General features: G+C 68.6%; 94 protein-coding genes and 1 tRNA gene (1 of these 95 cut by a window edge). 52 read left to right on the forward strand and 43 right to left on the reverse strand.

The features are described 5' to 3' along the window. The first annotated feature begins 79 nt into the window (after positions 1-79). Positions 80-1,132, forward strand: coding sequence for an alpha/beta fold hydrolase (locus ACFVJ5_RS15935; protein ID WP_379220772.1), 1,053 nt, complete (start codon positions 80-82; stop codon positions 1,130-1,132). 28 nt (positions 1,133-1,160) lie between these two features. After that, positions 1,161-1,850: a ferritin-like fold-containing protein gene (locus ACFVJ5_RS15940; protein ID WP_379220774.1), complete on the forward strand. Its 690-nt coding sequence runs from the start codon at positions 1,161-1,163 to the stop codon at positions 1,848-1,850. Between the two features lie 16 nt (positions 1,851-1,866). Here ACFVJ5_RS15940 and ACFVJ5_RS15945 read toward each other — a convergent pair whose 3' ends face one another. Beyond that, complete coding sequence (locus tag ACFVJ5_RS15945) at positions 1,867-2,739, reverse strand: helix-turn-helix transcriptional regulator (protein ID WP_379220776.1); 873 nt, start codon at positions 2,737-2,739, stop codon at positions 1,867-1,869. Between the two features lie 100 nt (positions 2,740-2,839). On the opposite strand from ACFVJ5_RS15945, the gene ACFVJ5_RS15950 reads away from it, so the two are divergent. Together ACFVJ5_RS15950 and ACFVJ5_RS15955 are read left to right on the forward strand one after the other, a co-directional pair. Next, complete coding sequence (locus tag ACFVJ5_RS15950) at positions 2,840-3,376, forward strand: YceI family protein (protein ID WP_379220777.1); 537 nt, start codon at positions 2,840-2,842, stop codon at positions 3,374-3,376. A gap of 100 nt (positions 3,377-3,476) precedes the next feature. Then, positions 3,477-3,704: a DUF3107 domain-containing protein gene (locus tag ACFVJ5_RS15955; protein ID WP_266292485.1), complete on the forward strand. Its 228-nt coding sequence runs from the start codon at positions 3,477-3,479 to the stop codon at positions 3,702-3,704. 58 nt (positions 3,705-3,762) lie between these two features. On the opposite strand, the gene ACFVJ5_RS15960 is transcribed toward ACFVJ5_RS15955, so the two are convergent. Then, positions 3,763-4,446, reverse strand: a complete 684-nt coding sequence (locus tag ACFVJ5_RS15960) for a TetR/AcrR family transcriptional regulator (protein WP_379220779.1) — start codon at positions 4,444-4,446, stop codon at positions 3,763-3,765. 199 nt (positions 4,447-4,645) lie between these two features. Here ACFVJ5_RS15960 and ACFVJ5_RS15965 point away from each other — a divergent pair, with 199 nt between their 5' ends. The 5 genes from ACFVJ5_RS15965 to ACFVJ5_RS15985 all read left to right on the forward strand — a co-directional run bounded on the left by ACFVJ5_RS15965 (position 4,646) and on the right by ACFVJ5_RS15985 (position 9,547). After that, complete coding sequence (locus ACFVJ5_RS15965; RefSeq protein ID WP_379220781.1) at positions 4,646-5,734, forward strand: DUF3152 domain-containing protein; 1,089 nt, start codon at positions 4,646-4,648, stop codon at positions 5,732-5,734. Between the two features lie 119 nt (positions 5,735-5,853). Continuing rightward, positions 5,854-7,035: an adenylyltransferase/sulfurtransferase MoeZ gene (moeZ, locus tag ACFVJ5_RS15970; protein WP_378632713.1), complete on the forward strand. Its 1,182-nt coding sequence runs from the start codon at positions 5,854-5,856 to the stop codon at positions 7,033-7,035. A 111-nt stretch (positions 7,036-7,146) separates the two neighbouring features. After that, positions 7,147-7,998 (forward strand): TIGR02569 family protein, encoded by an 852-nt coding sequence (locus ACFVJ5_RS15975; RefSeq protein ID WP_379220783.1) that lies wholly within the window; start codon positions 7,147-7,149, stop codon positions 7,996-7,998. A 154-nt stretch (positions 7,999-8,152) separates the two neighbouring features. Then, positions 8,153-8,686, forward strand: a complete 534-nt coding sequence (locus ACFVJ5_RS15980; protein ID WP_379220785.1) for a GNAT family N-acetyltransferase — start codon at positions 8,153-8,155, stop codon at positions 8,684-8,686. 30 nt (positions 8,687-8,716) lie between these two features. Further along, positions 8,717-9,547 (forward strand): hypothetical protein, encoded by an 831-nt coding sequence (locus ACFVJ5_RS15985; RefSeq protein WP_379220787.1) that lies wholly within the window; start codon positions 8,717-8,719, stop codon positions 9,545-9,547. Here the strand turns inward: ACFVJ5_RS15985 and ACFVJ5_RS15990 are convergent, their stop codons facing one another. The 6 genes from ACFVJ5_RS15990 to ACFVJ5_RS16015 form a co-directional block, all read right to left on the reverse strand. After that, positions 9,548-10,552 carry an SCO2521 family protein gene (locus ACFVJ5_RS15990; protein WP_379220789.1) on the reverse strand — a complete coding sequence of 335 codons (1,005 nt, stop codon included), beginning with the start codon at positions 10,550-10,552 and terminating at the stop codon, positions 9,548-9,550. Between the two features lie 2 nt (positions 10,553-10,554). Further along, a complete protein-coding gene (locus tag ACFVJ5_RS15995; protein WP_379220791.1) occupies positions 10,555-11,553 on the reverse strand; it encodes an SCO2522 family protein in 999 nt (332 codons plus the stop codon). After that, entirely contained in the window at positions 11,550-12,488 is a 939-nt protein-coding gene (locus ACFVJ5_RS16000; RefSeq protein ID WP_379220793.1) for an SCO2523 family variant P-loop protein, read from the reverse strand. The genes ACFVJ5_RS15995 and ACFVJ5_RS16000 overlap by 4 nt, the downstream gene beginning before the upstream one ends. Next, a complete protein-coding gene (locus ACFVJ5_RS16005) occupies positions 12,485-14,329 on the reverse strand; it encodes an SCO2524 family protein (protein WP_379220794.1) in 1,845 nt (614 codons plus the stop codon). Before ACFVJ5_RS16005 ends, ACFVJ5_RS16000 begins: the two co-directional genes overlap by 4 nt. A 219-nt stretch (positions 14,330-14,548) precedes the next feature. Then, on the reverse strand, positions 14,549-16,033 hold the full coding sequence (locus ACFVJ5_RS16010; RefSeq protein ID WP_379220796.1) for an MFS transporter: 1,485 nt from the start codon (positions 16,031-16,033) through the stop codon (positions 14,549-14,551). Between the two features lie 201 nt (positions 16,034-16,234). Further along, positions 16,235-16,906, reverse strand: coding sequence for a FadR/GntR family transcriptional regulator (locus ACFVJ5_RS16015; RefSeq protein WP_101466098.1), 672 nt, complete (start codon positions 16,904-16,906; stop codon positions 16,235-16,237). A gap of 341 nt (positions 16,907-17,247) precedes the next feature. Here ACFVJ5_RS16015 and ACFVJ5_RS16020 point away from each other — a divergent pair, with 341 nt between their 5' ends. The 7 genes from ACFVJ5_RS16020 (at position 17,248) to ACFVJ5_RS16050 (ending at position 25,937) form a co-directional block, all read left to right on the forward strand. Beyond that, the gene (locus tag ACFVJ5_RS16020) at positions 17,248-18,396 is read left to right on the forward strand and encodes an MFS transporter (RefSeq protein ID WP_379221867.1); all 1,149 of its coding nucleotides are present in this window, start codon (positions 17,248-17,250) and stop codon (positions 18,394-18,396) included. Positions 18,397-18,650: 254 nt separating this feature from the next. Continuing rightward, positions 18,651-20,105, forward strand: coding sequence for a nitrate/nitrite transporter (locus tag ACFVJ5_RS16025; RefSeq protein WP_379221869.1), 1,455 nt, complete (start codon positions 18,651-18,653; stop codon positions 20,103-20,105). 30 nt (positions 20,106-20,135) lie between these two features. After that, positions 20,136-22,685, forward strand: a complete 2,550-nt coding sequence (nirB, locus tag ACFVJ5_RS16030) for a nitrite reductase large subunit NirB (protein WP_379220798.1) — start codon at positions 20,136-20,138, stop codon at positions 22,683-22,685. 63 nt (positions 22,686-22,748) lie between these two features. Continuing rightward, complete coding sequence (nirD, locus tag ACFVJ5_RS16035) at positions 22,749-23,129, forward strand: nitrite reductase small subunit NirD (protein WP_379220800.1); 381 nt, start codon at positions 22,749-22,751, stop codon at positions 23,127-23,129. Then, complete coding sequence (locus tag ACFVJ5_RS16040; protein ID WP_379220802.1) at positions 23,126-24,367, forward strand: uroporphyrinogen-III synthase; 1,242 nt, start codon at positions 23,126-23,128, stop codon at positions 24,365-24,367. Before nirD ends, ACFVJ5_RS16040 begins: the two co-directional genes overlap by 4 nt. After that, positions 24,361-25,098 carry a sirohydrochlorin chelatase gene (locus ACFVJ5_RS16045; RefSeq protein WP_379220804.1) on the forward strand — a complete coding sequence of 246 codons (738 nt, stop codon included), beginning with the start codon at positions 24,361-24,363 and terminating at the stop codon, positions 25,096-25,098. The genes ACFVJ5_RS16040 and ACFVJ5_RS16045 overlap by 7 nt, the downstream gene beginning before the upstream one ends. Before the next feature lie 77 nt (positions 25,099-25,175). Continuing rightward, complete coding sequence (locus ACFVJ5_RS16050; protein WP_379220805.1) at positions 25,176-25,937, forward strand: hypothetical protein; 762 nt, start codon at positions 25,176-25,178, stop codon at positions 25,935-25,937. Here the strand turns inward: ACFVJ5_RS16050 and ACFVJ5_RS16055 are convergent. Next, the gene (locus tag ACFVJ5_RS16055; RefSeq protein WP_379220807.1) at positions 25,921-26,871 is read right to left on the reverse strand and encodes a GlxA family transcriptional regulator; all 951 of its coding nucleotides are present in this window, start codon (positions 26,869-26,871) and stop codon (positions 25,921-25,923) included. The two genes, ACFVJ5_RS16050 and ACFVJ5_RS16055, sit on opposite strands and share 17 nt — an antisense overlap. Before the next feature lie 126 nt (positions 26,872-26,997). Here ACFVJ5_RS16055 and ACFVJ5_RS16060 point away from each other — a divergent pair, with 126 nt between their 5' ends. The 6 genes from ACFVJ5_RS16060 (at position 26,998) to ACFVJ5_RS16085 (ending at position 34,864) form a co-directional block, all read left to right on the forward strand. Then, positions 26,998-27,942, forward strand: a complete 945-nt coding sequence (locus ACFVJ5_RS16060) for an NAD-dependent epimerase (protein WP_379220809.1) — start codon at positions 26,998-27,000, stop codon at positions 27,940-27,942. 114 nt (positions 27,943-28,056) lie between these two features. Continuing rightward, positions 28,057-32,268 carry an amino acid adenylation domain-containing protein gene (locus tag ACFVJ5_RS16065; RefSeq protein ID WP_379220810.1) on the forward strand — a complete coding sequence of 1,404 codons (4,212 nt, stop codon included), beginning with the start codon at positions 28,057-28,059 and terminating at the stop codon, positions 32,266-32,268. Continuing rightward, complete coding sequence (locus ACFVJ5_RS16070; protein ID WP_379220812.1) at positions 32,265-32,942, forward strand: DUF6875 domain-containing protein; 678 nt, start codon at positions 32,265-32,267, stop codon at positions 32,940-32,942. Before ACFVJ5_RS16065 ends, ACFVJ5_RS16070 begins: the two co-directional genes overlap by 4 nt. Before the next feature lie 56 nt (positions 32,943-32,998). Next, positions 32,999-33,964: an alpha/beta hydrolase gene (locus tag ACFVJ5_RS16075; protein ID WP_379220814.1), complete on the forward strand. Its 966-nt coding sequence runs from the start codon at positions 32,999-33,001 to the stop codon at positions 33,962-33,964. A 35-nt stretch (positions 33,965-33,999) separates the two neighbouring features. Then, positions 34,000-34,332 carry a TfoX/Sxy family protein gene (locus ACFVJ5_RS16080; RefSeq protein ID WP_379220816.1) on the forward strand — a complete coding sequence of 111 codons (333 nt, stop codon included), beginning with the start codon at positions 34,000-34,002 and terminating at the stop codon, positions 34,330-34,332. A 79-nt stretch (positions 34,333-34,411) separates the two neighbouring features. Further along, a complete protein-coding gene (locus ACFVJ5_RS16085; RefSeq protein WP_379220817.1) occupies positions 34,412-34,864 on the forward strand; it encodes a VOC family protein in 453 nt (150 codons plus the stop codon). A 55-nt stretch (positions 34,865-34,919) separates the two neighbouring features. Here ACFVJ5_RS16085 and ACFVJ5_RS16090 read toward each other — a convergent pair whose 3' ends face one another. Continuing rightward, positions 34,920-35,348, reverse strand: coding sequence for a hypothetical protein (locus tag ACFVJ5_RS16090; protein ID WP_379220819.1), 429 nt, complete (start codon positions 35,346-35,348; stop codon positions 34,920-34,922). Positions 35,349-35,525: 177 nt separating this feature from the next. On the opposite strand from ACFVJ5_RS16090, the gene ACFVJ5_RS16095 reads away from it, so the two are divergent. Together ACFVJ5_RS16095 and ACFVJ5_RS16100 are read left to right on the forward strand one after the other, a co-directional pair. Continuing rightward, positions 35,526-35,747 carry a hypothetical protein gene (locus ACFVJ5_RS16095; protein WP_378632772.1) on the forward strand — a complete coding sequence of 74 codons (222 nt, stop codon included), beginning with the start codon at positions 35,526-35,528 and terminating at the stop codon, positions 35,745-35,747. A gap of 145 nt (positions 35,748-35,892) precedes the next feature. Next, positions 35,893-38,490, forward strand: coding sequence for a LuxR C-terminal-related transcriptional regulator (locus ACFVJ5_RS16100; RefSeq protein WP_379220821.1), 2,598 nt, complete (start codon positions 35,893-35,895; stop codon positions 38,488-38,490). Between the two features lie 2 nt (positions 38,491-38,492). On the opposite strand, the gene ACFVJ5_RS16105 is transcribed toward ACFVJ5_RS16100, so the two are convergent. Continuing rightward, positions 38,493-39,110 carry a TetR/AcrR family transcriptional regulator gene (locus ACFVJ5_RS16105; RefSeq protein WP_378632776.1) on the reverse strand — a complete coding sequence of 206 codons (618 nt, stop codon included), beginning with the start codon at positions 39,108-39,110 and terminating at the stop codon, positions 38,493-38,495. Between the two features lie 116 nt (positions 39,111-39,226). Here ACFVJ5_RS16105 and ACFVJ5_RS16110 point away from each other — a divergent pair, with 116 nt between their 5' ends. From ACFVJ5_RS16110 to ACFVJ5_RS16135, 6 genes are all read left to right on the forward strand, one after another. Then, positions 39,227-40,600 (forward strand): flavin-containing monooxygenase, encoded by a 1,374-nt coding sequence (locus ACFVJ5_RS16110; protein ID WP_379220823.1) that lies wholly within the window; start codon positions 39,227-39,229, stop codon positions 40,598-40,600. Then, a complete protein-coding gene (locus tag ACFVJ5_RS16115; RefSeq protein ID WP_379220825.1) occupies positions 40,597-41,745 on the forward strand; it encodes a serine hydrolase domain-containing protein in 1,149 nt (382 codons plus the stop codon). The genes ACFVJ5_RS16110 and ACFVJ5_RS16115 overlap by 4 nt, the downstream gene beginning before the upstream one ends. 2 nt (positions 41,746-41,747) lie before the next feature. Continuing rightward, entirely contained in the window at positions 41,748-42,791 is a 1,044-nt protein-coding gene (locus ACFVJ5_RS16120) for an NAD(P)-dependent alcohol dehydrogenase (protein WP_379221871.1), read from the forward strand. An 11-nt stretch (positions 42,792-42,802) separates the two neighbouring features. Continuing rightward, positions 42,803-44,455 carry a class I adenylate-forming enzyme family protein gene (locus ACFVJ5_RS16125; protein ID WP_379220827.1) on the forward strand — a complete coding sequence of 551 codons (1,653 nt, stop codon included), beginning with the start codon at positions 42,803-42,805 and terminating at the stop codon, positions 44,453-44,455. A 13-nt stretch (positions 44,456-44,468) separates the two neighbouring features. Beyond that, a complete protein-coding gene (locus ACFVJ5_RS16130) occupies positions 44,469-46,208 on the forward strand; it encodes an amidohydrolase family protein (RefSeq protein ID WP_379220829.1) in 1,740 nt (579 codons plus the stop codon). Positions 46,209-46,485: 277 nt separating this feature from the next. Further along, a complete protein-coding gene (locus tag ACFVJ5_RS16135) occupies positions 46,486-46,833 on the forward strand; it encodes a hypothetical protein (RefSeq protein ID WP_379220831.1) in 348 nt (115 codons plus the stop codon). A gap of 32 nt (positions 46,834-46,865) precedes the next feature. Here ACFVJ5_RS16135 and ACFVJ5_RS16140 read toward each other — a convergent pair whose 3' ends face one another. The 5 genes from ACFVJ5_RS16140 to ACFVJ5_RS16160 all read right to left on the reverse strand — a co-directional run bounded on the left by ACFVJ5_RS16140 (position 46,866) and on the right by ACFVJ5_RS16160 (position 54,990). Beyond that, positions 46,866-48,026 carry an NADH:flavin oxidoreductase gene (locus tag ACFVJ5_RS16140; protein WP_379220833.1) on the reverse strand — a complete coding sequence of 387 codons (1,161 nt, stop codon included), beginning with the start codon at positions 48,024-48,026 and terminating at the stop codon, positions 46,866-46,868. 134 nt (positions 48,027-48,160) lie between these two features. Then, positions 48,161-48,916, reverse strand: coding sequence for a respiratory nitrate reductase subunit gamma (gene narI / locus ACFVJ5_RS16145; RefSeq protein ID WP_379220835.1), 756 nt, complete (start codon positions 48,914-48,916; stop codon positions 48,161-48,163). Beyond that, on the reverse strand, positions 48,913-49,593 hold the full coding sequence (gene narJ, locus ACFVJ5_RS16150) for a nitrate reductase molybdenum cofactor assembly chaperone (protein WP_379220836.1): 681 nt from the start codon (positions 49,591-49,593) through the stop codon (positions 48,913-48,915). Before narJ ends, narI begins: the two co-directional genes overlap by 4 nt. Further along, the gene (gene narH / locus ACFVJ5_RS16155; protein ID WP_378867715.1) at positions 49,590-51,269 is read right to left on the reverse strand and encodes a nitrate reductase subunit beta; all 1,680 of its coding nucleotides are present in this window, start codon (positions 51,267-51,269) and stop codon (positions 49,590-49,592) included. Before narH ends, narJ begins: the two co-directional genes overlap by 4 nt. A gap of 10 nt (positions 51,270-51,279) precedes the next feature. Beyond that, the gene (locus ACFVJ5_RS16160; protein ID WP_379220838.1) at positions 51,280-54,990 is read right to left on the reverse strand and encodes a nitrate reductase subunit alpha; all 3,711 of its coding nucleotides are present in this window, start codon (positions 54,988-54,990) and stop codon (positions 51,280-51,282) included. A 734-nt stretch (positions 54,991-55,724) separates the two neighbouring features. On the opposite strand from ACFVJ5_RS16160, the gene ACFVJ5_RS16165 reads away from it, so the two are divergent. Further along, on the forward strand, positions 55,725-56,516 hold the full coding sequence (locus tag ACFVJ5_RS16165; RefSeq protein ID WP_379220840.1) for a helix-turn-helix transcriptional regulator: 792 nt from the start codon (positions 55,725-55,727) through the stop codon (positions 56,514-56,516). On the opposite strand, the gene ACFVJ5_RS16170 is transcribed toward ACFVJ5_RS16165, so the two are convergent. Then, complete coding sequence (locus tag ACFVJ5_RS16170) at positions 56,513-57,322, reverse strand: alpha/beta fold hydrolase (protein ID WP_379220841.1); 810 nt, start codon at positions 57,320-57,322, stop codon at positions 56,513-56,515. The two genes, ACFVJ5_RS16165 and ACFVJ5_RS16170, sit on opposite strands and share 4 nt — an antisense overlap. Positions 57,323-57,562: 240 nt before the next feature. Here ACFVJ5_RS16170 and ACFVJ5_RS16175 point away from each other — a divergent pair, with 240 nt between their 5' ends. Then, positions 57,563-58,462, forward strand: coding sequence for a hypothetical protein (locus ACFVJ5_RS16175; RefSeq protein ID WP_379220843.1), 900 nt, complete (start codon positions 57,563-57,565; stop codon positions 58,460-58,462). Between the two features lie 13 nt (positions 58,463-58,475). On the opposite strand, the gene ACFVJ5_RS16180 is transcribed toward ACFVJ5_RS16175, so the two are convergent. The 5 genes from ACFVJ5_RS16180 to ACFVJ5_RS16200 all read right to left on the reverse strand — a co-directional run bounded on the left by ACFVJ5_RS16180 (position 58,476) and on the right by ACFVJ5_RS16200 (position 65,128). Then, positions 58,476-59,624, reverse strand: coding sequence for a hypothetical protein (locus tag ACFVJ5_RS16180; protein WP_379220845.1), 1,149 nt, complete (start codon positions 59,622-59,624; stop codon positions 58,476-58,478). 24 nt (positions 59,625-59,648) lie between these two features. Continuing rightward, positions 59,649-60,329: an acireductone synthase gene (mtnC, locus tag ACFVJ5_RS16185; RefSeq protein WP_379220846.1), complete on the reverse strand. Its 681-nt coding sequence runs from the start codon at positions 60,327-60,329 to the stop codon at positions 59,649-59,651. Next, the gene (locus ACFVJ5_RS16190; protein ID WP_379220848.1) at positions 60,326-60,895 is read right to left on the reverse strand and encodes an acireductone dioxygenase; all 570 of its coding nucleotides are present in this window, start codon (positions 60,893-60,895) and stop codon (positions 60,326-60,328) included. Before ACFVJ5_RS16190 ends, mtnC begins: the two co-directional genes overlap by 4 nt. Continuing rightward, a complete protein-coding gene (gene mtnA, locus ACFVJ5_RS16195; protein WP_379220850.1) occupies positions 60,892-62,679 on the reverse strand; it encodes an S-methyl-5-thioribose-1-phosphate isomerase in 1,788 nt (595 codons plus the stop codon). Before mtnA ends, ACFVJ5_RS16190 begins: the two co-directional genes overlap by 4 nt. Positions 62,680-62,794: 115 nt before the next feature. Then, positions 62,795-65,128, reverse strand: a complete 2,334-nt coding sequence (locus tag ACFVJ5_RS16200) for an arylsulfatase (protein ID WP_379220852.1) — start codon at positions 65,126-65,128, stop codon at positions 62,795-62,797. Between the two features lie 262 nt (positions 65,129-65,390). On the opposite strand from ACFVJ5_RS16200, the gene ACFVJ5_RS16205 reads away from it, so the two are divergent. The 4 genes from ACFVJ5_RS16205 to ACFVJ5_RS16220 are packed head-to-tail and all read left to right on the forward strand — an operon-like array spanning position 65,391 to position 70,706. After that, the gene (locus ACFVJ5_RS16205; RefSeq protein WP_379220853.1) at positions 65,391-66,968 is read left to right on the forward strand and encodes an ABC transporter substrate-binding protein; all 1,578 of its coding nucleotides are present in this window, start codon (positions 65,391-65,393) and stop codon (positions 66,966-66,968) included. Beyond that, positions 66,965-67,924, forward strand: a complete 960-nt coding sequence (locus ACFVJ5_RS16210; RefSeq protein WP_379220855.1) for an ABC transporter permease — start codon at positions 66,965-66,967, stop codon at positions 67,922-67,924. Before ACFVJ5_RS16205 ends, ACFVJ5_RS16210 begins: the two co-directional genes overlap by 4 nt. Continuing rightward, positions 67,921-68,781: an ABC transporter permease gene (locus ACFVJ5_RS16215; RefSeq protein ID WP_379220857.1), complete on the forward strand. Its 861-nt coding sequence runs from the start codon at positions 67,921-67,923 to the stop codon at positions 68,779-68,781. The genes ACFVJ5_RS16210 and ACFVJ5_RS16215 overlap by 4 nt, the downstream gene beginning before the upstream one ends. Next, positions 68,778-70,706 (forward strand): dipeptide ABC transporter ATP-binding protein, encoded by a 1,929-nt coding sequence (locus tag ACFVJ5_RS16220; protein WP_379220859.1) that lies wholly within the window; start codon positions 68,778-68,780, stop codon positions 70,704-70,706. Before ACFVJ5_RS16215 ends, ACFVJ5_RS16220 begins: the two co-directional genes overlap by 4 nt. 50 nt (positions 70,707-70,756) lie before the next feature. On the opposite strand, the gene ACFVJ5_RS16225 is transcribed toward ACFVJ5_RS16220, so the two are convergent. From ACFVJ5_RS16225 to ACFVJ5_RS16240, 4 genes are all read right to left on the reverse strand, one after another. Further along, entirely contained in the window at positions 70,757-70,912 is a 156-nt protein-coding gene (locus tag ACFVJ5_RS16225) for a hypothetical protein (protein ID WP_156677410.1), read from the reverse strand. Between the two features lie 289 nt (positions 70,913-71,201). Further along, positions 71,202-72,941 carry an NTP transferase domain-containing protein gene (locus tag ACFVJ5_RS16230; protein ID WP_379220861.1) on the reverse strand — a complete coding sequence of 580 codons (1,740 nt, stop codon included), beginning with the start codon at positions 72,939-72,941 and terminating at the stop codon, positions 71,202-71,204. 153 nt (positions 72,942-73,094) lie between these two features. Further along, positions 73,095-73,385, reverse strand: coding sequence for an MGMT family protein (locus ACFVJ5_RS16235; RefSeq protein ID WP_379220863.1), 291 nt, complete (start codon positions 73,383-73,385; stop codon positions 73,095-73,097). Between the two features lie 4 nt (positions 73,386-73,389). After that, positions 73,390-74,178 carry an alpha/beta fold hydrolase gene (locus ACFVJ5_RS16240; RefSeq protein ID WP_379220865.1) on the reverse strand — a complete coding sequence of 263 codons (789 nt, stop codon included), beginning with the start codon at positions 74,176-74,178 and terminating at the stop codon, positions 73,390-73,392. Positions 74,179-74,266: 88 nt separating this feature from the next. Here ACFVJ5_RS16240 and ACFVJ5_RS16245 point away from each other — a divergent pair, with 88 nt between their 5' ends. The 4 genes from ACFVJ5_RS16245 (at position 74,267) to nudC (ending at position 83,764) form a co-directional block, all read left to right on the forward strand. Next, entirely contained in the window at positions 74,267-78,052 is a 3,786-nt protein-coding gene (locus ACFVJ5_RS16245) for an ATP-dependent helicase (protein WP_379221873.1), read from the forward strand. After that, a complete protein-coding gene (locus tag ACFVJ5_RS16250) occupies positions 78,049-81,618 on the forward strand; it encodes an ATP-dependent helicase (RefSeq protein WP_379220867.1) in 3,570 nt (1,189 codons plus the stop codon). The genes ACFVJ5_RS16245 and ACFVJ5_RS16250 overlap by 4 nt, the downstream gene beginning before the upstream one ends. A 149-nt stretch (positions 81,619-81,767) precedes the next feature. After that, positions 81,768-82,823, forward strand: a complete 1,056-nt coding sequence (locus tag ACFVJ5_RS16255; protein ID WP_379220869.1) for a potassium channel family protein — start codon at positions 81,768-81,770, stop codon at positions 82,821-82,823. Between the two features lie 47 nt (positions 82,824-82,870). Further along, positions 82,871-83,764 carry an NAD(+) diphosphatase gene (gene nudC, locus ACFVJ5_RS16260; protein WP_379221875.1) on the forward strand — a complete coding sequence of 298 codons (894 nt, stop codon included), beginning with the start codon at positions 82,871-82,873 and terminating at the stop codon, positions 83,762-83,764. Between the two features lie 9 nt (positions 83,765-83,773). On the opposite strand, the gene ACFVJ5_RS16265 is transcribed toward nudC, so the two are convergent. Beyond that, positions 83,774-84,007 (reverse strand): mycoredoxin, encoded by a 234-nt coding sequence (locus ACFVJ5_RS16265; RefSeq protein WP_143876199.1) that lies wholly within the window; start codon positions 84,005-84,007, stop codon positions 83,774-83,776. A gap of 119 nt (positions 84,008-84,126) precedes the next feature. Between ACFVJ5_RS16265 and ACFVJ5_RS16270 the strand changes: the two genes are divergently transcribed. The 3 genes from ACFVJ5_RS16270 to ACFVJ5_RS16280 all read left to right on the forward strand — a co-directional run bounded on the left by ACFVJ5_RS16270 (position 84,127) and on the right by ACFVJ5_RS16280 (position 87,188). Then, positions 84,127-86,283: an ATP-dependent DNA helicase UvrD2 gene (locus tag ACFVJ5_RS16270; protein ID WP_379221877.1), complete on the forward strand. Its 2,157-nt coding sequence runs from the start codon at positions 84,127-84,129 to the stop codon at positions 86,281-86,283. A 110-nt stretch (positions 86,284-86,393) separates the two neighbouring features. Next, positions 86,394-86,726: a hypothetical protein gene (locus ACFVJ5_RS16275; RefSeq protein ID WP_379220871.1), complete on the forward strand. Its 333-nt coding sequence runs from the start codon at positions 86,394-86,396 to the stop codon at positions 86,724-86,726. Positions 86,727-86,864: 138 nt separating this feature from the next. Continuing rightward, positions 86,865-87,188, forward strand: a complete 324-nt coding sequence (locus ACFVJ5_RS16280) for a WhiB family transcriptional regulator (RefSeq protein WP_379220872.1) — start codon at positions 86,865-86,867, stop codon at positions 87,186-87,188. A gap of 34 nt (positions 87,189-87,222) precedes the next feature. Here the strand turns inward: ACFVJ5_RS16280 and ACFVJ5_RS16285 are convergent, their stop codons facing one another. After that, the gene (locus tag ACFVJ5_RS16285) at positions 87,223-87,837 is read right to left on the reverse strand and encodes a helix-turn-helix domain-containing protein (protein ID WP_378651889.1); all 615 of its coding nucleotides are present in this window, start codon (positions 87,835-87,837) and stop codon (positions 87,223-87,225) included. Between the two features lie 195 nt (positions 87,838-88,032). On the opposite strand from ACFVJ5_RS16285, the gene ACFVJ5_RS16290 reads away from it, so the two are divergent. Continuing rightward, the gene (locus ACFVJ5_RS16290; RefSeq protein WP_379220874.1) at positions 88,033-89,136 is read left to right on the forward strand and encodes an aryl-sulfate sulfotransferase; all 1,104 of its coding nucleotides are present in this window, start codon (positions 88,033-88,035) and stop codon (positions 89,134-89,136) included. Continuing rightward, positions 89,124-90,437, forward strand: coding sequence for a uracil-xanthine permease family protein (locus ACFVJ5_RS16295; protein WP_379220876.1), 1,314 nt, complete (start codon positions 89,124-89,126; stop codon positions 90,435-90,437). The genes ACFVJ5_RS16290 and ACFVJ5_RS16295 overlap by 13 nt, the downstream gene beginning before the upstream one ends. 22 nt (positions 90,438-90,459) lie before the next feature. On the opposite strand, the gene ACFVJ5_RS16300 is transcribed toward ACFVJ5_RS16295, so the two are convergent. From ACFVJ5_RS16300 to ACFVJ5_RS16310, 3 genes are all read right to left on the reverse strand, one after another. After that, the gene (locus ACFVJ5_RS16300) at positions 90,460-91,809 is read right to left on the reverse strand and encodes an ABC1 kinase family protein (protein ID WP_379221879.1); all 1,350 of its coding nucleotides are present in this window, start codon (positions 91,807-91,809) and stop codon (positions 90,460-90,462) included. A gap of 61 nt (positions 91,810-91,870) precedes the next feature. After that, positions 91,871-92,746 (reverse strand): TOMM precursor leader peptide-binding protein, encoded by an 876-nt coding sequence (locus ACFVJ5_RS16305; protein ID WP_379220878.1) that lies wholly within the window; start codon positions 92,744-92,746, stop codon positions 91,871-91,873. Positions 92,747-92,954: 208 nt separating this feature from the next. After that, positions 92,955-94,412 carry a zinc-dependent metalloprotease gene (locus ACFVJ5_RS16310; RefSeq protein ID WP_379220880.1) on the reverse strand — a complete coding sequence of 486 codons (1,458 nt, stop codon included), beginning with the start codon at positions 94,410-94,412 and terminating at the stop codon, positions 92,955-92,957. A gap of 127 nt (positions 94,413-94,539) precedes the next feature. Between ACFVJ5_RS16310 and ACFVJ5_RS16315 the strand changes: the two genes are divergently transcribed. Then, positions 94,540-95,565 carry a PDZ domain-containing protein gene (locus ACFVJ5_RS16315; RefSeq protein ID WP_379220882.1) on the forward strand — a complete coding sequence of 342 codons (1,026 nt, stop codon included), beginning with the start codon at positions 94,540-94,542 and terminating at the stop codon, positions 95,563-95,565. On the opposite strand, the gene ACFVJ5_RS16320 is transcribed toward ACFVJ5_RS16315, so the two are convergent. After that, on the reverse strand, positions 95,566-96,144 hold the full coding sequence (locus ACFVJ5_RS16320; protein ID WP_266292347.1) for a PPA1309 family protein: 579 nt from the start codon (positions 96,142-96,144) through the stop codon (positions 95,566-95,568). Positions 96,145-96,300: 156 nt separating this feature from the next. Here ACFVJ5_RS16320 and ACFVJ5_RS16325 point away from each other — a divergent pair, with 156 nt between their 5' ends. Further along, on the forward strand, positions 96,301-99,282 hold the full coding sequence (locus ACFVJ5_RS16325; RefSeq protein ID WP_379220884.1) for a UPF0182 family protein: 2,982 nt from the start codon (positions 96,301-96,303) through the stop codon (positions 99,280-99,282). A gap of 73 nt (positions 99,283-99,355) precedes the next feature. Here ACFVJ5_RS16325 and ACFVJ5_RS16330 read toward each other — a convergent pair whose 3' ends face one another. Beyond that, positions 99,356-99,898 (reverse strand): transglycosylase family protein, encoded by a 543-nt coding sequence (locus ACFVJ5_RS16330; protein WP_379220886.1) that lies wholly within the window; start codon positions 99,896-99,898, stop codon positions 99,356-99,358. 356 nt (positions 99,899-100,254) lie between these two features. Between ACFVJ5_RS16330 and ACFVJ5_RS16335 the strand changes: the two genes are divergently transcribed. Continuing rightward, a tRNA-Met gene (locus ACFVJ5_RS16335) sits at positions 100,255-100,328 on the forward strand. A gap of 72 nt (positions 100,329-100,400) precedes the next feature. Here the strand turns inward: ACFVJ5_RS16335 and ACFVJ5_RS16340 are convergent. The 4 genes from ACFVJ5_RS16340 to ACFVJ5_RS16355 all read right to left on the reverse strand — a co-directional run bounded on the left by ACFVJ5_RS16340 (position 100,401) and on the right by ACFVJ5_RS16355 (position 104,751). Further along, positions 100,401-100,658, reverse strand: a complete 258-nt coding sequence (locus ACFVJ5_RS16340; protein WP_101466146.1) for an HPr family phosphocarrier protein — start codon at positions 100,656-100,658, stop codon at positions 100,401-100,403. Positions 100,659-100,684: 26 nt separating this feature from the next. Next, positions 100,685-102,865 carry a fructose-specific PTS transporter subunit EIIC gene (locus ACFVJ5_RS16345; RefSeq protein ID WP_379220888.1) on the reverse strand — a complete coding sequence of 727 codons (2,181 nt, stop codon included), beginning with the start codon at positions 102,863-102,865 and terminating at the stop codon, positions 100,685-100,687. A gap of 132 nt (positions 102,866-102,997) precedes the next feature. Continuing rightward, entirely contained in the window at positions 102,998-103,987 is a 990-nt protein-coding gene (locus tag ACFVJ5_RS16350) for a 1-phosphofructokinase family hexose kinase (RefSeq protein WP_379220889.1), read from the reverse strand. After that, entirely contained in the window at positions 103,984-104,751 is a 768-nt protein-coding gene (locus tag ACFVJ5_RS16355; RefSeq protein ID WP_379220891.1) for a DeoR/GlpR family DNA-binding transcription regulator, read from the reverse strand. Before ACFVJ5_RS16355 ends, ACFVJ5_RS16350 begins: the two co-directional genes overlap by 4 nt. A gap of 262 nt (positions 104,752-105,013) precedes the next feature. On the opposite strand from ACFVJ5_RS16355, the gene ACFVJ5_RS16360 reads away from it, so the two are divergent. Then, positions 105,014-105,832 (forward strand): amino acid-binding protein, encoded by an 819-nt coding sequence (locus tag ACFVJ5_RS16360; RefSeq protein WP_379220893.1) that lies wholly within the window; start codon positions 105,014-105,016, stop codon positions 105,830-105,832. Between the two features lie 3 nt (positions 105,833-105,835). Here ACFVJ5_RS16360 and ACFVJ5_RS16365 read toward each other — a convergent pair whose 3' ends face one another. After that, a complete protein-coding gene (locus tag ACFVJ5_RS16365; protein ID WP_379220894.1) occupies positions 105,836-106,060 on the reverse strand; it encodes a hypothetical protein in 225 nt (74 codons plus the stop codon). An 80-nt stretch (positions 106,061-106,140) separates the two neighbouring features. Between ACFVJ5_RS16365 and ACFVJ5_RS16370 the strand changes: the two genes are divergently transcribed. Both ACFVJ5_RS16370 and ACFVJ5_RS16375 read left to right on the forward strand, forming a co-directional pair. Beyond that, entirely contained in the window at positions 106,141-107,316 is a 1,176-nt protein-coding gene (locus ACFVJ5_RS16370) for an alpha-hydroxy-acid oxidizing protein (RefSeq protein ID WP_379220896.1), read from the forward strand. A gap of 134 nt (positions 107,317-107,450) precedes the next feature. Further along, the gene (locus ACFVJ5_RS16375; protein ID WP_379220898.1) at positions 107,451-108,203 is read left to right on the forward strand and encodes a DUF6319 family protein; all 753 of its coding nucleotides are present in this window, start codon (positions 107,451-107,453) and stop codon (positions 108,201-108,203) included. Position 108,204: 1 nt separating this feature from the next. On the opposite strand, the gene ACFVJ5_RS16380 is transcribed toward ACFVJ5_RS16375, so the two are convergent. After that, entirely contained in the window at positions 108,205-109,710 is a 1,506-nt protein-coding gene (locus tag ACFVJ5_RS16380; RefSeq protein ID WP_379220900.1) for a diguanylate cyclase, read from the reverse strand. 291 nt (positions 109,711-110,001) lie between these two features. Here ACFVJ5_RS16380 and galK point away from each other — a divergent pair, with 291 nt between their 5' ends. Next, a complete protein-coding gene (galK, locus tag ACFVJ5_RS16385) occupies positions 110,002-111,108 on the forward strand; it encodes a galactokinase (RefSeq protein ID WP_379220902.1) in 1,107 nt (368 codons plus the stop codon). Here galK and ACFVJ5_RS16390 read toward each other — a convergent pair whose 3' ends face one another. The 4 genes from ACFVJ5_RS16390 to ACFVJ5_RS16405 form a co-directional block, all read right to left on the reverse strand. Continuing rightward, positions 111,109-112,689 carry an alkaline phosphatase D family protein gene (locus ACFVJ5_RS16390; protein WP_379220904.1) on the reverse strand — a complete coding sequence of 527 codons (1,581 nt, stop codon included), beginning with the start codon at positions 112,687-112,689 and terminating at the stop codon, positions 111,109-111,111. A gap of 70 nt (positions 112,690-112,759) precedes the next feature. Then, complete coding sequence (locus ACFVJ5_RS16395) at positions 112,760-113,092, reverse strand: hypothetical protein (protein ID WP_379220905.1); 333 nt, start codon at positions 113,090-113,092, stop codon at positions 112,760-112,762. 65 nt (positions 113,093-113,157) lie between these two features. After that, positions 113,158-114,618: a PepSY-associated TM helix domain-containing protein gene (locus ACFVJ5_RS16400; protein ID WP_379220907.1), complete on the reverse strand. Its 1,461-nt coding sequence runs from the start codon at positions 114,616-114,618 to the stop codon at positions 113,158-113,160. A 293-nt stretch (positions 114,619-114,911) separates the two neighbouring features. Further along, a protein-coding gene (locus tag ACFVJ5_RS16405) for a hypothetical protein (RefSeq protein ID WP_379220909.1) crosses the window boundary here: on the reverse strand, positions 114,912-114,990 show its 3' end. Its footprint extends 482 nt past the window's final position; only the last 79 of its 561 coding nucleotides appear in the window; its start codon lies off the right edge, out of view; its stop codon occupies positions 114,912-114,914.

The raw sequence follows: 114,990 nt of genomic DNA on the forward strand, positions 1-114,990 counted from the left end.
GCGCCGGATTTCGCGCGTGTCCGCAGGTGTAATCGAGCTCACTGGTACCGGCGGTACCGTGTGTGAGACATTTCTAGTCGTGAGTTTCACCGACACCGTCACCACTGCCGCGCGCAACGCGTGGGCGCTGAGCTTCGGCGCAGGCATCGAGCCCGTCGACCCGGTGCCCTCGACCGTGCTGTGGGACGAGCCGCACCGTCTGCTGCGTCGCTACGATACTGAATTCCATTCTGCCGCAAGCGATTCCGCGGTGCTGCTGGTGCCGCCACTGGCCGCGCCCGCCACCTGCTTCGACCTGCGCCGCGACCAGAGCCTGGCCCGGTACCTGGTGGAGACCGGCCGCGCGCCCTACCTGGTCGACTACGGCGACATCTCCTTCGCCGATCGCCGGATGGGCTTCGAGGACTGGGTCCTCGACATCCTGCCCGAGGCGATCCTGCGCGTGAGCGCCGATCGCGGCGGTGCCCCGGTCGATCTGATCGGCTGGTCCGTCGGGGGCATGTTCTCGCTGCTCACCGCGGCCGCGAACCCGGAATTGCCGATCCGCTCGGTCACCGGGGTCGGCCCGCCGCTCGACTACGACAAGATGCTCGGTATTCCGCAGCTGCGTGCCGTCGCCGGCCTCACCGGCGGCTGGGGCGCCACCACGGCGGTCCGGGCCGCGGGCGGCATTCCGGCACCGCTGACCAAACTGGCCTATCGGCTCGCCGCCTACGACCGTGAACTGGCGCGTCCGAGATTCATCGCGAGCAATATCGCGAACACCGGGACCTTGGCCAAGATGGAATCCATCGACCGTTTCCAGGCTGCCATGCCCGGCTACCCCGGCCGTTTCTACAACCAGTTGTGGGGCCGGATGATGCTGGCCAACGACATCGGCAACGGCAGGCTCGAACTGCGCGACCGGACCATCGAACTCGCCGACGTGCGCGTGCCCGTTCTGCTGATCGGCGGCAAGTCCGACGTGATCACCCCCCACGCCGCTGTCGAGGCCGGTTTGCGCACGCTGACGGGCTCGCCTTCGGTCACCTACGAGCTCGTTCCGGGCAGTCACCTCGGCATTCTCACCGGACCGGAGGCTCGCGAAACCACGTGGGCGCACCTGGACAAATTCCTGGCCGAACGCGACTGAGTACCGATCGGGACTATTGTTGACAGTCATGGGAGCCCAGACCTCTGCCGCGCCGGAATTCTTCTCGACCGAGCCGCTCGCCGCGGACCACGCGGGGGTGACGGAGCTGTTCGCGGTCCTCGCCTACGGCGAGCTGTCCGCGTTCTATCGGCTCGCCGAAGAGGCTAAGCAGGCGCCGTCGCTACGCGGCCGGATCGGCGTCGCCAAGATGGCCGCCGCCGAGCTCGCGCATTTCGAGACCCTGGAAGCGGCGCTCACCGAGCGCGGCGCCGACGCCGAAGCCGCGATGGCGCAGTACCAGGGCGCGCTGGACTCCTACCACGCCTCCACGGACCCGTCGACGTGGCTCGAGTCGATGGTGAAGTTCTACGTCGCCGACGGCCTGGCCGCCGACTTCTACACCGAGATCGCGGGCGCGCTGCCCGCCGAGGTCTCCGATGTGGTGCGCGATGTCCTCGCCGAGACCGGTCACTCGCAGTTCGTGGTCGACGAGGTCCGCGGCGCGGTGGCGGCCAGCCGCTCCGAGCGCGACCGCCTCACCCTGTGGGGGCGCAGGCTGCTCGGTGAGGCGATCACGCAGGCGCAGTTCGTGATGGCCCAGCGCGACGAGCTGGCCGAACTGGTCCTCGCCGCCACCGGCGATCTCAACGGCATCGCGACCCTGTTCGACCGCATGCAGCAGCGGCACGCGGCCCGCATGGCGGAACTGGGCCTGTAGCCGGGGCGATCGGTCGTCAGCCACCGATCGCGTGGTGTTGGACCAGGCGCAATTCCGGTGCGCGGGATACGGTTTCGCGTGGTAGCCAGATCACGACCTGTTGATCGTTGTCGGCGGCCAGCGTCTGCACCGTGTAGGTGATGGTGCCTCGGGTGGGGTGTTCGAAGCCGAGCAGGGTGGGCAGATCCTCCGCGAGACGGTGGGGTTGCCAGCGGCGGGCGAACTCGGGTTCCTCGCACAGGTCGGCGATGAGTTCGGCGACGCGTTCGTCATCGGGGCGACGCAGGCGCGTTCTGGCGAGCTGGTCGGCGAGTTGGTCGGCGAACTGGGCCCAGTCGGTGACCGTGGCGCGGGCGAGCGGATGGCGGAACGTCCACAGGGCCAGGTTGACCAGGTCGGGATTGTCGAGCAGGCCGAGCGGGGCGGCCAGTTCCGACCACGCGTTGTTCCAGGCGAGCACGGTGGCACGGGGTCCGAGAGCGAACGCCGGGGTGGGGTCGAGCGAGTCGAGCACGCCGCGCAGGGCCGCGGGCACCTGATCGAGGGCGGGATCGAAAGCGGTACTCGGGCACCGGGCGTCGCTGCTGGTGGTCAGGGCCAGCCAGGCGAAATGGCCCCGCTCGGTGTCGTTGAACCGCAGGGCGGTGGCGAGCGCGTCGACGACTGCCATCGACGGGTTGGTGTCGCGGCCCTGTTCGAGCCGGGCCAGATAGTCGGCGCTGACGCCGGCCAGCACCGCGACCTCTTCACGGCGGAGACCAGGGGTGCGACGCCTGCCGCCGCCGGGCAGGCCCACGTCGGCCGGATTCAGCTCGGCTCGACGGGCGACGAGAAGTTCCGCGAATGCCGAACGAGCGCCCGGATGATCTGCCATATCTGCGCCTACCATGTCTCGATGGTGCCCGGTCATGGCATTTTCAGCCACGCCCTGCCAGGACCAGGATAACCGCGGTCTGGTTAACGGACCGTAGTCCGGTCAGGGTGGGTACATGACTTCCTCGACACAGACCCAGCAGTTGAAGACCGGATCCTGGGCCCTCGACGCCGCCCACTCCTCGGTCGCGTTCACCATTCGCCACCTCGGGATCGCCAAGGTGCGCGGCGGCTTCACCCGCTTCCAGACCGAGTTCGTCGTCGACGAAACGGGCGCGGCCACTCTCGGCGCCACCATCGAACTCGATTCCTTCGACACCAGCAACGCCGACCGCGACGCCCACATCCGCCAGGCCGACTTCCTCGACGTCGCCAACCGCCCGACCCTGAGCTTCCGTTCCACCCAGCCGGTTCGGGTCGCCGAGACCTTCACCGTCACCGGCGAGGCCACCCTCGGCGCGATCACCCAGCCGCTGACCCTCGACGTCGAATGGGGCGGCGTCGCCGACTTCCCCGACGGCACCCGCCACGCCGGCTTCTCCGCCACCGGCGCCATCAAGCGCACCGACTTCGGGGTCGGCGTCGCCATGCCGGGCATGCTGTCGGACACCGTGAAGATCGAATTGGAGATCCAACTGATCGAGCCGGCCTGACCCCGTTCGCTGACAGCGCACCAGGTGTGGGAGCGGTGGTGTTCGGGCTGCACTAGCCTGGGACCTGACAACACAGGACTCTTACGTTCGGAGGTTGGCCGTGGAGGTCAAGATCGGTATTTCGGATAGCCCGCGAGAGCTCGTCATCAACAGTGCGCAGAGCCCTGACGAGATCGAGGCGCTGGTGTCCGATGCGCTGAGCGGCTCCGCCGGCGTCGTGTCGCTCACCGACGAGAAGGGCCGCAAGTTCCTGATCCAGGCCGCGAAGGTCGCCTACGTGGAAATCGGTTCCCCGGCCACCGGCCGCGTGGGGTTCGCCACCGTCTGAGCCGCGAACACGAAAATGCCCCGTCATCTTCGAAGATGACGGGGCATTTGTCGTTAGTTCAGAGTTCCTGCGAATACGCACGCTGGGCTGCGGTCAGTGGCACGTGCTTGAGGCCGCCCCACGCCAGCGAGACCGTGGTGTCGACCGCTTCGTCCTTGGGGACCGGGCGATCGGCTTCGAGCCAGTAGCGCGCCGAGAACTGGCTCGCGCCGACGAGGCCGACGGCGAGAATGCGGGCGCGGTAGGGATCGAGACCCGAGTCGTGGGCGACCAGATCGAACACCGCGTCGACACATGCCTCGGTGGCCTGCTCGACCCGGCGCTGCACCTGCGGTTCGCTGGTGAGGTCGGATTCGAAGACCAGGCGGAAGCCCTGCATCTCGTTGTCGACGAAATCGAAGTACGCGGCGACCGCGGCCCGCACGCGCTGCTTGTTGTCGGTGGTGGAGCGCAGCGCCTGACGCACGCTCGACACCAGAATGTCGACGTAGTTCTGCAGCACCGCCAGGTACAGCTCCAGCTTGCTGGCGAAGTGCTGATACAGCACCGGCTTGCTGACCCCGGCCACCTGGGAGATCTCGTCCATGCCCGCCGCGTGGTAGCCGCGCTGGACGAAGACCTCGCTGGCGGCGAGCAGCAACTGCTGACGGCGCTCGTCACGAGGCAGGCGGGTACCGCGCTTGGCCGGGACCGTCTCCGGCACCGATCGGCGCGAGGGCATGCGGTCCACGAGGTCAGTCATCTCGGCTCTCTATAGATAGTCGATTCCCCCGGCCGGAGGTGTGCGGTCCGGGTATCCCAAAGACGATACTCGCACGGTGTTCACCCTGCGTCTCGCCCTGGAAATGTAGTACCAGTCCGCGGAGTTCGCCGGGCCGTAACCGGGCGATCTCCTCCGGCCGCCCGCACGGCGGATTTGCCTACTGTGAGAATCTGATGGGGTGACCGACCGGACGGATGACCATGCCGACGGCGGGCGCGATATCGCTCGCTCCACGCACCCCTCCGAGTCCGGTGCTGTCACGTCGGCGTCGGAGGGGCGGGAACTGCAGGTCTATGACCCGCTCGGGCTCTATCAGCCCGCCGACCGATCCCGCCAGCCCCTACGTGCCCGCTGGGATCCCACCGACAACGACAACGGCCGCGCCCGCAGCCCACAGCGCGATGCGAAGAAGCAGAGCGCCCTCGGCCGATTCGTCTCCGCGTACGGCTGGCGGGCCTACGCGTTGCCGGTGCTGCTCGCCATCACCGTGCTGGTCGTCGTCGACGCGGTGCGCACCGGCCCGATACCGCTGCCCAGCGATCCCGGCTTCGGCGCGCTCAGCCCCAAGGTGGCGCAGTCCGGCATCATCGGCGCACCGCCCGGCGACGGAAAGTTCCCCGCCGATCTGCCCCTCGGCGCGCTGCCGGAGGGTGGCGAATACGTCGAACGCGCGGCAGGCACCTGGCACATCGTGCCGGGCACCAGCGCTCAGGTCGGGGCGGGCACCGAGCGCGTGTTCCGCTACACCGTCGAAGTCGAGGACGGCATCGACACGTCACCGTTCGGTGGCGACGGCGCCGTGGCGAAGATGGTGGAGACCACCCTGGCCAACCCCAAGAGTTGGACCAACGACCCCAAATTCGGCTTCCAGCGCATCGACGCGGGCCCGGCCGACTTCCGCCTCTCGCTCACCTCGCGCGAGAGCACCCGCGCCGCGTGCGGATTCGAGATCCCGATCGACTCGTCGTGTTACAACGCCGACCTCGACCGCGTCGTGCTCTCCGAGGTCCGCTGGGTGCGCGGCGCGCTGGCCTTCGACGGCGACATCGGCTCCTACCGCCAGTACCAGATCAACCACGAGGTCGGCCACGCCATCGGCTACCACGGCCATCAGCCGTGCGAGACCGACGGCGGACTCGCGCCGATCATGATGCAGCAGACATTCGGCACCAAGAACAACGACATCGCCCTACTCGACCCCCACGGCGTGGTTCCCGCCGACGGCAAGACCTGCCGCTTCAACCCCTGGCCGTACCCGCGCGGATAGTGGCCTCGCCCATGCGGGAACATGAACGGGGAAGAACAGCGCGGCAGGTCTTGTTGTAGTCAGCAGAGCGGCCACCGGTTCACGGCCGCGCCCGCCGCCATAGATACAGGAGTTCTCACGTGTCTCTTCATGGGACGTTGCCGCCGCTCGTCGAGCCGGCCGCGGAACTGACCAAAGACGAAATCGCTCGCTACAGCAGGCACCTGATCATTCCCGATCTCGGTGTCGACGGTCAGAAGCGGTTGAAGAACGCCAAGGTCCTCGTGATCGGCGCGGGCGGCCTCGGCTCGCCTGCCCTGCTCTATCTGGCCGCCGCCGGTGTCGGCACCCTCGGCATCGTCGAGTTCGACGAGGTCGACGCCTCCAACCTGCAGCGCCAGATCATCCACGGCGAATCCGATATCGGCCGTCCCAAGGCCGACAGCGCCCGCGATTCCATTCTGGAGATCAACTCCGGGATCGACGTGCGGCTGCACAAGATCCGGCTGGAACCGGAGAACGCGGTCGAGCTGTTCGCCGAGTACGACCTGATCGTCGACGGCACCGACAACTTCGCCACCCGCTACCTCGTCAACGACGCCGCCGTCCTCGCGGGCAAGCCCTACGTGTGGGGCTCGATCTACCGCTTCGAGGGCCAGGTCTCGGTGTTCTGGGAAGACGCCCCCGACGGTCGCGGCATCAACTACCGCGACCTGTACCCGGAGGCCCCGCCGCCGGGAATGGTCCCGTCCTGCGCCGAGGGTGGCGTGCTCGGCGTGCTGTGCGCGTCGATCGGATCGGTGATGGTGACCGAGGCGATCAAGCTGATCACCGGTATCGGCGAGACGCTGCTCGGCCGCCTGATGGTCTACGACGCATTGGACATGAACTACCGCACCATCAAGCTGCGCCGCGATCCGCAGCGTGAGCCGATCACCGAACTGATCGACTACGACGCGTTCTGCGGTGTGGTGTCGGAGGAAGGCACCGCCGCCGCGGCCGGGTCGACCATCACCGCCGCCGAGCTCAAGGATCTTCTCGACGCCGACAAGGTCGAGCTGATCGACGTGCGCGAGCCGGTGGAGTGGGACATCGTCCACATCGCGGGCGCGACCCTGATCCCCAAGGACCGCATCCTGTCCGGTGAGGCCCTGTCCGAACTGCCGCAGAACAAGCCGATCGTGCTGCACTGCAAGACCGGCATCCGTTCGGCCGAGGCGCTGGCCGCGTTGAAGCGCGCCGGTTTCGCCGACGCGACGCATCTGCAGGGCGGCGTGGTGGCCTGGGCCAAGCAGGTCGATCCGTCGCTTCCGGTCTACTGACCCGATAGCTGCCGGTTTGCGACCTCATCGCATATTGCGGTGAGGTCGCAAAGTGGACTATCACAGCGTGCCTTGGGTCGCCTGCGGTGATCGCGGGGTTACGGTACGGCCGTGACCTCAGTCGAACCTCCCGAGCATGTGCGAGCCACATTCGGGCTTCGCGAAGTGACGCCGGTTTCCCTCGGGGACTGGGACGGTGGCTGGCGCATGGGTGACGTGGTACTCAGCCCCGTCGCCGATCACGCGCGGGCCGCGTGGTCGGCGAAAGTACGCGAACACCTCGCGGTCGACGGACTGCGCGTCGCCCGCCCCGTCCGCGCCACCGACGGTCGCTATGTTGTCTCCGGGTGGCGCGCCGACACCTTCGTCGACGGAGCCCCCGAGCCCCGCCACGACGAGGTCGTCTCCGTCTCGCTGCGCCTGCACAAGGCGACAGCGGAACTGGAACGCCCCCGCTTCCTGGTCCAACCGCCCGTCGCGCCCTGGGTCGACGTGGACGTGTTCGTCGCCGCCGACCGCGCCGCCTGGGAATCGGTCCCGCTGCGCACCCTGCGCGCGGGCGGTGTCCCCGTCGCCGCCACCCCCGACGGCCAGCGCTCCCTCGAACTGATCGGCCAACTCTCCACCCTGCGCAAACCGGTCCGCGGCCCCGACCAACTAGTCCACGGCGACCTCTTCGGCACCGTCCTGTTCACCGGCGCCCACACCCCCGGCCTCACCGACATCACCCCCTACTGGCGCCCCGCCACCTGGGCCGCCGGGGTCGTCGTCGTCGACGCACTGGCCTGGGGCGGGGGCGACGACGGCTTACTCGACCGCTGGGCGACTCTGCCCGAATGGCCCCAAATGCTGTTACGCGCCTTGATGTTCCGGCTGGCGGTCCACGCCCTGCACCCCCGCTCCACGCCGGAGGCGTTTCCCGGGTTGGCCCGCACCGCCGATATGGTCCGCTTGGCGCTGTGAGGCGAATCGCGCCGCGATGGCGCACGCATCCCGCCGCTGCCGACAGACGACCGAGGCGCTGAGTACACTTCCCTCGGTTTCGATGTGAGAGAGCCGGTGCGGGCGTCTACGCTTGACCTCAGGGGTGTTCTTGTGCGCGAACGCAAGGGAGCAGATGACCACCATCGCGGAAACAACTGTGGAATATCGGGAGCCGACGCCGGGAGACCTGCCTGACATTCAGGTGATCGACGGAGCGGCCTTTCCGACCGGCCCGTACCCCTTCTTCGTTCTTCGTCAGTTGCTCCACGCGGACAGTTCCCGCAGTGTCGTCGCCGTGGAGCCCGGCGACGATGAGGACGAGGTGGTCGGGTACGCGCTGACGATCATGGGCGAAGGCTCGCGGGCGTGGTTGCTCAGCCTCGCGGTCTCGCCCGATCGGCGCGGTCACGGTTACGGGCGCGGGCTGCTGCAGCACAGTATCGAGGTGTGCCAGGACAAGGGGGACGCGGACGAGATCTGGTTGACCGTCGACCCGAAGAACGTCACCGCGTACACCCTGTTCAAGGACTTCGGCTTCGTCATGCGCGTGCACGACGAAGAATATTTCGGCGAAGGCCATCCACGCGACGTGCTGGTATACAAGCTGCGCAGATTGCCCGAGCTGCCGACGGTCGTTACTGACGAAAACGGTTACCCTGGAGCCTGATTCGACACTGGCACGGCGCAGGAGCACGACATGACGAGGGGTGGGGGGTCGTCATCGCAACACGATTCGGTCAGCGACGCGATCGAGGACCGCGCGGAGGACTACGCCAAGCGGCTGGATTCGTCCGACATCGCGGAGACCGACAGCCTGAACGATCTCGACATCGTCATCGAGGCCTTGCTCGATGACTCCGCGCTGCTGATCCGCGGGCGGTACAGCAACAAGCTGCGTTTCGGCTCTGTCTACGAGCAGGTGTCGAACGTCGGCCCGGACGACGAGCCGTGGTCGATGCGCAAGCCACTGATCGCCGGGCTGATCGCGGCCGAGGTCGAGTTCCGCGGGCCACTGCGGTTGAGCCCGACCCAGAACGCACTCCTCGCAAGTCAATTCGAGACATTGGGCGCCGCGCTCGCCCGTAGCGAGTTGCCTGCGCACGCGGTGCGTGCCTGGACCGGCGCGATGGAGCTGTACCGCCGTGCGCACGACTCCGCCGCCGAGGATCGGTGCGGGCTCGAGCTGGCGCGAGCCCGGCGCGCCACGATGGCGCCGGGATGGGAACGCGGCGTCAGTATGGCCGCCGACCTCCTGTGCGGCTATGGCTATCGGCCGTTTCGGCTGCTCGGCTGGGTTGTTGTGCAGATCGCGCTCTGTACCGGCATCGCCCTGCTGTCGGCGGGGACCAGGTCGTCGACCGACGTCGTCTACCTGGCGGTACTGACCTTTCTGAATCCGCTCGACCCGAACAATGTCACGGGGATGGAACCGCAGGCGAAAGTCCTGTTCGCGGTCGAGGCGTGCCTTGGCGCGGTCTCGATGTCGGTGTTCTTCGCGTTGCTGGTCCGTCGGTGGTTTCGGCTGTGATCAGCTGCGGCCGACCGAATTCGCGCCGCGTGCGGCGTAGTAGGTTGCCACCTCGATCCGGCGTTGAATCTGTTCGACGCGGGCGGTCCACTGTTTGGAAAGGCCGGCCGCGGTCTGCAAGTCCCGCCACGGCGCCCGCATCGAGGCGGCCACCTGCGCGCCCGGCATCCACAGGTGGGTCAGATGTTCGAGCACCGGCGCGAGGATGGCGACCTGCCGACCGTCGTCGAAGGCCTCGGCCGAGCGCACCCGCGCGTCGATCACCGTGAGCAGCCAGTCGTGGATCGCGACATCCTCGCAGAACCGCAGGGCATCGGGGAGATCCGCGGCCTCCTTGACCGTGACCCGCAATGTCCTCGACTCCCCGTCCTCGACGCGCATCGACACGGCGGGGCCGGTGCTGCCGCCGATGACGGCGCACCAGCGCAGTCGTGTCGTCGGCGCCCGCAGCGGTGGGCGCTGATCCAGCAGTGGCGAGGAACGCAGGTCTTCGAGATGCCCGGTACAGATCGAGCCGAGATCCAGGGTGGTGGCGCCCCGAGGGGCGTAGAAGCCTGCCGCCAGTTCTGTATCGGCGATCGAGTGGTCGGGGAGTTCGCCGATGATCTCGGTGACCCCGAGGCGACCGATGTAATGCGACCACGGCATGCGCTTTTTCTGCTGGGCCCGCACCACCGTGGTGTGCGAGGACAGCTGTGCGATCCGCCCGCCCACCAGGATCGCGGTCGACGCGACTGTTCCCACCACCCGGGCGGTCGCGCTCGCTGTCTCACCCCAGCCGAGATGACAGTCGATGCCGGTGGCGCGGCGAGGGGAAAAAGCCAGGGGACAAGGCCTTTCGCGCCGCACGACGGTCGTGCCCGCAACTGTCGCCAGCACCTCTTCGGTGGCCAGGCTGTCCAGGGTCAACGAATGCGGCAGCAGACGGGTGCGGATCTCGCCGAGCACCACGACCGGCGTGGAAGGTCGTGACGTGGTGCGGCGCGGTGGGGCGGACGCGGACAAGATCAGGTCCCATCCAGCAGCAGATGCCCTACGCGCTCAACGACTTTGGCCGGGATCGGCACCCGTTCGGCTCGTCCCTGGGCCGCCACCTGGGCGGCGACATCGTCATCGGGCGCGAGGTGATCGAGGATCACCCGCACGGCCGACTCGATCAGCAGATAGCGCTTGGGCAGCATCGACAGTGTCCGGTAGGCCGTGAACGGCGCCGCGTCCGCGGTGAGCTGCACCACCGGCGGCAGGTCCTGCCAGCGGTCGGGCCACTCTCGATCGGGGGACCACAACTGTGGCTCGACCACGGGCGCACCGTGATAGCGCAACATGCCCAGCCGCACGAGCTGCCACACAGCGGCCAGGAACGGGCACGACCATCGGCGCGCCGTCTCGTCCCGGTCGTGCCACAACTCCACGTCGAGGAAGATCGAATGCTCGCCGCGGCCGTACTCCTGCGGAGGTCGATACGGTTGGGGATGCATGGCCGCGCGGGAGGAGCCGTTCTGTTCTCGGCGGCCGTTGCACAGCCAGCCGAATTCGGTCGTCGGCGGTCTCCCTCCGGTGGCGGTCAACTCGTCCTCCGGCTGTGCGATGAGCCGCGCCGCGACCATCTCCGCGACCGGTACCGGTGTGCCGATGGCAACCCCCTCCGCGAACACCGGCGCCAGGTGGCAGGCCGACTCCCTGGCCAGATAGTCGATGGTCAGGCCGGCGTCGTCGGCGGCGCCGAGCAGCCGGTCGAGCACCTTCGCCGGTTCGAAGCGGGGCTGGAAGTAGTCGTCGGTGAGATAGCACGTACTCACTCGCGTGTTCGGTCCGAATTCGACCCGCGCCGACTCGATGAACGCGGCGACCAGCGGGACTGCGCGCCGGAATTGCGCTCGGACCATGTCGGTGTCGTCGATGATCTCCTCGTGCCGGAAGTGGCAGACCTCGATCGACAGGTGGGCCATGGGTAGCGGCGTGATATCGGCATCCTCGGAAGCTTCCCGATAGATCGGTGAACTCATCTGCTCGTATCCCAGGTCGCCGAATCGGTCAGCCGCCGAGCTAGATTCGTGTACGCATCGACAGTCGCCGGGTTGGCCAGCCGGGCGCCGACATCGGCATCGAGAATGAGCTGTTCACGCCATTGCAGCATGGGCTCGATCGGAGTCTGGCCGAGCACCATGGCCGCGCCGATGCCGTTGGTCGTTGCCAGTTCGCGCAGCGCGTTCGACTGTTCCTTCAGCCAGGTCGCCTGTGCCGGGTCCACCGAGCGGGTCGCGTCCGATTCGGCGACCGCCGTGCGCACGCAGCGCATCGAGGCCATCAGCTCGCTCTCCTTGTGACCCCATATGGTGGCGGTCTTGAGTAGCCCGTGCGGTCCGTGCACCAGACCGCCGGCGGCCAGCACGTGCTGGCGGGTCCACCGGTGGAAGACCAGCCAGCGATGGGTGTGGTTGCGCAGGACGGTCGACGCGGTGGCCCGCAACGCGATCTCCAGGGCGACCGAGCGTCCGGCGCTGAGATCGACTATCACCACGGCGAATTCGGTCAGCAGATTGGCCAGCAGCAGCGCGCCGAGTTCCACACTCGCGTCGTCACAACCGAATTCGCCGCCGCCCACGTCGCCGGGCAGCAGTGTCAGGCTGCCTGCCCGGGGCGGATTGCGGCGCAGCTGGGGGCGATCGGTCTCGCGCCCGACGTTGATTCGCGCAGGCTCGCGGGTGTGTCCGAGCAGATAGGAATGCAACCCGTGGCCCTCGGTGACTCCGCGTTCGGCGCTGCCGATTTCGAACAGGGCGCCCGCCGTCGGCGAGCCGAAGTCGAAGTCGACATAGGCCACGTCCAAGCCGCGCAGCCACAGTCGGTAGGCGATGTTGCAGCTGGTGACCGAGCGCCCCGTGCCACCCTTGTCCGAGGTCGCGAAGACCAGGATCGAGTCGGGATCGTTGACGCTCATCGGGTGGCGTCCTCCCGCGCGTAGGCGAGCGCGTCGAGTCGCAGCAGGGCGTCGGTGGCCAGCGCCTCGGCGGTGTGCGGACGTTTGGCCATGACCTCGCCGGCGCGGTCGAGCGACTGTTCGATCGCCTCCAATTCCTTGTATCGCGGCGAGTCGACGGAGTCGCTGACCTGGAGCGACTCCTGGATGAACAGGTGGTCTGCCTCACTGATCTTGCCCAGCGCCGTATTTCTCATGCTCTGCGAAGCCAGCGGGGGACCGGCATAGGTGTTGTGCGCGACGACCAGGCACTCCATCATGCGTTCGGTCAGGAACCACGACGGCGCGGCGTCGGCGGTATCGCCCTCGGGGCCGAGGTTGTCCCACAGTCCCGTCGAGCGACCACTCGTGATCGCTCTGGCCTCCATGTGTTCGAGTGCTGATCCGGCGAGTTGGAGCAGCTCCTCGCGGGTGGCCACATCGCGCGCCAGGCGGGCGGCCTGGAGGCTGCGCTTGAGCAGCAAGGTGGTGTAGTCGCTCACGTGATAACCGATCGCCGGACCGGCCTCGACCTCCTCGGATCCCTTGAGCGTCAACAGGAGTCCGGGATGGTGCAGCCGGTCTGCCGGGTCGTCGGGAACCGGACGACTGATGATCCGGCCGCGCTCGGCCAGCTGACGCAGTACCGCGACGGTGCGCTCCAGATCGGTGGTGGACTCCTTCTCCAGCAGATCCTGGATGAGGAACGCGGTGACGGCCAGGCTGTAGTAGTCCGACTGCTTTCCGTCGGACGTGCGCCACGGCAGGTCCTCGAGTGGCCAGCGTCCGCTGCCGAAGCGCGAGATCGTCGACCAGTACTTCTGCGCCAGTTCCGCGCGGCGCTTGAGCGACTCGACCAGCTCGACCTGATGCGGCTCGAACAGATCTGGCTCCGAAGTACGTTGGGAATAAAGATCTTTGATGCCGTCGAGTGCGACGAGGGTGAAGTAGAGATAGGGCTGGGTGATCGCATATCCGGGCTGGGTGGCGATCCTGGCCGTAATGTCGGCACGGGCGCCGACGTTCGCGCCGATGCTCCACGTCCAGCCGCATTCGAAGGCGCGATTGTCGTCGCGCAGGTCGATCCCTTCCGGGTGACCGGAGCGCACGTCGGTCTCTGCCTGCACGCGGATCGTGCCGAGCGCGGCGGAGAATTCGGCGATGATCTCTTTGGCCGGGGCGCCGGTCTGGTTGACCAGATCGAGGATCTCCTGCCCGGCCGGTGAGGAGAACGGCGGGGTGTCCATCACGAAACTGCGGATCAAGCCGACCATCGCGCAGGTCAGCCGGGTGCTCACCCGCGGGATCAATGCCTTGACGCGTTCGTTGAGCCGGCGAGCCTCACGTCGCACCTCGTGTTCGAGGTATCGCTCGATGCCACGCAGAAAGCGCAGCGAAGCGATACACAGGCTCAGCGACATCGAATACGAGTCGACGACCTCCAACTCACGCTGCGCCGCCGATGGTTCCCCGAAGCCCGCGTCGCGAAAGTAGCTGCCGCCGGCGAAAGTCGGTTCCCCGTCGGCGTCGGTGTAGGCGTCGAGGAACTCCTCGAGCTTTGTCACCAGCGTGCCGCCGACCCGGATGTCGTCGCCGAGAACGGCCATCACGGCGGCGACATCGTCGGCGGTCGCGATGCTGTCCGGGTCGAGGGCGAAATTCGCCAACTCGCTCGACGGATACAGCAGGCACATCAACTGTTCGGCGTCGCTGACCGAATTGCGGCCGTCTCGTCCGCCCCAGACCCACTTGTCATCGTGGAACGTGGTCCGCAGGTGCGCGCGCCAGAGGTCCAGAAGTTGTTGCCGCGGTCGTATTCTCATCGATGTCCCCTCGATACAGCCAAGCTCCGTCAGTATGCAGACTCGCTGACTGCGTTGTCATCGGTTGTGCCGTACTACGTTTCGATGTTCACCGGCTGTGCGGGGTGTGCATCGCGAACTGTTGCGTCGTCGTTCGATCCGGCTGGAATCCGACCCGTGACAGCCGAAAGCCACGTTCGGGAGGGGGACCGAACGTGGCTTTCGGGGTTGGGGGAGGGATCAGACGCTGGCGTAGGCCAGGGAGGGGGCCTTGTCGGTGGCGAAGGAGGTGCGCAGGTAGCACCACCAGGTGACGGCGGCCATGACGAGGAAGACGGCGGCGTAGGCCCAGAAGGCGGGGGCCATGGTCTTCAGGTGGACGTTGGACAGGCGAAGGGCCTGCTGGACGACGAAGCCGCCCGCGGCGCCGACCGCGCCGATGACGCCGATCGCGGCGCCGGCTTGACGCTTGGCGGAGGTGGCCGCCTCGGTCAGGTCCATGCCGTGCTCGGAGGCGTACTTCTTGGCAGTGGCGTTGAAGATCGACGGGATCATCCGGTAGGTGGAGCCGTTGCCGATACCGGCCAGGATGAACAGGGCCAGGAACGCGGTCAGGTAGAGCGGGAAGCTCTTCAGATCGACGGCGGCCACGATGCAGGCCACCGCGATCGACATCCCGCCGAAGACGAACACCGTGATCTTGGCGCCGCCGCCGATCTTGTCGGAGACCCAGCCACCGAACGGGCGGCTGAACGAACCGACCAGGGCGCCGAGGAAGGCCAGGTTGCCCAGGGTGGTGATCCAGCCGATCTTGGCGAGGTCGGGGAAGGTGGCCTTGATCAGCGTCGGGAAGGCGAACGAGAAGCCGATGAACGAGCCGAACGTGCCGATGTAGAGGAACGACATGATCCACGTGTGCCGGTTGGTCAGCGCCAGCTTGTAGGACTTGCCGTCGGATTTGGCCTCGGCCAGCGAGTCCATGAAGTACAGCGCGCCGACGGTCGCGACCGCGATGAACGGCAGCCAGAACAGCACGGCGAGGGTGATACCGAAGCGGTAGCCGCCCGCGTCCTTGGCCATGATGTGGGTGCCGAAGGTGATCAGCAGCGGCACGATCAGCTGGGTCTGCGCGACACCGAGGTTGCCGCCCGCGGCGTTGAGGCCGAGCGCGGCGCCCTTCTTGCCCTCCGGGAAGAAGAACGAGATGTTCGACATCGACGAGGAGAAGTTGCCGCCACCGACACCGGCGAGGGAGGCCAGCACCAGGAACACCCACATGGGCGTGCTCGGCTGGTTGACGAAGTACAGGATGCCGAGCGCGGGTAGGAACAGCATCGCGGCGCTGAACGCGGTGAACGCGCGCCCACCGAATCGCGGTACCGCGAAGGTGTACGGAATGCGCAGGGCCGCACCGACCAAGGTCGGGATCGAGGTGAGCAGCAGCGCGTTGCTCACGGCGACCGCGTTGCCCTTGCCCAGACCCTGCAGGAATTCGAAGCCGGCCGGGCCCATCGCGGTGACGATGGAGCCCCAGATGACCCACATGCTGAAGCCGAGATTTTCGGCGAATACGGAGAAGTACAGATTCTTCTTGGCAGTCTTCGCGCCGCCGGATTCCCAGAACCCCTTGTTGTCGGGGTCCCAATGGGAGATCCAGCGGCCCTTCTTCTGGTATTCGAAGGACGGGGCTTCCGTCTCATGGCCGGTGGCGGCTATCGCGGTCATCGGCTTCCTCTCGATCGGGCTCGATAGGAGCGGCTCGCCTGTGTTCGACGATGCTCCCTGCGGTGTCGAGATAAAGGTAGGAGCCGGTTGTTGCGTGACAATGGCCTCAGGTGACGTTCGAGGCAACTCGGGCTCACCGCGCGAATTCGCTGGTGGTGACAGCCCGGTTACCTGGATTTAGGAAGCGTCTCTCTTCGCTGCTCAGCGGTCCGGATATTCGGCGATGAGCGAGCCGAGGAAGCAGTTGGCCGCCTGCACGGCCCGCTCGGCGTCACCGTCGATGACGGCCTGGACCAGCTCGGCATGCTCGGTGTCGTACGCGTCGTCGGATTTCGCGGTCCGCGCGTGGATCACCTGCTCGATGATCGGCAGCAGCGAATCGTAGAACTCCAGATATACCGCGTTGTGGCTGGCGACGACGATCGCGCGGTGCAATTCGACGTCGGCGGCGATGGCCACCGGGTCGGCTTCGGCCCAATTCCGGTTGCTGCGTTCGGCGAGCAAGCGCTGGAGCGTGGCGATATCGGCGTCGTCGCGGCGGCGCGCGGCCAGGCCCGCCGCCGTGGTGTCGAGGGCTTGGCGCAGTTCGAGGATGTCGCGTTCGTGCGCGTCGGCGAAGTACTTGCCCAGGGTGCCGCCGACCTCGGAGGTGGCGATCACATAGGTGCCCGAGCCCTGACGGCGTTCGAGCATGCCCGCGTGCACGAGCGCCTGGACGGCTTCGCGCACGGTATTGCGGCCGGTCCCGGTGAGCTCGGTGAGCTCCGGTTCGGTGGGGATCCGCTGACCCACTGGCCAACGGCCGGAACGGATCTCGGCCCGAAGCTGCTCGGTGACCTGGGCGATGAGGCTGGTACGCCGGACGGGTTGCACGTCAGCAAGGGTACTGGGCTGTTCCGCCTCTCCGGGATTTCAGGCCGGACTTGTGCGCGGGGTCGACCAGGGCCGGCGGCCTGCGGGATGTCGGCTGTGCGTCAGCCCGTTCCCGGTGAGTTACCCATGTCCTCGCGTTCGGGGAGATTGCTCACAGCCTCTTGGCAGTAGTCATCGGGTCATCCTATGATTTTCAGGTGCCGCCGCTCCGTGATTTCCAGCCAGCTTCTGGTGCCGTGTCGACCCTCGAGGACGACCGGCGTGGTCGCGTCGACCCGTCGCCCGAGATCACCGAGCGGTCGCTGATCGAAGGCCGGCTGCTCGTTCTGGCGGCCATCGTCATGTCGGCACTGACCTTGCGCGCCGCCGTCACCGCGTTCAGTCCGCTGGCCGAGACGATCGGCGCCGAGGTCGGGTACGGGACGGGGATCGTCGGGGTGTTCGGCATGTTGCCGACCGCGATGTTCGGTCTCGCCGGGCTCATCGCGCCGCTGTTCGTGCGCCGGTTCGGGCTCGAGCGAACCGTGTTCGTGGCGATGCTGCTGGCCGGCGCCGGGTCGCTGGTGCGGGTGTTCTCCACCGGGACCGGTGCACTGCTGGCGTTTTCCGGGGTGGCGCTGCTCGGTATGGGTATCGGCAACGTGGTGATTCCGCCGCTGGTGAAGCGGTATTTCGGCGATCACCTGGCCGCTATCAGCTCCCTCTACATCGTGATGGTGCAGCTCAGTACGGTCATTCCGGCGTTCATCGCGGTGCCGGTGGCGCAGGCGCACGGCTGGCGGATCTCGATGGGGGTGTGGGCGCTGGTCGGTTTCGCCGCCGCGATCCCGTGGTTCGTCGTGCTGCGCGATCGGCGCGGTCGCGACACGGTCGACATCACCGCGCTGCCCGCCGAGGCACCCGAGACCGGCAAAGTCTGGCGTTCGCCGGTGGCGTGGGGAATGGCGGGCATGTTCGGCATGACCTCGCTGACCACCTACGCGATGTTCGCCTGGCTGCCCAAGATCCTGTCCGACGCGGGCGCGAGCGCCGGCTTCGGCGGCAGCATGGTCGGCTTGTTCGCGCTGATCGGGCTGATCCCGGCGCTGGGCGCGCCCACCGTGGTCTCACGGATGCGCAACCCGTTCCCCGTCGTGGTCGGCTGCATGGTGCTGTTCGCGACCGCTTTCATCGGCCTGCTGGTGGCGCCGATGCAGGCACCCCTGCTGTGGGTTGTGCTGCTGGGTCTGGGCCCGTCCACCTTCCCGATGGCGCTGACGCTGATCAACCTGCGCACCCGCACCCCCCAGGGCTCGGCGGCCCTGTCCGGTTTCACCCAGGGCGTCGGTTACGCGATCGCCTGCGTCGGCCCGCTGCTGTTCGGCATGCTGCATACCTGGACCGGCGGCTGGCTCGTCCCGTTCGCCATGCTGTTCGTCGCCCTCGGCGTGCTCCTCGCGGGAGCCTGGCAGGCCTGCAAACCGCGCATGCTCGAAGACAGCTGGAATTGATCTCACCGCTCGGGTTGCGAACCGGTGCGTTCGGAGTAATGCTGTGTAGGTCACACCCTCACGGGCGTTTCCGATGATTTCTTGCTGCTTCCTTACGCGCGGAAATCGTTGCGACACATGCCGGAAACAAAAGGGCTGATCTCACCTCCCTGATCGAGGGAAGGTGAGAAACCGTTGATTCAAGCGACATTTCCCGCAGCATTTCGGCAATACCCATTTCCTACCGTTGGGCCATCGCACTTTTGGGAGGCCCAATCTTGAGCACGCTGAAGCGGAACCACGACATCGACAACTGGGATGCCGAGGACGTCGCGGCCTGGGAAGCCGGTGGCAAGGACGTCGCCAAGCGCAATCTGATCTGGTCGGTGATCGCCGAGCACATCGGATTCTCGGTGTGGTCGATCTGGTCGGTGATGGTGCTGTTCATGCCCACCGACAAGTACGGCATCGACGCGGCGGGCAAGTTCTTCCTGGTCGCCATGCCCACCCTGGTCGGCGCGTTCCTTCGCATCCCCTACACCGTCGCCACCGCCCGCTTCGGCGGCCGCAACTGGACGATCTTCTCCGCGTTCCTGCTGCTCATCCCGCTGCTGCTGACGCTGTACTTCGTCAACCAGCCCGGCACTTCCTACACCACGTTCCTGGTCGTGGCCGCGTTCGCCGGCTTCGGTGGCGGCAACTTCGCGTCGTCGATGACCAACATCAACGCCTTCTACCCGCAGCGCCTCAAGGGCTGGGCGCTGGGCATGAACGCCGGCGGCGGCAACATCGGTGTCCCGGTGATCCAGCTGCTCGGTCTGCTGGTGCTGGTCACCCTCGGCGGCGACTACGCCTCGGTGATCTGCGCGGTCTACCTGGTCCTGGTCGGTATCACCGCCGTCGGCGCCGCCTTCTACATGGACAACCTGACCAACCAGAAGGCGGACCTGTCCTACATGGTCAAGGCCCTGCGGGTGCCGCAGTCCTGGGCGATCGCCTTCCTCTACATCGGCACCTTCGGTTCGTTCATCGGTTACAGCTTCGCCTTCGCCCAGATCCTGCAGATCAGCTTCAAGGCCGGTGGCGACACCGCCGCCCAGGCCGCCATCCACGCCGCCTCGATCGCCTTCATCGGCCCGCTGCTCGGTTCGCTGGCCCGCCCCTACGGCGGCAAGATGGCCGACCGGATCGGTGGCAGCAAGGTCACCATCGCCACCTTCGGCGCCATGATGCTCGCCGCGCTGCTCGTGGTCACCGCCTCGACGATGGCTGACGGCAACAAAGGCGTTGCCACCGGCGCCACGATGACCATGCTGGTCGCGGGCTTCATCGCCCTGTTCGTCCTGTCCGGTTTCGGCAACGGCGCCGTCACCAAGATCATCCCGTCGGTGTTCGAGGCCAAGTCCAAGAGCCTGCCGGTCTCGCGGGTCGAGCAGGCCGCCTGGTCGCAGAACACCTCCGGCGCCCTGATCGGCTTCGTCGGCGCCATCGGCGCCCTCGGCGGGGTCGGCATCAACATGGTGTTGCGCAGCTCCTACGCCAGCACCGCCTCGGCCACCACCGCGTTCTGGGTGTTCCTCGCCTTCTACGTGGTCTGCGCCGCCGTTACCTGGACAGTGTTCCTGCGCCGTCCGCGCCTTTCCTCCGACGCCGCTGTCGTGGTCGAGGCCGAGTCCCTGGTCCTCGAGGCCGAATCCAACGCTTCGTCGGCCAACTCGTCGGCTCGCTGACAACCGACCACTACCAAGGAGGTCACTCTCATGAACAGCACTCGTAAGACAGCGGTCGTGGTCGGCCACGGCATGGTCGGACACCGTTTCGTCGAAGCCCTTCGTTCGCGCGACGAGGCAGGCCAGTGGCAGGTCATCATCCTGTCGGAGGAGAAGCTGCCCGCGTACGACCGCGTCGGCCTGTCCTACTACGTCGGCAACTGGAACGCCGACGACCTGGCCCTGCCCGGCAACATGTACGACGGCGACGACCTGGTCGACCTGCGACTGGGCCAGCGCGGCGAGGCCATCGACCTCGAAGCCAAGACCGTCACCAGCACCAGCGGTGATGTCATCGCCTACGACGCGCTGGTCATGGCGACCGGTTCCTACCCGTTCGTGCCGCCGGTTCCCGGCCACGACCTGCCCGAGTGCTTCGTCTACCGCACCATCGACGATCTCGACGGCATCCGCGCCGCCGCCGAAGCGGCCGGTCCCGGCGCGCACGGTGTGGTCGTCGGCGGCGGTCTGCTCGGTCTGGAAGCGGCCAACGCGCTGCGCCTGCTCGGGATGACCCCGCACGTCATCGAGTACAACGGTCGTCTGATGCCCGCCCAGGTCGACGCCGGTGGCGGCGCGATCCTGGAGAAGCTCGTCACCGATATCGGCCTCAATGTGCACACCGGTGTGGGCACCGCCAAGATCGTCTCGATCGAGGAGGAAGGCGCCGACAACGTCACCGTGCACCTGTCCGACGAGGCCGAGATCAAGGCCTCGCTGGTGGTGTTCTCGGCCGGTGTCCGCCCGCAGGACGCGCTGGCCAAGGCCTCTGGCCTCGAGATCGGCGCCCGCGGCGGCATCCTCACCGACCTCACCCTGCAGACCTCCGACCCGAGCGTCTACGCGATCGGTGAGTGCGCCGCGATCGAGGGCGTCTGCTACGGCCTGGTCGCCCCCGGTTACACCACCGCCGAGATCGTCGCCGACCGCCTGCTGGGCGGGGCGGGCGAGTTCCCCGGCGCCGACATGTCCACCAAGCTGAAGCTGATGGGCGTCGACGTGGCGTCCTTCGGTGACGCGCACGGCACCACCGAGGGCGCCCTCGAGGTCGTGCTGCACGACGCGGCCAAGGGCACCTACGCCAAGCTGGTCGTCTCCGACGACGCCCAGACCCTGCTCGGCGGCATCCTGGTCGGCGACGCCAGCCAGTACGCGGCCCTTCGCCCGCTGGTCGGACGCCCGCTGCCCGCCGACGCCGCCGCGCTGATCTCCCCGGCCGGCGCCGAACTCGGTGCCGACGCGCTGCCCGACGACGCCCAGATCTGCTCGTGCAACAACGTCAGCAAGGGCGCCATCTGCGGCGCGATCGCCGAGGGCGCCTGCGACATCCCGGCCGTCAAGAGCTGCACCAACGCGGGCACCTCCTGCGGTGGCTGTGTGCCGATGATCAAGAAGCTGCTCGAGCAGTCCGGCGTCGCGCTGTCGAAGTCGCTGTGTGAGCACTTCACCCAGTCGCGTGCCGAGCTCTACGACGTGGTCGCCGTCACCGGCATCCGCACCTTCTCCGAACTGATCGCCAAGCACGGCAAGGGCTCGGGCTGCGACATCTGCAAGCCGACCGTGGCCTCGATCCTCGCGTCGACCTCGAGCGAGCACATCCTCGAGGGCGAGCAGGCCGCGCTGCAGGACACCAACGACCACTTCCTGGCCAACCTGCAGAAGAACGGCACCTACTCGGTCGTCCCGCGGATGCCCGGTGGTGAGGTCACCGCCGACCAGCTGATCGTGATCGGCGAGGTCGCCAAGGAGTTCGGCCTCTACGTCAAGGTCACCGGTGGTCAGCGCATCGACCTGTTCGGCGCCCGCGTGGAGCAGCTGCCGCTGATCTGGAAGCGCCTGGTCGACGTCGGCATGGAGTCCGGCCACGCCTACGGCAAGTCGCTGCGCACCGTGAAGAGCTGCGTCGGTTCCACCTGGTGCCGCTACGGCCAGCAGGACTCGGTCGGCATGGCCGTGCTGCTGGAGAAGCGCTACCGCGGCCTTCGCTCGCCGCACAAGATCAAGCTGGCCGTGTCGGGTTGCGCGCGTGAGTGCGCCGAGGCCCGTGGCAAGGACGTCGGCGTGATCGCCACCGAGCACGGCTGGAACCTCTACGTCGGCGGCAACGGCGGCCTGACCCCCAAGCACGCGGTGCTGCTGGCCGGTGACCTCGACGACGAGACGCTGATCAGCTACATCGACCGCTACCTGATGTTCTACATCCGCACCGCCGACCGGCTGCAGCGCACCGCGCCGTGGCAGGAGGCCCTCGAGGGTGGCTTCGACTACCTCAAGGCCGTCGTCTGTGACGACAGCCTCGGCATCGCCGGTGACCTCGAGGCCGCCATGGCCAAGCACGTCGAGGGCTACAAGGACGAGTGGGCGGCCGTGCTCGAGGACGAGAACAAGCTCTCGCGCTTCGTCTCCTTCGTCAATGCCCCTGACGAAGCCGACCCGACGATTTCGTTCGACGACAGCGGAGAACGCAAGGTACCAGTGCTCCTCGGTCTTCCCGGCATGCCCGTCGGTGTTGCTTCGGACACAGCACCGGCCGGGAAATAAGCCCTTAACGCTGCGGAAACAGGCCGCCTGTACCAATAGGTAAGGCGTTCGGAGGAGGAACCGATGACCGTTATCGACACACCCACCATCACCACTGAGACCGTGACCTGGACCCAGGCTTGCCGGCTCGATTTCCTGATCCCGGGGCGCGGCGTGGCTGTCCTGCTCGAGGGCGGCCGTCAGGCGGCTCTGTTCCTACTCACGGACGGCACGCTCGCCGCCGTCGGCAACATCGATCCGTTCGGCCGGGCCGCGGTGATGTCACGCGGCATCATCGGTGATCGCGGCGGTGTTCCCGTCGTCGCGTCGCCGCTGCTCAAGCAGGCCTTCTCGCTGATCGACGGCCGTTGTCTCGATGACGAGTCGCAGTCCCTGCCGGTGTACGCCGTCCAACTCGATGGCGGCATTGTCGCGGTCTCCAACGAGCCGGTGCAGACCCCATGACCCCTCCCACCGACAGTGGCCCTTGCCTTGCCGGCTTCACCATCGGCGTCACCGCGGCTCGCCGCGCCGAGGAATTCAGCACCCTGCTCACCCGCAAGGGCGCGACCGTCGTGTCCGCCCCCGCGATCCGCATCATCCCGCTGGCCGATGACACCGAGCTCGAACGGGTCACCGAACTGCTGATCGCCGATCCGCCGCAGATCACCGTCGCTACCACCGGCATCGGCTTCCGCGGCTGGATGGAAGCGGCGGAGGGCTGGGGCCTGGCCGAGGTCCTGCGCGACACCCTCGCCTCGACCCGGATGCTGGCCCGCGGACCCAAGGCCAAGGGCGCGATCCGCGCCGCCGAACTGCGTGAGGAATGGTCGCCTGCCTCGGAGTCCTCGGCCGAGGTGCTCGACCATCTGCTCGCCGAGGGCGTCGAAGGCGTCCGTATCGCGGTGCAGCTGCACGGCGCGACCACCGAGTGGGAGCCGGTTCCCGACTTCTGCGAGGTGCTGCGCTGCGCGGGCGCCGATGTGGTCCCGGTTCCGGTGTACCGCTGGGAGCCGCCGGCCGATCGTGGGCCGATGGACAACATGATCGAATCGATCATCTCCGGCAGCCTGGACTGCGTCACCTTCACCAGTGCGCCCGCCGTGGCGTCACTGTTGATGCGCGCCAAGGAAACCGGGCTCCTGGAGTCGGTGCTGCACGCGTTCCGGGGCCGGGTGCTCGCCGCCTGTGTCGGGCCGATCACCGCGGCCCCGCTGGAAGAACTCGGCGTGTCGACGACGATGCCGGGCCGTGCCCGGTTGGGTGCGCTGGCTCGCCATGTGGCAGAAGAACTTCCGCGTCGCGCCAGCCGCATCTACGCGGCCGGTCACCTGATCAGCGTGCGCGGTGGATGTGTTGTCGTCGACGGTGAGGTGCGTCAGCTGGCGCCCGCGCCGATGGCGTTGATGCGATCGCTGGCTCGTCAGCCCGGTCGGGTCGTCTCGCGGGAAGACCTGCTGGCCGCGTTGCCGGGTGGCGGTGACGACACCCATGCGGTGGAGACCGCGATCGCGCGACTGCGGGCCGGCCTCGGCACTCCCAAGGCGATTCAGACCGTGGTCAAGCGCGGGTACCGGCTGGCGCTGGACGCGGCCGACTGCTCCGATACGCCCGTGCGGGCGGCTGTTCAGGCGCCGCACGCCGCGGGAATCGGAACACCCGCCCGCTCGCCCCGGCCCGCCCAAGCGATCGGGGTGTGGTGAGCGCCGGACAGCCGGGTGATCCGGCTCTGGTGCTGGTCGCGCACGGGACTCGCAGTGCGCGCGGGGTGGAGATGATCGCCGCGCTGGCCGACGCGGTGGCCGCCGAACTCGGGGTAGCGGTGTCGTCGGCGCCGAATACCGCGCTGCGGACCGCTTTCGTCGACGTGCTCGGTCCTTCGCCGTCGGAGGTCCTGCGGGATCTCGATGGGCCCGCTGTCGTTGTTCCGGCGTTCCTCGCTTCCGGTTATCACGTGTACCAAGATGTTCCGCGTGAGGTCGCCGAGAGTGGGCATTGCGCGGTGGCTGTGACCGAGGCGATGGGACCGGATCCGGCATTGACCAGGATCATGGCGGTGCGGTTGCGGGCGGCCGGGTGGAAGCCCGGTGACGCGGTTGTCTTCGCGGCCGCGGGGTCTTCGGATTCGCGTGCGCGCCAGGATGTTCGGCGGGCCGCGGGGATGCTGGCCGAGCAGCTGGGCGCGCCGGTGAAGATCGCGTATGTGGCGACCGGGACGCCTCGCGTGCCCGAAGTCGTTGCCTCGCTGCGTGAGTCGGGTGCGGAACGGGTGTTCATCGCTTCGTACCTGCTGGCGCACGGGCTCTTTCATCAGCGGCTGCACGATGCCGGCGCCGATGGGGTGGCCGAGCCGATCGGTGTGCATCCGGGGGTTGTCCGGTTGATCGTCGATCGGTATCGGAGTGCGGCCCGGGAGCTGGTCGGCGTTCGCTGACGCCGATCGCACAGGCAGCCGGTGTGGGTGGCTGCGGCTAGAGTTGGGCCGACTTCACACCAAGGGGGCACCGCTCGATGTCAGATTCGTCCGCAGGTCAGGGCTATCCATCGCAGGATGACGGGCTGACGGCGTATCCGGACGAGTCGGCGGCGCGGGGGACCGCGAATCCACCGGTTCCCGGCGCCTATCCACAACCGCCGAGCCGGGCCGTCCCGCAACCGCCGTACGGACCGGTGCCGGGTGCGGTGGGATCGCCGCCGCCCTACGCGCCGCTGCCCTATGGGCCGGGCGCTCCGTATCCCGTGCCGGGGAGTGCGCCGGTCGACGCCGGGCCTCGAGGTGTTCCGCACAGTGTGCAGATCGCGTTCTACGTGATGCTGGCGGGCGCGGTGGTCACGCTGCTCGGCATGGCCTACTCGCTCACCATGCTCGACGAGACGCGCAGTGAGGCGCTCGATGCGTCGGGTGGGGTGTTGCGGGGGGACGACCTCGACCTGCTGGTGTACGCGAGCGTCGGCGGGGCCCTCCTGAGTTCGCTGGTGACGGTGGGGCTGTGGGTGTGGATGGCGTTCGTTTGCCGGGCGGGCAAGAACTGGGGCCGGATCACGGGGACGGTCTTCTTCGGGATCAACACGCTGTTCTACGTCGCCGGCACGGTGATGGCGTTCGTCACCTCGACGGCCGGGATCGCGCTGGTGTTCAGCACAGTCACCCTGGCCATCGGACTCGCCGCGGTGATCCTGCTGTGGAACCGGACGTCCGCGCCCTTCTTCGCGGCTCGGGCGCCGCAGGGATACCAGCCCTTCCCCGGCTATCCGCCTATCGCGCCGTACTGAAATTCGCGCGGTAGGTACTCGGGGAGACACCGAGCTGGCGAACCATGTGCTGGCGCAACGACTCCGCCGACCCGATGCCGCTGTGCCGCGCGACCTGCTCGATCGGCAAGGTAGTCGATTCCAGCAGTTCCCTGGCGCGGTGGATGCGCTGACTCAGCAACCATTTCTGCGGGCTGAGGCCGGTCTCCTCGTGGAATCGGCGGCTCAGGGTGCGCACGCTGGTTCGTGCGTGCTCGGCCAGTTCGCGCAGGGACAGGGGTGTGTCGAGGCGTTCCAGCGCCCAGGTTCGGGTGGCGGAGAGGGACAGGTCGTCGTCGGCGGGTAATGGCGTGTCGACGAACTGGGCCTGTCCGCCGGGCCGCACGGGCGTCACCACCGCGGCCCGCGCGGCGGCGTTCGCCACGGTGGCGCCGTAGTCGGCGCGAATCAGGTGCAGGCACAGGTCGATTCCGGCTGCCGCGCCTGCCGCGGTGGTCACCGGCCCGTCCTCGATGAACAGTGCGTCGCTGCGCACCTGGACGAGCGGATGGTCGCGGGCCAGCTCCTCGGCCAGTCCCCAGTGCGTGGTCGCGGTGCGCCCGTCGAGCAGTCCGGCCTGGGCGAGCACGAACGCGCCGCTACAGATCGAGGTGACCAGGATGCCGCGGTCGACGGCCGCGCGCAGCGCCTTCAGCGTCACCGGATCCGCGTCGGCGCGGCTGCCGGTGCTCGGCACGATCACCGCGTCGGCGGTGTCGAGTACCTCGAGCCCGTGCCGGATCACGACGTCGAACCCGCCGGGCGTCATCGAGGGCAGTGTCCCCGGCACGGCTGTGCAGACCACCACGCGATAGGCGGGCTCGCCGTCGACCGTGATCGAGCCCATCAGCGTTTCCGGCATCGACAGATCGAAAGACTTCACCGGTGGGACAGCAACCACGGCAATGGTCTTCATGGCCTGATCCTTGGGATAGCTGGCATTGCGGCCACTAGTTTAACCGTCTCGCGAACGGCATCGTGGAAGGTGCGGGCGAAACCCCGTCGCCCGCATCGAAAGATGTTGTTGTGAAAGGGAATTCATATGTCCACTCATGTTGTGATCGGCCGTGGCGGCACCGCTACCGCCACCGCGTTGTCGCTGGTCGAAGCCGGGGATCGCGTACGGATGGTGAGCCGGAGCGGGCTCGGCCCCACCCATCCCGGCGTGGAACTGATCGCGCTCGACGCGCTCGACACCGCCGCTCTGACCGAGATCGCGACCGGCGCGAGCACCGTCTTCAACCTGGCGATGCCCGCGTATCACACCTGGCCGGAAACGGTTCCGCCGCTGTTCGGCTCGATCCTGTCGGCGGCCGAAACCGCCGGCGCCGACCTGGTCATGCTGGGGAACCTGTACGGCTACGGCTCGGTCGACGGTGTCGTCTCCGAACGCACCCCGCTCGCCGCGACGGGCAGCAAGGGTGTGGTCAGGGCCAGGATGTGGGCCGACGCGCTCGCCGCGCACGAGGCAGGCCGGCTGCGCGTCGCCGAAGTGCGCGCGGGCCAATTCCTCGGCGCGGGCGCTGTCTCGGTCTTCAGCTTGTTCGTCCAGTCCGCGGTCCTGGCGAACACCCCGGTCAAGGTCCCGCAGGAACTCGACCTCACCCACTCCTACACCGCGATCGGTGATGCCGCGGCGGCGCTGGTGGCGGTCGCGCGCGACGACCGGTCGTGGGGGAGGGCCTGGCACGCCCCGGTGATCACCGCGACCGTGCGCGAGATCGCCAACCGGCTCGCGGAGCTGGCCGACGTCGCGATACCCGAACTCGCGGTGCTCACCGACGCGGAGATCACCGAATTCGCCCAGCAGGACCCGTTCTGGAACGAACTGTTCGAGACGAAACACATGTCCCATCGCGAGTTCGTCGTCGACGATTCGGCGATGCGTACCACCTTCGGTACCACCGCGTCGAAGCTGGACGAGGTGCTCGCCGAGGTGGTCGCCGCCGACGTGGCCGCGCGGCTATCCGTGCCCGACGCGGGGTAGATGCCGTAGGTTTGCCGGGGAACCAGTCAACGGTTGCTCCGAATCCCGGGAGGCCCGGTGCGGCAAGGCGAGGATGGTATCGGCGCGGTAGATGCCGTGATGGCGGCCGAGGCTGTGCCGATTCCTTTGTCTCCCGGTCAATTACGCTGGTGGGTAGCTCATCAGCTCGCACCCGGTGTGCCCGCCACGATCGCCCTGTATCTGGATCTGCGTGGGCCACTGGACATCGCGCGCCTGCGCACCGCGATCCGCTCGGCGGCAGTGCGTCTGCAGTCACCGCATGTGCGGGTACGGCTCGTCGATGGCACGCCCCACCAGTACCTCGACCCGGCAGTCTTCGGCGAACTCACCGAGGTCGATCTCACCGGTGTCGGCGAGGCGGCGCCGGGTGGCGGTGCGGATCATGGTGCGGCGGTGGCCGAAGCGCTGTCGCGGATGGAGGCGGATCGCCGGGCCCGGTGGGACCTGTGTGGGGACGCGATCACTGTCGCGACGTTGTACCGGGTGGGACCCGAGCGGTGCTTTCTCTACCTGCGCAGTCATCATCTGGTGCTCGACGGTGTCGGTGCGGCGGCGCTGCTGCGGCTGGCCGCCGAAAACTATTCGCGGGAAAGAGATCTCGACCAGGGTGCGGTGTTGTCGATCGAGGGCTTGGTCGACGCCGATCGGGTCTATCGTCATTCCGCTCGCGCGGTGGCGGATCGGGAGTTCTGGGCGAAAGAGACTGCGGGGCTGCCTGATCCGATCGGGATGGCCGGTATCGCCGCGCCCGCGTCGGCCTGTCCGCATCGGGTGTCGGCCTGCCTCGACGAGCGCAGCGCGACTCTGCTGGCCGCCGCGCGAGGGCGGTACGCGGCAAGCTTTCCGGAGCTGACCGCCGCTGCCTTCGCCGCGTTCCTCGCCAGAATGTCGGGCTCCGACCAGATCGTCCTCTCGCTGCCCGTGGCCGCTCGGCCCACCGCTGCCCTGCGACGCTCGGCCGGGTCGGTCTCCAATGTCGTGCCCCTGCGTCTGCGCCACCTCGGCACGGCGACAGTCGAAGAGCTGATCGATCAGGTGCGACTGCGGGTGATCGGCGCCCTGCGTCACCAGTGCTACCGCTACGAGGACATCCAATGCGACCGTGGCGAAACCCACTTGGCCCGAGGCGGATTCGGTCCGGTGATCAACCTCCTCGGCTTCACCGCTCCGCTGACCCTCGGTGCGGCTACCGGCCGGGCCCACCTGCTGAGCCTGGGCCCCGTCGAAGACCTCCTCGTCAACGGCTATCAACTCGGTCCCGACAACGCCAGCGCGACTATCGACTTCCAAGCCAACCCGGCCCGCTACGACGCCGCCACCCTGGCCTGGTACCACCGCCTGTTCCTCGACTGGTTCGCTACCTTCCTGGCCGCCGAACCAGCCAGGCCGATCCGTGACCTGAGTACCGAGTTCACCACCCCGCGCCCTTCGCGATCCCCCGCCGAGGAACCAGGTAACAGCAATGATGCGGGTGACGTCGCACGACGACCGCTGCTCCGGTCCGTCGCGGAATCGGTCCCGATCTTCTCGCGGGTAGCCGTCTGTGCGGCAACGACTTCGACGTTGCCCGAACTGTTCGGCCGATTCGACGAGGCAGCCGCCGTCGCGGTGGTGGACGGTGGCCGGTCGTTGACCTATCGGGAGCTCGGCGAGTCGGCGGCGCGGTGGGCCAGGGTGCTCATCGCGCACGGGGCGACGCCGGGAAGTCCGGTACTGACCGCGATTCCGAGGTCGCTCGAGTCGGTGCTAGCCGTGCGCGCCATCGCGGCGGCCGGTGCCTGCCTGACACCGATCGATGTGGGTGATCCGGGTGAGCGGATCGCCCGGATCATCGCCGGATCCGGTGCGGTGCTGGGGTTGACGACACGGGCTGCTCGCCCCGGGCGATCCGGCGATGCCGCCGGGGTCACCTGGCTGATGCTCGATGACGCGGAAACTCTGGCCCGCGTGGCCGATCAGCGATCGAACCCCGTCACCGACGCGGATCGTCGCGGTCGGCTGACCTCCGCGCACCCCGCCTACCTGATCCATACTTCGGGGACAACCGGGGCGCCCAAGGGCGTCGCGGTCACACATCGTGGCCTCGCTCCCTTGACCGGCCACCTGCTCGACCGCTACCGCACCACTCCGGATTCGGTAGTGCTGCACGCGCATTCGCCCGCGTTCGACGCACATCTCCTCGAACTCCTCGCCGCGTTCGCCGCGGGCGCACGTCTGGTGATCGAACCGCCCACGGTGGTCGCGGGCCCGGAGCTGACCGGGCTGATCACCGAGCATCGCGTCACGCATCTGCTCACCACGCCCGCCGTGCTGGCGACACTGCGCCCCGATGACGTACCGAGTCTGGCGGTGGTGGTCGTCGGCGGCGAGGCCTGCCCGCCGGAACTGGTCGCCACCTGGGCATCCCGAGTCCGCTTGCACAACGGCTACGGCCCGACCGAGGCCACGGTGATGGCAACGCAATCGGCGCCCCTGAGAGCGGGGGAGCCCGTGACTATCGGCACACCACTGCCGGCAGTGACGGCGCTGCTCCTTGATCCATATCTGCGAGCCGTTCCCGCCGGTGCGCGGGCCGAGCTGTACCTCGGTGGACCGTGCGTAGCGCAGGGCTATCTCGGCGATCCCGCGAGCACCGCGGCCCGTTTCGTGGCAGATCCCCGAGGTGGCGGCGAACGTGTCTACCGCACCGGCGATCTCGTCGGCCCGCGCGCCGACGGCGGCTACGAGTTCCTCGGCCGCATCGATTCCCAGCTGGCCGTCCGCGGCCGCCGCATCGAACCGGCCGAAGTCGAAACAGCCCTGCTCACCGACCCCACCATCGCCCACGCCGCAGTCGACATCGCCGACGCGGGCACCCCCGCCGCCCGTCTCATCGGCTACGTCGTCCCGAACCGGACCTCCGGCCACCCCGATCCGCGGCAATCCTGCGCGCCGAACACCACGTCCGACAGTGCCTCGCCCCTGCCCTGCGGCTCGGACGATCCCCCCGCATCGGACACCGCCTCGGCCCTGGCCCGCGGGTCGGAGCATCTGTTCGCCTCGGGCATCACATTCGATGCCGCCGCGGCCCTCGCCCGTCTACGCACTGTCCTACCCGCGGCTCTGGTCCCCGCCGCGTTGGTCACCCTCGACCGCCTCCCACTGACAGCCAACGGCAAACTCGACCGCGCGGCACTTCCCACGCAGCCGGCCACTCCTTACCGATCGCCACAAACCCCGCTCCAGCACCTGATCGCCACCACCTTCGCCACCGCCTGCGATCTCGACACGGTCGGCGCCGACGACGACTTCTTCGCGATCGGCGGCAATTCCCTTACCGGCGTGAGTGTTTCGGCGCAACTGGCCCAGTCGACGGACACCCCGATCACGGTCCGCTGGCTCTACACCGCACCGACGGTCGCCGCCCTCGCCCACCGCATCGAGACCTACCGCACCGACGCCGACCCGGGTGCCGACGCCCTCGCTACCGTGCTGCCCTTGCGCACCGGCGGCACCCACCCCCCTCTGTTCTGTGTCCACTCCGCCGTCCCGCTCGCCTGGTGCTACACCGGCCTGGCCCGCCACATCACGGACCGTCCTGTGTACGGATTGCAGGCACCGACCTTGTCGGTCGCAGGCCCGGGCCGGGCCGCATCAGGTGAGCACGTGACCGCGAAACCATCGCGACCGGACGCCCTGACCGTCGACTTCCTCGCGAGGACCTACGCCGCCGAGATCACCCGCCTGCAACCCGATGGCCCCCTCCACCTCCTCGGCTGGTCCCTCGGCGGCCAACTCGCCCACGCCACCGCCGTCCGGCTGCGCGCCGAAGGTCGCGACGTCGCCACCCTCGCCATGCTCGACAGTGTCGTCATCCCCGATCACGCCGACCCGCCTCCGCGCCCCCGCATGCGCGACCTGCTCACCCACCTGCTCGGTGACGAACCCGACGACGCCGACACCCTCCCCGACCTCTCGGCGGAGCAAGCCGCAGCCGAATTGGCCGGAGCCGGAGCAACTCTCGGGTCCGGACTCAGCGCGGGCCAACTGACCCGACTGCACGAGGCCTACGCCGACGGTGTCCGCCTCTCCCACGGTTTCCGCCCCGACCGCTTCGACGGCGACCTCCTCTACTTCTGTGCCACCCAGGGCATGACCGCCTTCCTCGACGCCCAGATCTGGCGTCCTTTCGTCACCGGCCGTCTCCTCGAACACCCCGTCGACACCACCCACGCCCAACTCACCAACGCCGACGTCGTCGCCCATATCGGCCCGATCCTCGACCGCCATCTGCGTGCGGTCGAAACCGTGACGGCCACACCGTGACCACCCTGCGCTCGACGACCGGCCGACGCACCGCCGCCACCTGGTGGTGCGTCTACGACGACCCCGTCCGCTGGTCCGCCGACCATCCTCGAACGGCGCCGTTGCTGGAGTGGTTCGCCGAGACTCTGATGCGACCGGACCCCGCCCAGGGACGGCCCGGCCCCGTCTGCCCGTTCGTCAAACCCGCTGCCGCACAACACACCCTGTGGATCGCCGAAACGGCTGACACCGGCTCGATCGCCGCGGCCATCGACGACGCCTTCGACCTCTACCGCACCCTCGACCACACCCCGGCCGTTCTCACCGTCTTCCCCGACCTCGACGACACCACCCGCATCGACGCCGCCCACGCGGCGCGAAAGAGCGACATCGTCCGGGCGGGCGCCATGCTGGGCCAGTTCTATCCCGGCTGCCCGGTCGCGGGCCTGTGGAATCGCGACTACCGCCCGCTGCACGCTCCACTGCCGATGCTGGTGATCCGCCCGATGATGAACACCGATTTCCCGTTCCTCGTCGGCAAACCGGAATGGCTCTCGGCCTACCTCGCCCGGCACGCGCCCGGACTCCCGCGCAAGCTCCGCGCCACGATTGCGGACCGGATGCACATCCCCGACGCGGGACCCGCCTCGGTCACCGAGCTACGCGCGCATTTTCCGGATGAACACGCACAATAGGGACACGAACCGGCCAATGCCGGACATTAGCGGGGTCATGCGGCACACTACGTCGCATGCGTCGGCTTGTGTGCTGTCTGCTCGTCCTGCTCGGCTGTGGAATCGTCGTCTCGCCCGCGGCGTCGGCGGAATCGGGGATCCTCGATGTCCGCCCGCTCGGCGGCCGGCAATTCGAGGTGGTCGTGTATTCCGCGGCGATGAACCGCCCGATCACCCTCTGGATGTCGCATCCCGGGTCCGGTGCGCCCGCGCTGTATCTGCTGAACGCGGTCGACGGCGGCGAGGGCGGCGGGCCGTGGATGCGGCGCACCGATGTGGTCGACTTCTTCGCCGACAAGCCGGTGAATGTGATCGTCCCGATCGGCGGCCGCGCCAGCATGTACACCGACTGGCAGCGCGACGACGGCGCGCTGGGCCGCAACAAGTGGTCCACCTTCCTGACGAACGAACTTCCCCCGCTGCTCAACGATCGCTTCGGTATGACCGGCGCCAACGGCGTCGCGGGCCTGTCGATGTCGGCCACGTCGGCCTTGAACCTGGCGATCGCGGCACCCGGCCTGTATCGCGCGGTCGGCGCCTTCAGCGGGTGCACGCAGACCAGTAATCCGCTCGCGGAGACGCTGGTCCGGTCCCAGCTGGCCACGTTCGGCGCCGACGCGACCAACATGTGGGGCGCCCCCGGTGACCCGGCGTGGGCGGCGAACGACCCGACCCTGCACGCCGACCGCCTGCGCGGCACCGCCATCTACCTGTCCTCGGGCAACGGCGCCCCCGGCCCGCACGAGGCCTTCAACGATCCGAGCATCGCGGGCAACGTCGGGGTCCTGCTCGACCGGCTGATGGTCGGCGGCACCATGGAAGCCGTGGTCGGCAGCTGCTCGAGCCCGCTCGCGGGACGTTTGGCCCAACTCGGCATCCCCGCGGACGTCCGCTTCCGCGCCGCGGGCACCCATGCCTGGCCGTACTGGCAGGACGACGTCCACGATTCCTGGCCGATGTTCGCCGCCGCCCTCGGCATCTGAGCCTTCCTGTCGGTGCCTCGGCGCACACTGAGTCGATGGCATACGACGAGGAACTCGCCGAGCGGATCCGGGAGATCGTCTACCCACGGCCCGACCTCGACGAGCGGAAGATGTTCGGCGGTCTCGCCTTCCTGATCGGCGGCAACATGGCCGTGGCCGCCAGCGGCAAGGGTGGGCTGCTGGTGCGGGTCGCCCCGGCCGAAGGCGACGCCCTGCTCGACGGCTCGACGATCACGCCGATGGTGATGGGCGGGCGTGAGCTACACGGCTGGCTGCGAGTGGCTCCCGAGACGGTCGACGACGACGCCGCACTGCGCGAATGGGTCCAGCGCGGGGTGGGGTTCGCGGAGACCTTGCCGCGGAAATAAAAGTTCGGCGGATGTGTCGAAGGGCGATGTTCGGCTCCGACCAGTGGGTGAAGCAAGCCACTCACCCAAGGAGCGCATCATGTCCGTCACCACTTTCCTCTGGTTCGACGCCGACGCCGAAGCGGCGGCCGAACTCTACGCGGCGACCGTCCCGAATTCGCGCGTCGTCGAGGTCACCCGCCAGGGCGACGGTTCGGCCTTCATCGTCACCCTCGACCTCGACGGCCAGGCCGTCACGCTGATGAACGGCGGGCCCGGCCACCCGCACAGCGATGCCGCCTCGCTGCAGGTGATCGTGGATACCCAGGACGAGATCGATCGGCTCTGGGAGGCGTTGACAAGTGGCGGCGGTGCGCCCGGCCCGTGCGGGTGGCTCACCGACCGCTTCGGGGTGTCCTGGCAGGTGGTCCCGGCGGTGCTGCCCAAGCTGATGGGTGGCGAGACCGATCGCGTCATCGCCGTCGGCACGGCGCTGCGTTCGATGTCCAAGCTCGACATCGCCGCCCTGCAACAGGCTTACGACCAAGCCTGAACGCGCGAACGGCCGCCGCGGGGAGAGGTTCGCGGCGGCCGTCGTGCGGGTGGGGCTAGCCGGCCGAGCCCGACAGCAGCCCACCCAGATCAGCGGAACCGGTACTCGTGCCACCGCCGGGGTTGGTCGGCTTCGGGGCGACGGTGATCGTGACGGTCTTCGAGCTGATGAGCTCCTGCACCGCCTTGATCTCGTGCGCGCCGGTGGTCTTCGGCGTCCAGCTGATGGTGGCCTTGCCGTCGGCCACCGAGACCGGCTCGCCGATCTGGGTGCCGTTGTCGGTGAAGGTCACCTTGAACAGGAACGAGGTGGCCGTGACATCGGCGGTCACGGTGTAGGTGGTATCCACGTAGTGCGTGCTGCCGCTCACCGCGATCCCCTGCACGAGCGCGGATGCCTGGGGTGCTGCCAGCACGGCGGCCGCGGCCACCGCGGTGAATGCCGTGAGTCCGAAACCGGCACGCCGCGCCTGGTAGATCTTCATGATGTTCTCCTGTTCGCGCTGATGATGAGCGCGACATTAGCCACCGGTTCGGCACCGCGTCCCGGAAACTGAAATAACGATGTTTAAAAATTCTACGGCCGGTGACGCCGCAGGTGGCGAGCGAATTCACCCGGAGCGGATGAGGCGCCCTCGGCGACCGGCCACGACACTCGAATCATGTCGACGTCCGGCCCGCTGCGCTATCAGTTCGTCATCGAGGGCGAGCTGTCCGAGCGTGTCCTCGCGGCCTTTCCCGAGCTGCGCCCCAGCTCGCATTCGCCCACCGGAACCACCACCCTGTTCGGTCTGGTCGCCGACAGCACGGCCATGCGCGGCGTGATGGCCCGCATCGACACCCTCGGCCTCACGTTGCTGAGTATGTCCCAGTTGCCCGACTGAGCATTCGCCGACGAGTCGACGTCGATCTGATAACGAGCGCCCTCACTTCTCCTCGCCAGCAACCGTACAGCCGCTGATTCGCCTACCGTCGATCTCGGCGGAGGTCGGCCGCCGCGCGGTGAACAGCGTGTTCAGGAGGGTGAAGATGGCTTCGTCGTCGGGTTCTCTGGACTTTCACGGTGGCGGCTCGGTGATAGCTGTGGCGGGGCGGTCCGCCGGTCTTCCCGAGCTGTCCTTCGCCCCGGTTCGGTGCAACGAGGCATTCGCCCGCCTGGATCGGGCGCAGGCCGCCACCGGGCAGACGGTGCTGCTGTGCGGGCCCGCGGGCAGCGGGAAGACCGTCGTGCTGGTCGACTGGGTGCGCCGCCGGTGCTCGGCGCGCGTCGCGTGGTCGACCGTCGCCGAACAGCGCGGATTCGATCTGCTCGCCGACATCGCCCGAACACTCGAACCGACCCCGGATTTCGTCCCGACCGGGATGCTGCACACACCGATGGACCGCGCCGTGGACCTCGTCGCCGCGCTGGCCGACGTCGAGCCGACCGTGCTGGTGATCGACAACGCCCACCTGCTCACCGACCCACTGCAACTCGCCGGCCTCGAATACCTGCTCACGCACCTGCCCGGCCAGGTCACCGCGGTGATCGCGAGCCGATTCGATCCGCCGCTGCGTTGGCACGCCCTCGATCTGGCGGGCAGGCTCACCCGGATCGGGGTGCCCGAACTCGCGTTGTCCCCGGATCGGGTCGCGCAACTGCTCGCCCAGCACGGGTGCCGGCTCGACGACGCCGAACTCGCCGTGGTCCAGAACCTGACCCGTGGCTGGGCCGCGCTGGTCCGCATCGCGGCGATCTGCCTGTCGGCCAACGGAACCGACCGCGGCACCGCCCTCGCCGCGCTGGCCCGCCCCTCGCACGCCGTCGCCGACTTCCTGGTCGCCGAACTGCTCGCCGCGCTGCCCGCGCCCACGCTCGAATTCCTGCTCGCCACAGCGGTTCCCGAGCAATTCTGCCTGCCCATGGCCGAGGATCTGGTCGGTGACGACGCCGCCCGCATCCTCGACGAACTGCTGCGCGCGAACTTCCCGCTGCACACCGTCGCCCACGCGGGCGAGCTCTGGCACACCTACCATCCGCTCCTGCGCGCCTACCTGCTCGCCGAGGCCGCGTACACCAGGCCGGAGCGCCTGCCCGACTGTCATCGCCGGGTGGCGGCGTGGTTCACCGCGGCCGCGATGCCGGGGCCCGCGCTCGGGCACGTCCTGGCCGAGCCCGGCGCCCCGGGGCTGGTGCCCTTCCTGCGCGACTGGGGGTTGCGCATGGTCCTGGACGGCACGGGCCACACCCTGCTCGCTGCCCTCGAAAACCTCTCCGAACACGACACTTTCGTTCGTCTGCTGCGCGCGGCCGTCGCGGTCGAGTCGGGCGATATCGCCGCCGCCGAGGTCTATCTCGAAGCCGCCCATGTGGGCCCCGAATCGGCCGCGCCGGTGGTGCCCCCCGAGTGGGTGGCCGCTCTCGACCGCGCCGTGAGCGCGGGAGTGGCTGTCCTGGTGGGTGATTCGTCCTCGATGAGCTGGCCACTGCCGCCGGTGACCGGCCAGGCCGACCTCGACTGCTATGCCGCGCTGCACTGCGGCATCGCCGAGATCTGCGGGGGCGAAATCGACAGTGGCGCGGCGTCTGTGCGTCACGCGATCGTGCACTCCGAGCAGGCCGGGCTGGGTCGCGTCGCGGTCCGTGCCAGAAGCGCGACGGCCGGGGCGGCCGGGATGGCGGGCCGGATCGGTGAGTTGCGCGCGCTGGCGGCCCAGGCGATCGACTGCGCCGAACGCTACGAACTGGCCGGCTCGGCCGATGCCGTGCCGGCCAGAGTGCTCGCGGCCTATGGCGCCTATCAGCAGGGCGTGGATTTCGAGCGGCCGTTGCCGGGCCTACCCTGGGTCGCGGCCGACGAGACCGTGGTGCCCGCGCCGGTGCGTCAGGTGGCGATCATGACCGGCGTGCTGATGTTCGCCGACGCCGCGGATCGGTCGGCCGCCGCGGTCGCACTCGCCAAGCAACTCCACCGCCTGCTCGACGAATCGCCGACGCTGCACGGCACCGGCGAACTGGTCACCGACGTGTTGTGGCTGCTGCTGCGCGTGCAGGCCAGGGCCGACGCGCAGCAGTTGATCGACCACGCCACGCGCGTGCTCGGCCGGACCCCCGAGATGGCTGTCGCCGAAGCGGGACTGGCGCTCTACGCCCATCGCCCCGCCGTCGTGCTGGCGGTGCTGGAACCGCTGCTCGCGACCCCGCGCTGTTCGTCGCGTTCGCTGGTCGCGGCATGGCTGCTGGTCGCGGTCGCCGCCGACCGCCTCGATCGTCCCCGCAAGGTCGACGACGCCTGCGAGCAGGCTCTCGCGCAGGCGGCGACCGAACAGCTGACGCGCCCGTTCCTCGACGTGCCGGAGGCGGCCGAACTGCTCGCCCGGATCGGCGCGCGCTTCGGTCAGTACGCGGCGCTCGTCGACCGTATCCGTGCCCACCGCGGCGCCACCGCGGGCGCACCGCAACTCACCGACACCGAACTGGTGGTGCTGCGCCAGCTTCCCTCGGGGATGACCGCGGGCAATATCGCCACCGACCTCGGCGTCTCGGTGAACACCGTCAAAACGCACCTGCGCGGCATCTACCAGAAGCTCGCCGTGAACGCGCGCGCCGAAGCGATCGCCCAGGCTCGCGTGCTCGGTCTGCTCTGATCTCAGTCCGGCGCCTGGAGGGCCGGAAACCAGACATCGGTGAGCACGGCCGCGGCCTGGGCGGCCGAGACGTCGATGGTGCCCTGCATCGCCCAGCGGGTGAAGAACCGCTCGAGTTGGGCGACGAGCAGTTCGATCCGCAGCCGGGCCTCGTCGCGGCGGTGCTCGGGCCAGCGGGCGAGATAGGCGGGCATGGTGTCGGCCAGGGTCATGATGCCCTCACGCGCCACCGCGCGGAATTCCGGTTCGAGCGCGGTGGCCTCGTCCCAGGCCGGGAGCATGTCCTTGTTCGTGAAGAACCAGTCGATCGCGCGAGTCATCCAGTCCGCGAACGACTCTCGGGAGCCGATGGTGAGTACCCGGTCCAGGTCGGCGTAGAAATCCCGGACGCTGGCGAGGGTGCCTTCCTGGGCGATGGCGCGCAGCACCTCGCCCTTGCTCGTGAAGTGCAGGTAGAAGGTCGCCCGGCTGCAGCCGACAGCGGCGGCGATGTCGTCGACGCGGACATCGGAGTAGCCCTGCGTCTCGAACAGGGTGCGGGCGGTCTCGACGATCCGGGCCTTGGTCAGGCGCTTCTGTTCCTCGCGTAGCGATCCACGGCGGGCGGGTTCGGTCGTCATGTGTTGATCCTAGACGATCAGCTCATTCACTGGACATGATGTCTAGCGAGACGCTATCCTGTGGTCCACGTCACCCGGCATGGTCATCGTGACCGAGGCCGCTGGAGGAGTTGTGCATGGATACACGCGAATTACCCAAGGTATGCGTCATCGGCGCCGGACCTTCGGGTATCACCGCCGCCAAGCGGCTTGCCGAGAGCGGAATTCCGTTCGACTGCTATGAGGCGTCCGACGAGGTCGGCGGCAACTGGTACTTCAAGAATCCCAACGGCATGTCGGCCTGCTATCAGAGCCTGCACATCGATACCTCGAAGTACCGCCTGCAGTTCGAGGACTTCCCGGCCCCGGCGGATTGGCCGCACTTCCCGCACCACTCGCAGCTGCTGCAGTACTTCAAGGACTACGTCGACCACTTCGGCCTGCGCGACAGTATTCGGTTCAACAGCCTGGTCACCTCGGCCGAGCGCGACGACGCGGGCCTGTGGCGGGTCACGACGGCGGCGGGCGACACCGAGGTCTACGACGCGCTGATCGTGTGCAACGGCCACCACTGGAATCCCCGATTCCCGGACTATCCCGGCGAATTCGACGGCGTGCTCATGCACAGCCACGCCTACAACGACCCGTTCGACCCGATCGACATGCGCGGCAAGCGGATCGTCGTGGTCGGCATGGGCAACTCCGGGCTCGATATCGCCTCGGAACTGTCCCAGCGGTTCATCGCCTCGAAGCTGTTCGTCTCCGCCCGTCGCGGCGTGTGGGTGCTGCCCAAGTACGTCAACGGGCAAGTGGGCGACCGTGCGTCGATGCCCGCGTGGATTCCCGACAAGATCGCACTCAAGCTCAAACAGCGCTTCGTGCGCAAGAACCGCGGCGAGATGTCGACCTACGGACTGCCGACGCCCGATCACGAGCCGTTCGAGGCGCATCCCTCGGCGAGTGAGGAATTCCTGCACCGGGCCGGCTGCGGTGACGTGGAGTGCAAGCCCGCGATCACCCGATTGGACGGCGACACCGTGCATTTCGCCGACGGCACCAGCGAGCAGGTCGATGTGATCGTGTGCGCCACCGGCTACCACATCAGTTTTCCGTTCTTCGCCGACGCCGAGTTGGTGCCCGACGCGGCCAATCGCTTCCCGCTGTTCCAGATGATGATGAAGCCCGGCGTGGACAACCTGTTCTATCTCGGCCTGGCCCAGCCGATGCCGACGCTGGTGAACTTCGCCGAGCAGCAGAGCAAGCTGGTGGCCGCCTACCTGACCGGTCGCTATCACCTGCCCCCGCGCGAGCGGATCGACGAGGTGCTCGGCGCGCAGGAGGCCAAACGCGCCGGACGCTATTACGATTCGCCCCGCCACACCATCCAGACCGAATTCGAGCCGTACGTGCGCTCGATGACCAAGGAGCTGGAGCGCGGCGCGAAACGTGCCGCCGCCGCTGGCAATACGTTGCCGGTGCCCGCTCGGGTGGCTGCCGAGGTGGCGCGATGAGCACTTCTTCGGGCTTCTGCCGTGACGAATTCGCCGGTGTGCGTGCGGCCTTCGACGAACACCTCGCCTCCGGCGCCGAACTGGGCGCCGCCCTGTGCGTCACCGTCGACGGTGACCCGGTACTCGACCTGTGGGGTGGTTACGCCGACCCGGAGCAGACCACCGCGTGGGCGGCCGACACCCTGGTGAACGTCTTCTCGGTCACCAAGACGATGACGGCGCTGTGTGCCCTGCTGCTGGTCGACCGTGGTGAACTCGACGTCGATCAGCGGGTTGCCCACTACTGGCCCGAATTCGCGGCGAACGGCAAGGCGGACATCGAAGTTCGGCACCTGCTCTCGCACACCTCGGGCGTCTCGGGCTGGGACAAGCCGATCGCGCTGTCCGACATCTACGACACCGATGCCGCCGCCGCCCGGCTGGCGACACAGGCGCCCTGGTGGGAGCCGGGGACCGCCTCGGGCTATCACGCCATCAACTACGGCCATCTCGTCGGTGAACTCGTGCGCCGCATCACCGGTCGTTCACTGGGCACGTTCTTCGCCGGCGAACTGGCCGGGCCCTTGGGTGCCGATTTCCACATCGGCACCGGTCCCGAGCACGCCGACCGGATCGCCACCCTGGTGCCGCCGGAGATGCCGGACTTCGACCTGTCGACCCTCGATCAGGACAGTGTGCTGATCAAGACGCTCACCAGTCCCTGGCTGGAGGTCTCCGAAACCGCGACGCCGGCGTGGCGAGAGGCCGAGATCGGCGGCACCAACGGGCACGGCAACGCGCGCTCGGTGGCCCGCATTCAGTCGCTGATCGCCAACGGCGGCGAGCTGAGCGGCAGGCAGTTCCTCTCGCCCGCGACGATCGAGCTGATCTTCCGCGAGCAGGCCGACGGCATCGACCTGGCGCTGCTGGCTCCGCTGCGTTTCGGCATCGGCTACGGGCTGCCACGACCGGAGACGTTCCCGCACATCCCCGACGGGCGGGTCTGCTGGTGGGCCGGTTACGGCGGCTCGATGGTCGTCAACGACCTGGATCGCCGAATCACCTTCGCCTACACCATGAATCGCATGGCGACCGGACTGATCGGCTCCGATCGGTGCGACAGCTATCTGAAGGCCACGTTCGACGCGGTAGGAGACGCCCGATGACCATGCGTGCGATGCAGTTGACGGCGCCGGGCACCCTCGAATTGCGTACGGTGCCCGTACCCGAGCTCGGCCCCGACGATCTGCTGCTGCGGGTCGGCGCGGCCGGGATCTGCCATTCGGATTCGTTCGTGCTGAGCCTGCCGTTCCCGATGAGCGAGAAGCCCTTGACGTTGGGTCACGAGATCGCGGGCACCATCGAGGCGGTCGGCTCGGCGGTGGAAGGTCGCCGCGTCGGCGAACGCGGGATCGTGTACCTGTGCTGGTCGTGCGGAGAGTGCCGGGAGTGCCTGCGCGGCAACGAGAATGTTTGCCTGGCCGCCGGTCGCACCGCGATGCCGCCGTGCCCCGGCCTCGGCCCCGACGGTGGTATGGCCGAGTACGTCCGCATCCCGGTGCGCTCGTTCGTACCGATCGCCGACGAACTCGACTTCGCCCACGCCGCGCCTCTCGCTGACGCGGCCCTGACGCCGATGCACGCCATTCGCGGCGCCATGGACCAGCTGTGGCCCGGCGCCACCGCGGTCGCCATCGGCATCGGCGGACTCGGCCACGTCGCGATCCAGCTGTTGAAGGCCCTCACCCAAACCACCGTGATCGCGGTCGACGTGGACGCCGACAAGCTCGCCCTGGCCACCGAATGCGGCGCCGACATCGTGCTCAAGGCCGACGAGAACACCGCGGCAACGATCTTGGAGCTCACCGGCGGACGCGGTGCGGAGGCGGTGTTCGACTTCGTCGGCGCCGACCCCACCGTCAAGGTCGCCGTCGAATCCGTCGCCCCCAACGGCGCTGTCCGGCTGGTCGGTCTCGGCGGCGGCGCCACCGGCATCGATTCCGGACCGGCCGGCGGACCCGGACTGCCATGGGGTGCCACGGTGCGAAAGTCCTACGGCGGCACCAGATCCGACCTCATCGATTCCGTGGCTCTGGCCGCCGCGGGCAAGCTCCGCGCCCAGGTCGAGCGGTTCGACCTGGCCGACGCCCGCACCGCCTTCGACCGACTCGACTCCGGCGCGATCCGCGGCCGTGCCGTCCTGATTCCTTGATGGAGAAGAACATGACCAACGCTGTAGACCCACAGGAATTCGTGGCCAAGGTGGCGGCGGGCCTGACCGCGCCGGGCGCGCCGTTCGAGATGGCCGTCGAACCCGTTCTCGGCGTGCCGATTCCGGTCTTCGCCCACCGCCGTGCCAACCTGCGCGAACTACTGGAGCACTCGCGCAAGTGGGGCGAGCGCGACTACCTCGTCACCGAGGACCGCCGGATCTCCTTCACCGAGCACGCCGCGGCCGCGGGTGCGCTGGCCACCGCGCTGGCCGCCAGGTACGGCGTCGGCAAGGGTGATCGCGTGGGCATCCTGGCCGCCAACGGCCCGGACTGGGTGATCGCGTTCTGGGCCGCGCAGTGCCTCGGCGCGATCCCGGTCGGCTACAACGCGTGGTGGGCGCCGCCGGAGATCGCCTACGGGCTCGGCCACACCACCCCGACCGTCGTCATCGCCGACGCGAAAAGGGCTGCGCTGCTCGCCGAAACGGGCACCGAACTGCCCGTCTTGACCATGGACGAGGATCTGCCCGCCCTGATCGCCGAGTTCGGCGGCGGGGAGATCCCCAGCACGCCGGTCGCCGAGGACGATCCGGCCGTGATCCTCTACACCAGCGGGACCAGCGGCAGGCCGAAGGGCGTTGTCCATTCGCAGCGAAACATGGTGGCGATCAGCGACTATCACCGTTTCACCGACGCCATGATGGCCGCGTTCATGGGGCAGGAGCCCGGCGACGCCCCCAGCGATCGCCGCTACCTGGTCACCGCGCCGCTGTTCCACATCGCCAGCCTGCACAACCTCGTCATCCCGCGCCTGCTGACGGGTGCGGCCGCGGTGTTCCCGCACGGCGCCTTCGAAGTCGGCCGGGTACTGAGCCTGGTCGAACGCGAGAAGGTCACCAACTGGGCGGCGGTGCCGACCATGGCGTCGCGACTGCTGGAACACGATGTGGCCCAGCACGATCTGTCGTCGCTGAGCGCGCTCTCGCTGAACTCCGCGCCGTCCTCGCCCGCGCTGCTCGCCAGCCTGCGCGAGAAGATCCCGGCCCTGCAGTTCTCGCTGACCACCAGCTACGGCCTCACCGAGAGCGGCACCGCGGCGACGGTCGCCACCCCGCTGGACCTGGCCGCGGACGACGCCTCGGTCGGCAGGCCGATCATCGGGGTGGCGGTGGAGATCCGCGACGCCGAGGGCAACGCGGTCGCCGAGGGTGAAGAGGGCGAGATCTGTATCCGCAGTCCCTACGTGATGCTCGGCTACTGGAACGACGACGCGGCCACCGCGGCCGCTGTCGACGACCAGCGCTGGTTGCGCTCCGGTGATTTCGGCACGATGGACAACGGCAGGCTCACCGTGTCGGGCAGGCGCACCGACCTGATCCTGCGCGGCGGCGAGAACGTGTACCCCACCGAGATCGAGAACGTGCTCGTCGAACATCCGGCCGTCAGCGACTGCGCGGTCTTCGGCGTCGCCCACCCCGATCTCGGCCAGGAAGTGGCGGCGATCGTCGTCGCCGAACCAGGGGCGGTGGACCCGGAGGAACTGCGCGCCTTCGTCGCCGATCGCCTCGCCTATTTCAAGGTGCCCGCCCGGTGGCGGATCACTTCGGACGTGCTGCCGCGCAACGCGACCGGTAAAGTCACCAGGCGCGAGCTCGCGATCTAAGAGGGGTCACACAATGTTCGACAGCATCATCAAGGGTGCCCGTTGGTTCGACGGCACCGGTGCCCCATCCGCGGTTCGTCACCTCGGCATCACCGACGGCAGGATCGCCGAGATCTCGGCGACCCCGCTCGACGAGACCGGCTGCTCCCGCGTCGTGGACGCGACCGGCAAATGGGTGATCCCCGGCATCATCGACATCCACACCCACTACGACGTCGAAGTCCTGCTCGACCCGTCGCTGTCGGAGTCGGTGCGTCACGGCGTCACCACCGTGCTGCTCGGTTCGTGTTCGCTCTCGACCGTGCACGTAGACGGCGAGACCGCGGGCGACCTGTTCGGCAGGGTCGAGGCCATCCCGCGTCAGTACGTGGTCGGCGCGATGAACGACGTCCAGACCTGGAGTACCGCAGGCGAATACGTTGACGCGCTCGAACAGTTGCCGCTCGGGCCCAACCTGGCCGGCTTCATCGGCCACTCCGATATCCGGGCCGCGGTGATGGGGCTGGACCGCTCCACCCGCAAGGACGTGAAACCGTCCGAGGAGGAGCTGGCCGAGATCGAGCGCATGCTCGCCGACGCGCTCGACGTCGGCTTCGTCGGAATGTCTTCGCAGCAGCTGCTTTTCGACAAGCTCGACGGCGAGACCTGCCGTTCGCGGACGCTGCCGTCCACCTACGCCAAGAGCAAGGAACGCCACCGGCTCAACACGATCCTGCGCAAGCGCGGTCGCGCGTTGCAGGGCGGACCCGACATCACCAACCCCAAGAGCCTGGTGTCGATGGCGGTGTCGAGCATCGGTCTGTGGCGTAACGCGCTCAAGGTGAGCCTGCTGTCGGCGGCCGATGTGAAGGCGGTGCCGGGCGCGTCCAAGATGTTCCCCGCCGTCGGCAAGATCATCAACGGGCTCGACGGCAACTTCCGCTGGCAGCATCTGCCGGTGCCGTTCGAGGTGTACTCCGACGGCATCTCGCTGCCGGTGTTCGAGGAGTTCGGCTCCGGCGCGGCGGCTTTGCACCTGTCCGACCACATCGACGAGCAGCGTCACCTCATGCAGGACGAGCAGTACCGCCGCACGTTCCGCAAGGACTACGACAACAAGTACGGTCCGCGCGCGTGGCACCGCGATTTCTTCGACGCCGACATCGTCGAATGCCCCGACGAGACCGTCATCGGCAAGACCTTCGGTGAAGTCGGTGTCGACCGTGGTGGTCTGCATCCGGTCGACGCGTTCCTCGACCTCGTCGTCGAACACGGCGACAAACTGCGCTGGCGCACCACCATCTCCAACCACCGACCCGAGGTGGCCGACGTCCTGGCCGCCGACCCGTCGGTCCAGCTCGGCTTCTCCGACGCGGGCGCGCACCTGCGCAATATGGCCTTCTACAACTTCGGTCTGCGCCTGCTTCGCCGCGTCAACGACGCCGCGACCAGCGACAAGCCGTTCATGACGGTCGAGCACGCGGTGCACCGCCTCACCGGCGAACTGGCCGACTGGTACGGCCTGGACACCGGCCACCTGCGCGTGGGTGATCGCGCCGACGCGGTCGTCATCGATCCCGCCCATCTCGACGAAACCCTGGACGCCTACGCGGAGAGCCCCCTCGCCATCTTCGGCAACCTCTCGCGCATGGTCAACCGCAACGACGACACGGTCACCGCGGTCTTCGTCAACGGCCGCTACGTCTTCGGCGAGGGCGAAGCGGATCCCGTGCTCGGCACCGAACGAGTGGGAGCCTTCCTGCGCGCCGAGTAGGTGAGCCCGGTGCGCACCGGCCCCGCACCGATCTGCCACCCTCAGCTGACGACCGGACGGGGGGGGGGCCGCCCCCGCGCGGGGCCGCGCCCCCCCCCCCCACACAAAAGGGCCGCCTGGAAGATGATGTGGGCGAACAGATGGACGAGGGGCTGCGGCCGGGGGCCCCCCCCCCCCCCCCCCCTCGCCCCCCCCCCCCCGCCCGCGCCGCGGGCCCCCCCCCCGGCGCCGCGGCCCCCCCCGCCCGAACACCAGGACATCAGCGAGAGGACTCGATATGTCGGACGCGAAACGGATCACCTGGGGTAAACCGCGTCATCCCACCGACGCCGACCGCGACGCCCTCCGCGAGGACCTGCTCGCCAAGGCGCGCGCCGTGCGCGGTGACGGCTGGGCCGGCCACCGCACCGAATGGCCCGCCGGTCAGGTGGCTGTCGTCGCCTATGTGCTGGGCGACGCCGAGGTCCTCGCCGAACTCGAGGAGAACGAGAGCACCGTCCTGAGCCGCTACGCCGCCGACCTGTTCGGCTTCGTCGGCGGCCGCAAGGACAATGAGAAGGGTCTCGTCGACACCCAGGCCTGGTTCGACGCGGTGCGCAAAGCCCTCGGTAAACCCGCGTCGTGATCACCTGGTCGGCGATCGACCGACCAGGTGGGCTAGGTGCGGAGCACGCATTCCGTGCGTGAGTAGATGGTCGGGACACATTCGTTGCAGTGCGTGCACAGGGAACGGGTCGTCGCGTCGGTGTGCCAGCGGCGGATCAGGTCCGGTTCACGCAGCAGGGCCCGGCCCATGGCGACGAAATCGAAGCCTTCGTCGATGGCCTGCTGTGCGGTCGGGCGGTCGGTGATGCCGCCGAGCAGGATGATCGGCAGCGTCAGCTCCTCGCGGAACCGGCGCGCCTTGTCGGCGAGATAGGCCGGGCGGTAAGGATATTCGCGCAGAAAGCCCTTGCCGACGAGCTGGAATCCCCACCGCGTCGGCACCGGCAGCGTCTTCGCGAAGTTCTTGCGCGGCGCGTCACCGCGGAAGATCGCCATCGGATTGAGCAGGGAGCTGCCCGCGGTGAGTTCGAGGGCGTCGATCGCGCCGTCGTCCTGCAACCAGGTCGCCACCTGCAGCGACTCCTCGATCGAGAACCCGCCTCGCACACCGTCTTCCATGGTGAGCTTGGCCGTCACGGCCATCGTGTCGCCGACGGCGTCACGCACGGCTTTCACCAGTTCCCTGGCCACGCGCGCCCGGTTGACCAGCGACCCGCCGTAATCGTCCTTGCGCCGATTGAGTATCGGACTCAGGAACGCGCTCGCCAGATAGTTGTGCCCGAGATGCACCTCGACGGCGTCGAACCCGGACTCGCGCGCGAATCGCGCCGCCCGCGCGTGCGCCGCGACGACCTCGGCGATCCCGAGCGCGTCCGGCACCTTGGTGAAGCGCATCCCGAGCGGATTGAACATCCGGCTCGGCGCCAGCGCGGGCGCCTGATTCGACTTGGCGTTCGCGACCGGTCCGGCGTGCCCCAGTTGTGCGCTCACCGCCGCGCCCTCGGCGTGCACCGCGTCGGTGAGCCCGCGCAGGCCGGGCACCGCCTCCTCGCGCATCCAGATCTGGTGCCGGTCGGTACGCCCACCCGGCGCGACCGCGCAGTAGGCGACCGTCGTCATCCCCACCCCGCCTTCGGCGACCTCCCGGTGGAACTCCACCAGGTCGTCGGTGACGAGTGCGTCCGGTGTCCGCCCCTCGAACGTGGCAGCCTTGATCACCCGGTTACGCAGGGTGAGCGGACCGAGAGTGGCGGGTGCGAGGACATCGCTCATGCGCAAAAGTGAAACACGTTACAGTCCTGCGGGCAATGGGGGATCTCCCGCTGAGTGGGCCGAAACGATGCCGGCCCGCCTGCGTGGAAAGCGGGCGGGCCGGCGAAACGGGCGATCGCGGCGCCCACCGCGAACTACCAGCGGTCGGGCGTGACCGGGGCGTCCCAGGCCTTCGCGAAGCGGGTCTTGTCCTTGGTGTCCACTTCCTTGCGGCGGTAGACGATATAGGGGCGGGTGAGGTAGCCGATGGGGGCGCTGAACATGTGGACCAGCCGGGTGTAGGGCCAGGCCGCGACCAGAACGAGAACGACGAGGCCGTGGAGCTGGAAGGTCCACGGAACGCCGACCATCAGGCCGGGTTCGGGGTTGATCGAGAACAGGCTGCGGAACCACGGCGACACCGTGGTGCGGTAGTTGTAGGTGCCCCACAGCAGGTTGGAACCCCAGGTGTTGAGCAGTCCGGTGACCAGGGCCAGGGTCAGCAGCGTGTACATCATGACGTCGTTGCGGCTGGTGTTCTTGCGCACGGCGGGAATCGCGATGCGGCGATAGCACAGGATGGCCACGCCGAGCACGACCATCAGGCCCGCGATCGACCCCGCGCCGACCGCGACGATGTGGTACGCGTGCTCGGAGATGCCGATCGCCGAGGTCCAGGACTCGGGAATCAGCAGACCCATCACATGTCCGCCGAACACCCCGAGCATGCCGAAGTGGAACAGCGGGCTGCCCAGTTGCAGCAGCTTGGACTCATAGATCTGCGAGGACCGGGTGGTCCAGCCGAACTGGTCGAAGCGGTAGCGCCAGACATGGCCCAGCACAAAGGACGTCGCCGCGATGTAGGGCAGGATCAGCCACAGGCCTTCGGGCAGGGGGATGGTTGCGTTCATCGGCGGCCTTCTGTTGCTTCGAAGAGGGCGGGGTCCATGGCGTACGGCTCGAGGCCGACCTCTTCCTCGGGCGGACCCTGGGCGGCGAGTTCGGCGATGCGCCTGCGGTCGGCGGTGGTCACCGGGGGCAAGGTGGTGAGGACCGCGCCGAGGACGCCGCTGTAGGGAGAGTTGTTGTCGCCCAGCGACAGTCGCAGCAACTCCATCACCGGCACGTGCTCGCCGAGCAGACGTTCGCCGCCGATCGGGTCGATGGTGGCGGCGAATTCCAGCAGCACCGGCAGGTGGTCGGGCAGTTCCTCGTCGCCCAGTTCCACTCCCGCCTGGCGATAGGCGTGCTTGAACCGCAGCAACGCCATGCCGCGTTTGCGGGTGTCGCCGAAGGCATAGAACGTCAAGTGCAGGCTGGCGCGGCGGCGCATGTCGAAGGTCTCGACATAGCTCTGTGCCACCTCGATCGCCGGGGTGTCGCGCAGGTAGGCGAAGATCTCGGCGAAGTGCGCCCGCACCTCCTCGGGCAATCGCGCCGCGGCTTCGGACAACTGGTCGAGCATGGCCAGTGTCTGCTCGCCGGGGTAGTCGAGCAGGAACGCGGCCAGCCGCCACACGACCAGGCGGTCGTGCTCGGCCATCTCGGTAACCGGTTGGGGCCGTTTGCGAATCGACAGCAGACTCATGGCGCGACACCGCTCACGGGGGAGTCGGCGACGGCAGCGCCATTGCTGCCGTTGCCGTTACCGGCGCCGTTGCCGGTCTTCTCGTTGCCGTTCGCGCTCGGCAGGAGTCCGCTGGTGCTGCGCCCGTCCCAGTTGAGCAGGTTGATCCGGCCCGACTTCTCTTCCGGCGCAGCCTGGTTGACGTCGGAGAGCGAGAACTTCTCGACGACCTGATCGAACGCGGTCATACCCGGTCCGCCGTCGGTATCGAGACTGCACCCGGTGGCCAGCGAATCCAGTTCGTGCGCCTTGGACGTCGCGCCCATCGGGATCACGTACCGGTGCTCGTACTTGGCGATGGCGAGCAGCCGGTACATGGCCTCGATCTCCTCGGGCTCCAGCCCGATCGACGGCGCGATGTGGGCCTCGGGCTCCTCGCCCAGGTTGACCGAACGCATGAACGCCCGCATCCCGGCCAGCCGCTGCAACGAGGACCGCACCGGCCCGATCTCCCCGGCGGTGAACAGCTCGGCGAGGTATTCGAGCGGGATGCGCAGTGCGTCGATGGCGCCGAACAGGTTGCGCACGTCCTCGCCGTCATGACCGGTCTCGGCGAGCACATCGACGACCGGCGACAGCGGCGGCACATACCAAACCATCGGCATGGTGCGGTATTCCGGGTGCAGCGGCAGCGCCAGCTGGTAGTCGACGATCAGCTTGTAGACCGGCGAATCCTGGGCGGCCTGAATCCATTCCGGCGAGATGCCCGCCTTCTCGGCCTCGGCGATCACGCGCTCGTCATGCGGGTTGAGGAACACGCCGAGCTGTGAGGTGTAGAGGTCCTGCGGATCGGTGACCTGGGCCGCTTCGAGCACCGCGTCGGCGTCGTAGAGCATCACGCCGATGTAGCGCAGCCGTCCGACACAGGTTTCCGAGCACACGGTCGGGATGCCTACCTCCACGCGCGGGTAGCAGAAGGTGCATTTCTCCGCCTTGCCCGTCTTGTGATTGAAGTAGATCTTCTTGTACGGGCAGCCGGTGATGCACTGGCGCCAACCACGGCACTTGTCCTGGTCGACGAGCACGATGCCGTCTTCCTCGCGCTTGTAGATCGCGCCGGAGGGGCACGACGCGGCGCACGAAGGGTTCAGGCAGTGCTCGCAGATGCGCGGCAGGTAGAACATGAAGGTCTCTTCGAACTCCAGTTTCACCTTGGTCTCGAGCTTGCCGAGGATAGGGTCCTTGCCGACCTGCTCGGGACCCGAACCCAGGTCGTCGTCCCAGTTCGCGCCCCAGGTGACCTTGGTGTCCTCCCCGGTGATCAGCGACTTGGGCCGCGCCACCGGGGTGGTGTCCATGGGCGGCGACGACAGCAGGTTGTCGTAGTCGTAGCTCCACGGCTCGTAGTAGTCGGCGACCGTGGGCAGATCCGGGTTGGCGAAGATGTTCATCAGGCGCTTGAACCGCGAGCCCGACTTCAGGGTCAGCTTGCCGCGCTTGTTGAGCGTCCAGCCACCCTTCCACTTCTCCTGGTCCTCGTACTGGCGCGGATACCCCTGCCCCGGCCGGGTTTCCACATTGTTGAACCAGACGTACTCGGTGCCGCCACGGTTGGTCCAGGCCTGCTTGCAGGTGACCGAGCAGGTGTGGCAGCCGATGCACTTGTCCAGGTTCATGACCATGGCGAGCTGTGCCATTACGCGCATGTCAGTACTCCACGTTCTGGTTGCGGCGGCGAATGGTGGTGACTTCGTCACGCTGGTTACCGGTCGGGCCGTGGTAGTTGAGGGCGAAGGACTGCTGGGCGTAGCCGCCGATCAGGTGCGAGGGCTTGATCAGCACCCGGGTGAGCGCGTTGTGGATACCGCCGCGCTTGCCCTTGGCTTCCTTGGTGGTGTCCTCGGCGCCTTCGATGCGCGGCACGTCGACCGCGCGGTCCTGGGCGTGGTACATGAAGACCGTGCCTTCGGGCATGCGGTGCGAGACGATCGCCCGGGCCACGACGACGCCGTTGCGGTTGATCGCCTCGATCCAGTCGTTGTCGGCCACCCCGATCTTCTTGGCGTCGACATCCGACATCCAGATCGTCTGACCGCCGCGCGAGAGCGTGAGCATGTGCAGGTTGTCCTGGTAGGCGGAGTGGATCGACCACTTGGAGTGCGGTGTCAGGTACCGCACCGTCAGGCCGTTGCCGCTCACATTGCCGATGCTCGGCTCCGCGAACAGCGCCGACATGTCGAGGGGTGGACGGAAGATCGGCAGTTGCTCGCCGAGTTCGATCATCCAGTCGTGGTCGAGGTAGAAGTGCTGGCGACCGGTGAGGGTGTGCCACGGCTTGAGCCGCTCGACATTGATGGTGAACGGCGAGTACCGGCGTCCACCGGATTCCGAGCCCGACCATTCCGCCGAGGTGATCACCGGGACCGGACGAGCCTGGGTGTCGGCGAAGGTGATCCGCTTGCCCTCGGCCTCTTTCGCCAGGTCGACCAGCTCGGTGCCGGTACGCCGCTCGAGCGCCTCGAACCCTTCGACCGCCAGGCGGCCGTTGGTGGTGCCCGACAGCGACAGGATGGCCTCGGCGGCGTGGGTGTCCTTGGCCAGCGAGGGCCTGCCCGCGGCGATGCCGGAGACGATGGTGCCGTTCTGCCCGGCCAGGTACGCCACTTCTTCCTCGGGGAAGGTGGTGACGCCCTTGGTCGTCAGACCCAGCTTCTCCACCAGCGGTCCGAGCGCGGCCAGCTTCTCCGCGATCTTGGTGTAGTCGCGTTCGATCTCCACGATCTTGGGCATGGTCTTGCCCGGAATCGGCTCGCACTCACCGGCTTTCCAGTCCAGCACCTTGCCGCCTGCCTGCGCCAGCGCATCGGGGGAGTCGTGCTGCAACGGCACGGCGACGATGTCCTTGCGGGTGCCCAGGTGCTTCTCGGCCAGCCAGGAGAAGCCGCGCGCGATCCGGTGGAACGCCTCGAAGTCGGTCTTGGCCTCCCACGGCGGGGAGATGGCGGGGGAGAACGCGTGCACGAACGGGTGCATGTCGGTCGACGACAGATCGTGCTTCTCGTACCAGGTGGCGGCGGGGAGCACGATGTCGGCGAACAGCGTGGTGCTGGTCATCCGGAAGTCCAGTGCGAGGAGCAGATCCAGTTTGCCCTCGGCGCCTTCCTCGCGCCATTCCAGTTCCTGTGGGCGTACTCCGGTCGCATCGGTGGTCTGCAGATTGGAGCCACAGCCGAGCAGATGCTTCTGGAAGTACTCGTTGCCCTTGCCCGAGGAGCCGAGCAGGTTCGCCCGCCACACGGTGAGCACACGCGGGAAGTTCTCGGGGGCGTCGGGGTCTTCGCAGGCGAAGCGCAGGTCGCCGGACTTCAACCCGTCGACGACGTGCTCGGCCGGGGTCTTGCCGGCTTCGGCGGCCTCGTCGGCCAGGTCCAGCGGGTTGCGGTTGAACGTCGGGTAGCTGGGCATCCAGCCGAGACGACTCGCCAGAGCGATGTTGTCGGCGGCGGTGCGACCGGCGAACTTGCCCTTGCCCAGCGGCGATGCGAACGAGTCCGAGGTGAACGGGTCGTAGCGCCACTGATCATTGGTGAGGTACCAGAACACGGTGCCCTGCATCTGACGCGGCGGGCGCTGCCAGTCACTCGCCGAAGCCAGAGTGGCCCAACCGGTGACGGGACGGCATTTCTCCTGGCCGACGTAGTGGGCCCAGCCACCACCGTTCTTGCCCTGACAGCCGGTGAGCAGCGTGAGGGTGAAGAAGGCGCGGTAGATCTGATCGGAGTGGAACCAGTGGTTGGTGCCCGCGCCCATCAGGATCATCGAGCGACCGCCGGAACGTTCCGCGTTGTCGGCGAATTCGCGTCCGATGCGGGCGGCCTGCACGGCGGGAACGCCGGTGATGGCCTCCTGCCAGGCCGGGGTGTAGGGCGACTCGGCGTCGTCATACCCCTTCGCCCACTCGCCCGGGAGACCGTCGCGGCCGACACCGTACTGGGCGAGCAACAGGTCGAAGACCGTGGTAACGCGCTTGCCCGCAACGATCTTCGTCGGAACACCACGGATGATCGACCCGGCGACGTCGGTGTCGAAACGCGGCAGCGCGATGGTGGCCGGCGCGTCGTCGGAGTGACCGAGCAGGGTGAGCAGCGGGTCGACACCCTCGAGGTCGAGGTTCCACTTGCCCGCGTCGCCCTCGCCGAAGCGGTGGCCCAGCGACCCGTTGGGCACCACCGGGTTGCCCGCCTGGTCGAGCAGGACCGGCTTGTGTTCGACGCCTTCGCCGGTGTGGCCGAGATCGGCCGCGGTGAGGAACTTGCCGGGAAGGGCGCCGCCCTGATCGGCCGCCTCGTCGAGGCAGATCAGGTACGGCAGATCGGTGAAGGACTTGATGTAGTCGGTGAACATCGGAGTCTGCTTCTCGATGAAGAACTCCTTGAGCACCACGTGGCCCATCGACATCGCCAGCGCGGCATCGGTACCGGGGCGCGCGGCCACCCATTCGTCGGCGAACTTGGTGTTGTCGGCGTAGTCGGGGGAGACCACCACGACCTTCTGGCCGCGGTAGCGCGCCTCGGTCATGTAGTGCGCGTCGGGGGTGCGGGTCACCGGGACGTTGGAGCCCCACATGATGAGGTAGCCCGCGTCGAACCAGTCGGCCGACTCCGGCACGTCGGTCTGGTCACCGAACACCTGCGGCGAGGCCACCGGCAGGTCGGCGTACCAGTCGTAGAACGACAGCATGTAGCCGCCGATCAGCGAGACGAAGCGGGCGCCGGTGGCGTGGCTGACCATCGACATCGCCGGGATCGGCGAGAAGCCGGCCACCCGGTCGGGGCCGTACTGCTTGATCGTGTAAACATGCGCGGCGGCGGCGATTTCGGCGGCTTCCCACCATTCGGCACGGACGAAACCGCCCTTACCGCGCGCGGTCTTGTAAGCCTTGGCCTTGGCCGGGTCCTCGACGATGGACTCCCACGCCAGCACCGGGTCCTTGAGCTCGGCCTTGGCCTTGCGGTACAGGTCGAGCAGCGTGCCGCGCACATATGGGTAGCGCACGCGGGCCGGGGAGTAGGTGTACCAGGAGAACGACGCACCGCGGGGGCAGCCGCGCGGCTCGTACTCGGGCTTGTCCGAACCCACCGACGGGTAGTCGGTCTGCTGGGACTCCCAGGTGATCACGCCGTCCTTGACGTAGATCTTCCAGGAGCACGAGCCGGTGCAGTTCACGCCGTGGGTGGAGCGCACCACCTTGTCGTGCGACCAGCGGTCGCGGTAGAACTCGTCGGCATCGCGGCCACCGACCTTGTAGACGGACCGGTTGTCGGGCGAGACCTCGCCCCGCTGGAAATACTTACCGAGGTTCAGCAATGTGTCGCCGAAATCGGCGGGCGACGGACCTTGCGTGCGCGAATTAACCACGACGCCCCCTTCGAGCTGTGAAATCGGGCTGTTGGGGGAAACTGTAAGGAGGCGGACTCCTTCGGCAAAACGAACTTTTCACATCCGGATTCGGGCCCCGGTGAGCTGTGAGGTCGGCGAAATGTCGTGGTCACGGGGGAGGTTCGCGACGACGCCCGCGATCGGGGGCTCACCAGGGTGAACGAGCCGCGAGCTGGCAGAACGCGGCGATCGGGGGGTCCGTCGCCGGGCCGGCGGTGATGCTTCGGAAACGACTGGTTCTCCCGCGGTTTACATTTGTTTACACACCCGGTGTGCCCGCTGAACAGCGCTGATGTGACGCCACACACAACTATGGTCGGGTCGAGTCCGAGTCGACGCGGCGCTCGAGTCGGTCGACGGTGGCGGCCGGGTCCACTGATTCCGGGCGAGCGCCGTGCTCCGCGGGAGGCGCTTGCGGGTCGATCCGCGGTGAACCGGGCCGATCGGTCGGCCCCGGGGTGTCCGCGGGGTGGGGATCGCGACGGTCGTGGTCGAGCGGTGCGGAATCTTATAGCACTGCTGAACGGAACGAATTGGAATCCTTTTAATTCGGTTCAGCACACCACATTTCGTGACCGCGCACACAGTTGCCCAGCGGTAACTACCCAAATGACGGGGCGCCAATATAAAGAAACGGCATCTTTTCCGGTCGGCGGTTGGCTCGAGGTTGAATAGTCATCCAGGATGAGCCCGTGCAGACAGGGAGGGTTGGGGTGATACCGAAGCCATCGTTCGACGGGCCTGACGGGCCGCCGAAACCGCCGACGCTCGGCGGGTTGCTGCGGCGACTTCGCGACGATCGGCGGATTTCGAGGGAAAAGCTCGCCTTCGCGGCGGGGGTCAGCTCCAGTTACATCACCCATTTGGAGAGTGGGGACCGGGACCGGCCCACGCACGCCGTGATCGAGGCGCTCGTGCGCTACCTCCACCGGATCGCGCCGGTGACCGATATCGAACGCAGACATCTTTTCGATCTTGCCGGGCTCGCCCCGGTCGACAACCCGACCGTCGAGGATCTGCGCGCCGAGATCAGCACCGAGATGCGCCGCACATTGGCGCTGCAGGAACCGGATCTGGCGGCTTACGTCGACACGCGCTGGAACGTACTGGCGGTCAACGAATCCTACGACCGCGCGTTTCCCGGGCTGGTCGAGGACGTCAATATTCTGCGCTGGTTCTTCGGTAACCCGTTGTCGCGCAAAGTAATGGTCGAATGGGAGACGGAGTCCACGCTCACCGTGCACTGGCTGCGCGGTCTGATCGGCCAGCAGGGCGGCGGTGACTGGGCCACCGAATTGCTCGACGAATTGGCGCAGTATCGCGACTTCCGCCGCATCTGGGACGACGGCGACACCGTCTACGGCCGCGAGCACACCGCGATGCGGCTGTGCGATCTGCACACCGGCGAGAACTACACCGTCGACGTCCAGCTGTTCCGGCTCGACTCCGTCGCCTACCCCGGCCGCATCCAGTACTACCTGGGCGTTCGCGGTCCCGACCGTTAGATCCCGGCGACCGCCACCGGCTCGACGGCGTACGGGGTGCAGGCCGTGACCAGTCCGGCCAGCGCCGCGGCGACCTGCTCGGGATGGGTCAGCGCGCAGCCGTGTCCCGCGCCGGCCACCGTGCGTACCTCGCTCGCTCCCGACAGCCCGTCGGCCAGCCGCGCGCACTTGTCCGCGGTGCTGCTGTCATCGTGTTCGCCGCGCAGCACGAGCGCGGGCACGGTGATCTCACCGAGCCGCCCATGCACCGAATCGCGGCCGATCAGGCAGTCGGCCGCCGGGCGAATGGCGCTGCGATCGCCGGCCAGCCAGCGGGTGATCCAGGTCTGCCAGATCTGCGCATCGGTGCCGCCGATCAATCGTGGCGCGAGGTCTTCGGCCAGCGGCCGCAATGCGCCCGTGCCGCACCATTCGTCGAAGAAGTTCTCGTAATAGGTTTCGTCGTCCCTGGTGCACGCGTCGGCCTCGGTATCGAGCAGTGCCAGTCCGGTGACGCGTTCGGGAGCGAGCAGTGCCATTCGCAATGCCGTGTAACCGCCCTGGCTCATGCCGCCGACAATCGCGTGCTCGATGCCGAGCGCGTCGAGTACCCGCAGGCCGTCGGTGGCCAGATCCCAGTAATCGAAGCGCGGGTTGTCGCCGTATCCGGTGCGGCCGTGACCCCGGGCGTCCCAGGCGACGACATTGATATCGGTGTGCGCCAAGACTTTCCGGATCGGGTCGAACATGGATTCGTCCATGAGGAATCCATGGGCCAGCAGCAGCGTCGGACCGTGGACGGCATCGGTGCGGAAATGGACGTTCACAGAATCGGAGTGTACGAAGGGCATTGTCGAAACATACAAGCCAACCGGTCGATTTCGCCCGGTTGCGGACTGAATGCGGTACTCCCGTCTGGGGTACTGCCGGTCCTGTGAATTCACTGGCGAGTGTATGTACCTCACCGGGGACAAATATTTGTGCGCGCCCTGTGGACATGTGTGTTCATGACCGATTGGATAGGGGGCGTACCGATATTCGGCTCGAATCGGAAAATGGGGATTTTGATGAGGGTGACGGAGCAGGGGCTGGACGCCCATATAAGTCTGGCCGCCGCGGGCGACAGTGTCTCGGCGACATTCGCGGTCTGCGACGCGGAGGGCAGGGCGATCTGGTACGGCCCGTTCATCGACGCCGACGCCGACCATCCGCGCGGTGACCAACTCACGGCCGCAATGGGGGCCGCGGGCCGCGCGATCTGGCTCGCGGGCCGAGCACGCGAGGACACCGGGGTGGAGAAGGTGACGTTGCACCTGGCGGTCAGCGAAGAGGGGCTCGACGCCATCACCCTGGCCTGCACCGCGTCGATGGCCGGGCTCGCACTGGATCTGGTTGTCACCGACGACAATCCGGCACTGGACTGGTGCCAGGCGTTCGGCAGGCTCGACTGGTCGTCGGGACCGTTGACGGGTCTGGTCGATCCGGAAATGCCACAGACTGTTCCGGCACTCCGGGCGATCACCGGCGGCCTCGACCAGCAGACCGAACCACAGGAAAGGCTCGTCATGCAGGAACTAGCACTCGATCCCTCGATGGAACTGCGCTCGGCACTGGAAAGTCTGCTGCTGCACGACGCTATCGGCATGGACGCCAAGATGCGCCACGCCATCGCCGCCGTCGTCCACCTCGCCGTCGACACCCCCCACGGCCCGCCCGAGGACGCGGAGGAATTCCTCGGCCGCCTCGACGCCTCCTGGCTGGTCGCGGCCTGGCTCGGCCACGACACCGAACTCTCCCTCATCGCCACCCTCGCCGCGGGCGAGATTCCCGCCCTGTCCTGGTGCGAACTGATGTTCACCACCACGCTGGCACCGTGGTCGACGAGCCCGGTCGCGGTCCACGCACGACGGGTGTTCGGGGCGGTGCAGCGGGGGACGTTAGGGGCAGTCCGGGCTCAGGTCGGCTGACAAGCGCTGGGAGTCAGCGTTCGACAACCGTGACGCCGAGCTCGCGCAGGCGGTGGCAGATTTCCGGCGGGAACAACGCTCTGGGATAGACCAGTGCGGTCTTGCCGTAGTTCAGGACCGCGCAGTCCGCGCGCACGACGACCTTGGTGACGATCGAATACGGCGCGCGCAGCAGGAACGTTGCCCCGCCCAGGACGGCTGCGTCGGTGCCGAACTGTGCCGCGAGGCCACTCGCGACGGGCAACAGTCCCTGATACTGGCGCAAGGCGTTCTCCGACGGTCGACGCATCCAGAACCGGACCGTCAGCCCGAAGAGCAACGCGATGACCAGTGCCGACAGCGCACCGGGGATGCCGAATTCCAGTGCGCCGAACGCACCGGCCTCGACCAGCAGCAGGACGGTGGCGAGCTGCCCCGAGGCCCGGCGCCACGGCTCGAGGCGTCGCGCGATGGTGAGACGGCGGGCGGTGTCGGCCGCGATCACCGTGTGCACCTGGGGTTGTGGGAGCCGAGGGAACGGCGGCAGCGCAGACGGGCGGGGCGAGGGCTCGGTGGCGATGAGCAGGCGCAACTGCGTGAGCGGAGCGTCAGGGAACAGCGGCCGAGGCAGTGCGAGATGCCGATTGTCGAAACTCAGGGTGACGACTCGGCGGGTGGCTCGGACGGTGCGAATGCGGTCGTACCCGATCCGGGTGCGCGAGGAGCCCTCGGCCAAGTCGAGCGCGTCGTCACCGAGCGCGATAGCGCAACTGCCGGTCGTGACATCGGACCGGGACAGGCTCCGGAACTGGCGACGGAGCGAGAAGTACATGACGACGAGCACGTACGCGACGACCACACTCTGGAGCACCAGGATCGATGCCAGGGGGAGGCCGATCCAGAGCAGCGCGATGGTGCTCGTCGGCACTGCGATCGCGAGGACGATCCCGATGTACCGTGGCGCCGCCCGCAGCGCGTTGTGCCGGGCCAGTTGTGCGGCTGTGCCGGGTGTCAGCGCGAAGATCGCGTCCGGGGCGTCCAGTCCCGGGATCTCAGGGGCGAGCTGGGTGAAGGGGTCGACGTCGGTCTGTGCGACGGTCGGCGGCATCGTCGGGACAAAGGCTGGTGCCGGCGGATCTGTCTGCTGCGGGGCGGGTTCGAGGCTTGGCCCCTGGTCGTTCATGGAAGCAGACTAGTGGGTCGGTAACTACGGATCTATGTCAGCGAAGGAACTCACCCAGCGGTGGGGCGGGCGTGGGGGGTTGGGTTCGTCGGGGCGGTGTACGCCGACGACTTGCCAGCCCGCGGTGACGGCGGCGTCGAGTTCGTCCGGGTGGTCGGAGAGGAACAGGATGTCCGATGGGGGGACGCCGATCCGGTCGGCGATGGATTCGTAGGAGGCGGGTTCGCGTTTGGGGCCCGCGGTCACCAGGTCGAAGTGGTCGGTGATGAGGTCGGACAGATCGCCGGCGTCGGCGAAGGTGAACCAATCGCGTTGGTTGCGTTCGGACCCCGAGGAGTACACGAAAAGCTGGAAGCCGTTGGCGTGCCAGGCTTTCAGGACAGGTGCCACGTCGTCGAAGAAGCGGCCGTGCAGGGCGCCCGCACGGAATCCCTGGGCGCAGATCGCGCCCTGTGCTGTCTTGAGCGGCTCGGCTTTGACGTCGGATTCCAGCCAGCCGCGCAGGATCTCGGCGACGCGGTCGGGGCCGGCAGCGGGCTCACCGGCGAGCTCGCGGGTCGCGGTGAGCACCGAATCCGCTGTGCCGTCGGTGTTCTCGGACAGCCAGGTGGTCAGGTGGGCGGAGGTGTAGCCGTAGAGGTCGGTGCGGACCGCGTCGGTGGGGCTGGTGGTGCCCTCGATGTCGAGGACGATCGCGCGGGTCACCCGAGCAGTTCGTCGAGCGTCGGGAAGCCCGCGCTGATCTTGTCGCCGGTGAAGTCGCCGACCCAGCCGTCGGCCTCCTCGAAGAAGCGGATGGCGATGAAGTCGGGGGTGGTGCCCATGTCGAACCAGTGCAGCGTGCCCGCGGGGACGGAGAGCAGGTCGCCCGCTTCGCAGACCGTCGCGAGCACCGCGTCACCCACGTGCAGGTAGAAGCAGCCGCGGCCCGCGGCGAAGAAGCGCACCTCGTCCTCGGCGTGGCGGTGCTCGTCGAGGAACTTCGCGCGCGCACCGGCGGCCGTGGCGGGCCACTCCGGGTTGTCGGCGTCCGGGTGGATGCGGGCGACGTCGATGTGCTGGTAACGGCCGGCGGCGTTGAGCTCGGCGATCTGCGGACCGTAGTGGGCGAGCAGGGTGTCGGAGTCCGTGGCGGCGGCGTCGGCGCGCACATCCCAGTGCGAGTACGCGATGCCGTGCTGGGCCAGCTCGGCGCCGATCTCGGTGGGGTCGGTGGTGCGCACCCGGACGTCGGCGGCGTTGTCGGCGGCCATCACTTGCAGCAGGGTCATGTCGGTCCGATCTCGAGGGGCGTGGCGTCGGTGCGTCCGGTGCGGGCGATCAACTCGCACAGGGCTTCCAGGCATTCGGCGCGATCGCGCGCCTGGGCAAGAGTGTCACCCCAGGTGGTGATCCCGTGCCCGGTGATGAACAGAATCGGTGGTGCGGCAGGGTTTTCGCGCAGGTAGGTGTCGATGTCGGCGCCGATCCGCGCCACATCCGGCCAGTTCGGGAACACTGGGATCACGACCGTCGATGGGTCTGCCAGCCCGAATCCTTTGAGCAGTTCGAAACCGCTGATCCGCACAGGGGTTACCGCGTCACCGGGGCGCGCGGCGGTGGTAGCCAGCGCGGTGGCGAACGGGGAGTGCACGTGCACGACCGCGCCGGCAGCGCGGGTGCGGTAGACGGCGGTGTGAATGCTGGTCTCCGCGGAGGGTTTCCGGCGCTGACCAGGGCGCGGGGTGGTATCGGCGATCGCGACGAGCACCGTGTCGTCCGCGCCCAGTTCACCTTTGGACAAACCGCTGGCGGTGATGAGCGCGTCCTCGCCCCCGCCCGGTTGGGCCGGGGCGATCCGCACCGAGATATTGCCCGCCGTGCCCGGCATCCACCCCCGCTGGTAGAGCTGGCGCGCGGTGGTGGCGATCGCCAGACCTTGTTCGGCGAAAGCCGGGTCCGCTGCCGGACCCGGCGCGCTGCCCGCGCCGGCGGGAATCGCCCGGCCCCGGTCATCGAACGAATCCGAATTGCGGTAGACGACACCGTGTTCGGTGACCACCGCGGTGACGAGGTCGGTGGGCGTCACGTCGAAAGCCGGATTGAACGCCGCGGTGTCGGCCGGCGCCGTCGCGACCCCACCGAACCCGGTCACCTCGGCGGCGGCCCGCTGTTCCACCACGATCTGCGCGCCGGTCGCCATCGCGGTATCGCGGGTGGACTCCGGCGCGACCACGATGAACGGGATGCCGTGGTGGCGGGCGGCCAGGGCCAGGGTGAAGGTGCCGATCTTGTTGGCGACGTCGCCGTTGGCGGTGATCCGGTCCGCGCCGACCAGCACGGCGTCGACCTGCCCGGTCGCCATCGCCCAGGCGGCGGCGGAGTCGATGGTCAGGCGATGCGGAATGCCCGCCTCGGCCAGTTCCCACGCGGTGAGGCGCGCGCCCTGCAGCAGCGGGCGGGTCTCGTCGACGATCACGTCCGCGACGGCGCCGCGCTCGTGCAGCACCCGCAACGCGCCGATCGCGGTCCCCACCGCGCTGGTGGCCAGGCGCCCGGTATTGCAGTGGGTGAGCAGGCGCAGGGGCCGCGCACCGCACAGGCGTTGCACCAGGTCGGCGGCGTGGGTGGCGGCGGCCAGGTTGACCCGTCCGTCCTCGGCGAGCATGTCGAGAGTCTCGGCCAGCACCGCGTCGGCGCCCTCGGCGATCCGGGCTCGCACCCGGTCGACCGCCCATGCCAGGTTGACAGCGGTCGGCCGGGCCGCGGCGATCCGGTCGGCCTCGGCCTGCACAGCGGCCACGTCGACCACGCCGCCGGCTCGACGACCCGCATCGCCGACCGGGTGACCCGGAGCGTCCACCGAGCCGCCGTGAGTGTGCGCCCTGGTGGCGATGACCACGCCGAACGCGCCCGCGATCCCGATCGCCGGAGCGCCGCGAATGGCGAGGGTGGTGATCGCCTCGATGATCTCGTCGACGGTGCGCAGGCGCAGTTCCCGCACCTCGTGCGGCAGTCCGCGCTGGTCGATGGTGACGAGCGCACCGTCGTCCCAGATCAGGGAACTGTCGTCCATCTCCTGCGTCCTGTCTGCGTGGCATTTTCCGGCTGGTAAACGGTATCCGACCTGGTCGCGACTCGATCCTCGGGGCCCCGCGCTGAGCGGCGCTCGTCGAATGAGTGGCGGTCCGTCATTCCGCGGCGTACTCGGCCTCGCGCTCCACCGCGTCGATCGTGCGCTGCGGGACCTGCACGGGGCCGGGCGTGTAGGTGATCGCACGCAGGCTCCCGGTATAGCGGAACGGTCCACGGCGTTCGCGTAGATCCCACGAGACCGGGCCGCGCGCGTCGACGCCGACGGAGATCCCGGTCCACGGCGCCATGCCCACCAGTTGCACCTGGTCGGTGAGCTCCGCGAGCGGCGTGCCGTCGACCTGGATGGTGAAGTCCCAGCGCAGACGCGGCTCGACGGTGGCTCGCACGGTGATCTCGCGCGTCCCGACGGGCAGCGGCACGCCCACCGACGTGTACCGCCCATAGCTGTTCACACCGAGCACTACTTCGCCGTCCTCGACGTAGAGCACGTACCCGCCGAGCGGGTCGCCGTGTGCGACGAGCACTCCCTCGTCGCCGGGCTGGAAGCCCTGCACGGGGCGCTGGTGAGTACCGGTCAGATCGGCGGTGATGGTGAAGTCGCGGTAGGCGATGAGGCGTTGGGAGCGGTAGCGCTCCAGGGTGGGGGTACCGGGCAGCAGCCGCACCGGAGCGGCGAAACGCGCTTCCTCCGGGCGACGGCGGAACAGGTCGGCGCGGGTCAGGAGCGGGAACACGGTGTTGGCCCACGCCGATTCGTCCCAGGCGGCGGCCAGTTCGGCGGCCTTGTCCGGGTACTGCGCCGAAAGATCGTGCAGCTCCGTGGGGTCGGCGCGCACGTCGAACAGCTGCCAGTTCGGGGCGTCGATGTCGGCGTCGGAGTCGTGCAGCGACAGCAGTTTCCAGCCGTCACGGTAGAAGCCGCGGTGACCGGTCATCTCCGAGTACTGCTCGGTGTGCCGCGTCGGGGCTGTCTGATCGCGCAACAGCTCGGCCGCGGAGATGCCGTCGAAGTCTTTGGCGGGCAGTCCGTTGCGGACAGAAGGACGGTCCAGGCCCGCCAACTCGAGCAGGGTCGGCGCGAGATCGGTGACGTAGGCGTATTCGTGGCGGATACCGGAGTCGGTGTCGGTGCGCGGCAACCCCTTCGGCCACGACACCACCAGCGGTACCCGCACCCCGCCCGCGAAGGTCTGGCCCTTGTAGAACCGGAACGGGGTGTTGGACGCCTGACCCCAGCCGCGCGGGTAGTGCACGCCCAGCTTCGCGGTGCCGATCAGGTCCTCGTCGTGCGGGACATCGCCCACCCAGTCGGGATCGTCGACATGGGCGAACTCGGCGAAATAGGAGCGCGTGCCCTCCGGTCCGCCCTCGGCGGTGCCGCCGTTGTCGGAGGTGAACACGATGATGGTGTTGTCGAGTTCGCCGAGGTCGTCGAGCAGGTCGACGATGCGACCCAGGCTCTGGTCGATGCTGTCGACCATGCCCGCGTACACCTCCATGTACTTGGCGTAGCGTCGCTGCTCGTCGGCCGAGAGCGAATCCCACTCCGCCGCTTCGTAACCCGGCTCGGTATTGCGCGGCTTCTGCTCGGTGCCCGGCGGGAACAAGCCCTGGGCCAGCTGTTCGGCGAAGCGTCGCCTGCGCAGTTCGTCCCAGCCCTGGTCGTAGCGACCCCGATACTTGGCCTGATCCTCGGCCTTGGCCTGCAGCGGCCCGTGCATCGCCACGTGCGCGAAGTACAGGAAGAACGGCTTCTCCGCGTCGTGCGCGCGCAGGTCCTTGATGTAGGACAGCGCCTTGTCGGTGAGATCGTCGGTGAGGTAGTAGCCCTGCGGGTACTCCTCCACATCGACCACCGAGCTGTCCGAGACCAGCTGGTTGGGATAGTAGAAGGAGTTCAGACCCTCCAAAGACCCGTAGTAGCGGTCGAATCCGCGCTGGGTCGGCCAGGAGTCCCGATGCGCCGACGGGTTCATCGTGGCGTCGCGCACCAGATGCCATTTACCCACCGCGTAGGTGGCGTATCCGTTGCCGCGCAGTATCTCCGGGAGCGTGAGCACATCGTCGGCCAGTTCCAGGCGCAGGCCGGGGTAGCCGGGGTCGGCGTTGGCGACGAAGCCGAATCCCGCACGGTGGGAATTGATGCCGGTCAGCAGCGCCGCGCGCGAGGGCGAGCACAGTGGCGTCGTGTGGTAGTTCGAGAGTCGAACACCGCGGGCCGCGAGACGGTCCAGGGTCGGCGTCTCGATCTCCGAACCGAACGGGCCGATATCGCTGTAACCCATGTCGTCCACGAGCACGACGACGATGTTCGGCGCACCGGCGGGCGCGGTGGGTGGATACGTCCAATCGGGGGTCGACTCCGCGGACGTGCGACCGGCCGAGCCGCCGAAGGACGCGTAACCGCGAGCATGGGGTGGAACAGGCATTCTGGCAGTAAAGGCGACGTATCCGCTGGTCACCAGGGTTATGTGCAGTGTGCGTGGAATCGGTGACCGGTCCGCCGCAACTTGTTAGCGTCACTGCCGTGCCCACGAATCAGCCACCCTGCTGCTGTTCGTGTCGCGTCCTGCGCGGCTGACGAACGCCCACGACGTTCGCGGCCGATCCGATGTGTTCCCTTTCCCGCGGTGCGCTGTGCACCCTCCTCGGCCCGCCACGCGGGTCGATGCGTCTTCGAGGATCTTCACGATGAGTTCAACGCCCAGTGGCTTCGGCCGCCGCAACTTCCTGCGCACCAGCGGCATCGCCGCCGCGGCCATCTTCGGCGGTGCCGCACTGGCGGCCTGCACCTCGGCGGTCTCGGAACAGAAGGCGGGCGGGGACGACGCGACACCGGTGCGCGGCGGCACCCTGAAGGTCGGCATCCGCGAGGACCTGGTGCCGGCGAACCTGCTCACCAACACCGCCGCGACCCCGGTCGTGATCGGCCTGGTCTACGAGTCGCTGATCCGCTACCCGAACGACAAGCTGGAACCGCAACCATTACTGGCCGAGTCGTGGCAGCTCGCCGCCGACGGCCGATCGCTGAGCCTGGACCTGCGCGACGACGTGAAGTTCCATTCCGGGCGTCCCTTCACCGCCAAGGACGTGGAGTTCTCGCTGCGCACCTACGCCGACGCCAAATGGTCGGCGCAGCTGCGTAGTTCGGCCGCTGCCGTCACCGGGTTCGACATCGTCTCGCCGACGCGGATCGTGTTGCAGCTCGCCCATCCGCTGAGCAATATCTACGACCTGCTCGACACCGTGCCGATCCTGGACAGTGAAACCGCGGACAAGCTCGGCACCGGCGACACCTACATCGGTACCGGCCCGTTCAAATATGTCGAGCGGGTGCCGAACTCGCAGTTGATCTTCGAGAAGAACCCGGACTACTGGATCCCCGAGCGTCCCTACCTCGACCGGGTCGAGGTGTCGATCATCCCCGACCCGAACGCACTGCTCAACGCGTTGAAGTCCGGTCAGATCGCCGCGGCGCGCGAGCTCGGTTACCGCGATGCCGAAAACCTCGGCAAGAGCGGCGGATACACGGTGCACGACCTCGAGGGCGCCGAGCTGCAAGCCTATGTCGGCGTCAATGTGACCGAACCCGCGCTGGCCGATATCCGGGTGCGCCAGGCCATCGCCTTCTCGCTCGACCGCGAACGCATCATCAACGAGGTGTTCCGCGGCGCGGGATATCCGCTGAACGTGCCGTGGCCCAAGAACTCGCCCGCCTTCGACGAATCCCGCAACACCAAGTACAACCGCGACGTCGGCAAGGCCAAGCAGCTCCTCGACCAGTCGGCCAGGCCGCCGAAGCTGCCGCTGACCTTCGCCCCCGGTTACGGCGAGGTCGCCCAGATCGTGCAGGCCAACCTCGCCGACGTGGGTATCGAGGTCGAACTCGACCCGGTCGACGCCGCCACCTTCGTCAAGCAGCTCACCGGCCAGCAGTTCCGTGGCCTGTGGGTCACCGACCATTCGTGGGCGCAGTTCGTCCCGTCGACTCTCACGGTGAGCGCCTACCCGTTCAACGCCCGCCGCAATGCCTCGCGCTACGAATCGCCCACCTACACCGCGGCCGCCGACACCGCATGGCAGCTGGCCCAGGGCACCGGGCCCGAAGCGGTGCGCGCGTACCAGGCCGTCACCGACCAGCTGCTCGAAGGACTGTTCCTGATCGAGATCGGCGTGCGTTTCCAGCAGTACTCCACCGTCAACAAGGTGCACGGTTTCGCCTGGACCAAGCGGCGTGAACCCGTCCTCACCGACACCTTCCTGTCATGACGCGCTACCTGCTGCACCGACTCCCCTCGGCGCTGCTGGTGCTGTTCGGCGCCTCGGTGCTGATCTTCCTGTTGCTGCGGCTGGTTCCGGGTGACCCCGCCACCATCCTGGCGGGCAACGACGCGACACCGCAGACCATCGCGGTGATCCGCCACCAGCTCGGCCTCGACCGATCGATCCCGGTGCAGTACCTGCAGTGGCTCGGCGACGTGTTCACCCTCGACCTCGGTCGCTCCTACATCATCGGCGGCGAGATCACCGACCTGGTCGGCCGCGGGCTCACCAACACGCTGGTGCTCACGGTGACCGCACTGCTGTTGGCCGTGCTGGTGAGTCTGGTCGTGTCGGTGGCGTCGGTGCTGTGGCCGAGCCGCTGGCTGAATACTGTGGTCGCCGCCGCTAATACGATCGCGGTCGCGCTGCCGACATTCGTGGTGGGACCCCTGCTGGTGCTGGTATTCGCCGTCGCGATTCCGGTGCTGCCCGCGGGCGGGGTGCCGCCGGACGGATTCATCGCGCGGCCCGATATCGCCGTGCAGTACCTGCTGCTGCCCGCGATCTGCCTCGCGTTGCCGGTGTCGGCGGCGCTCACCCGGTTCCTCACCGAAGCGCTGCGCACCGAACTCGCGAAACAGTATGTGCTGACCGCGCGTTCACTCGGCATCGGATATCGCGAGATCGTCACCCGTGGCGCACTGCGCAACGCGCTGCCGACCATGCTCACCGTGCTCGGCATCCAGACCGGGCAGTTGCTCGGCGGTGCGGTGCTCGTGGAGGCGGCGTTCGTGTGGCCGGGGATCGGCCAGCTCATCGAGCAGGGGATCAGTCGTCGCGACTATCCGCTCGTGCAGGTGCTGTTGCTGTTGTCGGTGGCGGTGTTCGTGGTGATCCAGCTGATCACCGATGTCGCGCACGCGTGGCTGGACCCGCGGATTCGCATCGGAGGACGCTCGTGACTGTCGCGAAAACCGCTGTCGCTGTGGGCGAATCACCACGGCACGAGGGTCCCTTGCGCGCCCTGCTTCGTGGGCAGGGACTGGCCGGGGTGCTGCTGGTCGCTGTCGTGGCACTGGCCGGGGTGTTCGCCGGGCTGCTCAGCTCCTACGATCCGCTCACCCAGATCCCCGGCGCCAACCTGCTCGGCCCCAGCGCGCAGCACTGGCTCGGCACCGACCACCTCAACCGTGACGTGGCCGCCAGGGTGCTGGCCGGTATCCGGATCGACCTGCTGATCGCGCTGCTCGCCGTGCCTGTCGGCGCCCTGATCGGTGCGCTGGTCGGGCTGGCCGCCACCGTCCACCCGATCGCGGACGTGACCGTCCAGCGGGTGTTCGATCTGATCCTGGCCTTCCCCACCCTGATCTTGGGGATCACGCTCGCCGCGATCACCGGCCCCGGCTGGCACGCGGTGGTCATCGTGATCATCGCCGCCGAGATCCCGATCTTCGGCAGGCAGATCCGCACGGCGGTGCTGGCCGTGCGCGAACAGCCGTTCGTGGAGGCCTCGGAGGTGATCGGTGCCGATACCTGGTGGACCTTGCGAAAGCATGTGCTGCCCAATGTGATCGAGCCGCTCGGCGTGCAGTTCGCGCTGTCGCTGTCGGTGGCGGTGTTCATCGAAGGCGCGATGAGTTTCATCGGGATCGGCGTGCTGCCGCCGCAGCCGTCGCTGGGTTCACTGATCGCCGGCTCGATCGCCAACCTCGACGCCAATCCGTGGATCGCGATCGGACCGCTGGTCGTGGTGGCCGCGTTGACCCTGGGATTCCTGTTGATCGCCCAAGCATTGGGCCGGGCAAGGAGATTGGCATGAGCACACTAACCGACCAGCTCGACCCCGTGCTCGACATCGACGAGTTGACGGTGAGTTTCGGCGACCGGACAGTCGTCGACCGGGTGAGCTTGCGGGTTCGCCGGGGTGAAGTCGTCGCCCTCGTCGGTGAGTCCGGCTCGGGCAAGTCGCTCACCGCGCGATCGGTGCTCGGGCTGCTGCCGGAGACCGCGCGGGCAGCCGGGTCGATCCGGATCGCGGGCACACAGGTCGTCGGCGCCGCCGAATCGGCGTTGCGGGACCTGCGTGGAACCAAGGCCGCCATGGTCTTTCAGGAACCGCAGACCGCGCTGAACCCGGTGCAGAAGATCGGCACCCAGATCGCGCAGGCGCTGCGTGCGCACGGCGTGACCGACAAAGCCGCCGCGCGCACCCGCGCGATCGAACTGCTGACGGCCGTGGAGATTCCGGAGCCGGACAAGCGCCTCGACTGGTACCCGCATCAGCTCTCCGGCGGGCAGAAACAGCGTGTGGTCATCGCACTCGCGCTGTCCGGCGAGCCCGCACTGCTCATCGCCGACGAACCGACCACCGCACTCGACGTCACCGTGCAGGCCGAGATCCTCGCACTGTTGCGCACCCTGCAACGTCAGCGCGGGACGGCGATCCTGTTCATCACCCACAACCTCGGGGTGGTCGCCGAGATCGCCGACCGGGTCGTGGTGATGCGCGAGGGGCGGGTGGTCGAGGAGCAGACGGTGTTCGGGTTGTTCGCCGAGCCGGGCGAGGACTACACCCGGACGTTGCTGGCGGCGGTGCCGCGGTTGCCCGCGGTGTCCTCGCGGGGTGCAGATCCAGAACCTGCCGCCGACACTGGGGCGAATAGCGTTGCCCCGGATGATGCCGAGGCCGCGGTTCTCGCCGGTGAGTCGGGTCGTGCCACGGTGCAGGACGACGACAGTGAAGCCGATGTGGTCGGCGCGTCCGATCACGAGGACGAGTCGGCGGCCTCGGTGGCCGATGTGCCGGCGGAACCGTCGGAAGGCGGTGTTCGAAGGATTCTGCGCCGGGTGGTCGTGCGTGGGCCCGCGGTTGTCGCCGAAAAAGGCGGCGGGCGAGGCGAATCCGAATACCGCGACGTGCTGCGGATCGACGACCTGTCGGTGGTGTATCCGGGACGCCACGGCGGCGCCTCTTTCCCGGCACTGCAGGACATTTCGCTCACCCTCGGTCCCCGGGAAGTGCTCGGGCTGGTCGGTGAATCCGGGTCGGGCAAGAGCACACTGGGGCGCACCGCGCTCGGACTCGTGCCCGCCACCACGGGACGCGTCGAGCTGCAAGGTGTTGCGCTGGCGGGATTGTCGCGACGCGAGCTGCGTGGACTGCGTAAGCATGTCGCGCTGGTGCATCAGGATGTGAGCGCCTCACTCGATCCGCGACGTACCGTCGCCGACTCGATCGGCGAACCGTTGCAGGTGCATCGGGCCGCGTCGGGCACGCTGTTGCAGGCCAAGATCGAGAACCTGCTCGAATCGGTGCGACTGCCAAGGGATTACGCGCACCGCAGGCCGGGGGAGTTGTCCGGCGGGCAGCGTCAGCGGGTGGCGCTGGCTCGCGCGCTGGCCTTGGCGCCGCGCCTGCTGGTGGCCGATGAGCCGACCAGTGCGCTCGATGTGTCGGTGCAGGCGCAGGTGCTCGACCTCTTCGCCGACCTGCGGGCCGAGTACGGCTTCGCCAGCTTGTTCATCAGTCACGATCTGGCCGTGGTGCACCAGGTCGCCGACCGGGTTGTGGTGCTGCGGCAGGGCCGGATCGTCGAAACCGGCGAGGCGCGCGCGGTATTCGCCGCACCGGCTCAGGAGTACACCCGCCGCCTGGTCGATGCGGTGCCCGTTCCCGATCCGTCGACGGCTCGGCGTGGGCGGGACGGATCCGGGGCAGGCGCGCTTGTGAGCATCGGGGCATGACGTGGACGAGCCGCCGATAGCGATACCGGCGGCTCGTCGACACACGTATTTCAGTGATGGCCGGGGCGGCGCTGTTCACGCCGATCGTCCTGGCCTGCTCGCGTCATCCCTTGCGAGTCCTGCCCCTGCTCCTGCCGCTGCTCCTGCTGCTGGCGCGGCATCTGCTTGGGCATTTTCTTCGGTGCTTTTTTAGACTTGTCAGCCATCTCCACACGGTCCTTTCCGAGGGATAAGTGATTAAGCCTTCAACGCACTGTCCGACGCAATCCACCTCGCGTGCGGGGCGTCCCACGCCTGACCCGTCCAACAATAAGCACCATTACGGCACGAGGATAGACCTGCGGCAAAAATAGGTTTCTGACCTGTGCGAATGCGGCGTGTCAAGCACGCTCCGGCGTGCTCCGGCCAATTAATCCGGACTTCGCCGTTCTGTGACAATGCGAGAATTGCGGCGAGTGCGCGAGATTCGATCTCGACCATTGTCCGGAGTCCCGGTCAGGAGGGGAGGGGGATGAATTCGACGGTTGAACCGTCGGTGGCATTCGGGGGGACGATGACCAGGCCGTCGCGGTCGATCAGGCCGGCGAGGTGGGCGGTGCGGACGGTGGGGTCGCCGAGCCAGCCGCCGTCGGGGGCGTAGCGGGCGGGGGTGATGCGTTGGACCGGGGCGGTGATGTCGGCGGCGTTGTGGAGTGGGCCGAGGATTCTTCGGGGGAGGGGGGAGCCGATGCGGGCGGCGACGATCGCGGGAGTGAGGGCGAGGAGGACGGCGATGGCGGCGAAGGGGTTGCCGGGCAGGCCCAGGACGGTCGGGCCCGTGCGGAGTTCGGCGACGACGGTGGAACCGCCTGGGCGCAGGGACAATCGAGGAACCAGGACGCGGGCCTCGGCTCGGGCGATGGCGGTACGGAGTTGATCGGCCGCGCCGCCGCCGGTGGCGCCGACCACGACCAGCAGGTCGAAATCAGAGGTGCCGCTGAGCATGTCGTCGAAGCCATGGGCGGTGTCGCGCAGATGCACTCGGTCGGTGACGCGAACGCCGCAGCCCGCGAGCAGATCTGGCAGCACGGGCCCGATCGAGTCGCGGGTCTGGCCGGTCTGGAGCGGGCCGGTGCTGCGAATTTCGTCGCCGGTCATGACAATTCGCGCACGCACCGGTCCGCGAACCGTGCCGGTGGTGACCTCCACCGAGGCCGCTGCCGAGCGCAAGGCGGCGGTGACCCGAGTGCCCGCCGGTGCGACGAGATCGCCGATCTTCCTGTCCTCACCGCTCTTTCGGACATCGCCGCGGAGCGGGCTGTCGGGGAGGCGAGCCAGCTCGTCGCCGGTGACGGCGGCGAATTCGTCGCGCACCACCGACGTGGTGCCGTCCGGAACGTGGGCGCCGGTGGCGATGCGCACCGCCTCACCGGGGAGCAGGCCGGCCGGCCGCGCACCACCCGCGAATCCGACGTCGCGGCGCAACTGCCACGGGCCGTCGCCGCACACGGCATAACCGTCCATGGCCGAGACATCGAACCGGGGGAGTGGGCCCGCGGCGGTGATCGCCGTAGCCAGCGCGGCACCGGAGACTTCACCCAAGGCGGCCTCATAGGCGACCAGGGGCGTCAGGCCGGAACCGATGCGCTCGCGCGCTTCGGTGAGATCGAGGCGGGCCGACGCGCGGTCGGCGGCCAAGGATTCACGGGCCCGGCGGACCTCTTCCTCGGTATCGCAGTCGGCGATGTCCGCCAGCTCGACCAGGACGGTCTCGGCGGGCACGATGGCCTTCATCGGCTGGTTCACCAGCGAATCCAGTCCGGCCAGCGCCGCCACCAGCGCACTGCGCCGCCAGACACCGACGAGGTACTGCGGGCGACCGGAAGCGTCGATCGCGAAAACGGCATCAGCGGTGGACTCGGTTGCGCTGCGTAGTAATGCGTGGACGGTCACGTCGGTCAGAAAGGGCATGTCGGCCGCGAGCACGACGACCAAGGGCGCGGTGGTGCCGAGTGCGGTGAGACCGGTACCGATCGCCGCCACCGGGCCGGAACCCGGTGGTACCTCACGAACCTGACCGACTCGGGCATCGAGTTCGGGACGATGCGGACCGACCACGACGACCTCGGCGCAGTCGCGCACCGCAGCCAGCGCGGCGTCGAGCATCGACCGCCCGCCGATCATGATCGCCGGTTTGTCGACACCGCCCATCCGACTGGCTCGCCCACCGGCGAGCACGATCGCATCGGCGGTCATCGACTGACTCGGAATCGGGTGATCGGCACAAAAGTCATGCTAGTAGGCAGTCCTGCACAGCAGGCGCGACCCCGATGCTCGAGCCCCCGCAGCCGAGCGTGCCGCTCCTGTCCGCCGGGAAGTCCGCGGGCGAATGCGGAGAAGCGATCGGGCTCAGAGTCGCGCCGTCCGTAGAACGACCCGGCCGTCGACGATCGGGACGCCCTCCTCACCGAGGAGCCGGAGCTGACGAGCGGCCAGGTGGGCGGCGGGACGACCGGACGCCCCGATGACACGGTGCCAGGGGAGGTCGGCTGAATCGGTGCGCATGATCCAGCCGACCGTGCGGGCCGAGGAGAGCCCGGCCGCGTCGGCGATATCGCCGTAGGTGCAGACGCGGCCGGGCGGAATCGCGGCGACGAGTTCGCGGACCTTCTCCACCTGTTCCTCCGTCGTGACGGCCATCGGCCTACAGCACCGCGGCGATCAGCGCGGCCGTGTCGGCGGGGCGGGCCTGGGCGACCATGTGGTCGCAGTCCCAGACCTCGGCGGTGAACGTGTCGAGGTGGGCGGTGAGGGCCTCGAGGAACTCCGCGGTGACATACGGCGGCTGCACCTTGGCGGCGCGGACCAGCACCGTCGGCAGGTCGGCGGGCGGCAGCACGAACGGTCGCGCCAGCTGACCCCAGTACGAGGTGATCGCCGGCTGGAAGATGCGCCAGCCGACCCGACCGCCCTCGGTCGGCACGAGATGCTCGGCCAACTCCCGTTCCAGTACCTCGGGATCGACCTCGTCGGGGCCCCACGCACTGACCTGCTTGTCGGAGCGGGCTTCGGCGAGATCGGTGTAATCGGGGGAAGCCAGATTGGCGAGGGCGACCTGCTCGATCAGCTTCGCGTCGATGCCGATGGCGGGATCGAGCAGGACGAGCGCACGCACGAGGTCGGGGTGCTGCCGGGCCAGATGGATGCCCGTGGCGCCGCCGAAGGAGTGGCCGACCACGACGACCGGGCCGTCGGTCTCGGCGCGCAGCAGCTGCGCGAGATCGGCGACGATCGTTTCGAGATCCCAGGGCGGCAGCGAGGTGGAACGGCCGTGTCCGCGCAGGTCGGGGGCGATGATCCTGGCCTGGGGCAGATGCTCGGTGGCGAGGGTTTCCCACCGGTTGCCATGGCCGGTGAGACCGTGCAGGGCGAGGACGACGGGACCGTCGGCGGGGCCGAATCGGTGCACATGAAGCGACGACACGACTGCCATTCTGGCCGGTCGCGCACGCTCTCGCAGCGTGTCCCCCCGGTAGGGGTGCGCCGGTGTGTCGGACTGGTCTGTTGCAATAGCCGATGTGGTGCGATCGGATAGCTCGGTGCGACTCGTGCGCCGGACAACGCGGGCACCCCGGCCGCGGGCCTGGGGTGCGTCCGTTCGCGCGCTGTTCGCCGAGCAGGCCCAGCCCGCGCCACCGCGTCCGGGGTGGCGACCGTGGCAGGTGATGGGCGGGCCGGGGACGGGCAAGACCGCCCTGCTGGTGGACCTGGTGACCGCGCGGATCGTCGACGGCGCCGACCCGGCGTCGGTGCTGGTCCTCACGCACACCAAGCACGCGGCCGCGGCGCTGCGGGATGCGATCACCCACCAGCTGGGGCCTGCCGCGGGTGGCATTCCGGGCGCGAGCCGGGAACCGATGGTGCGCACGCTGCACTCTTACGCGTTCTCGGTGCTGCGTCGGCACGCGGACCTGCACGGCAATCCGCCACCGCGGCTGCTCACCGGCGCCGAACAGGACGCGGTGCTGCGGGAGATGCTGCGCGGAGATCTCGCCGACATCGAAGCCGGGGCGGGTGGCTTGTGGCCACCGCGATTACAGCCGGCACTGGCGCTGGGCGGGTTCGCCGAGCAACTGCGTGACCTGATGCTGCGCGCGACCGAGCGGGGGCTCGGCCCGGAAGACCTGATGGCACTCGGTCGCGAGCACGACAACGACGCGTGGGTGGCGGCCGGGCGCTTCTTCCAGCGCTATGAGCAGGCGTCGATGCTGCGCTGGTCGGTCGGCGTCGCCGCGCCGGAGGCCACCGCGCCCGCTCTCGATGCCGCGGAACTGGTCGGCGCGGCGCTGGATGCGCTCGCCGGAGACCGGAATCTGCTTGCCGCCGAACGGGATCGGATCCGCTACCTACTCGTCGACGACGCACAGCACCTCGACCCGCAGGCCGCGACGCTCGTGCGCGCCATCGGCAGCGGCAGCGCGAGCACCGTCGTCACCGGCGACCCGGACCAGGCGGTCTTCACCTTCCGCGGTGCGGATTCGCACTTCCTCACCGACATCGACACCGTCGCGCAGCGGCGAATCATCCTGCGTCACAACCATCGCAGTGGAGCGCCGATTCGCCTGGCGAATGCCCGCATCGCGGCGCGGTTGCCGGGGAGTGCGCGGCACCGGGTACTCCCGGGACAGGAGAACGAACCACCCGAGCCCATGGCCCAGCCCGTCGTCGGCCAGGATCCGGGACTCGAAGGTGCTGGTGATCTGTTCGCGCACGCCGGCCCGAGCGCGGAACCAGATCTTCGGCCGGTGCCGCAAGACCTGCCGCCCGATGACGAACCGCCGCCCGATGACGAGTGGACGCCCCCGGCGGATCTGCCTCCCGCCGACGAGTCGAGTGTGCGAGTGCGGGTGTTGTCGACTCCGGCCAAGGAGGCGGCGCTGATCGCCGACCATCTGCGCCGCGCGCACCTCACCGACGGCGTGCCGTGGTCGGCGATGGCGGTGATCGTGCGGTCGGTGCCGTTGTCGCTGGCGCCGTTGCGACGGGCCTTGCTGGCGGCCGGGGTGCCGGTGCGCAGGCCCGCGGTCGCCGAGCCGTTGGCCCGGCGGCGCGGGGCGGCATGGATGGTGCTGGCGCTGCGGGTGCTGCTGGCGGGGGATTCGTCGCGGCCGGGTTCGCGCCGGGCGATCGATGCGATGTTCTCCTCGGACGACGCGATGGAGCTGCTGTCCGGGCCGCTCGGCGGGGCCGACCAGATCGCGCTGCGCCGGTTGCGTCGCGGTGTGCGGCGCAGCGTGCTCGACCTGGAACGCACGGGTGCGCTCGCCGAACCCTTCGACGATGGCGCCGACCAGTTCCTGCTCTGGGACGAAGCCGCACCCGCGCCGGAAATCGTTGAACCCGAACCGGATCCGGTCGACGACGACTGGTTGCCGCCCCCGGAACCGGACGATCCGCTGCGCCCGGAACCCGAACCGGACTGGGATATCGCCGAACGGCTGCCCGACGATATCGACCTCCTCGATGCCGAAAACCCGCCTGCCGCGCACACTGTCGTGGAAATCGTGCGCCCGGAGCCGCCCGCGGTGCCGTTGATCGATCAGTCCTCGGCCGAGGTGTTGCGCGACCTGATCGTCGGTGTCGGCGAGCAACGTCTGCTCGACGGGCTCACCGAGGTCGAGGCGGCGCCGCTGCGTCGCGTGTTGCGCGCGGTGGCGAAGGCGAAGGAGACCCAGGCCAGGGGGCAGGGGCTCGAAGACGTGCTGTGGACGTTGTGGACGAATTCGCGGCTGGAGCGTCGCTGGTTCCGGCAGTCGCGACGCGGCGGGGCGTCGGGCATGCAGGCCGATCGCGACCTCGACGCGGCCGTCGAATTGTTCGATGCCGCAGCCGCTTACGTCGACCGGTTGCCCAAGGCGAGCATCGACGGTTTCGTCGAATACCTGCTGCACCAGCAACTCGCGCAACAGGGCAGGCCGCTGACCGCCGAGGGCGAGGCGGTGACGCTGCTCAGCGCGCACGCCGCGGCGGGCCGGGAATGGGACGTGGTGGCGGTCGCGGCCGTGCAGGAGGGCATCTGGCCCAACCCGCGCTCGCGGGGCACGCTGCTGCACACCGAGGATCTCGTCGACCTGGTCGGCGGGGTCGATCCGGGCGCGACCGTGAGCCGCGCCGCGCCGATCCTGGCCGAGGAACGCAGGCTGCTGCTCGTGGCGTGCAGCCGCGCGCGGCGATCGTTGCTGGTGACCGCCGTCGAATCCGCTGCGGGAGATCAGGATCTGGTGCCCTCGCGGTTTCTCACCGAACTCGTCGGCGACGACGACAGCGGCGAACCCGGCGCGCTGCCGGTCGCCGACCCCGGGCGGGCGCTGGTGATGCACGCGCTGGTCGCCGAACTGCGCGGGGTGGTGTGTGATCCCGGGGCCGACCCCGAACGTCGTGACCGGGCCGCACGGCAGCTGGCGCGCCTGGCCGACGCGGGCGTGCCCGGTACCGACCCCGGTGACTGGTACGGCACCGCCGAACTCAGCTCGCAGCGCGAACTCTGGGACGACGACGATTCCCCGATCGGGTTGTCGCCGTCGACGGTCGAACTGCTGCGCACCTGTCCGCTGCGGTGGGCCCTGGAACGGCACGGCGGCACCGACGGTGACAACCCGCACGCCGTGAAGGGCAACCTCGTGCACACGCTCGTGCAGGCGCTGGCGGGCGATGTCCCCGAGGCACAGGTACGAGCGGCGCTGGATCAGGCGTGGAAAACGGTCGACCCGGCCGACGGCTGGCATTCGCGCCAGGAACTGCGCCGCACCGAGACGATGCTGGAGACCTTCCTCGCCTGGGTGCGCACCACGCGCGGCGAACTCACCCAGGCCGGGGTGGAGGTGCCGGTGGACTGTGTGCTGCCCGCGCGCACGGAAGGCGCACGGGCCGTGCGCATTCGGGGGCGAATCGATCGGCTCGAACGAGATGCGCAGGGGCGCTTCGTCATCGTCGATGTGAAGACGGGCAAGACGCCGGTCAGCGAGAAGGCGGTGGCCGATCACGCGCAGCTGGCGACCTACCAGGTGGCAGCCGCGCACGGGGCGCTGGACGAGGACGAGTCCGGCGAACCCGCCCCCGTGGTCGACCCCGGCGGCGCGCGGTTGGTCTATGTCGCCAAGCCGAACCGCAAGACCGGCGCGGCCGAACGGACACAGAGCGCGCTCGACGGCGACGGTCTCGATCAGTGGCGCACCACCATTCACGACGCGGCCGACGCGACGCGCGGGCCCGGCTATCTGGCGGTGCGCAACGACGGGTGCCGGCACTGCCCGGTCGCGGGCAGTTGCCCGGTGCAGGACACCGGACGGCAGGTGACCGACGAGTGAGCGGCGTGCGCGTCACCCCGCAGCGGTTGGCCGACGCGCTCGGCCTGCCGCCCCCGACCGATGAGCAGTCGGCGGTCATCGCCGCGCCACCGGAGCCGACACTGGTCGTCGCGGGCGCGGGCGCGGGCAAGACCGAGACGATGGCCGCGCGCGTGGTGTGGATGGTGGCCAACCAGCTGGTCGCCCCGGACGAAGTACTCGGGCTGACCTTCACCCGAAAAGCCGCCCAGCAGTTGACCTCCCGGATCCGGACCCGGCTCGCCCGGTTGGCGGGTGCGCCGCTGCTGCGCGAGATCGATCCCAGCGGCGCGTTACGCACGATCGTCGCCGGTGCCGAACCCGAGATCAGCACCTACCACTCGTACGCGGGCAGGCTGCTCACCGCGCACGGACTGTTGTTGCCGGTGGAACCCTCGGCGGCGCTGCTCACCCAGACCCAGCTGTGGCAGCTCGCGCACGAGGTGGTGCGGTCCTGGGACGGCGATCTCGACACCGATCGCACGCCGGTCTCGGTGACCGAGGCGGTGCTCGCCCTGTCCGGGCAGCTCGCCGAACACCTGGTGGAACCTGAGCAATTGGCCGAGGCGCACGCGGAGCTGGAGAAACTCGTCTACACGCTGCCCGCGGGCCCCCGGCAACGCGGCGGACCGAGCCAGGCGCTGGTCGGCGTGGTAACCGCGCAACGTGAGCGCGTCGCGCTGCTCCCGCTGGTTCGCCAGCTCGCCGAAGCCCTGAACCGCCGTGGCGCACTGGATTTCGGCTCCCAGATGTCGCTGGCCGCGCAATTGGCCGTCGACCATCCCGAAGTCGCCGCCGCCGAACGCGCGCGGTTCAAACTGGTCCTGCTCGACGAATACCAGGACACCGGGCACGCGCAGCGAGTGCTGTTGTCGGCGCTGTTCGGCAATGCCGAAGCGGTACAACGGGATCGGCAGCGACAGCCGGTGCGGATCCGGGGTGAGGCATCCCCGGTTCGAACGCGCGAAGCCGACACGCTGTTCGGTATGGATGAGCAGGAAGATGCCCTCGCGGGCATCCGGTCGCCGGCCGCGGCGTCGGGGGTATCCGCTCCGCCGTCGCGAGCGCTCGCGGTGACGGCGGTGGGTGATCCCATGCAATCCATCTACGGGTGGCGGGGCGCGTCGGCGGCCAACCTGCCGAGGTTCGCCACCGATTTCCCCGCTGCGCCAGGGGTTCCCGCGCCGGTGCTGCCGCTGCTGACCAGTTGGCGGAACCCGCCCGAAGCGCTGGCGCTGGCGAACCTGGTGGCGGATCCGCTGCGGGCGGTGGCGCGGGCAGCCGGTGGGGCGACCGTGGACGCGTTGCGGGCCAAGCCGCAATCGCATGCGGGGGTCGTCGAGTTCGCGCTGACCGAAACCATCGCGCAGGAACGGGACTGGATCGCCGAGCGGATCGCGCGCGAGTGGGCGACGGCGCGGGAGAACGAGGGTCCGCCGCCTACCTCGGCGGTGCTCATCCGGCGCAACGCCGATGCGGCGCCGCTGGCAGAGGCACTGCGCGAGCAGGGGTTGCCGGTGGAGATCGTCGGGCTCGGTGGGTTGCTGGCGACGCCGGAGGTCGCCGATATCGTCGCCACCCTGCGGTTGATCGCCGAGCCGGGGACCGGGAGCGCGGCGGTGCGGATTCTCACCGGGGCCCGGTGGCGGATCGGGGTGGCGGATCTGGCCGCACTGGCGCGGCGGGCGCAGATGCTGTCCATCAGCAGCGGGTCGGGTGCCACCGACGCCATCACCGATGCGACCGGACTCGCGACGGCGTTGCGCGAGGTCGCACCCGAGCCGACCGAGAAGGCCGGTCTCGCCGACGCGATCGCCGATCCCGGTGCGGCGGATCAGTATTCGGAGGCCGGGTTCGCGCGGATCGCGGCCCTGAGCGAGGAGCTGGCCGCCCTGCGGGAACGCAGTGGGCAGCCGCTGGTGGAACTCGTCGCCGATGTCGAACGCACCATCGGCGTCGGGGTCGAGACCCAGGCCAGGCGGGCGATCGCCGGTGGCGGCGCCGGACGCGAGCACCTCGACGCCTTCGCCGAGGTGGTCGCCGGGTACGCGGCTGATTCCCGGGCATCGCTGAGCGGCCTGCTCGCCTTCTTCACCGCGGCGGAATCGGTCGAAAACGGTTTGGAGCCGGGCGAAGTCGAGGTCGCGCGCGACCGGGTCCAGGTGCTCACCGTGCACGCCGCCAAGGGCCTGGAATGGGAAGTCGTCGCGGTGCCGCACGTGAGCGCCACGGTGTTCCCGTCGACCACCGCGCTGAGCACCTGGCTCGGCGCACTCACCGAACTTCCCACCACGCTGCGCGGTGATCGTGCCCAGCCGGACGCGTCCGAAGGCGTGCCCGTCCTCGACCTGAGCGCCGTGGGCGACCGCTCCGAACTCGAACACGCGATCGCCGATCACAAGGACGCGCTCAAGAGCCGCCGACTCGACGAGGAACGGCGCCTGTTCTACGTAGCGCTCACCAGAACCGAACGGGTGCTGCTGGTTTCGGCCTACTACTGGCCCGAGACGGGGACCTCGCAGAAGGGCCCGTCGGACTTCCTGCTCGAGCTCAAGGAGGCGAACGAGAACCTGGACAGCGAGGCCTACGACGTCGCCACCATCGCCCGCTGGGACGACAAGCCACCGCCGGACGCGGTGAACCCCTTCGCCGACAACCCGCCGACCGCCCCATGGCCACGCGACCCACTGGGCAACCGTCGCGATCCCATCGAACAGGGCGCCGCGCTCGTCCGCGACGCGCTCGACGAATTGCGCAGCGGCACAGCGGTTGCCGACAGCACCGTCGATGATCAGGCCGAGAGCGACGACCCCGAGGGCTGGGTCAACGATGTCGACGCGCTCCTCGCCGAATTCACCACCGCCGAACTCGCCGAACAACAGGTGGAACTCCCGGGCCAGCTCCCCGCCACCGCCCTCGTCGAACTCCGCGCCGACCCGACCCGCCTGGCCGCCCGCCTGCGCCGCCCGCTCCCGTACCCCCCGAACCCGATGGCTCGGCGCGGCACCGCTTTTCACGCCTGGGTGCAATCCTGGTTCGGCACCGAACAGCTGCTCGGCCTCGACGAACTGCCCGGCGCCGCCGACAGCACCACCGAAATGGGACGTGCCGACCAGGAACTCGCCGCCATGCAGTCCGCCTTCCGCCGCTCACCGTGGGCGCACCGCAACCCGGTCGACGTGGAAGTGCCCTTCGAAACCAGCATCGCGGGCACGGTGATTCGCGGCCGCATGGACGCCGTCTTCGCCGAACCAGGTGGCCGCTGGATCGTGGTCGACTGGAAGACCGGCGCCGAACCCGGCCCCGCCGACGAGCCCGCCGTCGCCATGCAGCTGGCCGTCTACCGCCTCGCCTGGGCCCGCCTGATGGCCGCCCGCAGCGGCGAGACCGAGGACCGGATGCTCGAACGTGTCGGTGCCGCATTCCATTACATCCGCTCCGGCCGCACCATCGCCCCCGCGCAACTGGCCGGGCCCGCTGAACTGGAGCGCCTCATCCGCGACGCGGCACCGGAAAACGCCGACACCGATCCACACGAGACCCACTGAGCCGATAGTGTTGCGGTCGCCGCCGGGTTTTGGGCCGCCTTGATCTGGCTGACCAGAGGGTGCGACGAAGGAGTACCCGGCGGGAGGGAAGATCAAGGTTCCCAGGCCGAAGACCAGCGGCGCCAGCCGCCAGAATTACAGGAGCAGGAATGTTCGGTGACACGCGCAACCCGGTCGGGTTGAGCAGCAGTCCCGACTACGCCCTGGTCGGTCTGCTGCGGATCCCGGCGGCGCAGTCCAGCCCGTGGGTTTCGCTCACCCGTCGCGTGTTGTTCGCGATCGCACTGCTGTTCACCGCCGCGACAGTGGTCTACGTCGGCCGTCACGGCTACCGCGACAACACCGGCGACGAGCTGTCGTTCCTGGACGCGATGTACTACGCCACGGTGTCGCTGTCGACCACCGGCTACGGCGATATCGCCCCGGTGACCCCGTCGGCGCGGTTGGTGAACATCATCGTCATCACCCCACTGCGCGTCCTGTTCCTCATCGTGTTGGTCGGTACCACTCTCGGCGTGCTGACCGAACGGTCGCGGCAGGCATTCAAGATTCAGCGATGGAGGCACACCGTGCGTAATCACACCGTCGTCGTCGGCTACGGCACCAAGGGCCGGACCGCGATCGATGCGATGGTCGGTGACGGGATCCAGGTGTCCGACATCGTGGTGGTCGACACCGATCCCGTCGCGCTCGAGGCCGCTGCCGCCGCGGGTCTGGTGACCGTGCACGGTTCGGCGACCAAGTCCGATGTGCTGCGACTGACCGGCGTGCAGCGTGCCGCCGCGGTCGTCGTCGCCACCAATCGCGACGACACCGCCGTGCTGGTGACGCTCACCGCCCGCGAACTGAACAAGACGGCCAAGATCTCGGTGGCCATCCGCGAAGCGGAGAACACCCACCTGGTCCGCCAGTCCGGCGCCGACTCGGTGGTGGTGTCCTCGGAGACCGCGGGCCGGCTGCTCGGTATCGCCACCACCACGCCGACGGTCGTGGAGATGATGGAGGACCTGCTCACGCCCGAGCAGGGCTTCGCCGTCGCCGAACGCGAGGTGGAGGCGAGCGAAGTGGGCGGATCGCCGCGCCATCTCAGCGACATCGTGCTGGGTGTGGTGCGCAACGGCGCGCTGATCCGGGTCGGCGAACCCGAGGTCGACGCCCTCGACACCGGCGACAAACTGCTCTACATCCGCCGCGCCGGAAAGTAGACGGCCGCCCGGGCGCAGCCGCACCTGGGCCTTCGCTCTATGCTCGGATCGTGTCGTTCCGGCTGAAAAACGTTCCGCTGCTGTCACGTTCCACCATCGACCGGGCCGAGCACGCCCGGCTCGATCCCGGTGCCCTGCGCGAAGGGTGGGGGAAAGCGAAGATTCTGCGTATCGATGCGCGGGGGAAAGTGCGGGTGGAGGACGGCAAGATCGTCCTCGACGCGGCCGTCTCGGTGGCCGACGAGCCCGGTGAGGGCGCGGTGTTCCTCGGTGCCGTCGACGGCAGCCACCTGTGGGCGGTGCGAGCGAACGATCTGGACGGCACCCTGAAGGATTTGCGGACCCTCGGCGCTGTCGACGACTTCACCGCGGAGCTGCTGTCCACCGCGTACGCGTTGCTCAACTGGCACGATCGGGCCGGGTATCACGGCGGTGACGGCACGGCGACCACATCGGCGCGCGGCGGGTGGTCGCGACTGACCGCGGCGGGTGAGGAAGAGTTCCCACGGATCGACCCCGCGGTGATCTGCCTGGTCCACGACGGTGCCGACCGGGTGCTGCTCGCCCGTCAGCAGAGCTGGCCGGAGACGATGTTCTCGCTGCTGGCCGGCTTCGTCGAAGCCGGCGAATCGCTGGAGCACTGCGTGGAACGCGAGATCCGCGAGGAGGTCGGTGTCGACCTGCGCGATATCCACTACCTCGGCAGCCAGCCGTGGCCGTTCCCGCGCTCGCTGATGGTCGGCTTCGCCGCGGTCGGCGACCCCGCCCAGGAACTGGTGTTCTCCGATGGCGAGATCGCCGAGGCGCATTGGTTCACCCGCGACGAGGTCCGCGCGGCACTGCGGGTCGGCGACTGGTCGGCGCGCGAACCCGGCGCCCGGCTGCTCGTCCCCGGATCCATCTCGATCGCGCGCTCGATCATCGAGTCCTGGGCGGACTGACGCGGCGAATCAGGCCTGCTGGGCGGCCAGTGCCTGCTTGACCGCGGCCAACGACGGGTTGGTCGCGGTGGAGCCGTCGCGGTACTTGATCGTCGGCACGACGTGGTTGCCGTTGTTGACGCTGCCGACGAACTCGGCCGAAGCGGGATCGTCCTCGATATCGATCACCGAGTAGGTGATGCCCGCCTCGTCGAGCTGGGTCCGCAGGCGCCGGCAGTAGCCGCACCACGTGGTCGAGTACATCGTCAGGTCTGGGGTTGCTTCAGTCACGCGATGTGCAACGTCGCGAGGTGGCGCTGTGTTCCTTGCCCCGCGTCCACGGGATCGGCGGGCGTCGCGGCACGATGTCGGTGGGCGCTGTCATGATGGTGCGCGTGCCAGCACTCGATCTCACCGCCCTCGACCCGGAACAGGCCGCCGCGGTGCGGGCACCGAGGGGGCCGGTCTGTGTTCTCGCCGGTGCGGGGACCGGTAAGACCAGGACGATCACGCATCGGATCGCGCACCTGATCGCGGGCGGGCATGTGAAGGCCGACCAGGTGCTGGCGGTGACCTTCACGGCACGCGCGGCGGGGGAGATGCGCAATCGGCTGCGCACGATGGGACTCGGTGGCGACGCCGGGCAGGTGCAGGCGCGCACCTTCCATGCCGCGGCGCTGCGGCAGTTGCGGTATTTCTGGCCGCAGGTGGTGGGGGATGTGCCGTGGCGGTTGATCGACAGCAAGTTCCCCATCGTCTCGCAGGCCGCGCAGCGGGCGGGACTGCGCGCCTCCACCGAAATGGTGCGCGACCTGCTCAGCGAGATCGAATGGGCGAAGGCCTCGCTGATCGCCCCGGAGGACTATCCGGCCGCTGCTGCCAGACATCATCGTGACGCGCCGGTCGACGTGGCCAAGGTCGCCGAGGTGTACCAGGGCTACGAATCCGCGAAAGCCTCCGCCGACGGCCTGCTGCTCGACTTCGACGACCTGCTCCTGCACACCGCGGCCGCACTCGAGGACTACCCGGCCGTCGCCGACGAGTTCCGCGGTCGCTACCGCAGTTTCGTCGTCGACGAATACCAGGACGTGACGCCGCTACAGCAGCGCGTGCTCGACGCGTGGCTGGGCGAGCGCGACGACCTCACCGTGGTCGGCGACGCGAACCAGACCATCTACTCGTTCACCGGGGCCACCCCGTCCTACCTGCTCGACTTCTCCCGGCGCTTCCCCGACGCCACCGTGGTGCGGCTCGAACGTGACTACCGGTCGACACCCCAGGTGGTGTCGCTGGCCAACCAGGTCATCGGTGCCGCGCGCGGACGTATCGCCGGTACCCGCCTGGCCCTGATCGGTCAGCGGCCCGACGGCCCCGAACCGGAATTCGCCGAGTACGCCGACGCGCAGGCCGAGGCGGTCGCCGTCGCCGGGCGGATCGAGAAGCTGATCGCCGCCGGAACGCCCGCGTCCGAGATCGCGGTGCTCTACCGGACCAACGCACTGTCGGAACCGTTCGAACAGGTGCTCGGCGCGCGGGAGATTCCGTTCCAGGTGCGCGGTGGCGAGGGATTCTTCCAGCGTCAGGAAGTGCGGCAGGCGGTGTCGGCGCTGCGTCAGGTCGACGCGCGCGACGACCTGCCCGACGAGGCGCGCAGCGGGGCGTCGCTGATCACGCTGGTGCGGGCCGCGCTGGCGCCGGTCGGGCTCACCGCGGAGGAACCGGCCGGTGCGCAGGCGAAGGAGCGCTGGTCCGCGCTGCTGGCGCTGGTGCAGCTCACCGAGGAACTGGTCAGCCACGACGACGACATGGATCTCACAGCGCTGCTGCGCGAGCTCGCGACCCGCGCCGAGGCCAAGCATCCACCGATCGTCGACGGTGTCACCCTGGCCTCGCTGCACGCGGCGAAGGGCCTGGAATGGGACGCGGTGTTCCTGGCCGGGCTCACCGACGGCACGCTGCCGATCTTCCATGTGCTCGGTCGCAAGAACGCGCCCGTCGACGAAGCCGGGCTGGAGGAGGAGCGCCGGCTGCTCTACGTCGGCGTCACGCGGGCGCGCGAACATCTGAGCCTTTCGTGGACCCAGCGGCGGCTGCAAGCGGGCGGTGACTATCGGCCGGTGACCCGGTCGCGGTTCCTCAACGGGTTGATTCCGGACAGTTCGGCGGCCTCGCGGATCGCCGTGGAAGTCCCGGTCAAGGCCGACACCCCACGTCCGCTGTGCCGGGTGTGCCTCAAGCCGTTGATCGGCACCTATGCCACCATGCTCGGCCGCTGCAGGCGCTGCCCGGGCGAGGTCGACCCCCAGCTGCTCGAGGCGCTGAAGGAATGGCGAGCCGAGAAGGCCGAAGCGCTGCAGCGGCGCGACTTCGTGGTGTTCACCGACACCACCCTCACCGCGATCGCCGAACAGCTGCCCGCCGACGACGCCGCGCTGGCGGCCATCGCGGGTATCGGCGCGAAGAAGATCGAACAGTACGGTGCCGACGTGCTCGCCATCGTTGCGTCACGTTTGCGGGCAACGGCACAAAACCCCAGGTAGAAAATAAGTTGTTCGGTTCTCGATCATTGCCTATGGTGGAGAACACGCACCGAGAGTGATCCCGGTGCGCGGTAATTGTTCACACACGAGTTCAGGAGGGAGGCAGACACATGAACACGAACACGAACACCACGTTCGATGCGATGAGTAATCGCGTCCTGGTGAACGGATTTGTCATGTCCGCCTCCCGGGGGGTCCTCGCTCTGCAGGGGACCGGCCTGTCCGGCGTCGATGCCAAAGCTGTGCCGATGACTGTCGTCCATCAGCACACTCCGATTCGTCTCCAGGACAAGCCCAACGTGGGTTGGCAGCCGACCGCCGTTGCGGCACCGGCAGCAATCGCCGATGAAGCCGGTTACGCACCGGAGTTCATCGGCGCAATCCGCCTCCGCGTCCACCCAGCGACCGTGATCAGGTCTCGACAGAGATGTCGAACTAGGTAGGGAACACCTCCCAGACCTCCTGGCCACGGATCGCGAGAAGCGAAATCCGTGGCCATCTTTCTTTCGGCTCCTCAGCCGTTGGCACCGGGTTCGCACACCGAACATTCGACCGCTGCAAACGAGCTGAAGGAGAACGACGTGTTCACCGCCCAGGACTGGCCGACGGCCACTGCTGACGTGACATGCCGAACCGTGGCGCAGACCCCTCGCGTCCGTGAGGTCACCAGGACTCTGCCCTGTAGGGGCGGAAACCCCGATCTGTGGTTCGCCGAGAGCCCCACCGATCTCGAGCAGGCCAAGGAACTGTGCGCGGCCTGCCCGATCCGCAAGGGCTGCCTGACCGCGGCCATCGATCGTGCCGAGCCGTGGGGCGTGTGGGGCGGTGAGATCTTCGACCAGGGTGTCGTGATCGCCCGTAAGCGCCCCCGCGGTCGCCCGCGCAAGGTCGCGATCGTGGCATGAACCCGGGAAAAGGGTTGTACCGCAAGCGAACCGCTCACCTCGTCATGGTGAGCGGTTCGTTTTGCTCTGTGCGGGATGCGCGTTTGACGGTGCGACCGTCGGCGACGGCGAGGACCAACGTGGTGGTGTCCGGGGAGTGCGCCCACCACCGGTGCTTCTCACCCGCGCGGCAGTAATAGGTGTCACCGGTGCCGAGATCGTGTTCGGTGCCGTCGGCGACCAGTGTGATCCGGCCGCGGATCACGTGGATGATCTCGTCGGATCGGTGGACGAAATCGCGGTCACCGCGATCGGTACCGCCGGTGAATTCCAGGGCGCGCAGGTCGCGGTCACCGTGGACGAGGGACCGGACAGTGCCCGCGCCGGGCTCGGTTTGGGGCAGGGCGGTGTCGTCGGCGGCGCGGACCACGGCCGCGGGCGCGGTGTCGTCGGCCGCGGCCAGCAGAGCTGTCGCGGTGGTCGAGAGCGCGTCGGCGATCAGCTGTAGCGAGCGCAGGCTGGTGTTGGTCCGGCCGTTCTCGAGTTGGCTCAGAAATGACTGGGACAGGCCGGTTTCGCCGGCAAGGCGGGCCAGTGTGTATTCGGCGGCGAGTCGCCGATCGCGGATCACGGTGCCGAGCTGCCGATTCCGGATGTGCTCACTGGCCACTGATCGCCTCCGTGTCCTCGGTCCTGGCTGTGTCTGTGACTGTAGTGAATCTTCAGTGCCCGCGACCGGTGCTGGTCCGCTGTTTCGGCGGCCGACCAGGGGGTGAGCGGGTTTCGCGCACCGTGATCGGAACGGTTCCTGTTCCCGTGATTCTACTGAATATTCAGTGGCATCGAATATTCAGGAAGAGGCGGCATGGAACAGAACACCCTCAAGCGCCGGGGCATCGGGCTGATCGGCAGCAATGCCGAGCTGGCTTCGCCCGGCTTCACGCTCTACGCGCCGCTGGCGGGCAACGGTCGAGTCGACCTGGTCGACCTCGACGGCGAGATCGTCCACCAATGGCACCTGCCCTACCGCCCGGGCAGGCACGCCCGCATCCTCGCCGACGGCACGCTCGCCTACAACGGTGCGACCTTGGCCCGCGCGTCGCTGTTCGCCATGTGGCGCAAGTACTCCGGCGGTTCGATGGCCCGCTACGACCACACCGGTACTCAGCTGTCCGAGTTCCGCGACGATCTGGCCCACCACGACGCCCACCACTACGACGACGGGCGCGTGCTCTACGCCGCCGTGCAGCCGCTCACCGGCGCCGACGCGGCACGGATCCAGGGCGGCGTGCCCGGCACCGAAGCCGACGGGATCGTCTGGTCCGATGTGATCCGCGAGGTCGGCCCGGACGGCGCGCCGATCTGGGAGTGGCGTGCGGTCGAGCATCTCGATCCCGCGGAATTCGCGTTGCAGCCGCACTATTGGCGTGAGCACTGGCCGCTGATCAACAGCGTGCACCCGCTCGACGAGCACACGGTGGTGGCCAGTCTGCGCAGCGTCTCCGCGGTGATCCTGATCGATCGGCGCACCGGCGTGGTCACCGAGCTCGCCGACCGCGACACCGTCGCTCAACAGCATCACGCCACCCCGCTCGGCGACGGCAAGATCCTGGTGTTCGACAACGGTACCTTCCGCACCGGAGAGTCGGTCACCTACAGCCGCGTCGTCGAAATAGACGCTGCCACCGGCGAAGTCGGGTGGACCTATCAGGACTCCCCGCGTGAGGCGTTCTTCACTCCCTTCATGGGTGGTGCGCAGCGGCTGCCCAACGGCAACACGCTGATCACCGAGGCCGCGTTCGGACGGATCTTCGAGGTGACCCCGCAACGCCAGATCTGCTGGGAGTACGTGGTGCCCTCGTTCACCGAATACCCCGATCCCGATACCGCCCAGGTGTTTCCGGGTATCTCCAACGCGATCTTCCGTGCCTACCGATACCGCGCCGAGGAACTCCCATGGCTGCGGTGACCGAACCGGTGGTGGCGCCGGTCGACGAGATTCCGCCCGCGGGCCGGGCTTTCGCCGGTGCGCTACAGCACCTGGTGGTGATGATCGCGATGCCGCTCACCTCGGTGCTGCTGATCAGCCGCAGCCTGCACCTGGACGACGCGGCGGCCCGCGCCCTGCTCTGTGGCGCCCTGCTTTTCAGCGGTATCGGCACCATCCTGCAGTCCGGCGGCCGGTACGGCCTCGGGGCCGGACTGCCGTTCGTCATGTTGCCCGGTGGCGCGGCGGTGGTGCTGTTCATCCAGACCGCGCAGACCTACGACCCCGCCACCGCCACCGGCGCGGTACTGATCACCGCGGTCGCCGGCATCGCGCTGGTACCGATCGCGCGCAAGCTGGTGCGCTTCCTGCCGATGGTCGTGATCGCCGCCATGATCCTGGTGATCGGGGTGAACCTGGTGAAGGTCGGCGCGAATCTGATCACCTCCGCCGACGACCCGACACCGGTCAGGTCGGTGATCATCGCCGGGGTGACCATCGCGGCGACAGTGCTGGCACATCGCTTCCTGCCTTCCGGTTGGCGACGCGTGTCGGTGCTGATCGGAATGGGGGTCGGGACCGCGGTGGCGGCCGCGCTCGGCCGGTTCACGCTCGCCCCGGGTGACGCGCTGGTGCAACTGCCGGAGCCGTTCCTGTTCGGCGCACCGCATTTCGACCTGCTGGCGGCCGTGCCGCTGCTGGTGTTCAGCATCGGCTCGATGGCCGAGGCCACCGGACAGACGGTGCTCAACGCGCAGGTGGTCGGCAAGCAGATCGATACGGCGCCCACGGTCGGGCGCACGATCCGCGGTGACGCTGTCACCTCCCTGTTCTCCGGGCTGTTCGGTGGACCGACCATGGTGACCAGTGGTGAGAACATCGGGCTGATCCGGCTCACCGGTGTTCGCAGTCGTTACGTCACGGCGTTGACCGGCCTGATGTTGATCCTGGCCGCGTTCGTGGCCCCGGTCGGCCGGATCGTGAATTCCCTGCCCGGCCCCGTCGTCGGCGCGACGGCGGCCATCGTGTTCGCCACGATCATCGCGTCCGCGATCGGCCTGTTCCGCGAAGTCGACCTGAACGACGACGCGGCCCTGCTCACCACCACCGCGGCCCTCACCGCGGGCCTGCTGCCGATCCTGGTTCCCGCCCTCTACCGCGGCTTCCCCGCCGATCTGAAGCTGCTGCTCGGCAGCGGCGTCACCATGGCCGCCGTGGTCGGCATCGTGGTGCACCTGCTGTGCACGGTGGGCCGACGCTCGTCCGGGGCATCCGCCGACTGAGACGCCCCGGGCGAGGGGTGCCCTACGAAGCCTGTTCGGCGCGGAAGCCCGGCACCCAGGTGCGGACCAGGTTCATGAAGCCGAGTTCCGCGTCGAGCTGGGCCAGGATGCCGACCGAGCCACCGAGCACCCGGAAGACGGTGAGGTACTCGGCCGGAAGTTGCAGGGCACGAGCGGTTTTCATCTCCGGGCTGGAGAACTCGGAGGCCTTGCCCGCCACCCGCTGCATCCACGAGCGGGTGAAGTGGAAGGTGTCGGTGCGAATCGGGTCGCTGAACGGGCGCAGGTACGCCTCGATCTCCTCGTGGGTCACCACCCGGCCCGGAATGACCCAGCCGTGCTCGTAGAGCAATTCGGTGAGGGCCGCGTGCTCGTCGGCGACAGCGAGGGCCAGCATGCGGCCCAGGACCTCCGGGAAGCCGTCCGGCATCGGCGCACAGGCGCCGAAATCGAGCACGGCCAGGGTGCCATCGGCCCGCACCAGGAAATTGCCGGGGTGCGGGTCGCCGTGCAGCAGGCCGACCAGTTCGGGCGAGCTGAAGTGGAAGGTCCCCATCAGCTCGGCGATCCGGTTGCGCTGCGCCAAGGTGCCCTCGGGGTCCTCCGCGCCCGCCTTGATCAGCGCCGACACCGGGGTGCCGTCGAGCCACTCGGTGACGATCACCTTCGGGGCGCCCGCCACCACCTTCGGGATCGCGATGGTGGGGTGTCCCTCGAACGCGGCGGCGAAGCGGCGCTGGTTGGCGGCCTCGATGCGGTAGTCGAGTTCTTCCTCGGTGCGTTCGGTGATCTCGGCGAGCAGCGGCTTCACATCGGCGCCGGGGATCACCGACGAGAGCAGTCCGGTCATCCGGGACAGCGTCTTCAGGTCGGCGCGCAGCGCGTCATCGGCGCCGGGATACTGCACCTTCACCGCCACCGCGCGACCGTCGGACCAGACCGCGCGATGCACCTGGCCGATGCTGGCCGAGGCGGCCGGGGTGTCGTCGAAGGACGTGAAGCGTTCCCGCCACTTGGTGCCCAGCTGCTGGTCGAGCACGCGGTGCACCGTCTCGGCGGGCATCGGCGGTGCGGCGGCCTGGAGCTTGGTCAGCGCCTCGCGATAGTGCTCGCCGAATTCCTCCGGGACCGCGGCCTCCATCACGCTCAGCGCCTGCCCGAACTTCATCGCGCCGCCCTTGAGCTCGCCGAGCACGGTGAACAGCTGCTCGGCTGCTTTCTGGTTCAGGTTCGCGTTGATCTGCTTCTTGTCACCGCCGACGAGCTTCTTGCCGAACCCGACAGCGGCTCGTCCGGCGATGCCGAGCGGAATCTTGGCCAACTTGGCATTGCGGCTGGAACTGCGGCGCACGATCTCGGACACGGTACCCATCATGGCCGAACTCGCGGGGTGTGTGCCATAAGAATGCTCACACCGGCCGATGCGACGCCCGTCACCGGGCGGTTTCCGGCGCGCGTGCGGTCATGTTCCGGCATCCGCAATCCTGATGCGGCAGCCACGGCCGGCGCTGGATCTCGTGGGTGTCGAGGTTCAGTTCCACGGTGGCGTCGAGAGTGCGCGGTGGACGCCGCGGTGAGCAGGCGACGATCGCCTCCAGCTCGCCGAGCGCCAGCGCGGTCGTCGCCGCGATGCCCGCCGGGGACGCGTGCCCGGTGCGGCCGAGTAGCTGGGCGGCCAGATGCGGCCAGTCGTTGTCGAATCCGGCCCGGGTGAGGTCGGCACAGCGCAGGCAGCTGGTCTCGCCGGGCAGCACGAGCGGGCCGACCACACCGACCCCGTCGCGGACTCGGACCTGCAGGTGCGGCACCCGGCGCAACACCAGATCCACCGACAGACCGGGGTCGATCATCAACGCGTCGGTGAGCACCACCAGATCGCCCGCGGTGGTACCGAGCGGACTGTCGGGCCGGTACGCACGCGAGCGGGTGGGACGAAAACCCATGCGCCGCAATCCGATCGCCACGGCATCCGAGAGCGGACCGAGGCCGTGCACGGTGATGCCGCGGATCTTGCCCAGTGTGGGTTCGGGCTCGAGCAGCAGGCCCGCACGCTCGATCGCGGTGAGCATGCCCATGGTGCGATCGGGGCTGATGCCGAATTCGCCCGCCCGCCAAATGATCTGGGGCCGCGATTGCAAGCCGTCGAGCAGGCGAAGGAAGGCGAGCACGGTACCGGTGTCGTGCTCGGTGGTCTCCAGGAGCAGCGCGCGTTCGGGGTCCCAGCCGAGCTGGACCGTGCCGGACGGGCGAACCAGGGTGGTCACTCGCGGGTTGAGCATCGGCCCGCGCAGTGGGGAGGTGGTCGTCATGCCAGAAGTATCGGCACCCGACAGCGGCGCCAGGTGCGCCGAAAGTGCAGTTATCCACAGGCTTTCGGCGTGTCGGCCGGCGGATTCCGAAGTGTGAACAACCGCTGTACCGCGGGTCGTCGCCGCGTTTCGCGACGAACGTTAGCCTCGGAACCGTGTTGCGCCACCGAGATCGGAAGTTTCTCACCGACCTCGGCGGCGACGTGGATCAGGCCTTGCCGGAACCCGAGTCGGAATCACCCTCGTCGCGCGGGGTTTCGTCGGAATCGGACTCCTCGACCTCGGCTTTCCCGAGACCGGCCGCGTCGCGTTCGCGCGCCTCGGTCGCGGCCAGCTGGGCCAGCGGGTCGTCGAAAGCGCCGGTGCCGCCACCGATGATGGAGTCGATGAACCCGGCAGGCGAGTCGAGATCGGTGGAATCGGGCAGCAGATCGGGGTGCTCCCACACCTTGTCGCGCCGCTCCATCCCCGCGTCGGTGGTGAGCCGCCGCCACAGCGCCGAGGCCTCACGCACCTTGCGCGGCCGCAACTCCAGTCCGACGAGCGTGGCGAACGTCTGCTCGGCGGGTCCGCCCGTGGCCCGGCGGCGACGCAGCGTCTCCGACAGCGCGTTCGCGCCCGGCAGGCGCTCACCCACCGCATCGCTGACCACGACGTCGACCCAGCCCTCGATCAGCGCCAGTAGGGTCTCCAGACGCTCGAGCGCCTGCTTCTGCTCGGGCGTGGTCTGCGGTTCGAACGTGCCCTGGGAGAGCAGTTCCTCCAGCTTGGCGGGGTCGCTCAGCGACATCGGGTCGATGCCCTGCGCGGCTTCCTCGATCGCGGAGAAGTCCATCTTGATGCCGCGCGCGTAGTCCTCCACGGCGCCGAGTACCTGCTGACGCAGCCACGGCACATGCGCGAAGAGCCGCTGGTGGGCGGCCTCGCGGGCGGCCAGGAAGACCATGATCTCGCTCTCGGGCTGCTCTAGCCCCTCGCTGAACGCCGAGATCGCGGTCGGCAGCAGCGCGGCGGTACCGGCCGGGCCCAGCGGCAGACCGATATCGGTGGAGGTCAGCACCTCCTTGGCCAGCTGGCCGAGCGCCTGACCGAGCTGGGAGCCGAACGCCAGCCCGCCCATCTGGCCGAGCATGCCGACCATGGGCCCGGCGAACTGCTTGGCCTCCTCGGGCAGCTGCGCCGTCCACATGCCCGAGATCTGCTCGGCCACCGGATCGCACAGGCGCTTCCAGGTGGGCACCGTCTCTTCGATCCAGTCGTTCGGGGTCCACGCGACCGTCTTGGTGGCGCCGGCGGGCAGCACCGTGGCGCCGTCGAGCCACAGTTCGGCCAGGTGCGCCGCGTCGGTCACCGCGGTGGTGGTTCCCGCGGCGATCGGGGCGATGCTGGAGCCGAGCTGCTGGCGGGCCAGTCGCTTGGCGACGTCGTAGTTGACCGGGCCGGACTGTGAACCGCCGGGAGCCATGCCCTGGCCCATGCCGCTGATCATCTGCCCGAGCTGGCTCAGCATCTGGCCCAGCTGCGACGGATCGAAGCCGCCCGCACCACCGACGCCGCCCGCTCCGAACCCGAACGGATCGTTTCCGCCGGGTCCGTTGCCCTCGTCGCGACGCTTGCCGGAATCGTCGTCGTCGCCGGTCGAGAAGCCGAAGGGGAGATCGCTCATACCTCTTACGTTACGCGGGACCCCCCGGCCCACGGTGTTCGCGCATCGCGAAATCGCGCGACGACGCCCACGCCGTAAAGCGTGCCACTGCCGTCGGTCACGGCCGTTGATCACTACTGTGGTCCGAGTGAATCGTCGGATCCTCACCCTGATCGTCGCCCTCGTCCCTGTCCTCGTGCTCGGTGTGGCAGGCAGCGTGGTCACCGTGCCGTTCGTCGCGCTGGGCCCCGGCCCGACCTTCGACACCCTCGGCCAGGTCGAGGGCAAGCAGGTGGTCGATGTCACCGGCGCGCCACTGGATCCCACGAGCGGGCATCTGAACATGACGACCGTGTCGGTGCGCGACGGGCTGAACCTGTTCGAGGCGTTCGGGTTCTGGGTCAGCGGTGAGCACGGCCTGGTGCCGCGCGCCGAGGTGTACCCGCCCGGCGTGTCACGCGAAGAGGTCGACAAGTCCAATCAGCAGGACTTCAAGGATTCCGAGAGCGATGCCGAGGTCGCCGCGCTGCACTACCTGAAGATGCCGACGGTCGTGTTGGTCCGCGGACTCGGCGAGGACGGACCGGCCAACGGCGTGCTCGAGGTCGGTGACGAGCTGATCAGCATCGACGGCGCCCCGATCACCACGCCCAAGGACGTGATCGACATCGTCGGCACCAAGGCGCCCGGCGCCACCATCACCGTTGTCCACCGTCGCGGCGACCTCGAGCTGACCAGTCCGATCACCCTGGCGCCTCGTCCCGGCGACGAGGCGAAGGGCTACCTCGGCATCACCCCGGGCGAAGGCGGACGTCCGCCGTTGCAGGTCGAGTTCAACCTCGCCGACATCGGCGGACCGTCGGCCGGGCTGATGTTCAGCCTCTCGCTGATCGACAAGCTCTCCCCGGGCGAACTCAACGGCGGCAAGTTCGTCGCGGGCACCGGCACCATCGACCAGGACGGCAAGGTCGGCCCGATCGGTGGCATCCAGTACAAGATGATCGCGGCGCGCGAGGCAGGCGCGGAAACCTTCCTCGTCCCCGCCGACAACTGCAACGAGGCCGGTCAGCGTGCTCCGGAGGGCCTGCGCTTGGTGAAGGTCGACACCCTCGACAGCGCGATCGCCGGACTGGCCGAGATCAACGCCGGTCGCGAGGCGATCAGCTGCGGGTAGTCACTCCAGCGTGTGGTGCAGGGCCTCGACCAGGCCCGGTGCCAGGTTGGGGTAGGTGCGCAGGTCGAGGTCGCCGAAGCCGTCGTCGTCCTCGGGACGGATCTGCAGCAGGCACAGTGTGGCGCCCTGGCGCAGCACACCCGCGATGAGCCGGGCGTCGCGGCGACCCGGATGCGCGTGCGCGGCGGCGCGCCCGGCCGCGTCGGCGGCCTCGTCATCGGCCAGTAGCGGAACCAGGGCCTCGTCGAGATCGCTCTCGGCGTCGGGCGGCAGCACCACGATCTCCTGCACCAGCACGCAGCCTTCGACCGCGGGCGGCCAGGTGGTGGTGGCCAGGAACTCGTCCAATGCCATCGACCCGCCGGTGATGTCGTCGGGGAAGGCTTCCTGGGCGACGGGGGTCAGCTCGCTGCCGTCGTCGAGCTGGTCTTGCAGGTCCGGTTCGGCCGCGGCCAGGTCGGCGGTCGGCACCAACGCGAACATCTGCGGCGGGTTTCCCCAGCCCTCGGCGTCGGCGAACTCGACGACCTCGCGCACACAGCGGGCGAGGAGAACTTCGGCGTGCTCGTCTTCGGTCACCCGCACATCCAATCATTTTCGGCCCAGACGCTTGCACGGTGTCCGATTTCCGTAGAGTGGGCGCCAACGGTCCGGTAACGGATCACCCGCAACATTCGGACTGCGGTGACTGCGCCGATCACGGTGTGGAACCGCCGGAGCATGGAGAGTGGCACCGTGGGCATGCGGCCCCCCACCGGCTTACCTTCGTTGTCCCGACGCAGCCGTGTGCTGCTGGTGACGGCAGTCGTCCTCGCGGCGCTGTTGCTGCTCGGGCCCCGCTTCACCGATGCCTATACCAATTGGTTGTGGTTCGGTGAGGTCGGTTATCGCAGTGTGTATCTCGGCGTGTTGCGCACGCGGTTGATCCTGTTCGTGGTCGTCGCGTTGCTCGTCGGCGTCGTGGTCTGGGCGGCGCTGCTGCTGGCCTATCGGTCGCGTCCGGTCTTCGTACCGGTCGCCGGGCCCAACGATCCGATCGCGCGCTACCGCACGACCGTGATGAGCAAGCTGCGGCTGTTCGGCGTCGGTATCCCGGTGCTGCTCGGCGTGCTGTCGGGGCTGGTCGCGCAGTCGAACTGGGCGACGGTGCAGCTGTTCCTGCACGGTGGCGAGTTCGGTCAGCAGGACCCGCAGTTCCACCTCGACATCGGTTTCTACACCTTCGATCTGCCGTTCTACCGGATGGTGCTGAACTGGCTGTTCGTCGCCGTGGTGATCGCGTTCTTCGCGAACCTGGTGACCCATTACGTGTTCGGCGGCCTGCGGCTGGCCGGGCGTGAAGGCACCCTCACCAGGGCCGCGCGCGTGCAGCTCGCGGTGATCGCGGGAATCTTCGTGCTGCTCAAGGCGGTGGCGTACTGGTTCGACCGGTACGACCTGTTGTCGAGTACGCGCAAGGAGCCGACGTTCGGCGGTCCGTCGTTCACCGATATCAACGCGGTGCTGCCCGCCAAGCTGATCCTGCTGTCGATCGCGGTGATCTGCGCGATGGCGTTCTTCGCCGGGATCGTGCTGCGCGATCTGCGGGTTCCCGCGATGGCGGCCGCGCTGCTGGTGTTGTCGTCGATCCTGGTCGGTGCGGTGTGGCCGATGGTGGTCGAGCAGTTCTCGGTGCGCCCCAACGCCGCGGAGAAGGAAAGTCCGTATATCGAGCGCAATATCCAAGCGACTCGCGAGGCGTACGGAATCACCGACGACAAGGTCGAGTACCAGAACTACCAGGGTGAGAGCAAGAAGAGCCCGCTCGAGGTGCCCGCCGACGCGGTCACCATCGGCAACGCCCGCCTGCTCGACCCGAACATCCTCTCGCCCACCTTCACCCAGCTCCAGCAGCGCAAGAACTTCTACGGCTTCCCCGAGTCGCTCGACATCGACCGCTACAGCCTCAACGGCGATGTCCAGGACTACATCGTGGCCGCGCGCGAGCTGCATCCGGCCGCGCTGTCGGGCAACCAGAAGGACTGGATCAACCAGCACACCGTCTATACCCACGGCAACGGCTTCGTCGCCGCGCCGGCCAACCGGGTCAACAAGCCACAGTCCGAGGCCCAGAGCGTTACCGGCGGCAGTGATTCGGGCTATCCGCTGTTCATGGTGAGTGACCTGTTCACCAAGGTCGAGGATCAGCAGATCAAGGTCGACCAGCCGCGGATCTACTACGGCGAGTTGATCGCCCAGACCGATCCCGACTACGCCATCGTCGGCACCGCGGAGGGCCAGGCGCCGCGTGAGTACGACTCCGATCAGGCGCAGTTCACCTATGACGGCAGCGGTGGCGTGCCGATCGGGAACTGGTTCAACCGGCTGGCCTTCGCGGCCAAGTACGCCGAGCGCAACATCCTGTTCTCCTCGGCGATCAGCGAGGACTCCAAGATCCTGTTCAACCGTGGTCCGCGCGACCGGGTGCAGAAGGTGGCGCCGTGGTTGACCACCGACGGCAACGCCTACCCGGCGGTCGTCGGCGAGCGCGTGGTCTGGATCGTCGACGCCTACACCACGCTGGACAAGTACCCCTACGCCCAGCCGACGTCGCTCGACGGGGCGGTCGAGGACAGCATCGACAAGAAGACCGGGCGGGTGATCCCCCGCAAGGAGGTCAGCTACATCCGCAACTCGGTGAAGGCCACCGTCGACGCGTACGACGGCACCGTCACCCTGTACGAGACCGACACCACCGACCCGGTGCTCAAGGCCTGGCGCGGCGTGTTCCCCGACGCGGTGAAGCCGCAGAGCGAGATCTCGCCCGAGCTGCGCGCGCACTTCCGCTACCCGGAGGACCTGTTCAAGGTCCAGCGCGACATGCTCACGAAGTACCACGTGGACAACCCGCGTGAGTTCTTCACCAACAACGCGTTCTGGTCGGTGCCCAGTGATCCGACCATCGAGGGCGGCACGTTCAACCAGCCCCCGTATTACGTGTTGCTGGGTGACCCGAAGACCAACAAGCCGGTGTTCAACCTGACCTCGGCGATGGTCGGCTACAACCGGCAGTTCCTCTCGGCCTACATCTCGGTGCGGTCGGACCCCGACGGGTACGGCAAGTTCACCGTGTTGCAGCTGCCGGTGGAAACGCAGACGCAGGGTCCGCAGCAGACACAGAACTCGATGACCACCGCCGACGCGGTCTCCCGAGAGAAAACCCTGCTGTCGAACTCGAACAAGATCCGCTACGGCAACCTGCTCACGCTGCCGGTGGCAGACGGCGGCATCCTCTACGTGGAGCCGTTCTACAACGAGCGCAACACCGGTTCATCGACGTTCCCGCAGCTGCTTCGCGTGCTGGTGAGCTATCGCGACGCGGCGGGCAGCGTGAAGGTCGGCTACGCGGCGACGCTGGCCGATGCGCTGAACCAGGTGATGCCGGGTGCGGGTTCGCTGGCGACACCGTTCGGTGGCGACCCGTCGGTGAAGCCGAAACCGGGGGCGATCCCGCCGGTCGATCCGGGCACCGTCACTCCGCCCGGAAACGGCACCACGCCGCAGCCGGGGACGACTCCGCCCGCGGGGTCGACGCAGGAGGCCGCGGCCGCCGAGCTCAGCCGCAAGATCGAGGCGGTGCGCACGGCGATGCGGACGGGCAACTTCACCGATTTCGGTAAGGCCCTGGAAGAACTGGACGCCGCGGTGAAGGCGTATCAGGACGCGGGCGGCCGGTAGCAGGCCGCCGCGTAGCAGCAAGAAAGGCCCCGTCTGGATGACGGGGCCTTTCTTGTGCAGGGGGAACGGTGGATCAGCCGCCGATCGAGGCGATCAGCGGAGCGTTGGCGTCGAGCAGGCCCTGGTACTGGCCCCCGACACCGTACTGGTCGGCCAGCGCCTTGCCCGCGGCCTTGGCCTGGTCGACGGCAGCCTGGACATCGGTCTCGGCCTCGGCGGGCAGCTCGACCGGCAGCTCGACGGCGGGCTCCTCGACCACCTCGGGCGCGGATGCGCCCGACTGGAGGTACTGGCCGCAGTGCGGCCACGCGCCGACGCCCTGGCTGGCGAGCACGTTCTCCGCGACGCGGATCTGCTCTTCCTTGCTGGCGTTGTGCGCCGAACCCTGGCCGCCGTTGGCCGCCCAGGTGCTCTGCGAGAACTGCAGGCCGCCGTAGTAGCCGTTGCCGGTGTTGATGCCCCAGTTGCCGCCGCTCTCGCACTGGGCGACGCCGTCCCAGTTGTAGGCGGCGGCGGAGGCGGTGCCGGTGGCGAGGCCGAACGGAACGGCAACAAGGGCGCCGGCGATGGCGGCGACGCCAAGGGCGCGGGTGCTGAATTTCCGGGTCTCAGTCATGGGGGAGACGCTAACCAAAGAATCGACGCCGATCACATCTTGATAACGAGCGGATTCTCTGAATGGAATAGCCGTCTTTTCAATGTTTACGCTGCATAGCCAGTGGGAATACCTAGATTCCGGTCGGTCTGTTATTGGTCCGTTATGTGTTCGGGATCACGAGGTGATAGTGACGCCGCTCACCGAAGCTCGGCCCCGACACATGCGGTTGCCGGAATGTGTGATGGCTGCCACAGTCAAAGGTTTCGATGTGCGGTGTTGTCCGTCGAAGATTGTGCATTTCGGCCACAAAACCCGTGTTGACCTCGCGATTTGGCGCCTGCGCGCACCTGTGTGTAATGTTGTGTTCACACCGACGCGGGGTGGAGCAGCTCGGTAGCTCGCTGGGCTCATAACCCAGAGGTCGCAGGTTCAAATCCTGTCCCCGCTACAAAACGAAAGGCCCGGAACCACTGGTTCCGGGCCTTTCGTGTTTCTCCGGTTCGCTCTCGTGCGGGTCGGTTCAGGCGTCGAGGTCGCTGGCGACGAGCTCGGCGATCTTGTCCAGGGTCGGCTGATCGTCGCTGGTGATCACCACTTCGGCGCCCTGGCCCGCGCCGAGGGTCATGATCATCAGCGCGGAGCCCGCGTCTACCGGGTCACCGCCCGTGACCGCGATGGTGACGGGAACACCTGCCGCGCCGACCGCTTCGGCGATCAGGGCGGCGGGGCGGGCGTGCAGGCCGACCGAGGAGCCGACGGTGACGGTGGTGCTTGCCATGGGATATCTCCTTGTGTGCGAATGGATTACGCGGTGGTGAGAACAGGGGCGACGGACTGCTTGCGGGTGAATTCCTTGGCGAGGGTGACGCAGGCCGCGGCGACGAGCGTGCCGGCGACCAGTGACACCAGGAACCAGCCGAGGTGCCCGATCGCGAAGAACACGAAGATGCCGCCGTGCGGTGCGCTCAAGGTGACGTCGGTGGCCATGATCAGCCCACCGGTCACCGCGCCGCCGACCATCATCGACGGCAGCACCCGCAGTGGGTCGGCGGCGGCGAACGGAATCGCGCCCTCGGAGATGAACGAGGCGCCGAGCAGCCAGGCGGCCTTGCCGTTCTCGCGTTCGGCCTCGGTGTAGAGGCGCGGGCGCAGCACGGTCGACAAGGCCATCGCCAGCGGCGGCACCATGCCCGCGGCCATCACCGCGGCCATGATCCGCAGGGTCGCGATATCGGTGACCGAGAGTCCGGCGGCGGCGAATGAATAGGCGGCCTTGTTGACCGGACCACCCAGGTCGAAGCACATCATCACGCCCAGGATGACGCCGAGCGCGATGGCGGAGGTGCCGGACAGGCCGTTGAGCCAGTCGGTGAGTCCGTTGGTCACGGCGGCGAGGGGCTTGCCGAGCAGCACGAACATCAAGATGCCGACGATCGCCGAGGCCAGCAGCGGGATCACCACCACCGGCATGAGCCCGCGGGCCCACGTGGGCACCGGCAGCTTGCTCACCCACAGGGCAGCGAATCCGGCCACCAGACCGCCGACCAGGCCGCCGAGGAATCCCGCGCCGACGAAGACCGCGATCGCGCCCGCGGTGAAACCCGGCGCCAGGCCGGGACGGTCGGCGATCGCGAAGGCGATGTATCCGGCCAGCGCCGGGACCAGGAAGCTGAAGGCCAGTGAGCCGATCTGGAAGAGCACGGCGCCGAAATAGGTGGCCAGACCACCGTCGGGCAGGTCGGTGATCGAGTTGTCGAGCACGATCGTCTTCGCGCTGTCGGAGATCTCGTAGCCGCCGAGCAGGAAGCTCAGCGCGATCAGCAGACCACCCGCGGCGACGAACGGGATCATGTAACTGACGCCGGTGAGCAGGATCTGACGCAGGCGGGTGCCCCAGCCGATGCCCTTGGCCGCCTGCGAAGGTGCGGGTGCGGTACCGCCGACGGTGGCGGCGCCCGCGGCGGTACTCGCCGCGACGGCCTCCGCGATCATCGTGTCTGGCTCGTTGATCGCGCGTTTGACGCCGGACTCGATCACCGGCTTGCCCGCGAACCGGCTTCGGTCCTTCACGCCGACATCGGTGGCGAAGATGACGGCGTCGGCGTCGGCGATCGTGGCCGGGTCGAGCGTGTCGCCACCGCTCGAGCCCTGGGTTTCCACCGCCACGTCGACTCCGGCGCGTTCGCCCGCGGCGACCAGGGAGTCGGCGGCCATGTAGGTGTGGGCGATGCCGGTCGGGCAGGCGGTGACCGCGACGATCTTCTTCGGCGCACCGGACTTCGCTGTGCTGACGGCCGGTGCATCGCCCGCAGTGGTCGCCGCGCCGGAAACCGCTACGCCCGACGCGGCCGTACCGACTGCCGCCGCGCCGACTTCGGGGGCCGATGACTCGGAAACGGGAGTCGCGCCCGCAGCGGACGAGATCCCCGATCCGCCGTCGGCGGGCGAACCGGACCCGGCCGGATCAGCCGGTTCTGTCGCCGCTGTGCCACCTGGGGCGGCACCGGTGGAAGGGGTGGTCGCGGCCGGTGGGGGATTGATGACGCCGTCGACAAGGGCCACCACGGCTGCCGGTGTCGCGGCGGCGCGTAGGTCGGCGACGAATTCCGGGCGGACCAGCGCGCGAGCCAACGACGACAACAACTTCATGTGCTCCGCGCCGGCGCCTTCCGGAGCGGCGATCAGGAAGACCAGATCGGCAGGCCCGTCGGGAGCGCCGAAATCGACGGCGGGTGCGAGGCGGGCGAACGCCAGCGAGGCGGTGGTGACGGCGGCCGATCGGCAGTGCGGGATCGCGATGCCGCCGGGTAGCCCGGTGGCCGATTGCGCCTCCCTGGCCAGGGCGGCTTCGCCCACCGCGTCGACGTCGGTCGCGCGGCCCGTGGCGGCGAGCCTGCCCGCTAGCGCGGTGATCACGGCGCCCTTGTCGGCGCCGAGATCGGCGTCGAGCGCGATCAGGTCTGGGGTGATGATCGAATCGGCCATCGTCGTGTCTTTCCGGAGTGGGGGTGGAGCAGGGGCTTGTCGGTCCAGTGGTGGCGTCGGTCGACGGGGCTTATCCGGTGTCGGCCGGTGGGGTCGAGCAGCGCGGTGGCCGGTGCCGGTGGTGATCGGTGGTCATGCCGGGGCCGATGGTCGGTCGGCGGTGAGTGGGTGAGCGGTGACGGCGTCGAGGACGATGTCGGCGGGGCCGGGTAGTTCGGTGCCGGGGAGCGCGGTGGCGGCGCTGCCGTAGGCGACGGCGGTGCGCAGGCGGTCGGCGGGGGATTCGCCCGCGAGGTCGGCGAGCAGGTAGCCGGCCAGGGCCGAGTCGCCCGCGCCGACGGTGCTGCGCGCGACGATCGGCGGGGCGGCGGCGAACCACGCGTCCTCGGCGGTGACCAGGACCGCGCCTGCCGCGCCCAGGGTGGCCAGCACCGCGCCGACGCCACGGTCGATCAGCGTCGTGGCGGCTTCGGCCGCGGCCAGGGGGTTCTCGAGGTCGACGGCGTCGAGACCGCTGAGCTGAGCCAGCTCCTCCGAGTTCGGTTTGATGAGATCCGGTGCGGCGCCGACTGATCCGGCGAACAGGGCGAGCAGCGGAGCGTCGGAGGTATCGACGGCGACGCGGGGGCGTCGCGTTCCGTTCGGTGATACGCGCGGTGTGGACAACGTCGCGACGAGCTGCGCGTACCAGTCGACGGGCACGCCCGGCGGTAGTGACCCGGACAGCACGATCCACTCTGCCCCCGCGGCCACCTCCACGAGCAGCGCCGCGAGCTCGGCCAGTTCGCGCGCCGACAACGCACGGCCGGGCTCGTTGATCTTGGTCGTGGTGCCGTCGGATTCGGCGATGGTCAGATTCACCCGCGGCGCGCCGGACACCGGTACCGTGCGGAATTCGATTCCCGCCGTCCGTAATCCGTGCACCACGGGGTCGTCGTCGGCCCCCGGCAGCACCGCCGTGACCGCCGCCCCGCCCTCGGACACCACCCGCGCGACATTGACTCCCTTGCCGCCGGGGTGCGAGGTGACGCTCGCCGCGCGATGCACCTGCCCGCGCCGCAACGGCTCGGTGAGGGTGACCGTCCGGTCGACACTCGGGTTCGCGGTCAGCGTGACGATCATGCGAGCACCACCTCGATTCCTTCGGTGACCAGTTCCGCGTGCGCGGTGGCCGGGATGTCGGTATCGGTGACCAGCACGTCGACCTCGGCGGCATTGCCGAAGCGCACGAAGTCCTCGCGCCCGACCTTGCTCGCGTCGGCGACCACGACGACCCGATCGGCGGCGGCGATCATCGCGCGTTTCACGGCGGCTTCCTCCGGATCGGGGGTGGACAGCCCGTGTCGCACGGTCAGCGCGTTGGTGCCCAGAAACGCGACGTCGACCCGCAGTTCGCCGAGCAGACGCAAGGTCTCGGCGCCGACGGCGGCCTGGGTGACTCCGCGAACCCGCCCACCGAGCAGGTGCAACCGCACACCCGCGAACCCGGTGAGGCGCGCGGCGACCGGCAGCGAGTTGGTGACGGTGACCAGGTCGACGTCGACCGGCATGGCCGCGGCCACCCGAACGGTCGTCGTGCCCGCGTCGAACAGCACGCTGCCGCCCGCACGCGGCAGGTACCGCTGCGCGAGTTCGGCGATCCGGTCCTTCTCCGCGGCGCGAGTGCTGTCGCGCTCGGCGGTGCCCGGTTCGAAGGTGGTGAGCGCGCCGGAACCGACCGCGCCCCCGTGTACCCGCCGGATCACCCCGAGTCGGTCGAGCACCGCCAGGTCGCGGCGCACGGTTTCGGTGGTGACCCCGTACTGGTCGGCGAGTTCGGCGACGGAGACGCGTCCGCGATGCCCGATGAGGGTCGCGATCGCCTGCTGCCGTTCCTCGGCGTACATGGAGGTCCTCCGGTCTCGGTGAATCTTTACTTATGTTGTTTTATGCCCGTTCGTGTGGGTTTGTCAATGAATTCTGGTGATCCGAGTCACAATCGTTGCCGCTGCCTATCGAGCTGATGGTGCCGACAGTCACATCCGAACAGCGCGGGTGCTCGACATCACCGCGGAAATCAGTGCAGGTCAACAGCTTTCGCCCGCGCTTTCACGTCGCTGTTACGCACCTCGTCGAAGATCGACACGAAGGCCGGAGACGCTGACCCCCATGTGGCGATTCGCAGTGCGACCCCGTGTCACGGTCCTGGCCTGCGAGGTGTGCGGCAGACTGCCGCATCCTGGGCGGACCAGGCTCACTCTGGCCAAACTCGCGGCGGTGTTCCCGGTGGAGCTGGCGCTGCACGCGTTGGTCGTCCACCTGCACCCGCCGTACCTGCTGACCGTCGCCCTGCTCACGGTCACCACCACGATCCTGGTGATCTGGGTGGTGGAGCCGTCGGCGATGCGCATGCTCGGCGGCTGGCTGCACAGCCCGGAACTACGGCACCGCGACCGCATCGACTCCGCGCCCGCGCTCTGGCGGATCCGTGTGCGCCTGGCCGACCGCCCCGGCGCGCTCGAGACGCTGGCCAAACATCTCGCCCACCGCGACGCCAACATTCTCACGGTGCACGTGCACCAGTTGGAGGACGCCGTCCTCGACGAACTCGTCGTCGCCGCGCCCGCCGAGGTCACCGCGCACGCGATCACCTCCGCCGCGGAGCACGCGGGAGGTTCCGGCGTGCGGGTCTGGCCCGCGACCGTGCTGTCGCTGATCGACGGTCAGACCAAGGCGCTCGCCATCGCGGCCCGCATCGTCGGCGATCCGGACGAATTGCCATTGGCCGTGGCCGAACTGCTGGGCGCGCGCTACCTCGCGCCCGGTACACCGGAGGTGGGCGAACCGGGCGAGGGCACGCTGCTGGTATTGGACCGCGACGATCGTCGCTGGGGTTTCGTACGCCCGGACGAGCCGTTCACCCCCGCGGAGATCGCCCGTGCGCATCGGCTCGCCGATCTGGCGGCGCTCACCGCGCGGCGACAGTGAGGTTCAGTCGAAGCCGAGGTCGCTGGTGAGCGGATCGCGTAGGGCGCCCTCGGCGGCCCGCAGGCGATCGGTGACCGAGGTCAGCAGATCCATCGAATCCTGGGACAGCCCGAGCGCGAGGCGGGTCAGGTGACGGATGGCATCGCAATGGAAGCGGTCGGCGAGTAGAGCGTCCGGGTCGGCGGGCGCGGCCGAGTGTTCGACGACGGTCACGGCAGGGGCACTCACAATCTCGTATTTTCGAGTATGACGCACCTTACATCCACCCTGCGGTCCGTGAACCCCGGTCGGCGTGCGAAAGTGCAGCAATGAGTCAGTTCGCCGACTATCAGAACGAGATCTACCTGGCCGCGCTCGGTGGGATCCAGCCGGAATTTCCCATGGATTACGCGACGCTCGAGCGCAAAGCCACTGCGGCACTGCCGGATTCGTTGCTGAACTATATCGCCGGTGGGGCGGGCGACGAGCTCACGCAGCGGCGCAACGCCGAAGCGTTCGCGGATTGGGGTCTGGTGCCGCGAATGCTGGTCGGCGCCACCGAGCGCGACCTCGCCGTCACCGCGTTCGGTCACACCTTCGCCAGTCCACTGTTCCTCGCACCGGTCGGGGTGATCGGTCTGGTCGGCGAGCAGGGCCACGGTGACATCGCGGTGGCCGAGGCGTCGGCGCAGACCGGTGTGCCCGCGATGTATTCGACGCTGATGGAGGATCCGCTCGAGGACGTGCGGCCGCACGCGGGCGACACGCCCTCGTTCTTCCAGCTGTACACGCCGAAGAACCGTGAGCTCGCCGAGAGCCTGGTGCACCGCGCCGAGGCCGCGGGGTACGCGGGGATCACGGTCACCCTCGACACCTGGGTGCCCGGTTGGCGTCCGCGCGACCTGGCCAGTGGGAACTTCCCGCAGCTGCGTGGGCACGTGCTGAAGAACTACACCAGCGACCCGGTCTTCCAGCAGATGGTCGGCTCCGACGATCCCAAATTGATTGTCCTGCACTGGATCGCGACCTTCGGCAATTCGCTGACCTGGGATGACCTCGGCTGGCTTCGTTCGATCACCGATCTGCCGCTGATCCTCAAGGGCATCTCTCATCCCGAGGACGCGCGCAAGGCGATCGACTTCGGCGCCGACGGCATCTACTGCTCCAATCACGGTGGGCGCCAGGCCAACGGCGGGCTGAGCGCGCTGGAGACCTTGCCCGCGGTCGTGGCCGCCTGTGACGACCGGGTGCCGGTGCTGTTCGACTCCGGGGTGCGCTCGGGCGCCGATGTGGTGAAGGCGCTCGGACTCGGCGCGACGATGGTCGGGCTCGGCAGGCCGTATGTGTACGCGCTCGCGCTGGGCGGTGTGCGCGGTCTGGTGCATCTGCTGCGCAGCTACGCGGCCGAAGCGGACCTGCTGATGGCGGTCAACGGCTATCGCGACGTGGCCGCGGTGCGCGAGAACATCCGGCCGACGACGCGCGGCCGCGCCACTCTCGGCTGACGGCGGCGCGGCCCGGAATCCCCGAGCAGGAGGGTTTTTCGGGCCGTGTGGGCGGCTCGGGGGAGAACTTGTCGGTGCTGTGCGGCATCATCGGTGCGAAGACCACGCTGTAGCACCAACCCCCGGAGTCCACGATGTCCTCGCCGAGCACCAAGTCCGCATCCCGCCGATCAGCACCGCCGGTACTATCCGACGCCGAGCTCGCGCGTATCGCAGGCGAGCTTGCCGAGGGCAAACCGCCGATGGTGTGGTTCACCGCCGCCGCTGTCGGTGTCGCCGAGGGGAAGTCGGGCAAGGTTGTCGCGCTCGACGACCCGTCCGCGGGCGACTTCCTGCAGGTGCGGCCCACCGGTTCCAAAGATGTGCTCTCGTTCGGCCCGAGCGAGGTGACGCTGACCAAGCCGGCCCGCGGGACTACCGTAGCGCCGGGCGGATCCGCACGGACCCGCCCGGAAAGTGCCCCCGCGCCGAGCAACCGAAAGGACAACACTGTGACCCAGCCGTCGACCCTGCCGAGCGCTGCTACGCCCGCGCCGAGGTCGCTCGCCCCGGTAGCCGACGATCCCAAGCCCGCCCCGGCAACGCCGCGGCCGGCGAAGGCTCCCGCGGTGCGCAAGACCAAGGTGGCCGAGGTGACCGTGACCCTCACCGGAACCGCCGACGGTGAGTGGACTGTCGATGTGATCAACGGTAAGAAGCGCAGTGTGAAGGGGTTGGCGGTCAGCAGTGCGGCCGTCGCTCAGGCCGCGAAGATCCTGCATCCCGAGGTGGAGGAAGTGGTGGCCGGGATTCTGGAGGCTGCTCGAGGGGCTCAGCAGGCGAAGGTCGCGCAGTTGCAGGCCGAGCTGGAGGCGGCTCGGAAGCTGTTGGAGGAGTTGGGGGACTGACCTACTGGGCCACGCGCTGAATCCGCGGGGAGGCGGACAGACGCCGCCGCGTCGACGGCTTTCTCAGTTCGTCGTGGAAGCTGAGGCCGAGGCGGTATTCCTTGGCGTGGTACATGGCGGCGTCGGCGGTGCGGATCAGGTCGTAGATGGTTGTTTCGGTGGGGCGGGTGGTCACGCAGGCGACGCCGATACTGGCGGTGATGGGGATTTCACCGCAGCTCAGTTCGAAGGGGCGGATGAAGGCGCCGAGGATGTGTTCGGCCAGCACGGCGGCTTCGGTGCGGGTGCGTGGTGCCAGGACGACGAATTCGTCGCCGCCGTAGCGGGCCGTGAGGTCGGCGCTGGCGGTGGTACGGCGGATGCGGGACGCGGCGTTGGCGATGAGTTCGTCGCCGACGGCGTGACCGTAGCTGTCGTTCACCATTTTGAAGCCGTCGAGGTCGATGAACAGCAGGCACAGCGGTTTTCCGGCCCACTGATCGCGATAGCGGTGTGGTGCGCGCAGCAGGGCGGCCCGGTTGAACAGGCCGGTGAGCAGGTCGTGGTCGGCCTGGTACTGGGCGCGGCGTTCGCTGCGCATGCTGCGTGTGATGGCGCGTTCGCTGCGCACCAGCACACCGGCCAGCAGCAACGTGAGCAGCGCGCAGATCACCACGCGGTCGACCACCCCGAGCTCGGCGCCGACCACGCTCACCAGCGAGGCCGCCACCAGTGCCACCGCGATCATCCCGGCCCGCTGCCGCGATCGATGCGGTCCCACATCCTCGGCGTCGCGCAGCGTACCCATCGTGGGCTGCACCGCGGCCAGCCCGGCCAGCAGGTACGCCCACTGCTGTGGCACCAACGCGAATTCGGGATCGACCGCGATCGTGCCTGCGGCAGTGAGGCTTTCGATCAGCCCACCGATGAGGACGGCGATCAGTGCGGCCTGCAACAACCGCAGCGATGTCTCCGAGCGGACCACCGTCGCCAGCGAATGCGCGAGCACGGTAGCCAGTAGTGCGTGGATCAGCGGATAGCTCGCGGCCAGCGCCGTATCGACGAACCCGCTGCTGTGCCGCAGGATCGGCGAGATCAGGAATGTCCACGAGGCCAGCAGCGCGCTGAGCCCGATGAGCGTCGAGTCCAGCCAGAGGTCACGGGCATTGCGGAGGCGGTGTGGCTGCAACCAGCCGACGGCGGCCAGGCCCAGGCACAGCGAGGCCGCCAAGGTACACAGATCGTCGACCGGGTGCCAGCTCGGGTGCAGCCCGAGCGCGCGTATCGCGGTGCCCGCGGCGAACAGCGGCACCGAGGCGGCCAGCAGGTACCAGGGCAGGCGTTGCGCGGGTCGATGGCAGTACATGCCGTACCCGATCATCGCCAGCGATCCCGCGACGATCACGATGAGCAGCAGAAACGGCAGCGCCCGGCCACCCGCCAGCGGCGCGATCAGCACGGCCCCCGCCGCGCCGAGCAGCACCACGCACCGTCGCAGGCTCCCGTAGCGTGTCTCGCTGATGGTCATCAGCCCCCCTCGATCTTGCTGCGCACGCGACGAGCGTCGATCGAATGTGAGGCCGGTGAATCACTCGAAGTATCGGCCGAGAGCACCGAGTGTTGTTGTCCGAGCACGATCCCCAGCCGGCAGTGCCGACGCTCAAAACCTTTACAACTCAGTCGATCATGACACGTCCACGGCCCTGCTGTCGATGCGTTGCGAGCATTGCCGCATACCGATTCGGCACCCGGTGCTCGACGGTTGCCCGCCGCGGTGTTCGGTGATGACATCGTCGCAGGAAGCGGAAGGGAAGTACGGGTGGAGAAGTGGATCGCGCCGGGCCGGGTGAACATCATCGGCGAGCACACCGATTACAACGACGGGTTCGTGTTGCCGATCGCCCTGCCGCTCGGCGTCGTCTGCGCGGCCGGACCGCGCGGTGACAGGTTGGTGCGGCTCACCTCGGCGCAGCGGCCCGGTGAGGTCGTCGAGGTGCGCGTAGATGCTCTTGCGGCACAACGGGATCGGCTGCCCGGGTGGGCCCGTTATCCGCTCGGTGTCGTCGACGAGTTCGTCCGTGGCGGTCACCGCGTCACCGGGGTGGACCTCGAACTCGACGGCTCGGTGCCGATCGGCGCCGGCCTGTCCTCGTCGGCGGCCCTGTGCTGCGCGGTGACGATCGCGCTGCGCGATCTGTTCGCGCCCGCACTCACCGATCGGAGCATGGTCGAGATCGCCAGGGCGGCGGAGAACGGCTTCGCCGGAGTGCCGACGGGCCTGCTCGACCAGTCCGCCTCGATCCTGTGTACCGAGGGCCACGCCCTGTTCCTCGATATCCGCGCCTTCACCGGCACGGAATCGGGTGGTGCCGAGCAGATTCCGTTCGATCTCGGCGCTGCCGGTCTGGCGCTGATCGTCGCCGACACCGGCCACCCGCACGATCTGGCCGACGGCGGATACGCCGAGCGCAGAGCCCAGTGCGAAGCCGCCTCCGACGCGCTGAATCTGTCCGCCCTGCGCGATGCCACCGCCGAGGACCTGCCGCGCCTGCGGGATCGAGTGCTGCGGCGTCGCGCGCGGCACGTGGTCACCGAGAACGCGCGGGTGCTCGCGGTGGTCGACCGGCTGCGCGCCGGTGCGGACCCGCGGGCGATCGGTGAGCTGCTCACCGCCTCGCATCATTCGCTGCGCGAGGACTTCGAGGTCTCCGCGCCCGCACTGGATCTCGCGGTGGACGCGGCGCTCGACGCGGGCGCATGCGGTGCCCGCATGGTCGGCGGGGGCTTCGGCGGCAGCATCATCGCCCTGGTCGAGCACGCCGACCAGGTGGCCGGCAACATCATGAACCGGTTCGCCGCAGCGGGTTTCGCCTCGCCGCGCGTCTTCGCCGTCGAGCCGGCCGCGGGTGCGCGCAAACTCGAGTGATCAGCTTCTGACCGCGCCGGGGATCGCGTCCTCGACGACGAAACTCGCCCGCGTGCTGATCGGGGCGCCCGGACGGCTCACGTAGGGAACCACGCGAAAGTCGTTGCGCCACTGGTGATGGTCGAGGTCGACGCGGACATAGCCGCGTTGCCGGTTGTAGAACTTCAGGTCCGGGTTGGCGGCCAGCAGGGTGCGACCCGCATCGGTGAGGTCCGCGCCGTCGCTACCGGTGCTGATCGAGGTTCCGGTGAATTCGGTGGCCACGACGGGTGATTCGGGATCGGCGTAGTCGCGGCGCAGGTCGGCGACGTAGTTCTCGTGGCGGTCGCCGGTGATCACGACCAGGTTGTCGACAGCGTGGTCGGCGGCTGCGGCCAACACCGTATTGCGGTCTGCGACGTAGCCGTCCCAGGCATCCGTGCCGAGCAGCAGGTCGGGGCCGGGGTCGTAATCGGACTGGGCCATGGCGACCTGATTGCCGAGCACCTGCCAGCGGGCGGGCGAGGCGGCGAAGCCGTCGACGAGCCAGTCACGTTGGGCCGCACCGAGAATGGTGCGGTCGGTGGCGAAGCGGTCGGCGCATCCGAGGACCGCCGAGCCGTCACCGCAGGCCTGCGGGGTGCGGTACTGCCTGGTGTCGATCATGGTGAATTCGGCCAGATCGCCGAATCGGTAGCGGCGGTGCAGGTGCATCGACGGGCCCGCGGGCAGCTGCGCCAGGCGCATCGGCTGGTGCTCGTACATGGCCTGGAAGGCAGCGGCCTTGCGGCGGCGGAACAGCGGCGCGAGGCGGTACACGTCGAGGCCGAGACCGGGACTGTCACCGGCCCAGTTGTTGTCGAGTTCGTGATCGTCGAGGGTGACCAGCCAGGGGAACGCCGCGTGCGCGGACTGGAGCGGCGCTTCGCCTTTGGCCTGGGCATAGCGCAGTCGGTAGCCCGCCAGATCCACTGCCTCGCCGACGAGTTGCGGCGGCAGGTGCGCACCCCGGCGGGCCAGCACCCAGGAGGATTCGTAGATGTAGTCGCCGAGATGGACGACGAGGTCGAGATCTTCGGCGCCGAGGTGTTCATAGGCGGTGTAGTAGCCCGAACTCCACGACTGGCACGACGCGAAGGCGAACCGGAGCCGCGCGGTCGGGCTGTCGAGCGCGGGCGCGGTGCGGGTGCGCCCGACCGGCGAGATCGCCGAACCGGCCCGGAACCGGTAGTAGTACCACCGATCCGGCGCCAGCCCGGCGACCTCGGGATGCACACTGTGCCCGAGCTCGCGGGTCGCCACCGCCGAGCCCCTGACCACGACTTTCGTGAATCGTTCGTCCTCGGCGACCTCGTAGTCGACGGTCACCGGGGCGACCGTCATCCCGCCGTACCCGTCGGGCGCGAGCGGATCGGGGGCGAGTCGCGTCCACAGCACCACTCCGTCGGGGGTCGGCTCGCCGGAAGCGACCCCGAGCGAGAACGGTTCGCCGAGCCGCCGGGGCGCGGCGAACCGCGCACTGCTCACCGCGGACACCCCCACGACAGCGGCGATCGAACCGCCGATGCCGCCGTGCAGGAGTTGTCGACGAGACAGCGTCATCGGCTGATCCTTTCACCGCGGACCCGAACCATCCACCGATCGTGTCCGGTTCGGCGTCGCGGTGCGGGCGTCAGAGCCGGAAGATCCGCGAGCCGACGGCCCACCCCGCGCTGGACCAGTTCGGGCCGAAGCATGCCACCGTGCCCGCCTGGCCGACCGGCAGGTCCTGGCGGATCGTGTACGGCCCGACGGCGAAGGGCGCGATGTTGTAGCCGACGCAGTCGACCTCGAGCCGGTAGGTGCCCTCGCCGCCGTAACAACCGCCGTTGAACGCCCACGGGCCGTTCATCGATCCCTGGCAGCCGGGATCAGCGGCGGCGGTACCCGCGGCGACACCGGTCAAGGCGATCGCGATGACCGGAGCGGCCAGGCACATCGCTACTGCGCGAGCTGAAGTTCTCATGGGGGAGCTCCGATCATCGAGTGTCATGGGTTACATGGGATGTTTCCTCGATAGTTAGCCATGCGTTACACCTTGTCCGCGCGAGCGGCCAGGCCCAAAGCGACATCGATGAGCAGGAAAACGATCAAGCTCACCCCGATGAGCGGGAGGAACCAGCCGACGGCCACCGCCGCGCCGACCAGCGGAACGGTGATCCACGGCGACGTGCGGCGCAGCACCCCACGCCGTGGCGGGACGGGCAGAGCAGCCCTGCGGGTGGGGCGACGCTGCCACCACATGCGGTATCCGAGCACGATCACGGTAACGAGGCCGGCCATGATCGCGAGCAGCAGCAGCTGGTTGACCAGGCCGAACAGCAGACCCATGTGGAAGGCGATGCCCCAGTTGGTGAGCTTGGCCATCAGCGGCCAGTCGGCGAACGCCAGTCGGTCGGTGACCGTGCCGGTCGAGCCGTCGACGGCGAGCGAGTCGACGGTGTAGGTGCCGGGCAGGCGCAGTTCCTTGATGCCGAACGCCTTCTCCGGCGTCGCCGGGATGGCGATTTCGGCGCCCTGGGTGATGCCTTCGGCACGCGCGACCTCGTACACGCGATCGAGCTGCGCGATCCGCGCCGAGGGATCGACCGGGGCCGGGACGGTCTGCCCGCCGCTGTGATGGTCGCCGCCCGATGACTGGGCGGGACCGGCGGTGCCCGGCAGCTTCACACTCACCGCGGGGGTGGTCCAGCTGAGTTCTTCGCGCAGCTTCGTGACGTTCTCACCGGCATAGGTCGACCACGTCATGCCGGTGGCCGAGAGCAGCAACACCACGGGCAGGATCCAGACGCCGATCGCGCCGTGCCAGTTCATCTTTCGACGCCTGGTCTGGGACAGATCCGGCTTCAGCAGCCACTGCGCCGACCTGCGCTCGCGCCGCTTGCGCACCCGGTGCACCCACAGCACCAGCCCGAACACCGCGATCACCCACAGCCACGACGCGGCCAGTTCGCTGTAGAGCCTGCCGGGTTCGCCCAGGTGCAGGCTGCGATGGAACTCGCTGAGCCAGGTGCGCAGTGGCAGCGCGCCACCACTTCCGTAGACCACGGACTCGCCGACCGGCTGGGCGGTGTGCGGGTCGACGAACACCGACAACCGCTCGGAATCGCCGAGCGCCGGATCGTTGAACAGCACGCGCGTGGTGTCGCCCTCGTTCGGGGCAGGGGCGACAGCGACCAGCGTCAGGTCGGGGCGAGCCGCGACGGCAGCCCCGACCTGGGCCGACAGCGCCTGATCAGGTCCAGTGGTGTCGACCTGGAGCAGATCGCGCGAGACGAACCCTTCGATCGTCGGCGCGATCGCGTACAGCGCGCCGGTGAGCGCGGCGATCAGGATGAACGGGGCGACGAAGAACCCCGCGTAGGAGTGCAGGCGCAGGGCCAGTGGAGACAGGCGTAAGCCCCGGCGTGCGCCGGAACGCGGACTGTCACCGGAGATCGGTGGTGCCGAGGGTGAGTTCTCCTCGACCGGACGAGTGTCCGTGATGCTCATGCTGATTCATTTCTGGAGTACTGGAACCCGGTGCGCGCGGACAGGTCCGGCTCGGCGCCCGCATCGACGACAGCACGCGAGAGCCGTCGACCTGGTGCGGCGTGGAGCCTGCCGATCGCTGGGCGCGGTCTTCGTCCGAGCGGATCCGGACGAACACGGCCGACCGGCGGCACACGTCGAGCGCCACGCTCACGTCGGGAGAGCGGATGACGTCAGCGCGGGGAGTCGACAACGAGGCGCGTGTTCGACACGGGGACAGCGCACGACGAGTCCGTGCACCGGGTGAGGGAAAGTCAGAAAGGAACAGCGAGCGGGGGAGCGCGGGTTCGCAGCGACGACGTGGCGAAGATTCGCAGGATGACGCGGTCGCGG

The sequence above is a fragment of the Nocardia sp. NPDC127606 genome (genome assembly GCF_042671725.1).
GTDB lineage: Bacteria > Actinomycetota > Actinomycetes > Mycobacteriales > Mycobacteriaceae > Nocardia.

What these genes read in the sequence shown, in the direction of transcription:
- ACFVJ5_RS15940 (WP_379220774.1), top strand. Translation starts at nt 1,161, where the DNA reads ATGGGAGCCCAGACCTCTGCCGCGCCGGAATTCTTCTCGACCGAGCCG.
- ACFVJ5_RS15945 (WP_379220776.1), bottom strand. Translation starts at nt 2,739, where the DNA reads ATGGTAGGCGCAGATATGGCAGATCATCCGGGCGCTCGTTCGGCATTC.
- ACFVJ5_RS15950 (WP_379220777.1), top strand. Translation starts at nt 2,840, where the DNA reads ATGACTTCCTCGACACAGACCCAGCAGTTGAAGACCGGATCCTGGGCC.
- ACFVJ5_RS15960 (WP_379220779.1), bottom strand. Translation starts at nt 4,446, where the DNA reads ATGACTGACCTCGTGGACCGCATGCCCTCGCGCCGATCGGTGCCGGAG.
- ACFVJ5_RS15980 (WP_379220785.1), top strand. Translation starts at nt 8,153, where the DNA reads ATGACCACCATCGCGGAAACAACTGTGGAATATCGGGAGCCGACGCCG.
- ACFVJ5_RS15985 (WP_379220787.1), top strand. Translation starts at nt 8,717, where the DNA reads ATGACGAGGGGTGGGGGGTCGTCATCGCAACACGATTCGGTCAGCGAC.
- ACFVJ5_RS15995 (WP_379220791.1), bottom strand. Translation starts at nt 11,553, where the DNA reads ATGAGTTCACCGATCTATCGGGAAGCTTCCGAGGATGCCGATATCACG.
- ACFVJ5_RS16000 (WP_379220793.1), bottom strand. Translation starts at nt 12,488, where the DNA reads ATGAGCGTCAACGATCCCGACTCGATCCTGGTCTTCGCGACCTCGGAC.
- ACFVJ5_RS16005 (WP_379220794.1), bottom strand. Translation starts at nt 14,329, where the DNA reads ATGAGAATACGACCGCGGCAACAACTTCTGGACCTCTGGCGCGCGCAC.
- ACFVJ5_RS16010 (WP_379220796.1), bottom strand. Translation starts at nt 16,033, where the DNA reads ATGACCGCGATAGCCGCCACCGGCCATGAGACGGAAGCCCCGTCCTTC.
- ACFVJ5_RS16020 (WP_379221867.1), top strand. Translation starts at nt 17,248, where the DNA reads ATGTCGGCACTGACCTTGCGCGCCGCCGTCACCGCGTTCAGTCCGCTG.
- nirB (WP_379220798.1), top strand. Translation starts at nt 20,136, where the DNA reads ATGAACAGCACTCGTAAGACAGCGGTCGTGGTCGGCCACGGCATGGTC.
- nirD (WP_379220800.1), top strand. Translation starts at nt 22,749, where the DNA reads ATGACCGTTATCGACACACCCACCATCACCACTGAGACCGTGACCTGG.
- ACFVJ5_RS16040 (WP_379220802.1), top strand. Translation starts at nt 23,126, where the DNA reads ATGACCCCTCCCACCGACAGTGGCCCTTGCCTTGCCGGCTTCACCATC.
- ACFVJ5_RS16050 (WP_379220805.1), top strand. Translation starts at nt 25,176, where the DNA reads ATGTCAGATTCGTCCGCAGGTCAGGGCTATCCATCGCAGGATGACGGG.
- ACFVJ5_RS16055 (WP_379220807.1), bottom strand. Translation starts at nt 26,871, where the DNA reads ATGAAGACCATTGCCGTGGTTGCTGTCCCACCGGTGAAGTCTTTCGAT.
- ACFVJ5_RS16060 (WP_379220809.1), top strand. Translation starts at nt 26,998, where the DNA reads ATGTCCACTCATGTTGTGATCGGCCGTGGCGGCACCGCTACCGCCACC.
- ACFVJ5_RS16075 (WP_379220814.1), top strand. Translation starts at nt 32,999, where the DNA reads ATGCGTCGGCTTGTGTGCTGTCTGCTCGTCCTGCTCGGCTGTGGAATC.
- ACFVJ5_RS16080 (WP_379220816.1), top strand. Translation starts at nt 34,000, where the DNA reads ATGGCATACGACGAGGAACTCGCCGAGCGGATCCGGGAGATCGTCTAC.
- ACFVJ5_RS16085 (WP_379220817.1), top strand. Translation starts at nt 34,412, where the DNA reads ATGTCCGTCACCACTTTCCTCTGGTTCGACGCCGACGCCGAAGCGGCG.
- ACFVJ5_RS16090 (WP_379220819.1), bottom strand. Translation starts at nt 35,348, where the DNA reads ATGAAGATCTACCAGGCGCGGCGTGCCGGTTTCGGACTCACGGCATTC.
- ACFVJ5_RS16095 (WP_378632772.1), top strand. Translation starts at nt 35,526, where the DNA reads ATGTCGACGTCCGGCCCGCTGCGCTATCAGTTCGTCATCGAGGGCGAG.
- ACFVJ5_RS16100 (WP_379220821.1), top strand. Translation starts at nt 35,893, where the DNA reads ATGGCTTCGTCGTCGGGTTCTCTGGACTTTCACGGTGGCGGCTCGGTG.
- ACFVJ5_RS16105 (WP_378632776.1), bottom strand. Translation starts at nt 39,110, where the DNA reads ATGACGACCGAACCCGCCCGCCGTGGATCGCTACGCGAGGAACAGAAG.
- ACFVJ5_RS16110 (WP_379220823.1), top strand. Translation starts at nt 39,227, where the DNA reads ATGGATACACGCGAATTACCCAAGGTATGCGTCATCGGCGCCGGACCT.
- ACFVJ5_RS16115 (WP_379220825.1), top strand. Translation starts at nt 40,597, where the DNA reads ATGAGCACTTCTTCGGGCTTCTGCCGTGACGAATTCGCCGGTGTGCGT.
- ACFVJ5_RS16120 (WP_379221871.1), top strand. Translation starts at nt 41,748, where the DNA reads ATGCGTGCGATGCAGTTGACGGCGCCGGGCACCCTCGAATTGCGTACG.
- ACFVJ5_RS16125 (WP_379220827.1), top strand. Translation starts at nt 42,803, where the DNA reads ATGACCAACGCTGTAGACCCACAGGAATTCGTGGCCAAGGTGGCGGCG.
- ACFVJ5_RS16130 (WP_379220829.1), top strand. Translation starts at nt 44,469, where the DNA reads ATGTTCGACAGCATCATCAAGGGTGCCCGTTGGTTCGACGGCACCGGT.
- ACFVJ5_RS16135 (WP_379220831.1), top strand. Translation starts at nt 46,486, where the DNA reads ATGTCGGACGCGAAACGGATCACCTGGGGTAAACCGCGTCATCCCACC.
- ACFVJ5_RS16140 (WP_379220833.1), bottom strand. Translation starts at nt 48,026, where the DNA reads ATGAGCGATGTCCTCGCACCCGCCACTCTCGGTCCGCTCACCCTGCGT.
- narI (WP_379220835.1), bottom strand. Translation starts at nt 48,916, where the DNA reads ATGAACGCAACCATCCCCCTGCCCGAAGGCCTGTGGCTGATCCTGCCC.
- narJ (WP_379220836.1), bottom strand. Translation starts at nt 49,593, where the DNA reads ATGAGTCTGCTGTCGATTCGCAAACGGCCCCAACCGGTTACCGAGATG.
- narH (WP_378867715.1), bottom strand. Translation starts at nt 51,269, where the DNA reads ATGGCACAGCTCGCCATGGTCATGAACCTGGACAAGTGCATCGGCTGC.
- ACFVJ5_RS16175 (WP_379220843.1), top strand. Translation starts at nt 57,563, where the DNA reads ATGAGGGTGACGGAGCAGGGGCTGGACGCCCATATAAGTCTGGCCGCC.
- ACFVJ5_RS16180 (WP_379220845.1), bottom strand. Translation starts at nt 59,624, where the DNA reads ATGAACGACCAGGGGCCAAGCCTCGAACCCGCCCCGCAGCAGACAGAT.
- ACFVJ5_RS16190 (WP_379220848.1), bottom strand. Translation starts at nt 60,895, where the DNA reads ATGACCCTGCTGCAAGTGATGGCCGCCGACAACGCCGCCGACGTCCGG.
- mtnA (WP_379220850.1), bottom strand. Translation starts at nt 62,679, where the DNA reads ATGGACGACAGTTCCCTGATCTGGGACGACGGTGCGCTCGTCACCATC.
- ACFVJ5_RS16200 (WP_379220852.1), bottom strand. Translation starts at nt 65,128, where the DNA reads ATGCCTGTTCCACCCCATGCTCGCGGTTACGCGTCCTTCGGCGGCTCG.
- ACFVJ5_RS16205 (WP_379220853.1), top strand. Translation starts at nt 65,391, where the DNA reads ATGAGTTCAACGCCCAGTGGCTTCGGCCGCCGCAACTTCCTGCGCACC.
- ACFVJ5_RS16210 (WP_379220855.1), top strand. Translation starts at nt 66,965, where the DNA reads ATGACGCGCTACCTGCTGCACCGACTCCCCTCGGCGCTGCTGGTGCTG.
- ACFVJ5_RS16220 (WP_379220859.1), top strand. Translation starts at nt 68,778, where the DNA reads ATGAGCACACTAACCGACCAGCTCGACCCCGTGCTCGACATCGACGAG.
- ACFVJ5_RS16225 (WP_156677410.1), bottom strand. Translation starts at nt 70,912, where the DNA reads ATGGCTGACAAGTCTAAAAAAGCACCGAAGAAAATGCCCAAGCAGATG.
- ACFVJ5_RS16230 (WP_379220861.1), bottom strand. Translation starts at nt 72,941, where the DNA reads ATGACCGCCGATGCGATCGTGCTCGCCGGTGGGCGAGCCAGTCGGATG.
- ACFVJ5_RS16235 (WP_379220863.1), bottom strand. Translation starts at nt 73,385, where the DNA reads ATGGCCGTCACGACGGAGGAACAGGTGGAGAAGGTCCGCGAACTCGTC.
- ACFVJ5_RS16240 (WP_379220865.1), bottom strand. Translation starts at nt 74,178, where the DNA reads ATGGCAGTCGTGTCGTCGCTTCATGTGCACCGATTCGGCCCCGCCGAC.
- ACFVJ5_RS16255 (WP_379220869.1), top strand. Translation starts at nt 81,768, where the DNA reads ATGTTCGGTGACACGCGCAACCCGGTCGGGTTGAGCAGCAGTCCCGAC.
- ACFVJ5_RS16265 (WP_143876199.1), bottom strand. Translation starts at nt 84,007, where the DNA reads ATGTACTCGACCACGTGGTGCGGCTACTGCCGGCGCCTGCGGACCCAG.
- ACFVJ5_RS16270 (WP_379221877.1), top strand. Translation starts at nt 84,127, where the DNA reads ATGATGGTGCGCGTGCCAGCACTCGATCTCACCGCCCTCGACCCGGAA.
- ACFVJ5_RS16275 (WP_379220871.1), top strand. Translation starts at nt 86,394, where the DNA reads ATGAACACGAACACGAACACCACGTTCGATGCGATGAGTAATCGCGTC.
- ACFVJ5_RS16290 (WP_379220874.1), top strand. Translation starts at nt 88,033, where the DNA reads ATGGAACAGAACACCCTCAAGCGCCGGGGCATCGGGCTGATCGGCAGC.
- ACFVJ5_RS16295 (WP_379220876.1), top strand. Translation starts at nt 89,124, where the DNA reads ATGGCTGCGGTGACCGAACCGGTGGTGGCGCCGGTCGACGAGATTCCG.
- ACFVJ5_RS16300 (WP_379221879.1), bottom strand. Translation starts at nt 91,809, where the DNA reads ATGGGTACCGTGTCCGAGATCGTGCGCCGCAGTTCCAGCCGCAATGCC.
- ACFVJ5_RS16305 (WP_379220878.1), bottom strand. Translation starts at nt 92,746, where the DNA reads ATGACGACCACCTCCCCACTGCGCGGGCCGATGCTCAACCCGCGAGTG.
- ACFVJ5_RS16310 (WP_379220880.1), bottom strand. Translation starts at nt 94,412, where the DNA reads ATGAGCGATCTCCCCTTCGGCTTCTCGACCGGCGACGACGACGATTCC.
- ACFVJ5_RS16330 (WP_379220886.1), bottom strand. Translation starts at nt 99,898, where the DNA reads ATGACTGAGACCCGGAAATTCAGCACCCGCGCCCTTGGCGTCGCCGCC.
- ACFVJ5_RS16340 (WP_101466146.1), bottom strand. Translation starts at nt 100,658, where the DNA reads ATGGCAAGCACCACCGTCACCGTCGGCTCCTCGGTCGGCCTGCACGCC.
- ACFVJ5_RS16345 (WP_379220888.1), bottom strand. Translation starts at nt 102,865, where the DNA reads ATGGCCGATTCGATCATCACCCCAGACCTGATCGCGCTCGACGCCGAT.
- ACFVJ5_RS16350 (WP_379220889.1), bottom strand. Translation starts at nt 103,987, where the DNA reads ATGATCGTCACGCTGACCGCGAACCCGAGTGTCGACCGGACGGTCACC.
- ACFVJ5_RS16355 (WP_379220891.1), bottom strand. Translation starts at nt 104,751, where the DNA reads ATGTACGCCGAGGAACGGCAGCAGGCGATCGCGACCCTCATCGGGCAT.
- ACFVJ5_RS16360 (WP_379220893.1), top strand. Translation starts at nt 105,014, where the DNA reads ATGTGGCGATTCGCAGTGCGACCCCGTGTCACGGTCCTGGCCTGCGAG.
- ACFVJ5_RS16370 (WP_379220896.1), top strand. Translation starts at nt 106,141, where the DNA reads ATGAGTCAGTTCGCCGACTATCAGAACGAGATCTACCTGGCCGCGCTC.
- ACFVJ5_RS16375 (WP_379220898.1), top strand. Translation starts at nt 107,451, where the DNA reads ATGTCCTCGCCGAGCACCAAGTCCGCATCCCGCCGATCAGCACCGCCG.
- ACFVJ5_RS16380 (WP_379220900.1), bottom strand. Translation starts at nt 109,710, where the DNA reads ATGACCATCAGCGAGACACGCTACGGGAGCCTGCGACGGTGCGTGGTG.
- ACFVJ5_RS16390 (WP_379220904.1), bottom strand. Translation starts at nt 112,689, where the DNA reads ATGACGCTGTCTCGTCGACAACTCCTGCACGGCGGCATCGGCGGTTCG.
- ACFVJ5_RS16395 (WP_379220905.1), bottom strand. Translation starts at nt 113,092, where the DNA reads ATGAGAACTTCAGCTCGCGCAGTAGCGATGTGCCTGGCCGCTCCGGTC.
- ACFVJ5_RS16400 (WP_379220907.1), bottom strand. Translation starts at nt 114,618, where the DNA reads ATGAGCATCACGGACACTCGTCCGGTCGAGGAGAACTCACCCTCGGCA.